General features: G+C 34.0%; 110 protein-coding genes, 7 pseudogenes and 2 other annotated features (2 of these 119 running past the window's edge). Of the genes and pseudogenes, 26 read left to right on the plus strand and 91 right to left on the minus strand.

What is annotated here, in order from left to right; translation table 11 throughout:
* The 4 genes from gnpA to JFU20_RS05185 all read right to left on the minus strand — a co-directional run.
* A protein-coding gene (gene gnpA, locus JFU20_RS05170) for a 1,3-beta-galactosyl-N-acetylhexosamine phosphorylase (protein ID WP_201038399.1) crosses the window boundary here: on the minus strand, positions 1–273 show its start. Its footprint begins 1,899 nt before the window's first position; only the first 273 of its 2,172 coding nucleotides appear in the window; its start codon is at positions 271–273; the stop codon falls past the left edge of the window.
* 12 nt (positions 274–285) lie between these two features.
* Positions 286–1,275, minus strand: a complete 990-nt coding sequence (locus JFU20_RS05175; protein WP_080448136.1) for a carbohydrate ABC transporter permease — start codon at positions 1,273–1,275, stop codon at positions 286–288.
* Positions 1,276–1,290: 15 nt separating this feature from the next.
* The gene (locus tag JFU20_RS05180) at positions 1,291–2,181 is read right to left on the minus strand and encodes a carbohydrate ABC transporter permease (protein ID WP_061675429.1); all 891 of its coding nucleotides are present in this window, start codon (positions 2,179–2,181) and stop codon (positions 1,291–1,293) included.
* 69 nt (positions 2,182–2,250) lie between these two features.
* Entirely contained in the window at positions 2,251–3,594 is a 1,344-nt protein-coding gene (locus tag JFU20_RS05185; protein ID WP_061689806.1) for a carbohydrate ABC transporter substrate-binding protein, read from the minus strand.
* Between the two features lie 169 nt (positions 3,595–3,763).
* Here JFU20_RS05185 and JFU20_RS05190 point away from each other — a divergent pair.
* The 3 genes and pseudogenes from JFU20_RS05190 to JFU20_RS05200 all read left to right on the plus strand — a co-directional run bounded on the left by JFU20_RS05190 (position 3,764) and on the right by JFU20_RS05200 (position 7,063).
* Positions 3,764–4,623, plus strand: a pseudogene (locus JFU20_RS05190) (AraC family transcriptional regulator).
* Positions 4,624–4,692: 69 nt separating this feature from the next.
* Complete coding sequence (locus tag JFU20_RS05195; protein WP_201038400.1) at positions 4,693–5,556, plus strand: PucR family transcriptional regulator; 864 nt, start codon at positions 4,693–4,695, stop codon at positions 5,554–5,556.
* A gap of 403 nt (positions 5,557–5,959) precedes the next feature.
* Positions 5,960–7,063 carry an ABC transporter ATP-binding protein gene (locus JFU20_RS05200; protein ID WP_078422293.1) on the plus strand — a complete coding sequence of 368 codons (1,104 nt, stop codon included), beginning with the start codon at positions 5,960–5,962 and terminating at the stop codon, positions 7,061–7,063.
* 29 nt (positions 7,064–7,092) lie between these two features.
* Here the strand turns inward: JFU20_RS05200 and JFU20_RS05205 are convergent.
* The 4 genes and pseudogenes from JFU20_RS05205 to JFU20_RS05220 all read right to left on the minus strand — a co-directional run.
* Positions 7,093–7,179: pseudogene (locus tag JFU20_RS05205) on the minus strand (IS6 family transposase); the annotation flags it as partial.
* Between the two features lie 98 nt (positions 7,180–7,277).
* A complete protein-coding gene (locus JFU20_RS05210) occupies positions 7,278–8,228 on the minus strand; it encodes a serine protease (protein ID WP_201038401.1) in 951 nt (316 codons plus the stop codon).
* Positions 8,229–8,562: 334 nt separating this feature from the next.
* Positions 8,563–8,850: an AbrB/MazE/SpoVT family DNA-binding domain-containing protein gene (locus JFU20_RS05215; protein WP_002012401.1), complete on the minus strand. Its 288-nt coding sequence runs from the start codon at positions 8,848–8,850 to the stop codon at positions 8,563–8,565.
* Positions 8,851–8,969: 119 nt separating this feature from the next.
* Positions 8,970–10,850 (minus strand): FtsX-like permease family protein, encoded by a 1,881-nt coding sequence (locus tag JFU20_RS05220; RefSeq protein ID WP_201038402.1) that lies wholly within the window; start codon positions 10,848–10,850, stop codon positions 8,970–8,972.
* Between the two features lie 270 nt (positions 10,851–11,120).
* Here JFU20_RS05220 and nadE point away from each other — a divergent pair, with 270 nt between their 5' ends.
* Complete coding sequence (gene nadE / locus JFU20_RS05225) at positions 11,121–11,939, plus strand: ammonia-dependent NAD(+) synthetase (RefSeq protein WP_002012398.1); 819 nt, start codon at positions 11,121–11,123, stop codon at positions 11,937–11,939.
* A gap of 44 nt (positions 11,940–11,983) precedes the next feature.
* On the opposite strand, the gene JFU20_RS05230 is transcribed toward nadE, so the two are convergent.
* The 4 genes from JFU20_RS05230 to JFU20_RS05245 form a co-directional block, all read right to left on the minus strand.
* Positions 11,984–12,445, minus strand: a complete 462-nt coding sequence (locus JFU20_RS05230) for an NUDIX hydrolase (protein WP_201038403.1) — start codon at positions 12,443–12,445, stop codon at positions 11,984–11,986.
* A 27-nt stretch (positions 12,446–12,472) separates the two neighbouring features.
* A complete protein-coding gene (locus JFU20_RS05235) occupies positions 12,473–12,673 on the minus strand; it encodes a DUF4083 domain-containing protein (protein ID WP_201038404.1) in 201 nt (66 codons plus the stop codon).
* A gap of 108 nt (positions 12,674–12,781) precedes the next feature.
* Positions 12,782–13,942: a transglutaminase domain-containing protein gene (locus JFU20_RS05240; RefSeq protein ID WP_201038405.1), complete on the minus strand. Its 1,161-nt coding sequence runs from the start codon at positions 13,940–13,942 to the stop codon at positions 12,782–12,784.
* A gap of 147 nt (positions 13,943–14,089) precedes the next feature.
* Positions 14,090–14,842 (minus strand): YwqG family protein, encoded by a 753-nt coding sequence (locus JFU20_RS05245; protein ID WP_201038406.1) that lies wholly within the window; start codon positions 14,840–14,842, stop codon positions 14,090–14,092.
* A 224-nt stretch (positions 14,843–15,066) separates the two neighbouring features.
* Between JFU20_RS05245 and JFU20_RS05250 the strand changes: the two genes are divergently transcribed.
* Positions 15,067–15,228 (plus strand): YjcZ family sporulation protein, encoded by a 162-nt coding sequence (locus JFU20_RS05250; RefSeq protein WP_002012392.1) that lies wholly within the window; start codon positions 15,067–15,069, stop codon positions 15,226–15,228.
* 82 nt (positions 15,229–15,310) lie between these two features.
* Positions 15,311–16,276, plus strand: coding sequence for a patatin-like phospholipase family protein (locus JFU20_RS05255; protein WP_201038407.1), 966 nt, complete (start codon positions 15,311–15,313; stop codon positions 16,274–16,276).
* A gap of 95 nt (positions 16,277–16,371) precedes the next feature.
* On the opposite strand, the gene JFU20_RS05260 is transcribed toward JFU20_RS05255, so the two are convergent.
* On the minus strand, positions 16,372–16,539 hold the full coding sequence (locus JFU20_RS05260) for a DUF3933 family protein (protein WP_000816387.1): 168 nt from the start codon (positions 16,537–16,539) through the stop codon (positions 16,372–16,374).
* 12 nt (positions 16,540–16,551) lie between these two features.
* Positions 16,552–17,994 (minus strand): aminotransferase-like domain-containing protein, encoded by a 1,443-nt coding sequence (locus JFU20_RS05265; RefSeq protein ID WP_201038408.1) that lies wholly within the window; start codon positions 17,992–17,994, stop codon positions 16,552–16,554.
* A gap of 122 nt (positions 17,995–18,116) precedes the next feature.
* Between JFU20_RS05265 and JFU20_RS05270 the strand changes: the two genes are divergently transcribed.
* Positions 18,117–18,734 (plus strand): LysE/ArgO family amino acid transporter, encoded by a 618-nt coding sequence (locus JFU20_RS05270; RefSeq protein WP_201038409.1) that lies wholly within the window; start codon positions 18,117–18,119, stop codon positions 18,732–18,734.
* A 48-nt stretch (positions 18,735–18,782) separates the two neighbouring features.
* Here JFU20_RS05270 and bcbE read toward each other — a convergent pair whose 3' ends face one another.
* From bcbE to JFU20_RS05365, 20 genes and pseudogenes are all read right to left on the minus strand, one after another.
* The gene (gene bcbE, locus JFU20_RS05275) at positions 18,783–20,012 is read right to left on the minus strand and encodes a bacillibactin exporter BcbE (protein WP_002086126.1); all 1,230 of its coding nucleotides are present in this window, start codon (positions 20,010–20,012) and stop codon (positions 18,783–18,785) included.
* Positions 20,013–20,250: 238 nt separating this feature from the next.
* Entirely contained in the window at positions 20,251–20,457 is a 207-nt protein-coding gene (locus tag JFU20_RS05280; RefSeq protein WP_000113539.1) for an alpha/beta-type small acid-soluble spore protein, read from the minus strand.
* Between the two features lie 122 nt (positions 20,458–20,579).
* Positions 20,580–21,422: a sugar phosphate isomerase/epimerase family protein gene (locus JFU20_RS05285; protein WP_201038410.1), complete on the minus strand. Its 843-nt coding sequence runs from the start codon at positions 21,420–21,422 to the stop codon at positions 20,580–20,582.
* A gap of 14 nt (positions 21,423–21,436) precedes the next feature.
* Positions 21,437–22,441 (minus strand): DUF6005 family protein, encoded by a 1,005-nt coding sequence (locus tag JFU20_RS05290; protein WP_201038411.1) that lies wholly within the window; start codon positions 22,439–22,441, stop codon positions 21,437–21,439.
* A 24-nt stretch (positions 22,442–22,465) separates the two neighbouring features.
* Positions 22,466–22,741: a petrobactin biosynthesis protein AsbD gene (gene asbD, locus JFU20_RS05295; protein WP_002064932.1), complete on the minus strand. Its 276-nt coding sequence runs from the start codon at positions 22,739–22,741 to the stop codon at positions 22,466–22,468.
* Positions 22,738–23,976 carry an AMP-binding protein gene (locus JFU20_RS05300; RefSeq protein ID WP_193663769.1) on the minus strand — a complete coding sequence of 413 codons (1,239 nt, stop codon included), beginning with the start codon at positions 23,974–23,976 and terminating at the stop codon, positions 22,738–22,740. The genes asbD and JFU20_RS05300 overlap by 4 nt, the downstream gene beginning before the upstream one ends.
* Positions 23,963–25,804 carry an IucA/IucC family protein gene (locus JFU20_RS05305; protein ID WP_201038412.1) on the minus strand — a complete coding sequence of 614 codons (1,842 nt, stop codon included), beginning with the start codon at positions 25,802–25,804 and terminating at the stop codon, positions 23,963–23,965. Before JFU20_RS05305 ends, JFU20_RS05300 begins: the two co-directional genes overlap by 14 nt.
* 67 nt (positions 25,805–25,871) lie before the next feature.
* Positions 25,872–27,680 carry an IucA/IucC family protein gene (locus tag JFU20_RS05310; RefSeq protein WP_201038413.1) on the minus strand — a complete coding sequence of 603 codons (1,809 nt, stop codon included), beginning with the start codon at positions 27,678–27,680 and terminating at the stop codon, positions 25,872–25,874.
* Positions 27,681–27,930: 250 nt separating this feature from the next.
* Positions 27,931–28,467 (minus strand): GNAT family N-acetyltransferase, encoded by a 537-nt coding sequence (locus tag JFU20_RS05315; RefSeq protein WP_201038414.1) that lies wholly within the window; start codon positions 28,465–28,467, stop codon positions 27,931–27,933.
* Between the two features lie 77 nt (positions 28,468–28,544).
* The gene (locus JFU20_RS05320) at positions 28,545–29,225 is read right to left on the minus strand and encodes an MgtC/SapB family protein (RefSeq protein ID WP_002012374.1); all 681 of its coding nucleotides are present in this window, start codon (positions 29,223–29,225) and stop codon (positions 28,545–28,547) included.
* A gap of 158 nt (positions 29,226–29,383) precedes the next feature.
* Positions 29,384–30,040: a YkyA family protein gene (locus JFU20_RS05325; protein ID WP_002165945.1), complete on the minus strand. Its 657-nt coding sequence runs from the start codon at positions 30,038–30,040 to the stop codon at positions 29,384–29,386.
* Positions 30,041–30,055: 15 nt separating this feature from the next.
* Positions 30,056–30,877, minus strand: coding sequence for a peptidoglycan-N-acetylglucosamine deacetylase (locus tag JFU20_RS05330; protein ID WP_002012370.1), 822 nt, complete (start codon positions 30,875–30,877; stop codon positions 30,056–30,058).
* Between the two features lie 130 nt (positions 30,878–31,007).
* Positions 31,008–31,268, minus strand: a pseudogene (locus JFU20_RS30690) (sensor histidine kinase); the annotation flags it as partial.
* 62 nt (positions 31,269–31,330) lie between these two features.
* Positions 31,331–32,332 carry an LCP family protein gene (locus tag JFU20_RS05335; protein WP_002165946.1) on the minus strand — a complete coding sequence of 334 codons (1,002 nt, stop codon included), beginning with the start codon at positions 32,330–32,332 and terminating at the stop codon, positions 31,331–31,333.
* Positions 32,333–32,689: 357 nt separating this feature from the next.
* Positions 32,690–34,993, minus strand: coding sequence for a glycoside hydrolase (locus tag JFU20_RS05340; protein WP_002165947.1), 2,304 nt, complete (start codon positions 34,991–34,993; stop codon positions 32,690–32,692).
* Positions 34,994–35,212: 219 nt separating this feature from the next.
* Positions 35,213–35,425 (minus strand): DUF6366 family protein, encoded by a 213-nt coding sequence (locus tag JFU20_RS05345; RefSeq protein WP_002012365.1) that lies wholly within the window; start codon positions 35,423–35,425, stop codon positions 35,213–35,215.
* Between the two features lie 92 nt (positions 35,426–35,517).
* Positions 35,518–36,411, minus strand: coding sequence for a homoserine kinase (gene thrB / locus JFU20_RS05350; RefSeq protein WP_002165948.1), 894 nt, complete (start codon positions 36,409–36,411; stop codon positions 35,518–35,520).
* Complete coding sequence (gene thrC, locus JFU20_RS05355; RefSeq protein ID WP_201038415.1) at positions 36,408–37,466, minus strand: threonine synthase; 1,059 nt, start codon at positions 37,464–37,466, stop codon at positions 36,408–36,410. Before thrC ends, thrB begins: the two co-directional genes overlap by 4 nt.
* Entirely contained in the window at positions 37,459–38,754 is a 1,296-nt protein-coding gene (locus JFU20_RS05360) for a homoserine dehydrogenase (protein ID WP_002012361.1), read from the minus strand. Before JFU20_RS05360 ends, thrC begins: the two co-directional genes overlap by 8 nt.
* A gap of 155 nt (positions 38,755–38,909) precedes the next feature.
* Positions 38,910–39,141: a binding site (T-box leader), on the minus strand.
* A 116-nt stretch (positions 39,142–39,257) separates the two neighbouring features.
* Positions 39,258–39,489 (minus strand) — a binding site (T-box leader).
* A 236-nt stretch (positions 39,490–39,725) separates the two neighbouring features.
* Entirely contained in the window at positions 39,726–40,364 is a 639-nt protein-coding gene (locus JFU20_RS05365) for a pyridoxamine 5'-phosphate oxidase family protein (protein ID WP_002012360.1), read from the minus strand.
* Positions 40,365–40,445: 81 nt separating this feature from the next.
* Here JFU20_RS05365 and JFU20_RS05370 point away from each other — a divergent pair, with 81 nt between their 5' ends.
* Positions 40,446–41,054 (plus strand): NUDIX hydrolase, encoded by a 609-nt coding sequence (locus JFU20_RS05370; RefSeq protein ID WP_201038416.1) that lies wholly within the window; start codon positions 40,446–40,448, stop codon positions 41,052–41,054.
* Between the two features lie 44 nt (positions 41,055–41,098).
* Here JFU20_RS05370 and JFU20_RS05375 read toward each other — a convergent pair whose 3' ends face one another.
* The 8 genes from JFU20_RS05375 to JFU20_RS05410 form a co-directional block, all read right to left on the minus strand.
* The gene (locus tag JFU20_RS05375) at positions 41,099–41,437 is read right to left on the minus strand and encodes an SdpI family protein (RefSeq protein ID WP_002012358.1); all 339 of its coding nucleotides are present in this window, start codon (positions 41,435–41,437) and stop codon (positions 41,099–41,101) included.
* A 70-nt stretch (positions 41,438–41,507) separates the two neighbouring features.
* Positions 41,508–42,338 (minus strand): peptidoglycan-N-acetylglucosamine deacetylase, encoded by an 831-nt coding sequence (locus JFU20_RS05380; RefSeq protein WP_002012357.1) that lies wholly within the window; start codon positions 42,336–42,338, stop codon positions 41,508–41,510.
* 262 nt (positions 42,339–42,600) lie between these two features.
* The gene (locus JFU20_RS05385; protein WP_002012355.1) at positions 42,601–43,479 is read right to left on the minus strand and encodes an aminoglycoside 6-adenylyltransferase; all 879 of its coding nucleotides are present in this window, start codon (positions 43,477–43,479) and stop codon (positions 42,601–42,603) included.
* A gap of 133 nt (positions 43,480–43,612) precedes the next feature.
* The gene (locus JFU20_RS05390) at positions 43,613–44,284 is read right to left on the minus strand and encodes an O-methyltransferase (RefSeq protein ID WP_002012354.1); all 672 of its coding nucleotides are present in this window, start codon (positions 44,282–44,284) and stop codon (positions 43,613–43,615) included.
* 149 nt (positions 44,285–44,433) lie between these two features.
* Positions 44,434–45,153: a 3-ketoacyl-ACP reductase gene (locus tag JFU20_RS05395; RefSeq protein WP_002012353.1), complete on the minus strand. Its 720-nt coding sequence runs from the start codon at positions 45,151–45,153 to the stop codon at positions 44,434–44,436.
* Positions 45,154–45,321: 168 nt separating this feature from the next.
* Positions 45,322–46,395, minus strand: a complete 1,074-nt coding sequence (hitS, locus tag JFU20_RS05400) for an envelope stress sensor histidine kinase HitS (protein ID WP_002165950.1) — start codon at positions 46,393–46,395, stop codon at positions 45,322–45,324.
* Positions 46,392–47,069 (minus strand): envelope stress response regulator transcription factor HitR, encoded by a 678-nt coding sequence (hitR, locus tag JFU20_RS05405; RefSeq protein WP_002012350.1) that lies wholly within the window; start codon positions 47,067–47,069, stop codon positions 46,392–46,394. The genes hitS and hitR overlap by 4 nt, the downstream gene beginning before the upstream one ends.
* A gap of 86 nt (positions 47,070–47,155) precedes the next feature.
* Positions 47,156–48,916, minus strand: coding sequence for an ABC transporter ATP-binding protein (locus tag JFU20_RS05410; protein ID WP_002012349.1), 1,761 nt, complete (start codon positions 48,914–48,916; stop codon positions 47,156–47,158).
* Between the two features lie 275 nt (positions 48,917–49,191).
* Here JFU20_RS05410 and JFU20_RS05415 point away from each other — a divergent pair, with 275 nt between their 5' ends.
* Positions 49,192–49,956 (plus strand): alpha/beta fold hydrolase, encoded by a 765-nt coding sequence (locus tag JFU20_RS05415; protein ID WP_002086164.1) that lies wholly within the window; start codon positions 49,192–49,194, stop codon positions 49,954–49,956.
* A gap of 167 nt (positions 49,957–50,123) precedes the next feature.
* Here the strand turns inward: JFU20_RS05415 and entFM are convergent, their stop codons facing one another.
* Positions 50,124–51,425, minus strand: coding sequence for an enterotoxin EntFM (gene entFM / locus JFU20_RS05420; RefSeq protein WP_201038417.1), 1,302 nt, complete (start codon positions 51,423–51,425; stop codon positions 50,124–50,126).
* 716 nt (positions 51,426–52,141) lie between these two features.
* On the opposite strand from entFM, the pseudogene JFU20_RS05425 reads away from it, so the two are divergent.
* A pseudogene (locus tag JFU20_RS05425) lies at positions 52,142–52,311 on the plus strand (DNA mismatch repair protein MutT).
* Between the two features lie 43 nt (positions 52,312–52,354).
* Here the strand turns inward: JFU20_RS05425 and JFU20_RS05430 are convergent.
* Together JFU20_RS05430 and JFU20_RS05435 are read right to left on the minus strand one after the other, a co-directional pair.
* On the minus strand, positions 52,355–52,954 hold the full coding sequence (locus tag JFU20_RS05430; RefSeq protein ID WP_002141347.1) for a nitroreductase family protein: 600 nt from the start codon (positions 52,952–52,954) through the stop codon (positions 52,355–52,357).
* A gap of 248 nt (positions 52,955–53,202) precedes the next feature.
* Positions 53,203–54,156 (minus strand): D-alanyl-D-alanine carboxypeptidase family protein, encoded by a 954-nt coding sequence (locus JFU20_RS05435; RefSeq protein WP_002012343.1) that lies wholly within the window; start codon positions 54,154–54,156, stop codon positions 53,203–53,205.
* A 219-nt stretch (positions 54,157–54,375) separates the two neighbouring features.
* Here JFU20_RS05435 and JFU20_RS05440 point away from each other — a divergent pair, with 219 nt between their 5' ends.
* The 3 genes from JFU20_RS05440 (at position 54,376) to JFU20_RS05450 (ending at position 56,323) form a co-directional block, all read left to right on the plus strand.
* Positions 54,376–55,377, plus strand: coding sequence for a S66 family peptidase (locus tag JFU20_RS05440; protein ID WP_201038418.1), 1,002 nt, complete (start codon positions 54,376–54,378; stop codon positions 55,375–55,377).
* 273 nt (positions 55,378–55,650) lie between these two features.
* Positions 55,651–55,992: an EamA family transporter gene (locus JFU20_RS05445; RefSeq protein WP_002086172.1), complete on the plus strand. Its 342-nt coding sequence runs from the start codon at positions 55,651–55,653 to the stop codon at positions 55,990–55,992.
* Positions 55,985–56,323: an EamA family transporter gene (locus JFU20_RS05450; RefSeq protein ID WP_002165951.1), complete on the plus strand. Its 339-nt coding sequence runs from the start codon at positions 55,985–55,987 to the stop codon at positions 56,321–56,323. Before JFU20_RS05445 ends, JFU20_RS05450 begins: the two co-directional genes overlap by 8 nt.
* A gap of 35 nt (positions 56,324–56,358) precedes the next feature.
* Here JFU20_RS05450 and JFU20_RS05455 read toward each other — a convergent pair whose 3' ends face one another.
* The 12 genes from JFU20_RS05455 to JFU20_RS05510 all read right to left on the minus strand — a co-directional run bounded on the left by JFU20_RS05455 (position 56,359) and on the right by JFU20_RS05510 (position 67,883).
* Entirely contained in the window at positions 56,359–56,808 is a 450-nt protein-coding gene (locus JFU20_RS05455; protein ID WP_002012340.1) for a DUF6376 family protein, read from the minus strand.
* A 250-nt stretch (positions 56,809–57,058) separates the two neighbouring features.
* On the minus strand, positions 57,059–57,280 hold the full coding sequence (locus tag JFU20_RS05460; protein ID WP_002031341.1) for a hypothetical protein: 222 nt from the start codon (positions 57,278–57,280) through the stop codon (positions 57,059–57,061).
* 195 nt (positions 57,281–57,475) lie between these two features.
* Positions 57,476–59,200 carry a thiol reductant ABC exporter subunit CydC gene (cydC, locus tag JFU20_RS05465; protein ID WP_002165952.1) on the minus strand — a complete coding sequence of 575 codons (1,725 nt, stop codon included), beginning with the start codon at positions 59,198–59,200 and terminating at the stop codon, positions 57,476–57,478.
* Entirely contained in the window at positions 59,197–60,918 is a 1,722-nt protein-coding gene (gene cydD / locus JFU20_RS05470) for a thiol reductant ABC exporter subunit CydD (RefSeq protein ID WP_002012337.1), read from the minus strand. Before cydD ends, cydC begins: the two co-directional genes overlap by 4 nt.
* A complete protein-coding gene (cydB, locus tag JFU20_RS05475) occupies positions 60,918–61,934 on the minus strand; it encodes a cytochrome d ubiquinol oxidase subunit II (RefSeq protein WP_002165953.1) in 1,017 nt (338 codons plus the stop codon). Before cydB ends, cydD begins: the two co-directional genes overlap by 1 nt.
* On the minus strand, positions 61,921–63,324 hold the full coding sequence (cydA, locus tag JFU20_RS05480; RefSeq protein WP_002012335.1) for a cytochrome ubiquinol oxidase subunit I: 1,404 nt from the start codon (positions 63,322–63,324) through the stop codon (positions 61,921–61,923). The genes cydB and cydA overlap by 14 nt, the downstream gene beginning before the upstream one ends.
* 626 nt (positions 63,325–63,950) lie before the next feature.
* Positions 63,951–65,006 carry an LLM class flavin-dependent oxidoreductase gene (locus JFU20_RS05485; protein ID WP_201038419.1) on the minus strand — a complete coding sequence of 352 codons (1,056 nt, stop codon included), beginning with the start codon at positions 65,004–65,006 and terminating at the stop codon, positions 63,951–63,953.
* Positions 65,007–65,022: 16 nt separating this feature from the next.
* The gene (locus JFU20_RS05490; RefSeq protein ID WP_002012332.1) at positions 65,023–65,964 is read right to left on the minus strand and encodes a ring-cleaving dioxygenase; all 942 of its coding nucleotides are present in this window, start codon (positions 65,962–65,964) and stop codon (positions 65,023–65,025) included.
* 52 nt (positions 65,965–66,016) lie between these two features.
* Positions 66,017–66,460: a MarR family winged helix-turn-helix transcriptional regulator gene (locus JFU20_RS05495; RefSeq protein ID WP_002012331.1), complete on the minus strand. Its 444-nt coding sequence runs from the start codon at positions 66,458–66,460 to the stop codon at positions 66,017–66,019.
* Between the two features lie 101 nt (positions 66,461–66,561).
* The gene (locus JFU20_RS05500) at positions 66,562–66,885 is read right to left on the minus strand and encodes a carboxymuconolactone decarboxylase family protein (RefSeq protein WP_242488147.1); all 324 of its coding nucleotides are present in this window, start codon (positions 66,883–66,885) and stop codon (positions 66,562–66,564) included.
* A complete protein-coding gene (locus JFU20_RS05505; protein ID WP_002012328.1) occupies positions 66,882–67,292 on the minus strand; it encodes a tautomerase family protein in 411 nt (136 codons plus the stop codon). Before JFU20_RS05505 ends, JFU20_RS05500 begins: the two co-directional genes overlap by 4 nt.
* Positions 67,293–67,316: 24 nt before the next feature.
* The gene (locus JFU20_RS05510) at positions 67,317–67,883 is read right to left on the minus strand and encodes a DUF4865 family protein (RefSeq protein WP_002012326.1); all 567 of its coding nucleotides are present in this window, start codon (positions 67,881–67,883) and stop codon (positions 67,317–67,319) included.
* Between the two features lie 120 nt (positions 67,884–68,003).
* Here JFU20_RS05510 and JFU20_RS05515 point away from each other — a divergent pair, with 120 nt between their 5' ends.
* On the plus strand, positions 68,004–68,792 hold the full coding sequence (locus tag JFU20_RS05515; protein ID WP_201038421.1) for a LysR family transcriptional regulator: 789 nt from the start codon (positions 68,004–68,006) through the stop codon (positions 68,790–68,792).
* Positions 68,793–68,930: 138 nt separating this feature from the next.
* On the opposite strand, the gene JFU20_RS05520 is transcribed toward JFU20_RS05515, so the two are convergent.
* From JFU20_RS05520 to JFU20_RS05575, 12 genes and pseudogenes are all read right to left on the minus strand, one after another.
* Complete coding sequence (locus JFU20_RS05520; protein ID WP_002165954.1) at positions 68,931–69,884, minus strand: branched-chain amino acid ABC transporter permease; 954 nt, start codon at positions 69,882–69,884, stop codon at positions 68,931–68,933.
* 49 nt (positions 69,885–69,933) lie between these two features.
* On the minus strand, positions 69,934–70,794 hold the full coding sequence (locus JFU20_RS05525; RefSeq protein WP_000382784.1) for a branched-chain amino acid ABC transporter permease: 861 nt from the start codon (positions 70,792–70,794) through the stop codon (positions 69,934–69,936).
* Between the two features lie 21 nt (positions 70,795–70,815).
* Positions 70,816–71,517: a branched-chain amino acid ABC transporter ATP-binding protein gene (locus tag JFU20_RS05530; protein ID WP_002165955.1), complete on the minus strand. Its 702-nt coding sequence runs from the start codon at positions 71,515–71,517 to the stop codon at positions 70,816–70,818.
* Complete coding sequence (locus JFU20_RS05535) at positions 71,495–72,268, minus strand: ABC transporter ATP-binding protein (protein WP_000149306.1); 774 nt, start codon at positions 72,266–72,268, stop codon at positions 71,495–71,497. Before JFU20_RS05535 ends, JFU20_RS05530 begins: the two co-directional genes overlap by 23 nt.
* Positions 72,269–72,359: 91 nt before the next feature.
* Complete coding sequence (locus JFU20_RS05540; protein ID WP_000061988.1) at positions 72,360–73,577, minus strand: substrate-binding domain-containing protein; 1,218 nt, start codon at positions 73,575–73,577, stop codon at positions 72,360–72,362.
* 234 nt (positions 73,578–73,811) lie between these two features.
* A pseudogene (locus JFU20_RS05545) lies at positions 73,812–75,607 on the minus strand (NHL repeat-containing protein).
* Positions 75,608–75,669: 62 nt separating this feature from the next.
* Positions 75,670–76,665 carry a 3-oxoacyl-ACP synthase gene (locus JFU20_RS05550; protein ID WP_001219349.1) on the minus strand — a complete coding sequence of 332 codons (996 nt, stop codon included), beginning with the start codon at positions 76,663–76,665 and terminating at the stop codon, positions 75,670–75,672.
* Positions 76,665–77,081 carry a MaoC family dehydratase gene (locus JFU20_RS05555; RefSeq protein WP_002064880.1) on the minus strand — a complete coding sequence of 139 codons (417 nt, stop codon included), beginning with the start codon at positions 77,079–77,081 and terminating at the stop codon, positions 76,665–76,667. Before JFU20_RS05555 ends, JFU20_RS05550 begins: the two co-directional genes overlap by 1 nt.
* 4 nt (positions 77,082–77,085) lie before the next feature.
* Positions 77,086–78,576, minus strand: a complete 1,491-nt coding sequence (locus tag JFU20_RS05560) for an o-succinylbenzoate--CoA ligase (RefSeq protein ID WP_201038422.1) — start codon at positions 78,574–78,576, stop codon at positions 77,086–77,088.
* Positions 78,577–78,590: 14 nt separating this feature from the next.
* Entirely contained in the window at positions 78,591–79,196 is a 606-nt protein-coding gene (locus JFU20_RS05565; RefSeq protein WP_201038423.1) for a TetR/AcrR family transcriptional regulator, read from the minus strand.
* A 130-nt stretch (positions 79,197–79,326) separates the two neighbouring features.
* Positions 79,327–80,250 carry a CobW family GTP-binding protein gene (locus tag JFU20_RS05570; protein ID WP_201039214.1) on the minus strand — a complete coding sequence of 308 codons (924 nt, stop codon included), beginning with the start codon at positions 80,248–80,250 and terminating at the stop codon, positions 79,327–79,329.
* Between the two features lie 117 nt (positions 80,251–80,367).
* On the minus strand, positions 80,368–81,804 hold the full coding sequence (locus tag JFU20_RS05575) for a flavin monoamine oxidase family protein (protein WP_201038424.1): 1,437 nt from the start codon (positions 81,802–81,804) through the stop codon (positions 80,368–80,370).
* 200 nt (positions 81,805–82,004) lie between these two features.
* Here JFU20_RS05575 and JFU20_RS05580 point away from each other — a divergent pair, with 200 nt between their 5' ends.
* Both JFU20_RS05580 and JFU20_RS05585 read left to right on the plus strand, forming a co-directional pair.
* Positions 82,005–82,949, plus strand: coding sequence for an L-lactate dehydrogenase (locus tag JFU20_RS05580; RefSeq protein WP_002064875.1), 945 nt, complete (start codon positions 82,005–82,007; stop codon positions 82,947–82,949).
* Positions 82,950–83,061: 112 nt separating this feature from the next.
* Positions 83,062–83,346, plus strand: a complete 285-nt coding sequence (locus JFU20_RS05585) for a YesK family protein (protein WP_002086206.1) — start codon at positions 83,062–83,064, stop codon at positions 83,344–83,346.
* Positions 83,347–83,392: 46 nt separating this feature from the next.
* Here the strand turns inward: JFU20_RS05585 and JFU20_RS05590 are convergent, their stop codons facing one another.
* From JFU20_RS05590 to tnpA, 4 genes are all read right to left on the minus strand, one after another.
* Positions 83,393–84,412, minus strand: coding sequence for an AI-2E family transporter (locus JFU20_RS05590; protein ID WP_061674157.1), 1,020 nt, complete (start codon positions 84,410–84,412; stop codon positions 83,393–83,395).
* 273 nt (positions 84,413–84,685) lie between these two features.
* Positions 84,686–84,820 (minus strand): hypothetical protein, encoded by a 135-nt coding sequence (locus JFU20_RS30390; RefSeq protein ID WP_002086208.1) that lies wholly within the window; start codon positions 84,818–84,820, stop codon positions 84,686–84,688.
* A gap of 342 nt (positions 84,821–85,162) precedes the next feature.
* Complete coding sequence (locus tag JFU20_RS05595) at positions 85,163–86,518, minus strand: RNA-guided endonuclease TnpB family protein (protein ID WP_201038425.1); 1,356 nt, start codon at positions 86,516–86,518, stop codon at positions 85,163–85,165.
* A 35-nt stretch (positions 86,519–86,553) separates the two neighbouring features.
* Positions 86,554–86,958, minus strand: coding sequence for an IS200/IS605 family transposase (gene tnpA, locus JFU20_RS05600; RefSeq protein ID WP_002031793.1), 405 nt, complete (start codon positions 86,956–86,958; stop codon positions 86,554–86,556).
* A 327-nt stretch (positions 86,959–87,285) separates the two neighbouring features.
* Between tnpA and JFU20_RS05605 the strand changes: the two genes are divergently transcribed.
* Positions 87,286–87,705 (plus strand): GNAT family N-acetyltransferase, encoded by a 420-nt coding sequence (locus tag JFU20_RS05605; protein ID WP_078178803.1) that lies wholly within the window; start codon positions 87,286–87,288, stop codon positions 87,703–87,705.
* 164 nt (positions 87,706–87,869) lie between these two features.
* Here the strand turns inward: JFU20_RS05605 and JFU20_RS05610 are convergent, their stop codons facing one another.
* From JFU20_RS05610 to JFU20_RS05625, 4 genes are all read right to left on the minus strand, one after another.
* Positions 87,870–88,472 carry a nitroreductase family protein gene (locus JFU20_RS05610; protein ID WP_002012304.1) on the minus strand — a complete coding sequence of 201 codons (603 nt, stop codon included), beginning with the start codon at positions 88,470–88,472 and terminating at the stop codon, positions 87,870–87,872.
* A gap of 73 nt (positions 88,473–88,545) precedes the next feature.
* Positions 88,546–89,196, minus strand: coding sequence for a DsbA family oxidoreductase (locus JFU20_RS05615; RefSeq protein WP_002135718.1), 651 nt, complete (start codon positions 89,194–89,196; stop codon positions 88,546–88,548).
* 103 nt (positions 89,197–89,299) lie between these two features.
* Entirely contained in the window at positions 89,300–89,731 is a 432-nt protein-coding gene (locus JFU20_RS05620; RefSeq protein ID WP_002186124.1) for an Rrf2 family transcriptional regulator, read from the minus strand.
* A gap of 119 nt (positions 89,732–89,850) precedes the next feature.
* On the minus strand, positions 89,851–90,720 hold the full coding sequence (locus JFU20_RS05625; protein WP_002012297.1) for a LysR family transcriptional regulator: 870 nt from the start codon (positions 90,718–90,720) through the stop codon (positions 89,851–89,853).
* A gap of 97 nt (positions 90,721–90,817) precedes the next feature.
* Here JFU20_RS05625 and JFU20_RS05630 point away from each other — a divergent pair, with 97 nt between their 5' ends.
* Both JFU20_RS05630 and JFU20_RS05635 read left to right on the plus strand, forming a co-directional pair.
* Complete coding sequence (locus JFU20_RS05630) at positions 90,818–91,723, plus strand: DMT family transporter (RefSeq protein WP_002165959.1); 906 nt, start codon at positions 90,818–90,820, stop codon at positions 91,721–91,723.
* Positions 91,724–91,908: 185 nt separating this feature from the next.
* Positions 91,909–92,685, plus strand: a complete 777-nt coding sequence (locus JFU20_RS05635) for an alpha/beta fold hydrolase (protein WP_201038426.1) — start codon at positions 91,909–91,911, stop codon at positions 92,683–92,685.
* A 118-nt stretch (positions 92,686–92,803) separates the two neighbouring features.
* Here JFU20_RS05635 and JFU20_RS05640 read toward each other — a convergent pair whose 3' ends face one another.
* From JFU20_RS05640 to JFU20_RS05675, 8 genes and pseudogenes are all read right to left on the minus strand, one after another.
* Positions 92,804–93,424: a YcnI family copper-binding membrane protein gene (locus JFU20_RS05640; RefSeq protein WP_201038427.1), complete on the minus strand. Its 621-nt coding sequence runs from the start codon at positions 93,422–93,424 to the stop codon at positions 92,804–92,806.
* Positions 93,425–93,459: 35 nt separating this feature from the next.
* A complete protein-coding gene (locus tag JFU20_RS05645; RefSeq protein WP_201038428.1) occupies positions 93,460–95,109 on the minus strand; it encodes a copper resistance CopC/CopD family protein in 1,650 nt (549 codons plus the stop codon).
* Positions 95,110–95,553: 444 nt separating this feature from the next.
* Positions 95,554–95,661, minus strand: a pseudogene (locus JFU20_RS05650) (glyoxalase); the annotation flags it as partial.
* 60 nt (positions 95,662–95,721) lie between these two features.
* The gene (locus JFU20_RS05655; protein ID WP_002012286.1) at positions 95,722–96,735 is read right to left on the minus strand and encodes a CgeB family protein; all 1,014 of its coding nucleotides are present in this window, start codon (positions 96,733–96,735) and stop codon (positions 95,722–95,724) included.
* Positions 96,736–97,043: 308 nt separating this feature from the next.
* Entirely contained in the window at positions 97,044–97,463 is a 420-nt protein-coding gene (locus tag JFU20_RS05660) for a VOC family protein (protein ID WP_002086225.1), read from the minus strand.
* Positions 97,464–97,568: 105 nt separating this feature from the next.
* Positions 97,569–98,899, minus strand: a protein-coding gene (locus tag JFU20_RS05665; RefSeq protein ID WP_201038429.1) for an IS3 family transposase whose coding sequence is annotated in 2 segments (ribosomal slippage) — positions 97,569–98,515 and positions 98,515–98,899 — 1,332 coding nt in all. Because the reading frame shifts where the segments join, the coding sequence is not laid out codon by codon here.
* Positions 98,900–99,016: 117 nt separating this feature from the next.
* Positions 99,017–100,375, minus strand: a complete 1,359-nt coding sequence (gene brnQ, locus JFU20_RS05670; protein ID WP_002135709.1) for a branched-chain amino acid transport system II carrier protein — start codon at positions 100,373–100,375, stop codon at positions 99,017–99,019.
* Between the two features lie 237 nt (positions 100,376–100,612).
* Entirely contained in the window at positions 100,613–101,305 is a 693-nt protein-coding gene (locus JFU20_RS05675; protein WP_085310471.1) for an FMN-dependent NADH-azoreductase, read from the minus strand.
* Positions 101,306–101,617: 312 nt separating this feature from the next.
* Between JFU20_RS05675 and JFU20_RS05680 the strand changes: the two genes are divergently transcribed.
* Positions 101,618–102,583 carry an arsenic resistance protein gene (locus JFU20_RS05680; RefSeq protein WP_201038430.1) on the plus strand — a complete coding sequence of 322 codons (966 nt, stop codon included), beginning with the start codon at positions 101,618–101,620 and terminating at the stop codon, positions 102,581–102,583.
* A gap of 124 nt (positions 102,584–102,707) precedes the next feature.
* Here the strand turns inward: JFU20_RS05680 and JFU20_RS05685 are convergent, their stop codons facing one another.
* Complete coding sequence (locus JFU20_RS05685) at positions 102,708–103,955, minus strand: DUF4153 domain-containing protein (RefSeq protein ID WP_201038431.1); 1,248 nt, start codon at positions 103,953–103,955, stop codon at positions 102,708–102,710.
* An 816-nt stretch (positions 103,956–104,771) separates the two neighbouring features.
* Positions 104,772–105,164, minus strand: coding sequence for a hypothetical protein (locus JFU20_RS05690; protein WP_201038432.1), 393 nt, complete (start codon positions 105,162–105,164; stop codon positions 104,772–104,774).
* Positions 105,165–105,394: 230 nt separating this feature from the next.
* Here JFU20_RS05690 and JFU20_RS05695 point away from each other — a divergent pair, with 230 nt between their 5' ends.
* The 4 genes and pseudogenes from JFU20_RS05695 to JFU20_RS05710 all read left to right on the plus strand — a co-directional run bounded on the left by JFU20_RS05695 (position 105,395) and on the right by JFU20_RS05710 (position 109,124).
* Positions 105,395–106,909, plus strand: a complete 1,515-nt coding sequence (locus JFU20_RS05695) for a spore germination protein (RefSeq protein WP_201038433.1) — start codon at positions 105,395–105,397, stop codon at positions 106,907–106,909.
* Positions 106,896–107,998, plus strand: a pseudogene (locus tag JFU20_RS05700) (GerAB/ArcD/ProY family transporter). Before JFU20_RS05695 ends, JFU20_RS05700 begins: the two are co-directional and overlap by 14 nt.
* Entirely contained in the window at positions 107,995–108,690 is a 696-nt protein-coding gene (locus JFU20_RS05705) for a Ger(x)C family spore germination protein (RefSeq protein WP_201038434.1), read from the plus strand. Before JFU20_RS05700 ends, JFU20_RS05705 begins: the two are co-directional and overlap by 4 nt.
* Positions 108,691–108,692: 2 nt before the next feature.
* The gene (locus JFU20_RS05710) at positions 108,693–109,124 is read left to right on the plus strand and encodes a Ger(x)C family spore germination C-terminal domain-containing protein (RefSeq protein WP_201038435.1); all 432 of its coding nucleotides are present in this window, start codon (positions 108,693–108,695) and stop codon (positions 109,122–109,124) included.
* Between the two features lie 452 nt (positions 109,125–109,576).
* On the opposite strand, the gene JFU20_RS05715 is transcribed toward JFU20_RS05710, so the two are convergent.
* From JFU20_RS05715 to JFU20_RS05725, 3 genes are all read right to left on the minus strand, one after another.
* Entirely contained in the window at positions 109,577–109,717 is a 141-nt protein-coding gene (locus tag JFU20_RS05715; protein WP_201038436.1) for a YrzO family protein, read from the minus strand.
* Between the two features lie 210 nt (positions 109,718–109,927).
* Complete coding sequence (locus tag JFU20_RS05720; protein ID WP_201038437.1) at positions 109,928–110,920, minus strand: DMT family transporter; 993 nt, start codon at positions 110,918–110,920, stop codon at positions 109,928–109,930.
* A gap of 51 nt (positions 110,921–110,971) precedes the next feature.
* Positions 110,972–112,009 carry a glycosyl hydrolase family 18 protein gene (locus JFU20_RS05725; protein WP_201038438.1) on the minus strand — a complete coding sequence of 346 codons (1,038 nt, stop codon included), beginning with the start codon at positions 112,007–112,009 and terminating at the stop codon, positions 110,972–110,974.
* 591 nt (positions 112,010–112,600) lie between these two features.
* On the opposite strand from JFU20_RS05725, the gene JFU20_RS05730 reads away from it, so the two are divergent.
* Positions 112,601–113,074, plus strand: coding sequence for a stress protein (locus tag JFU20_RS05730; RefSeq protein WP_201038439.1), 474 nt, complete (start codon positions 112,601–112,603; stop codon positions 113,072–113,074).
* A gap of 155 nt (positions 113,075–113,229) precedes the next feature.
* The gene (locus JFU20_RS05735; RefSeq protein ID WP_201038440.1) at positions 113,230–113,871 is read left to right on the plus strand and encodes a TetR/AcrR family transcriptional regulator; all 642 of its coding nucleotides are present in this window, start codon (positions 113,230–113,232) and stop codon (positions 113,869–113,871) included.
* A gap of 616 nt (positions 113,872–114,487) precedes the next feature.
* Here JFU20_RS05735 and JFU20_RS05740 read toward each other — a convergent pair.
* Positions 114,488–115,343, minus strand: a protein-coding gene (locus tag JFU20_RS05740) for an IS3 family transposase (RefSeq protein WP_201038441.1) (it continues 475 nt past the right edge of the window). Within the gene, positions 114,488–115,343 belong to an annotated coding region that runs on past the window's edge; the region does not span the whole gene.

The raw sequence follows: 115,343 nt of genomic DNA on the forward strand, positions 1-115,343 counted from the left end.
AATTTCAAGGGTGTCAGTAAGCGAAGTATTGAATAAGCTCATTAAATAAAGTTGCTGGCATTCATCCATATGCTTCTCTGCGAACTCATTGTGAGCTCGAGCAACAAAATAAGTCGTATAAATTTTTGCATCCAATTGTTTAATATCATCATCTAGTTTCGTTCCATCACTATCGCGAATCGCATCCGCACCCCATCGTTCCATCAATTCTTTTGTTTCCTTAAGAAAATTTTCTTCACTCGGTAAAGTAACACGGCCTTTTTTCTTTTTCATGTAAATCCTCCTTTAATCCTTTAAACCACCAAGGGACATTCCTTGTGTTAATTTTTTTTGAACAATAATGTATAAAATCAAAGTTGGCAGCATGACAAGAACCATTCCTGCATACATTTGACCATAGTTCGCAGCAGATTTTTGAGCTGCCATCAAGTTCATTAACCCAACAGGTAACGTTTTATTCGATCCTGGGATTAACGTTAAGGCAATAATGTATTCGTTCCAAAAGGCAAGAAAATTAAACAAAATGACGGCAATAATGCTTGGACGAGCTATCGGAATCATGACTGAAATCATTGTTTTGAAATATCCGGCACCATCGACCAACGCCGCTTCCTCATACGTAGATGGAAGTGATTGAAAAAAACTAGTCAGCAAGTAAATGGTAAATGGTAACGCCGTCGCCGCATATACCACAGCTAAAATAAATAAATTGTCTAGTAAAAATCCATCACCCAGTTGGCCTCGTAAAAAGGTATCTCCGTCCAATAACATCAAGAAAATTGGAACAACAATGTAGTTCACATTGATGAATAATCCAGCTTTAAAAAAAGTATTTATTAATTTACTTCCTCTAAAGGTATATCTTGCCAACACATAGGCTGCTGGTAAGGCAACAATCAATAAAATAAGCAGAGCCAACGCAGTTACCATGACTGAATTCAACATGTAGGTACCCATGTTTGCTTTTTGGAAAGCATCGATAAAGTTTTGAAAATAGAAACTTTTCGGCATGGCCCAAGGACTTCCGTAAAATTCTGAATTTTGCTTCACTGAGGCTAAGAAAACCCATGCAACAGGAATAATAATAGAAATTGCTAACGTAATCAGTGCAACATATATAAAACAGCGATATATTGCTTCTGTAGTCATTCCTTTTTTGGTCTTCACTGTTTTTGGGGCTTGATAAGCTGTTTCTACAATCATTTCTTTTTGGGTTTCCACCGTTTTGGGATCTTGATAAGCTGTTTCTGTAGTCATTCTTTTTTGTGTTTCCATCGTTTTTGGACCTCCTTAATACTCCAACACTTCCCTTTTAGTGACACCGCTGATAATTGCAGATAATGCGAATGAGAATAGGAAAATGACCACCCCAATAGCCATACCGTAACCGTAAGAAGAATTGGTATAAGCCTGCTTATACATGTAGCTTAAAAACACTTCCGTCGATCCGTCAGGTCCGCCGCCAGTCATCGCTTGAACGAGTAGAAAACTTAAATTAATCGTACTAATAACGAAGAAAGTTAACGTCGTCCGCATGTTATTCCAAATTAACGGTAAAGTAATACTGAAAAATTGTCTGACCCGTCCAGCACCTTCCAAAGCAGATGCTTCATAAAAACTTTCGGGAATGCTTGCCATTGCCGCCATATACATGACCATATAGTAACCAATTGCTTGCCAAATGAGTGCCCCGCCAATGCTGTAGATAGCAATTTTTTGATTGCCGAGCCACATCTTTTGAAGGTTTTCAAGGTTAAATAAAGCAAGTAAATTATTTAACAACCCTGTAGTTGGGTCATAAACTGCAGAAAATATTCCCGCGATAACTACAACGGATAAGATATTAGGGATATAAAAAATAATTCGAAAGAAGCCTTTACCTTTTATTTTTTCTCTTGTTAACAAAGAGGCAAACAAGATCGCCAGCACCATAGTAATAACTGTAACGATAACAATCAATACGATACTGTTTTGAAGAGATCGAAAGAAGTTCATATCATTCCATAAAATCTTGAAGTTATCGAGCCCAACAAATACCTTATTATTAGAAAATCCTCCCCACTTATATAAGGACATCCTGAATACCTCAATCGTAGGAACAATCATAAAAATGGCTAACAGGATTAGTGCGGGTGCAGTACAAACAAAAATAAAAATTCTTTTTTCTGTTGTCTTATTCATGCCATCACCTCAGTTAATAAGTACAATGGTGAGACTATCAACTCACCATTGTACGTAGTGAAAACTAATTTATTTTAATGCAGACCGTAATTGGTCACTCACTTTTTCAACAGAGCTTTGCCAATCTTTCACCTTTTTATCACCAGAAATAACACTGTCAATCGTTCTAAATAATGTATCTGGCATACTTACACCTTCAACAGCTTTCGTTGCAGCAAATCCACCTATTCCCACTTTCACTCCATTATCATAGATACTATAGAATGATTTATTTTCACCTGTCAGTTTATTAGAAAGGCCTTTGATAGGCTGAATCGCACTCGATTCAGCAAAAATTTCAGCTGCCTTATCCGAATAAACAAACGTCATGAAATCTTTAGCAAGTTGTTTATTTTTAGCTGCCGAAGGAATCCACATTTGTTCAAAGAAAGTAAATGCATAACGGTCGCTATTAGCATCAATTGTTGGTAAAGCCATCATGCCCCATTCAAACCCTTTAGATCGAGGAGCTTCTTTCATTTCACCAACTACCCATGTACCGTTTGGCATAAACAATGCTTTGTTATCAAGAATCAATTGTTGATTTTTCTTATAGTCTTTATCATTTGCATTCGCAACTGTAGTTGGCTCTGTATATTTTCCTAATTTTCCGACAATTTCAAAAGATTTTGTTGCTTCAGAAGTTTCCCAAACACCATCTCCATACTTCATAGCTTTATTAAATAACTCCGGTCCACCCACCCCTAATAGTAAAGAGTAGAAGAATGTATCAAAGTAGCCTGTGGTAGGATAAGTAAATAAAGAAATTCCTTCTGCTTTCGCTTTATCTCCCAAAGCCCACATCTCATCCCAGGTCTTCGGTACTTCCCAACCTTTTTCCTTGAATAAGCTAGCATTATAGAATAATCCAGTTGGACTATAGAACATCGGTGCCATATAAATTTTACCGTCATTATAAGGATTAGTCGCAGGTGTACCAGTAAGCCCTGGTACTAACTTATCTTTGACTTTAACATCTTCACCATAAACATTCTTATCAAAAACATCGGTAATGTCTTCTAAAGCTTTATCTTTAATCAATGTTTCTGTTAGTGCCTGTTTTCTCCCAGTTGCCAACAACACAACATCCGGATACTTTCCTGCTTTCATATTTGAGCCTATGACATCCTCAAGATTTTTGTCCACTGTCAATTTAACATCAACTTTTGGATTAGCAGCTTCATATGCGTCAATCACTTTGCTCCACATCTCTTTACCATAAGCCGATTCAAGTGTTGCCACATGAAGGGTTTGTTTTTCACTGGAGCCTTTACCATCCTTAGAGTTATCAACTTTTGTAGTATTACCTTGACAAGCTATTAAACTAAAAGATAACAAAGCTGTCATTCCAGACAACAATAACTTTTTTTTCATCTTTATTTACCCCCATCTCCTAATCTTCCTGTCATAATTAAAGAATACAAAATAGACAACGCTTTCACAATAAACATCTTGTTCATTTTTTTAGGTATCTTGCTTTTTACTGAATATCCCACTAAAATCTTTATAATATAGATAAAAAGTCTACGAAGGAGAGATTCATTTGTCCAATGAAGTGTATGAGATTCCACAATTTCAACGAAACCATCTTTCAGTAAAACTTCTTTATATAACAAAATCAAAATACGATAAAGATTGGCATAGCACCATTCATGCGCATCACTTTACAGAGCTATTGTATATTACCAAGGGCAAAGGAACTTTTATCTTTTACAAAGAAGAAATCCCCGTCCAAGAGCACAATTTGATTATCATCAATCCAAATGTCGAGCACACGGAAAGGTCTGATACGAATCACCCACTCGAATACATCGCACTTGGTATTCAAGGTTTGTCCTTTTCATCCATAGAAAATCCTAGTCAAGTCACTATTCACAACTATAAACAGGATCAAAAGAACTGCCTCTTCTACCTTCAGCAATTAGTTGAGGAAGTGGAAAACCATCAGGAAGATTACGATTCAATTATACAGAATATTCTAGAAATTTTATTACTTAAGATGATGAGAAAAAAGCTTTCAATGTGGAGAAAACATCTACTCAAAAAATCAATAAAGATATTGAATTGATTAAAAACTATATTAAGCAGCATTTTCACGAAAATATCAGCCTGGATACCTTAGCAAGAATCAGTCATATTAATAAATATTATCTATCCCATTCCTTCAGGAAATTTGTCGGTGTTTCGCCTATTGAATACTTAATTCAAACTCGTATTAGAGAAAGTAAAATATTGTTGGAAACTACCAACTATTCGATTTCCAACATTTCAACCATTACCGGTTTTTCTTCCCAATCATTCTTTGCACAATCATTTAAACGAGAAACGAATCTATCTCCTTCACAATACAGAAACGCTATAAACTCTAGCAAAAACAAACCAGATTCTGGTGCAAAAACTTAAGGATAATTGCAATGAATCTATAATTCTTATATATATTTTTACTATTATTTTAGAAAGAGGAGTGTTCCTATGATTCAACAATTAAAAACATATTATGGTACAGATATAAAAATTAATGAAGCCGTGTTGTCTGAGGATTATAGCTGGTTTTTAGTTGAAGGCAACAAAGTCGGAATTCGAAAAATTCGATTACATCAAAGGGAACATCTATTGCTTTCATCCATCTTAACGCCCATTTATACTGATACATTTTATGAAACAGAAAAAGAAAAATCGTGGCATGAAGCATTATACAAAAATAATAATCTTCCTATAGTGTCGGTTCGTTTTTTACACTTCTTCACAACACAACCTATAGTAGAGAGAGAAGAATTTCAAGACGCTTTACAATCTATGTTTTCTTTTGCCACTACAGTAATTTGGGAAACTTCGCAAGCAGGTGTCCTCATCTTAGAAGAAAATATACCGGAATCTGTATTGCAAACAGCCTTGGATACACTAGAAACAGATTTTTTTATATCTCTATCCTTCTTTATTGGAAGACACTATACGCAAACAACTGAAATTGCTCGTCTGTATCAATGGGAGCGAAAATTATTCTCTGTTCTTTCTCCCTATTTATCTCAAAAGATTACACACATTGAACAACTGCTCCCTTATCAATTAATGATCTCATTACCAAAAGAAGAAAGAAAAAAGTACACGAATCAATTATTGGAACACATTTCAAATGACAAAGAACTAATAGACAGTGTTAAAGCATTCTTCCAATGCAACTTAAATGTATCTCTTGCAGCTAAACAATTATATTTACATCGTAATACTCTGCAATATCGAATTGATAAATTCATTGAAAAAACGGGAATTAATATAAAAACTTTTGAAGGTGCAGTAGCAGTTTATATGGCCTTTCTTTCTCTAGATATCTCTTGACACTCCCATGAAAGGCCATATAGGTTCATAAGCTACGATACTATTACCTTATAGAGTGTTGGATTTTCATTATGTTTTAGGTTCTTGTACTTGACGATATATATTGTTTTACGCACGAAATGAAATTGATCCATGCAACCTCATACAATATTCATTTTTCTGAGAACATCATTATTTTAGCGTCTTTTGCATGACTTTGAAGCCCTTTTAACATATTTTTCTACGCAAAAGTGATACTTTCATTCCGTACCTAAAGGTGGACTTAAGTCCTACAGGTGCTTTCTCGTATCGTAAATTTGTAAACTTGCATAAAAACCTATCATTCTTTTGTGCACTCTGCCAATTTACCTACGCCTGAAATAAACTTATAATTCAATCAATTAACGAAAAGGAGTGAGTAATCATGACAGAACTTGTATTAGATCATATTTTTAAAGTTTATGATAATAAAACGACTGCTGTTTCTGATTTTAACTTACATATTGAAGATAAAGAGTTTATCGTATTTGTCGGTCCTTCTGGATGTGGAAAATCAACAACTCTACGAATGATTGCGGGTCTAGAAGACATTTCCAATGGTTCATTTTATATTGATGGAGAGCGTATGAATGATGTCGCTCCAAAAGATCGCAACATTGCGATGGTATTTCAAAATTACGCACTATACCCACATATGTCTGTTTATGATAATATCGCGTTTGGCTTGAAACTACGCAAACTTCCAAAAGATGAAATTAATCGCCGAGTAACAGAGGCTGCGAAAACCTTAGGGCTTGAAGATTACTTAGAACGAAAACCAAAGGCATTATCAGGTGGACAACGCCAACGGGTTGCACTAGGAAGAGCTATCGTCCGTGATGCAAAAGTATTTTTAATGGACGAGCCCCTATCCAATTTAGACGCAAAATTACGTGTAAGTATGCGTTCAGAAATCTCTAAACTTCATCGCCGTTTAAATACGACCACTATATATGTGACACACGATCAAACAGAAGCAATGACAATGGCATCACGCCTTGTTGTTATGAAGGATGGGCTCATACAGCAAGTGGGTACTCCAAAAGAAGTATATGATACTCCTGAAAATATTTTTGTTGGCGGATTCATTGGTTCTCCAGCAATGAATTTCTTTACCGGGACATTACAAGATAGCTATTTTCATATAGAAAATATTCGATTCAAAGTACCAGATGGTCAACTAAAAACATTAAAGAATAAAGGGTATAATGGACAAAAAATCATACTCGGCATTCGTCCCGAAGACATTCATGATGAACCAATCGTCCTTCAATCTTCTCCTGAATCGACCGTCGAAATTACAGTAGAAGTTGCTGAATTATTAGGTGCTGAAACTATGATTCATGGAAAACTTTCGAGTCAAAACTTTGTTGCGCGAATCAACGCTCGTTCCGAAATTAAAGCTACCGATAAACTTCCATTAGCTTTTAGTTTAACTAAAGCGCACTTTTTCGATATCGCTACTGAACAACGTATACGTAATAATTGATGGATGAATTCTTTCTAATTTGGGACAGACTAGTCACGTAAATCAATCTCTTCTTTTTTAATCCTATGCATAGCTTCTACTTCTGAAAGAATAGAAGTATCTGTGTCAAAACATTTCGTGAAGAAGACCCTTGGATTATTAAATGTCGTATTAAACGTGACAGAACCATACTAAAAAACATCTCATATAAATATGAGATGTTTTTTAGTAATTACTATTCTTTTAATAAATCTATTAATCCATTCCCTTCAGATGTACGTTCATACCCTAAAGGTACAGTCCTTTTTATAAGTTGCGCATATATTTCCGGCTCTGATAATTTTCTACCATACTCTCTCTCACACTGCTTTATAAGAAGTGCTAGCACCCCAGCGACATGCGGCGTCGCCATTGAAGTACCACTTAATACCGCATATTTCCCCTCTGGATACGTAGACAGTATTTCATCACCCGGCGCTACTAAATCAATTTCTTGATTTGAATTACTAAAGCATGAAATTTTCCGCTCTAAATTAACAGCACCTACTTCAATTACTTCAGAATAAGCACCTGGAAAATCTAATTCTTCAGTATCATCGTTACAATCTCCATCATTTCCTGCAGCGCACACGACAAGTACGTCTTGTTTTACCGCATTTTGAATAGCTTCATGTAACTCTGGTACATCTTGCGGACCACCAAGTGACATTGAAATAATTCTCACTTTCTCTTTATTCGGTCCTCTCCAATTTACAGCATAATGAATGGCCTCAATAATTTGCTCATAACTTCCAGAACCATCTCCAGCTAATACTTTTAAAACTAACATTTTAGAAAGTGGTGCGACTCCTAGTACACCCACTCCATTTTCAGTCGCTGCAATTGTCCCCGCTACATGAGTACCATGCCCATTATTATCAAGATAAATATTGGGATTTCCTTCATAATCTTTTGTGAAATTTCTCCCACCAATAATACGATCTTTTAAATCTACATGATTTACATCACAACCTGTATCTAAAACAGCAACGACAATGTCTTTTCCTTTCGCGCTCTTTTCCCATACTTGCGGAGCATGAATCAATTGTACACCTGGTGGAATTTCATTTACTTGTTCAACCACTTTATTTACAGTAAACGGAATTAATTTAATGCCTTTTTGTTTATTCGCTGTACTACTATTCATCGTAATCCCTCCTGAAAATATATTATTTTCATTTCAGACCACTATTGAATGCGTTTAGATTTAACATTCGTTTTATTCGTTCCATTTCCCTTCCTCTCAAATATTTCTCAATAAACAAAAGAAAAGGACCCATTATGGTCCTTTTCTTTTTCAGTTTTTCAAAAGAATAATATAAAGTGAAACTATAATCAGTGGGGGGTGTTCATCCCCCACTGATTATTAGCCCTCACCAATCGGGCTTTTACGGGCAGCCCGACTCCCACCCAACTTCTTTTCTTCAGCCGAGTTTTGAGGTGGGAGTTTTACTGCCCACAAATAGCTGGATAAATTAAGACTAAATCTTACTCTTGTTCAAAAACTGCTCAATTTCTTTTATTACATGTTTTGCGCCTTCTATACTAACAGTAATGTTTCCATTTGCTAATGAAATATTTTGGTCTGAAACATCACCTGTTATTTGACAAGCATTGTAAGGTTGATATTTTTGTAAAATGACTTTGTCTTCTTCTACAAAAATTTCAAGTGGTGATTTGATTTGTATTCCTAATACATCTCGTAATTCTTTAGGAATAACTATCCGTCCCAATTCATCTACTTTTCGAATAATTCCTGTTGCTTTCATGTTACTCCCCCCTTACTCTCTATTATTTTTTTCACCTCGCTATTTTCATTTTATCACTATATATTTGGTAATGCCTTACTCTTTTTAGAAAATATAGTACAAAAGTTAAAAAAACACATTTAACGAATATTCAATCTTTCTTTCAATTGTTTTAAATAACGCGATCTTATAATTAAGAAGTATACAACTTGAATACCTACGAAAATACTTAATACAATTGTATTTTCTTTAAACAGTGAGTACTCAAACATTTGTCCTAACGCAGTTAATGCTACTGCCCCGTGTAATGTTGCAACTCCAACTGGAACGAAGAATAAAAGCGCTAAGCGGATTGTGACTACTTTCGATAATTCCCCTCTCGTCAATCCAACTTTTCGAATCATTTCAAATAAACGAGTATCGTCCTCCAAATCTGAAAATAAACGGAAGTAAAGGAAGCTTCCTGCACAAACGAAAAATACAATACCAATAAAGAAACCTACAAATAAAATGGGTCCTGCGATTTGTAGACTTTGATTTTGATCGTACTCTTCTGCACTAAACGTTGAATGTTCTTCATAAGGCTTCATCTGAAGCGTAAGTTCCTTACCGACCTCAATTTCATCTTTCGCGGATTGTGTTTTATACATATAATCTTTTTCTTCTTTAAATCCATCTTGTAATGAATCATATTGATTTTTAGAGATTACATACACATTACCTCTTAGTATTTTACTTAATGAAGAAGTATTAACTTTTTTCACATTTAAAGGTTCATTCATATTTGGTAAAGTAATTTCTTTTCTTTCTTTCATCGGTGGTCCGGGTATTTCGACTGACAAAAATAAAGCCTCTTTATTTGATACACTATTAAATGGTTCTCCTGTTAACTTTGCATATTCTTTATAATCTAATTCTTTTATAAAAATGGCGCTTCTTAACGACTGCTCCTCCGTTTTCTTCGATGAAATATTTATTTTTGAAGCTGCTATATTATGTTTCTTTAATCCTTCTTCAATGATTTTCAGATGCTGTGGCTCATTGCTATTACCTTGCTTAGACTGATAGTAAAACGCAATTGGTCTGTCCATAATTTCTTTCGTCATCGAAGCAAACCCAACCAATGTACCTATTGCTGAAAATGCTACTGTTGAAATAATCGTTACAATAAAGAACATTCTTGCGTTATCTCTCATACGGTATGCTAAATCTGACAAAGTAATAATATTTGTCTGTGTCCAATAGAAACGTTTACTTTTTTTACATAGTCTAATAATAAAGACGCTCAACTGCTTGTACAGCAAATACGTACCAATAATGACTACCGTTGTAACAGGAATCATCATTATAAATACCATTGCACCATGTGACATAAGAGCTCCTGCATAACCAGCACTAAGCAATACTACTGCTAATATAGAAGAAATTATAGATGCCTTCGGTTCTGGCTTCGCCTCTGCTGATCCTCTAAACAATTTCATAATTTTATTTTTACGAACCATTCCTGCACTAAACAATGAAATGATCATAAATAATACGAAAAACATAATACTCGTTACAACAATCGCTTTCATCGGTATGTAATAGGATAAAGAGATATCTAGTTTTAATATCATCGGAGCTACAAATATTAATATTCCTGAAAACAACATACCTGAAAGAATCCCAAAAATTATTGCCCCTATTCCAATCATTATATTTTCAAAGAAGATAAGACGCTTTAATTGATATTTCGTCATACCTAGCATCATTAAAATTCCTAGTTCACGCTTTCTCGTTTTTAAAAACATTCCCATTGAATATAAAATAAAGAAGAATGTAAATAAGTAAATAATAGACTGCGCAAAAGACATACTTACGAATACGTACTGTCCTAATTCTCCAGCACTTAATGCCGGATGAAACGCAAAAAATGAATACACAAAAAAGGCCATAATTGCAAATGCACTACTCAAAAAATAAGCTGAGTATGTTCGTCTATTTCGCGTTACATTTCGAAATGCGAGTTCTCTAATGTTCATACTACTTCTCCGCCCTTCTACTAACTATACTTTTATATTAGTAAAGTTCGGAAATACCTTCCATCGATTCAAATGACAAAAACCTTACATTATTGAAAGGTTTTAAACAATTGCTTATATAAAACAGTTTCATTATAATGACTACATTCATATTCATACACGCATCCTATTGTATATTCGTTAGTTTTGCGAAATAATAAAGGATAGAAGTATGTACCAATATACATATAAACTTATTTACCGCTTTAATATGAATAGGAGGAAAACATAATGACATTACAAGAACAAATTATGAAAGCATTACATGTTCAGCCTGTAATTGATCCGAAAGTAGAAATTCGTAAACGAATTGATTTCTTAAAAGCTTATTTAAAAACTACAGGTGCAAAAGGATTTGTACTTGGAATTAGCGGCGGACAAGACTCTACACTGGCAGGACGTTTAGCACAGCTTGCAGTCGAAGAAGTTCGTAATGAAGGTGGTAACGCAACGTTTATCTCCGTACGTCTTCCATACAAAGTACAAAAAGATGAAGATGATGCACAATTAGCATTACAATTTATTCAAGCTGATCAGTCTGTTGCTTTTGATATCGCTTCAACTGTTGATTCCTTCTCAAATCAATACGAAAACTTATTAGGTGAATCATTAACAGATTTCAATAAAGGAAACGTAAAAGCACGCATTCGCATGGTTACACAATACGCAATCGGCGGACAACAAGGGCTACTCGTTATCGGAACTGATCATGCTGCTGAAGCTGTAACAGGTTTCTTCACAAAATTCGGAGATGGCGGTGCAGATTTATTACCATTAACGGGATTAACGAAACGCCAAGGACGTGATTTATTACAAGAATTAGGTGCAGACGAGCGACTTTACTTAAAAATGCCAACAGCTGATTTATTAGATGAAAAACCAGGTCAAGCTGATGAAACAGAGCTAGGCATTACTTACGATCAATTAGATGACTATTTAGAAGGTAAATCCGTTCCAGCTGACGTTGCTGAAAAGATCGAGAAGCGTTATAAAGTGAGTGAACATAAAAGACAAGTACCAGCGTCAATGTTTGATGATTGGTGGAAATAGAACATAAAAAAGAAGCTAATCTCATTTAGCTTCTTTTTTATACGTTAACGATATACCCCTACTCTTTTCTCTAATAAATCCTGCAAGCAATCTTCATGTTGTTTATTAAACAATGGCGGCATTTTGTCTAAAGGGAAAAACTGCAAATCTAACGTTTCATCACCGTCTATTTTTGTATTCCCTCCAACGATTGAAAACTTAAAGAATATTACAATTGCCTGTGCCTGATCTCCATTCGGATATGCTTGAAAATATTTCGTATACACACCAATGAGCTCATCAATTTCCACATCATATCCTGTTTCTTCTTTTATTTCTCGAATCGCAGTTTCTGCCGCAGATTCCCCGATTTCCATTGCACCGCCTGGAAATCCCCAAGCATTAAAGTCTCCTCTTTTTTGCAGAAGCACTTCACCAAATTCATTAAATACACAACCTCCTGCAAAATTCAAAATAACATAATCATGCCCTATTTTTCCACGTAATTCCTTTATATAATTCGCCATCTGCTTCTCCTTTTTATCCATCTTCCATTATTCTTTTTTATCTTTTTCAAGCAATTCAATAATCCGATCTAACTTCTGATTCATATTAATCACATGTTGTTTTTTCATAGTGTTGTTTTGCAATAATCTTTTAATGAACAGAGTAAATGATACAAAAAACAAAACGATAAGTCCGATTACTAGAAAAAAATATATCAATGCAAATATATTATTTTCGAACAAATTCATTCAGCTATCACATCCTCTATTTCCAATTATTTTATCACATAATTCTAAATAGTCACCGGAATTATAATCAAACGCAAAAAGAGCACCTTTTAAAGATGCTCTTTTTCATTAATACGTAAATGTAATTATCGCTAATGAATAACCTGTCATTGCACTATATGGCGCAACTTGATAAGATACACGCTTTGCACCTTTTGGCCAAGTTATTTCATTTAATACTTTCTTTATATCTTGCATCGTTCCATCCATTGACTGCTTATATCGTACTTCTACTTTTTCTGGCTTGGAAGCAAATTGTTGCTGTAATTTTTTCTTAAACTCATTGTAATTTTCCGCTCCGTATTGTGCAGATAAATACTTTAAATTTGTTTCTTTTAACATTTGTTCATATACAGCAGTTTTTGAACTACCGGCTTTTATTTTGCTTGTTAATTCGTTGAAGTAGCTTGTAGTTGCCGCTGGATATTCACTACGATCCCATTCATGGTCTTTGCTTAATTGTTCATCAGACATATTAAAATATGAATATGTTACGCGCCCAGCTTTATCAGGAACTGGATCATCGAATGTAGTATCAAGGTGGTACCACTTGTTATCAATGTTCACTAAATTCCATGCGTGAGCTTGTCCATTCCCTGTACCTGTTACAATATGATTTTGAATACCTGCTTCTTTTAGTAATTGATATGTTAACAATGTATATCCTTGGCAAACGGCAGAACGATTCGCTAACGCTTCATACGCTGTATATGCTTGATAAGAAGTATCATATGATACTTCTTTCACAACATAATCATGAATAGCTTTCACTTTTTCATGTTCATCCATGCCTTGTTTAATGATAGAATTTACAATTGCTTTCGCCTGAGACTTTACATACTGTGTTTGCTCTTTTGATTCACGATACTTCACTTGTAATGTAAATGTATAATTCCCTGGCATCCCTTTTATAGAATATTTAGTAGACGCTACATTATATTTTACATACTCATCAGCATCTACAATTTTATTAAACTCGCCATACAATTGGTCCATAATATTTCTAGCATTTCTATCTTTTGTTTTATATGTGATTGTAATATTTTCTTCTCTATTATCAATCTGTTTTTTTAATTCTTTTCTGAAATCATTTAACAACTTTGCATCTGATTGTGTTGTCACTGTAGTCGGATTCGTAGCCGCATAAGATACAGCTGACGCCTGTAAGCCTCCCATTACTATAGTTGAACAAAGTGCGGCAGCTGTCACATACTTACTTGTCTTTCCCATCTTGTCACTCCTTACATTCTATAACTATACAAAAAAGTATCGTATAGTTTCAGAGTATACAATACTTTTCAAAATAGGTCATATGAGATTATGCATATTTAACATTTTTAAAAGGGCTGTTCTTTTAGAAAAAGAACAACCCTTTTTTTAGCAAGTTTGCAACACACAGCATGTATTTTCAAAATGGCGATTTTTCAAGTCTTCATTTCCAATACAGAAATAAAGCATCCCTAAATCTCCCCACATCATATTACAATTTTTAGTATCTGAATCAATTTGGAATAAGAGCGTCATATGCTGTGGATCTATTCCCATATATTGTCCAGTCTCGTCCAATACCTCATCTTGTACAGAAAATGGTTCTCCAAACATTTGATGATTATCATAGTTGTCTGGGATTAGCTCTTCAAGTAATTGCAAGAAACGGTCTGAATCCGCCTCATCTTCAATGAAAAGCTCCGGTAATTTATACGTCAGTTCAAAAGTAATTGCACACTGGTTATATTTCGCTTGTATTTCATCTGCTCTACGTAATTGCTCTACAGGGATATCATAATAAAGTACACGTCCAGCTTCGGTTGGATCCACATCTTCTTCAAAGTAATTTTCAATACTAAAGAAATATAACATCCCTGTCTTAGGAAGATTGTGATCCATACCAACGTTTTGTAAATCACTTAAATTAAATTGTGCGATAAAACGTAACGGATTCTCTTTATATGTTGGATATTCAAATGTATTTGGCAAATCAGGAACTCCGCCCATTTTGGAACTGCCTATCGCAATTATTTCCTGTTGTTTTGGCACAACTTTTACACAAGGAAATACAGTATTAATAAGTTCCTGTTTCAAATGTGTTAGTTCATATTTATCAATTAATATTTCAATTTTCTGTTCCATAAATTCTCCTTACATTTACATACTTATTTGTATCATAGCACAAAGATTATACTTCATTCATTGTAAATTCAACAAGCCCTCCAAAAAACGGGCTTATCCCTCGTACGCGAACAAGTTTAAAAAAGCATAGTATACATTGTTCCTACAAACACGATAGTTCTTTATTTCTTCCAGTACATTTTCCCCTCGTTCATTTTTATTTTTAATTTAAGGAGGAATTCCACATGGGTTACGGATATAGTTGCGGCGGTTACGGCGGTGGTTACGGTTACGGCGGTAGTTGTGGTGGCGGTTGTGGTTATGGAGGTTTCGCTTTATTAATCGTTTTATTTATCCTTCTAATCATCATCGGAGCTAGCTGTTGGGGCGGCTTTGTAGGCTGCTAGTAAACTTAAAAACTATTGTAAAAAAGCACGTACAATACGTGCTTTTTTTCCATTTTCATTTTTTAGAAAGGAAGTATGTTCAATGAAAATTGATGGTGTTTTTGAAGGAGGCGGTGTACGCGGAATTGCGCATGTGGGGGCAATTTGCGCGTTAGCCGAAAAAGGATATGAATGGGAGCGCGTAGCTGGAACATCAGCCGGCGCTATTATTGCAGCTCTTCTAGCAGCAGGATATTCTTGTTCCGAATTAAAAACGATTGTAACAGACATTGATTATGAAAAATTCACTAAAAAAACTTTTCTTGATAGAATCCCCTTTATTGGTAAAGGATTAAGCGCTTGGTCTACTCTAGGTATTTATTCAAATGTATTTCTCGAAGAATGGCTAGAAGACCTGCTTAGAAAAAAAGGAATTCATTTGTTTACAGACTTACCCGATTTGAATAAACTCAAAATTATTGCTTCAGATATAAGCAATGGTAAAATGGTTATTTTTCCCGATGACTTACCAAACTACGGATTTTTAAATTATCGCTTCTCTATCGCTAAAGCAGTAAGAATGAGTAGTACAATCCCTTTCTTCTTTGAGCCAGTAAAATGGAGAACACCAAAATGGAAGCAGCCTTGTTATATGGTTGACGGCGGTATTTTAAGTAATTACCCAATTTGGATTTTCGATTCACCGACTTCTCCTCGCTGGCCTACCTTTGGATTTCATTTTGTAAAAGATGAGATTCAAGCTGATCCCGCCCACTATGACGAACCTATTTCCATGTTCAAAGGATTATTTAAAACGATGATGCAAGCTCATGATTTACGGCATTTAGATAAAGAATCAAAGGCTAGAACTATTACAATTCCAACAGGGACGATTACAAGTACAAATTTTGAGTTAACGAAAGAAGAAAAAGAATGGCTGTACAATTCTGGTTATAACTCCGCAAATAAATTTTTACAATCTTGGAACTTCAGACAATATGTTGATGAATATAGAGACGGAAATCAGGATCGAAAAACAAATCGGTATTTCCGCCAACTTGACTCATAATTATATTATTTTCCCTGTCACACTTTAATAGTAAATAAGCCTAATAATATAGTACATTATTAGGCTTATTTACTTCTTATGTACTCTCCCATTATTTAAGGATAAGTTAACCCTTCAGCTTCTTCCGCGGTAATTACTATGTAACGATTTCCAGTTCTTAAACCTAGCAATTCTGCTTTTTCAATTGCATCCTGTTTTGTCTCCGCATAAGCAGCTAAATATTTATCTCCATCAATCATTTGGCAAATCACATATTGTTTCATGTTTTTCTCCTTTTACCCTTTAATTAATTGCGCGATCTTTTTTATTCCAACTTCAATTTCTTCTACAGTTGCATAGGAATAAGAAAGACGTAAAAATTGGTTAGCACTTCTATCATACAAAGTGCCTGGGTTTAATAAAATCTTTTCTTGTAAAGCTTTGTCAAATACACTACGATTCGAGATTGGTAGATTTATATGTAGCCAAATGTAAAAGCTTCCTACTGGCTCATGCCAAGTTGCAATGCCACTACAATACTTTTCTAACATACTTATCATAAAATCTCTACGTTTTTTCAATTCACTTCTTACAAACTGTAAATGTTCATCATACAATCCATTTTCGAACCACTCCGCTGCAATCTGCTGGGATATAGAACTTGAACCATAATCAGTTTGCATTTTTATATCTGCTAATCTTTGAATAACGGATTCTGATCCAACAACCCACCCAATTCTTAAACCAGGACTAATGACTTTGGACATACTTCCAATATGTAGCACGATCCCATTTTTATCATATGCCTTTAAAGGTTTTGAAACTGGTGCATCGAACCATAAATCTTGATATACCGCGTCCTCAATAATAGGTAATCCAATTTCATTACATATCTCCATCACTTCTTCCCTCTTCTTAGCGTTCATACTAAAATTGGTCGGATTATGAAAAGATGGGATTGTATATAAAATAGATGCGTTAAATTGTTTCTTATATCTTGTAATGTATGAAGTATTTATACCATTCTCATTCATTGGTATTCCAATCAAGCGCATTCCTGCTGATTGAAATACATTAAGCGAATATAAATATGATGGTTTTTCTAATAAAATTGACGCTCCTTTCGGAAGAAGCCCCATAGAAATAAGCTGCAATGCTTGAATTGCCCCTGAAACAATTAAAATAGAGTCAGGAGATACATATACCCCATGCCCTTTTAAATATTCCGCAATTTTTTCTCTTAAATGGAGATTCCCTTTCGGTTCCTCATACCCAAGTGGAACATTTGATTGTAAAATTTTATTAATAATACCCTTCATCTTTTTCTCAGGCAAGAGACTCGGTGAAAGTTCACCTGTTCCTAATCGAATTACATTGGGAGTAAATTCAGCTTGATTAATCTCTTGTACAGCAGGAAGATTCGGATAATGAAGTCCTGTTTCTACGTAAGACTGCCAGTTTGGAGGCGGGGCATATGTTGAAGTATTCTCACTATTTTTTATAACAATTGTTCCCTTCCGTCCATTCCCCTCAATATACCCTTTTGCTATTAACTCATCGAAAGCCATTACAATTGTACTTCGGTTCACTTCAAACGCATGCGCCAAAGCTCTTTGTGAAGGTAATTTAGTTCCAATTGTCCATTCCCCATTAACAATTCTCTCTTTTATATAAGATTCTATTTGTTTATACAAAGGAATAGATGAAGACATATTAGGTTTCCAAACGAGCCTTTCCATTATATCACCTCACATATTTTATGGTTGGTAACCTATCCAACCATATGGATGGATACAAATTTTCATTTCTTCTATACAATATAGACTATCATAATTAATCAAATTAAGTAGGAGGTAATCTGATGAGTGAAGCAATTATTCACGGTATCATCCTTGCATTTGGTCTTATCATTCCATTAGGTGTCCAAAATGTTTTCGTCTTTAACCAAGGCGCTAGTCAACCAAATATTTGGCGAGCTGCTCCTGTAGTCTTGACTGCATCTATATGTGATACATTATTAATATTAATTGCTGTACAAGGTGTCTCCCTTGTCCTCTTAACTTTCTCTTGGTTAACAACCACCTTGTATATGATTGGATTTTTCTTTCTTATGTATATGGGCTGGGTTATTTGGAGAAGCGATCCTTCAAATGATGTAAAACAAGAAAAAAGCATGCCTTTAAAAAATCAAATTATTTTCGCCGCATCAGTTTCATTACTAAATCCACACGCAATTTTAGACACAATTGGTGTAATCGGAACAAACTCTATACAGTACATAGGAAGTGAGAAATGGGCTTTCACTTTTGCAACAATTATAGTTTCTTGGATCTGGTTTATTAGTTTAGCTTTTGCTGGAAAATTTCTAAAAGGATTTGACTCGACAGGAAAAACGATTATAGTATTAAATAAAATTTCAGGGCTAATCATATGGGGAGTCGCACTTTATATGTTACAACAAGTTGTTTTTCCTAACTAATTAAAGAGAATTGCATGTTATGTAATTGGCATGCAATTCTCTTTCGCATTATGAAGTTGGTTCCGGTTTCTGTTTTAACATCATTTTATCTTTTGCTGGTTTAATCCAAATAATTGCTATGACAGCACCAATAGCAGCGAAGATGCTTGTTAAATAAAACACTTCATGGTCTGCCCCTTTCATAAAAAAAGAATACAGGGGTGGTCCAGCTGCTACACCGATAAATCGCATTGAACTATAAAATGACGTAACTGTCCCCCTCTGCTCTTTTTCAATCCCTTGTGTAATAAGAGCATCTAGACATGGTAACACCATACCAATTCCTCCCCCCATAATAACGAGACAAAGAAGTAGCAAATAGATTCCTTTTAGAAATAAAGGTAAGAAGACAGATGCAGCAGCCAGTAAAAATCCAATATAGATACACTTTTTCATAATATCTTGTTTATCTCCAATTTTTTTACCAGCCATATATGAGCTAAGTGATAGTACAAGTAAAGGAATAGCGAGTACACACCCTTTCCATATACCATGAATATCGTACTTCGACTCCAGTATAGTTGACAGATAAAAAAGTATTCCGAATAAAATAAGCATAATAATTGCACCTAGTATAAAAATGGCAATTAACCATCTTCCCTTTTCTCGAAACGTAGAGATAATAGATTGAATAAATTCTTTAAGTGGTGGGACTTCTTCTTCTTGTTTCTTCGCCTTTACTAGTACCAGTAGTAAAACAATCGATATTACACATAAAACTGGAATCGCCCAAAATGGTAAGAACCATACAATAGCTGCAAGAGCTGATCCTAATATGGGACTCAATACTTTTCCAAATGTATTTGACGTCTCAATGATTCCTAAACCTGCACTAACCTGTTTTTCATCTTTGTATAAATCACCGACACATGGTATGACAACTGGCATAGCACCAGCAGCACCTATCCCTTGAATTGCTCTTCCGATAAGAATCCAAACATAAGGGTTATCAACTTTCCATGATACCCATCCCGTTATCGCTCCTCCAATAGCTGCAATTAATAAACTTGGAACCATTACCATCTTTCGTCCCCATCTATCTGATAAATAACCAGCAATCGGTATAAGTATAATTGCAATGATAGAATAAATTGTAATTATCATGGATACTTGGAAAGATGAAATATGTAATTTCTTTTCAATGGTTGGCAGGATTGGAATAAGCATTGAATTACCTAGCGTCATAACAAGTGGAACTGATGCAAGTGCAATTAAACAACAGTTTTCTTTTTTTAACATGTTGATTTCGGAACCTTTCATCATATATTTCTTACCATATAATAGCCCTGCTGGAAATTATGTTTACATTCCACCAGGGCTATTTCATCTTTACTACTTTCCATTTACAACAAAAGAAATTGGGTAAAATATAGCATTACTCCTATTCTTTGAATCCTGTTCACAATATATCCATACCAATTAATTGAAAATAAAAAAGAAAGGAAGAATCCTTCCTTTCTCCTATAACCTTCTACATTTAGCGAGTATATCCGCCACCAAGCTGTTGTTCTGCCATCGCTACAAGGCGTTTTGTAATTTCACCGCCTACAGAACCGTTTGCACGTGAAGAAGTATCAGCTCCAAGCTGTACACCAAACTCTTGTGCAATTTCATATTTCATTTGATCTAGAGCTGCTTGTGCTCCATGTGATGCTAATTGATTAGCGTTACGATTTCTAGCCATTACCGATCACCTCCTTATATATATTAAACTGTATCAAATCCGAAATTAAATACATGGTAATTTTTGGTTATCGCTAAAATAAAAAAAGAATCTCCTAAACGAGACTCTTTCATCATTTCACCTTATGAACTTACTACTTCTAATTTTCTATTCGTTAATGCTTTCATTTCTTCTTTCAATATATCTTTCGCATTATGCCCAAACCATTCAAGCGAAGCAAAATGATCAGTACCTCTCACTTCCCGGATGATTTCATCATAGTTTACAATACCTTCAAATAATGGAACCATTCCTATACGACTTCCAGCAGCGGCATATACATTATTTGGTTCAAACACGTGTAAATACTCCGCTGATGATATATTCTTAAAATGGTAATGTTGTATCCACGGCTTTAATCGATGAAAACTATCTACAGGGTCTGCACCAGACTCCCATATATGAAGAAAATCAAGGTTTATTTTTAAATATGGATGATTTACTTCTTCTAACAATTTCAAAGTAGACGGCAAAGTATCCGTTAACGTATTTGGATGTGTTTCTAATAGTATATACATATTATGCGGAGCAAATAGATCACAAATCATGCGAATTCGCTTTACATACTCTTTTCTCTCTTGTTCCGAGAAATCCTCACTACCTTTTTGCCCGGCAAATGTACGAATTTTATTTGTATTAAACCAATTAGCTAGTGTTACCAGCTGTTCACATTTTTCCATCGTTTTTTGAAAATCTGCTGATAATGATATGTCCAAGTAATCACTTATCATCGTGACCTCTAAATTTTTATCCTTTAAATAATCTATTTCTCGTTCTGTCGTTTCACGCTCTTGCATATATAAATTTTGTGCATGGGTCCCCCACAACTCAATTCCTTCAAAACCGTTTTCATATGCAAATTGAACAATATCAGTAAATGAAATTAGTTGATGGCGAAATGAAATTGTACATAGCGAATATTTCATTGGTTTGAACTCCCTTATCTTAAATTCAATGAACTTGTATTAGTTAAGAAAGACTGATTTGTTATCATTTCTTTCCATAACAGAAACTGTTTCTCTAGTTCATCCTTAATTTGCAGTTCAATTGTATTCATTTCATCAAGTTTTTCAACAATTGGTAATAACATATCTTTATTATTTGTCATTGCCATTTTAATAGCACGGTACTGTACATTTGTAAATCCTTGTACAATGTCTTCCACTCGATCACACCAATAATCAAATTCTTGCTCCGAATATTGTAAAGTTTCACGGAAGTATGCAAAGGCATGTTCATAGCTATATTTACGTATTGCCAATACGGGTATTTGCTTTACTGCCGTTACGAGCCCGGAAAGTGAATACCCACCCTCTTCATTTACCATTTTTATTATTAATTTTTTTAATTCCATTGTTAGTTCATTATCATCTTTTTTGAATGTTTCCATGAAATAACTTTCTACCATCTCTTGTGTTGGCTCCTGAATTCCTTCTATATCAATGATATAGCCTCCACCAAATGGGTTGTCTTTAACAGAATGGAGCACTTTTTCTCTTTCCATATTCCCTTCCCAGCGAAAATCAGGATCAAGCATGAACCATTCCTCTTCTTTCTCTGTCTTCGATATCATTAAGTAATGCGGAAACGGTTTTTGATGAAACTTATTTTCTCTCTCAGGCAATAAAGACATATCAACCATTACAATTACGTAACGATTTTCCGGCTTATTTTCTACTAATTCTAAAAATGTTTCTACATTGCTACTTTTATCTTTTGAATGATCGTACCATTCGTTCACTTTAATGCCATACAATTTTTCATACCAAAGTAAGTAGTTATCATGATTAATGTTTTCGGAATGATAAGAAATAATCCCGCCTTCTGTTATATCAAAATCTCCATCCCATAATCCGAAATAAAATGGACGGAAATCTATATCGCTACGCCTTTTTATAATTTCACAAAAACAACTCACTAAACAGTGAACTTTAATTGAAGTCATACTCTCATCCACTTTCCTAAAAGGTTAGTTATTCACATTTATTTCGTGTAACGGCTGTAACTCTTCCATAAAGTCAAGCAAAGATCCTACAGTAAGAAACGCCTTTGGGTCTATCTCATCCTCTGGAACGCATAGCTTTAAATCCATTTCTATGTATACTATAAGCTGTAACATCATTACCGAATCTATATATAAATCTTGATTTAAACGCATCGTTTCTTCTAAATGCGTTACATTTTTCAGTTCCATTTTTTCTCTCATAATACTTAAAACTGCTTCTTTTAACATTTCACGACTCATGTTGTTATCTCTCCCATCTCTAATAACTTCCGACTTACTTTCCCTGTTTTATTTTTCGGAATCTCTGCTACATTTTCAATTTCATGTGGCACTTTATAAGACGGTAGATGCTGTATGCACCATTCTCGTATTTGTACTGGTTCAATACGAGAGACTACTTTCGCTTTTACTATTTCTCCCATCACAGGATGCTTGCCCCGGTATACAATCGCCTCCTGAATACCTTCTAATCGAAGCATCGTTTCTTCCACTTCTATAGGAAATACCTTTAGACCGGACACATTAATAACATCATCTATTCGCCCCATGAAATGAAGGCCTTGCTCAGATCTATAACCTAAATCTTTTGTATAAATCTCCTTTTCAGCAATTTTCACTACGATTTCTTCAGGTTCATCTTCATTTGAACCTATGTTAATACTTACATGAGGAAGTGGTTTTCCTAAATCCAAATGTGTTTCCATAGCATGACATATACTAATGCAACCAGCTTCAGAACAGCCGTACTGCTGCATCATGTATTTCGTCATGCCCTTTAACTTATAAAATAGCGTTTCTGGCAAAGGTGATCCTGATGTCATAATTTTATGAAACTGAAAAGTCCCTTGTGGAAAACTCCCCATAATATGTAACATAAGTGGTACTGCGTATATGATATGTTTTTCGGTATTACGAACTATATTTAATGCGAATTTAGGGTTTTTATTTGTAATGATTATAGGCTTACTACCTCTCGTAATTGCTGATAACGTGCCACAAATTAATCCGTATGAATGTGAAACTGGAGCCATTACAATTGGCACTTCGTCTTCTTCACATTTTAAAGCTTCATTGTAAGCAGCAATTTCTGTTTCAATTTCCGTCCATGCTCTACGAATCAGTTTTGGCTCTCCTGTTGTACCTGAACTATACTGCAATAAAGACGGTTCTTCTTGTAATAGATTTGGAACTTCTAATTTTGTAAAGTCGTTACTTTCTCCGTATAAAAGTGCAGTACACTTTGCGCGCTTTGCCATTTCAATAGCTGTATCCTTTGGCGTATCTTCATGAATAAGTAGTACAGATGCTCTTTTTTCTTTTAGGAAAAACACAAGCGTAATAATATCGAATGGATTTTTCAGACAAAGTGCAAATCTATTTCCTTCTGCTTCTTGAAATTGTTCCACTCCCTCGTAACCTTGTAATCTCAATTCAAAATCATATTTGCTAAATTCTTGTTTATTAACGATTAGCATGATTTCCCCCTGTAACAACTGATTTTTGTATTGTAAGTTGCTTTGCTCTATACAATGGATTTGGAACTTCATGAACAAGCGATTCCACATCCATATATAAACGACGCTTCGTTAATTGCTCTGCATGAAATGTAGGTGCATATAATTGTAATGCTTCAAAACGTTCTTTCAAATGCGAAAATCTTTCAAAATGATCTTCTATTTCTTCAACAAGAATGATCCAAAATTGTTCCTCTTTCAACTGATACTCATCTGCCAGCACGAAAGCCAGTTCACCTAGATTGAATAGGAAAAGCGCATCTAAAACCATTTCTTGTAAACATTCAATACCGTCCATTTCAAAGAAATCATTCATTTGACCATTCGCATATGTTTTATGCATTTTAGTAAAGTCAGGACATTTTTCGAGTTCTTTCAAAAATGGACGATAAAACTCCAGTCCTTCATGAAAATCTTTTAGTGCAATACGGACTGGTATTCCCTCTTCATGAACTAAAATCATGTTTTGTCCATGTGATTCTAATGCGACTCCATGCTCTACAACGAGGTGTACAACTGGGATAATTGCTTTTTGAATAAGCAATTGTAACCAGCTTTCTACTCCATATCTCTTTAACCACAAATCAATAGTTGGTGTCCCATTTTTTCCCTTGGCATATAAACCGTTAAATGGGATTGCCTCTTCTTTCTTATCTAAATATTTGTGAACGCTTTCGCGCCAAACACATCCTAATGAGCCATACGTAGCTTTTTTATTCGCATCGTACGTAGCACTCGAAAATTCATTTAACAAAATTAAACGCGATTCATCCCTTAAATAAGGGTCATGATTTACTATATCTTTTAACCAATTCGATATAGCAGGTGCACTCACAACCGAATGTGGTTTTAATGTACGGATAGTTGAAGTATTGAGTAAATTCATTGATAACTTTACATATGGTTTCTCTCGATTCGTAACATTTCTTAATGTCCGCATCGACTGCTGCGCGCAATAATCATCTTCTGATTTCCCTAAATAAATAATATATTTACCCTGTATATGGTCAGTATAATTCGGAATAATAAAGTTCTCCCACTGCCAAGGATGAACAGGTATAAACATGTACTTCTTCGAATCACAGTCCATTGTTCGAATACGATCCATATACTCTTCGATTTTCTTTTCACCAATTTCTTCTTTAAAGGTACAGTTATAACTCTCTTCACTTTCATATCCTACAGTCGTATATTTCTCATGAACTGCAATCCATATAATTTTCATTGGTTGCATAAATTCAAATCCATATTGAAAATTATCACGATATTGAAACCCGATGCGTGCTTTATAACTAGGATGATACGGGTGTCCATCTATTAAATGACTTTCAAGCTCATCATAAGATTTCGCAAGATAGTCTTCTTCACAACTTCTCTCATATTGTGCAATCGTATCTTTAAAGATTGTTTGTTCTAATTCTTGAATAAAAGAATCCAATTTCGTTCGATCCACTTGAACAATTCGAAAAATCTCCTGTAAAAATTGTGAAACTGATTGTATTTCTTCTTCCTCATCTTGAACTCTCATTATTAATGAGTCATGTAAACAAATACGCCCAAATGTCATACGTTCTCGCCCATAGCATTGGTACATTACATTTTGATCCTTTTCATCAAGACCTTGTATAATAAAAAGTATTTGCTCTCCCTTTTGTATACGAATCGGCGTAATGATTTCTTCATAAATTAACGATTCTACTAATTGCCGGAATACTCTTCTTCTTACTGAAATGTACTCTTTTGATTGGAGTGCCTTCAATATTTTTATGTGATAAACTTCTTCTTTCATAAATCCCTCCGCTATAATACGGAATATCAAATTCCATTATTTGTATTACGTGAAATTTTAGCACTACTTATGAACGAACAGCCACTTCTCTAACGAGTGGATTATCTACTTGTACATAAATTGCTTGCTCTAAAGGATTTGTCAGTTCATCAACATCGAAAAATCTCGTTAGCAAATTTGCTTTACATGCCAATTTATTTTCTTCCAACAATTCACTTAAAAATGTAGAAGGTTCGCGGTTATATGGAAGGAACGCTTCAAGTACAGACCTTAATTCCGAAAGAAGAATTTCCTCCTTTATTAATCCTGCTGTACCAAAACCGTTAATTAGTCCAAACATATGATTAAAAATTAAATAGTAACGAAATCTTTCATCTACAATGTAATCGTCATATAAATTCCCAGTACGTTCGCCAATACCTGCTAGTTCATTATCTAGCACTGACTTCATTGAATTGCAGAAATAAAAACCTTGATTATCACGGAAGTAAAACTTAACTGGATAACCATCTTTCAATTGAACAACACTATTTTGTTGATGCGCTTCTAATGCAACGCCATAACGTAAATACATCCATACCATCGGCTTTAAAGAGATATTCATATATCGTCTAAACCACTCTAAACTTACTTCTTCACAGCTTCTACCTTCTAAATCCGCTAAGCGGTGGATAATATTTGCTAAACGAGTTCTTTCACCCGGAATTGCATCTTGTACTAATCCAGCGATAAGCGTTGCATCATTTTCATTTTCACTATAAAATGTGTTTTCTCGAATAATCACTTCAAATCCAGACTCTTGTGCCCCGTATTTTAAAGTAATAAAGGCCGGATCGCATATAAAATCAAATCCTGGAAACTTTTCTAGCACCTCTCCAATTTTAGTATTCAATATTTCCTTACCTTCAAGTCCACTCTCAAGTTCCTTCAATTTATTAATACGCATTGAATTCGTGACCTTTACAGGGAATGAAAACTTGAACATATACTTCGAATGAGGATGATATAGCGTTCTAAGTGATGATGTCGCCATATAACACTTACCTACTGGACCGATATATTCAAGTACACCTTGATTCATCCAATTTTGCACATAAGATTGATGTAATAGCCATTCTGCTTGTAGCGGATGGATTGGAATTAATGAATATTCATCTTCTTGACAGTACTCTTCAATAAATTCTTGACCTACCTTTTCATCGTTCTTTAATTCCTTTTTTATCATCGCCGTTGTAGAATCTTGTAACAATGACTTTTCACTTACTATACTTTTATGTGCCCGAAAATAGTGAAGTTGGCACTCCCCTTTTAATTCAGGAGAATACATTGAACTTTTCCAATCCAATATACCTTGTCTACTCTTTGGTGTAGGATGAGTTAAATGTCCAAATAATAAAGATTGCTCCGCCTCTATAAAAGTCGTATGGAAACCATATAATTCAGCTGTATCCTGCTCCCTTCCTTGTATAAACTTCTCAATATTTTGACAACTATAGATAACTCGAAGCATAAGTTCATCAGGATTCGTACCTTCTCCATAGTTAATAGACATTTCCTTTATTAAAAACATAATAACCGTAATATAATCTGCTTTAATAACATTTTTATTTTCGCCAATTTGGTAATAAAATTGTTCTCCAAATAGATGACGGTCCGTTGACGATTTATATATAACTTCCCCATACAAAGTAACGTTTTGTGCCGATAACCGACAGCATAAATAAGTGGGGGTAGCGTCTCTTTGAAATGAATGGCAGAAAATATTTTCTATCCTTTTATCCTCCGTAATCCATTCTCCACTTCCTGTTTCTCTTAAATAACAATTTAAAAAGCTTTGTATTGTTGCATGTTCCGCGATTTGTTTCGCATGCTGCATACTGCTCCTCCTCTTTTAGACGAACACTATCATTTTTTCATGAAACTTCTGACAGTTGAATTTTATTATCAACTATGATTTTAATTGATAATGATAATCATTTAAAGGTATATTTCAGAATTTTTTTATCTAACTAAACTTTTCACCTTTTCAAAACATTTAATCCGTCAACAAAAAAATACACCAATATAATAATTGATGTATTTTTTCATTCTCCTAAATTAGGTTTACATAATAACATTATCGTTTTCTAGATTGATAGTGATTTGTATAAACAATCCATATCTCGCCAAGCATATGCTATTTCTTCTACATTTAGTCTTTCTAAAAGTTTCGTGTCAATTTTTTCCGGATTATATTTTTCATAAAACTTTTTAGAAGGGTTATTAGCAACAACCCAAACTAACAGAGATTGCATATTATCTTTTTTACATTCCGATAGCAATGCTTGAAATAATCTTTGTCCTATCTTCATTCCTTGATATTTTTGTAAAAGGTATATTGCATATAATTCCCCATCACAATTATATGTACCTGTTCTTTCAACTCCCCCATCGATAAATCCAATTATTTTACCATTTAACGTTTCTGCTACAAACCTAAATTGATGCCCGTCTTCTTTTTGAAATATACTTTCCCATAGCTTTTCTCGTTGGTCATACGTTATATTGTCTAAAATCCCATTAGAGAATATCCCCTTATACGTTGTTTTCCAACTATCCACATGCACTTTTGCAATTGCCGAAATATCATCTTTTATTGCCTTTCTAATATGTATCTCCACCATACTCATCCCCCTTAGAAAATAATTATAGCAAAATGTTTTGTATGCATTAAAAAAAGAGTGAATTTTCATCACTCTTTTTATCTACTTTCAACTTCTACTGAAACAACATGATCGATTTCTTTTAAAGAACTATATAATTCAGTTGTATATAAATCTTCTGGAGCTAAAATGACCATTTCCAATTGCTGAGATGCCCCATTATCAATATCTTTAATTTTCACTCGTTTCACTTGCATATTTAAATTTTTAATTTGCTTAAAAATCCCGTCTAACTCTCGATGTTTGTTTACGGTAATTTTTATAGATAAGTCCTTTTGTCTTAATGAATAAGGGCCTGCAATTTTCACAATTTGCGGAAGTACGTTAATCGCTAATATAATTAAAATCATAGCAACCGTCGCTTGTATATAAAAACCTGCACCAATCGCAATACCTAGTGCTGAAGCGGCCCATACCATAGAGGCTGTCGTTAATCCTGAAATAACGTCATTATTTCTTCGTAAAATTACCCCTGCTCCAAGAAAACCAATCCCACTCACAATTTGAGCGGCGAGACGCATTGGATCCATGTTTGTATGACCCGGTACAGAATAAACATTCACTGATTCAATTGAAACCATTGTAATTAAACAACTCGCTACGGAAATAACCATACTTGTTTTCACACCAAGCGGTTTATTCTTTAGCTGCCTATCTATTCCGATGAATAATCCTAAAAAGAGTGCTAAACCTAATTTGAATAAAAATTCATATGACATAATTCCTTCTCCTTACTTTACAATGTTTCCCTTCGAATATTTCACTATAACTCTTTTATGATATCAATTCCAGTCTTTTCTATTCATTTAAAGTAAAAAACCGAAAAAACATTTTTGACAATGTTTCCCCGGCTTTTTATTATAATTAAGATCTTTCTTTATTTTTGTTCTTTAATTTTAATTTGTGCATCTTTATAAAATGCTAATTTACTGTCATTATACTCTTTTGTGTGTTTATTAAATTGTTCTTTCGCCTTTTGAGCTTCCACATTTAACTCATTAACAGTTTTAACTTTTTCACCAATTTCTTTTAACTTCGTTTCTTTTACTTTTAATTTTTCATACAGCTCTTTTTCATTCGCTAACGCCTTCGTGTAATCCTCATTCATTTTTTGGAATGCAGCATAACGGTTTTTATACGACTCTTCTACTGCTTTAGCTTGTTTTTGTAATTTCTTATCTTCAATCTTCTCTATATTGCTTTGAACTGATTTCGTCTCCTTCTGAGCTTTCTCTAACAGTTCTTTCTCGTTTTTCAATACTTTCTCACGCTCATTTACATTTGCAGTAGCTTCCTCTATCTTCTTCGTGACTGCTTCATTATGTTCTTTACCTTCTTGTAAAATTTGAGAATATAGTTCTTGCCCTTGCTTTTCTAATTGCTCTAACTTTTTCGTATCATCAGCTAACGATTTTTCTTGTGTCGCCGCTGTTTCAAAAGCCGTATATAAATTTTCTTCTGGTTTTTCACCGAAACAACCTGATAATAATCCTACTGATAATGCTCCAACTACTGCTACTTTTCCATACTTCAACTTCAATTCCTCCAATTACATACGGTTATCGTGCCAGAAATTCACTGGGAAGTGATTCTCTTCATGGTATGCCTCAAATTCATAACCTTTTTCTTTTAGACCCTTTAAAATTGCTGGCACAGCAGCAACTGATTGCGGGTGAATGTCATGCATTAAAATGACTTCTTGCGGTTTTGTTGCACCAGCTAATACATTTTGAGCGATTTGCGCTGCCGCTGCATCCACTGGTACTTTATTGTATTTCCAGTCTAAAGAATCAATTGTCCAGTCCCACACTTTTAAACCATCCTCAACTACTTTATTTCGGAGACCTTCATTTAAACCAGGCATCGATCCGTATGGAGGACGTGTTAATTTAGGGGCTTTCCCAATAATATTTGCGATTAAGCCTTGATCTTCTTTCATTTCATTAACATACTCGCCATTTTTATATAACTTCGCAAAATTGTGTGTCATACTATGCATTCCAACATAATGTCCTTCTGCATTTTCACGTTTTACTAAATCAGGAAACTGTTTTACATTCGCACCAATTAAAAAGAATGTCGCCTTCGCATCATGCTGTTTTAACATATTCAATAATTCAGCCGTATATTTTCCTGGCCCATCATCAAATGTAAGGTAAGCAACTTTTCTTTCCTGTCCATTAAAACGACTTGGTGCCGTTTTATTCATTTCAACTTTCGGTTGTTCACTTGCAAGCTGCACTATATTTTCTTGCTTCGCAACAGCTTTTGCTGGTGAAGTAATAGATTGAAACATGAAATACCCAATAGCTACTATTGCAATCGCTACTGAAACAACTGCAACTCGTTTAATTTTAAAAGCCTTTTCCATTCTATCGAATTCCTCTCCCTATTAATCTTATATATAAATCACCCAATATAATTATACATCTATTTATTTTTATTACACTATATAAACTTTATATAAATTATAGTGGGAGTTTTATCAAAATTGTTGTTCCTGCCTCAACAAACTCTTTATTCTTTTCATACCAATTCTTGATTGCACTATGTACAACTTTCAAGAAGATTTGTTTTAACCTGTTTGATCTTCCATCAATTCAATTCGCTTTCAACTTGCAATGAGATGAATTTATTTTCTCTATTTTAGGAGTTAATTACCAAATTCTTTCCTCTAGTATATCGTACAATTGCACCTTTTGTTTATATAAATTAAAATGATTTAACTGTAGACGTGAAAAAACTAGTAGCCCTTCTACTAAAAATAAATGAAGCACTACATTTCCATAAAAAAAGATTGGCTGAGGCCAACCTTTTTTTATACTTATTCATTTCGAGTTGGTTTTGGTGTAACACCTAAATGCTCATTTAACTTAGTCGAAATATCTTTCACATTTTTTTCGTTTGGAATGTAATAATAAATACCACCAATACGTTTATCCGTTCCTTCTATTTGCATCTTTTCCATTTGCAAATCTGATCCTGCCATATTTTTCGTAATAGCAAGCATATCATCAAACGTTAAGTTTGTTTTCATATTTTTATCAACTGCATCAAGTAAAGAGCCCATTTTGCTAATTGATTGAACAGACATAGCTTTTTTCGCAATTGCTTCAATTACAAGTTGTTGCCTTTGACCACGCATTGCGTCACTGTCAATTTTACGCGTTCTCGCAAGTGCAAGGGCTTGTTCTCCATTTAAATGTTGGAAACCTTTTTCTAAATGGATCATACCTGCTTGGTCTTTACTATCTTGTTCTGTGAAAGTAACCGGTACATCAATATCAATACCACCAATTGAATCTACAATTTGTACAAATGACTCAAAGTTAAACTTCACATAATAATCAACTGGAACATTTAAAAATCTTTCCACTGTATCTCTTGTACTTTCAACACCGCCAAATACGTGTGCGTGTGTAATTTTATCTAATTTCTTTCTAGATGGAATATAAACGCGTGAATCACGCGGAATACTTACTAATTTAACTGACTTATCATCTTTATTAATTGTTGCTAGTAAAAGTGCATCTGTCCGAACCGCTTCGCCATATTGGCTTTTTCTCATTTCACTTCCGTCTACACCCATGATTAAAATCGAAATATTATCCTTTAAAGGTTCCACTTCTTTGTCCCTTTTTGATGACTTATCAATTTTTGCATATGCATCACTTACAACAGCTTTTGCTTTGTTATATATAAACGATCCATATCCTACTCCTCCAAAAACAAGTAGGAAAAATGGAATTAAAATGAACCATTTTAATGACTTTCTTTTAGAACGTTTTTTATTACTTCTCGTGTTTTGTTCTAATTCAGAGCTCATACCCATTCGCCTCTCTTTCTCTTTCCCTAGTATAATGTAAGTCTATTAATCTTCATATTGAATTTCCTTTCAATTACCTTACAATTTTGTAAGGTTACTTCATGAATCCAACATGTATTCCATTTCACATTATACTCCTGTACTTATTTTTGGCAAGTCACTATTTATCAACTTAAAAAACTAATATTTCGTAATATTCTAATTTACATATTTATTATTCTGTTATTTGCAGGTAGTAAGATTTTCACCTCACAATTTAGCAAGAATAAAGAGTCCAGTTTGTGCCGTACAATTTTGATTGGTGATGACTAATAATCAGTGAGGGATAAATCCCCCACTGATTAAAGTTTCACTTTATTATTTCTCATTTGGTGTGTATATCATTTGCTTCCCATTATTATTAATTAAAGCTGACTTTGCTTTTATTTTCGTTTTTTCTATTTCTACATCTTTATTTGAGAAATTCACAATGATTTTAATATCTTTTCCATATGAAGTAGATTGTACTAGCTTATCTTCTGACAGATATGCAAAGTTCGTCATTTCTTCTTTTACTGCCTTTTCATGAACTTCATTCCAAACTTTCAGATGCTCTGTAATTTCTTTTTTATGCTTATTCCACTCTACTTCATCTAAATGGTACAAAGGAGGAACATTATACAATAACTCATACAACATACGATTTCCAACCTCATCTTTTACTTTCAAACTTCCCCATTCCCAGTGATGCGTTGTAATAACGGAATCATTGTATACTAATTTATATAACGGTACCGAATATACTGGATTTAAATACACTTGTTTATATTCTTCTTTCAACGGTACTTGTTTTGCATATTTTTCTGGAACATTTTGATTTGGTGACCAATATCCACCGACATAATACGGGCTTGTTTTGTTTTTCCTCATATCTTCATCGTCCCATTTAATAACTGGTGTTTCAATTCCGTGCGCAAATGCAATTGTACTACTTGCAAAATCATTTCCACCTTCAGAACCTACTACCATCCCTTTTTCTTGCGCGATATAATCCATTCGTTGTAATCGTGCTTTTAAATCTTGTTCTTGTGTCGTTACATGTTTTGTTGAATAGTCATCGTAAATTTCACCTGTTGCATCACAATCAATAAACCATGAATTATATTTCGGGCCATTTTGTAATATATCGTTCATTCGTTCTTTTACACTAGGAAGTGATAATGTCGGATTTAATTTTCGGCCTCTCCCTAAAAACCCTTGCACTTTCTCACCATTTTTCTTCGTTACAGTGGCTTCTTCATATAACGATGGGTCATTAAAGGAAGCTGTGTTCCAATTTTTATCACCTTTTTCGTGAATAGAATGGTAAGAATCATACGGACCAACTAAATATCCCATTTCCTTAGCTTCTGTAACGAAATTAGGCTGCATAAATCCTTGTTCCCAGTTCGGTAGACCAATCCACGCTTTGTCTATCCCTACTTTTTTCATTTCCTTTATTATATCCGTTCCATCTGCTTTACCCCATTTACTTACTTCTTCAACTGCATCACCGAGTACTGACTTTAATAAATGTTTATTTAAGCTATACAGCTCTGTCTTCGATAAGTGATCTACACCTTTCTTTAATAACACACTAGCTTCCTGATTAACTTTCGGGAAAATATCCTCTTTATACAATTCCTTCATAGATAATACTTCGTTTGTATAGCGTAAAATAACATTTTTTTGGTACTTATCGATAAAGTCTTGTTTACTCACCTGCTCAAATACATTCAATTCCCCAGGCTCTGAACTATTCTTTTGAATAAGCTCTTTTATATGGCTAAACACCGGGCTATTTATTTGCTCTCTTAACTTCGGCCAATTCACGTTACTTTCTGATAAACCATTTTGATTCCAAAAGTAAAAATGAGCTGCCCCGTAAAGTTTTTCGATTTCTTTATTTTTTCTTGCCTTTTCTTTTAATGTTTTAAAATCACCTTTTCGAGCAATATTATCCTTATACAGTTTAGCAATACTTACTGCATCATTATTTGTCACATATAATTGAAATCCATATGTTTTATTTTTATTTATACTCGGGAATTCATGTGTAAAATCAAATCCTATTTTTGGATCTGAATGAAATTTCAATTCATTATTAAACATATTGTTCGCAATATATACGATCGAATATTTAGAACCATTTAATGCAAAAAACTTCATAGAAAATGATTCAGCAAATGAATATGCATCATCCTTTAAAAACTTCTTCCAATTCTCATCATTACTCGGAATTTGCTTACCTTCCCATAACGGAAGTGTATAATTTTCAGCTTGCACTTTTGGCCATGTAAAACTTTCTGCACCAGTCGATTCCACTTCAATATTTAAGTGGTCTTTTTTCTTTTCTAAATTTACTTTTACTTTTTGATCCGGATATTCCCATGATGTATGATCCTTGTCTTTTTTCAAATTCGATACCTTCATTTTTGGTAACGGTTGTGATGCCTGTTCTTTTACACCATCATGTTCTACAGTTAACGTAAAAGTCTCAGGATTTACATCGTAAGTAAAATCTTTATACGTCGCTTTCTTTATTTTAGACTCTTGTAAAGCATCATTACCTTTTACATCACACCCGACTAAAGTCGAAAATGACAATGTTGTAAGAAGACATATCGCTATCATTTTTTTCATCTTCTGCACCTCCACCAATGAATATACAGGAGGTTTGTTACAGGAATATGGCAAAAAATAATAGAGCTAGCATTATGCTAGCTCTATTATGAGCAAAAAAATTTACGTATAACTATAATCTGTTTAAAGAAAATATGTAATACAGTGGGACTTTAATCCTTATTTTTTTATTCTCACTAATAATTAGATCAAGCAAATCTAAATTCCATCAAGCTTTCCTTAACTGAAAAAGTGACTATATATAATATATCCTACAACTAGCACTAAAATTAATATCCCTGTACCTTTCCAATTCATACCACCTGTCATATCAGCAGGGCTACCTGATTCCGCCCTGTTGAGTCCATCATTCAAAGAACCGGTAGGATTATGTTTCAATTCACTTTGTCTCATGCGTTCTCTTTTTTCTTCTGGTGACTCTTTTGAACTCATATAATCACCTCTAAAATTAATGTTCATTCCGAAAAATCCCCTTTAAAATAGATTCTCCATAACGTAAAGAAAGCTAGCGATGCTAGCTTTCTTTATAATCCAATATGTTCTTCCTTATTTACAGTAATCCCTTTATGATCAATTTCAAGCTCACATACTTTCATAGCTGCAAATACTCTCGCTAATTGGTCAGCAATTTCTTGACGCTTCTCATACGGAGTTAAAATAAAAATGGATGGTCCCGCACCACTAAGCGCTGTGCCATATGCTCCAAATTCCTTTGCACATTTACGAATTGATGGTAATAACGGTACAAGTTCTAAACGATATGGCTCGTGGAAATGATCTCGTTCCATCATTTCACCTACAACTTCCCACTTCTTTTGACATAATGCAGCTACTAATACGTTACTTATCGCACTAGCCTTAACCGCTTCATGAAACGGAAACATCTCTGGTAATACAGATCGACTTTCCTCCGTATTTAGCTCTTCATTCGGAATAAGAGAAATTACGCCTAATTCCTTACTTTCAATCCTTACAACCGAAACATTCTTTCCATCCAGTGCTCCGATTACAGTTCCACCTAGAATAGAAGCAGCGACATTATCTGGATGTCCTTCAAAATTTGTAGCAATTTGAACTTTTTGATCAGTTGTTAAATGTAAATTTCCAAGTTGATTCGCAAGCTCTATTCCTGCTACAATCGCTGATGCGCTACTTCCTAGCCCTCTTGTCAGCGGAATATTACTAGTAACTTCTATTATATGGGGTGATAAAGAAGGACATACTTTACATGCCGTGCTAACAATTAAATTTTTATCGTCTTTTGGAATTGAATCGTCAAAAGAATGTATCACTTGCCACTTATCAGCTTCTCCCTTTACACTTACTTCTAAATATAATGACAAAGCTATTCCAACAGAATCAAATCCTGGTCCAACATTCGCTGTACTAGCAGGAACACGAACTCTTAGTGGTATCACGACATAATCACCCCTTTAATATGATCTTTAATTTGTTCTATATCATTTGACACACTTGCAATATCAAATTTATTAGAAGAAATTGCGATATCAGGATCTTTTAAACCATTTCCAGTTAAAACTGCAACAACTGTTTCGCCTTTTTTGATTTTTCCAGATTGAACATGTTTAATTACGCCCGCTAATGAAGCATTCGATCCTGGCTCTGCAAAAACCCCTTCCGTTTTTGCTAACAATCTATACGCATTTAAAATCTCCTCATCTGACACCATATCTATTTCACCATTCGACTGTTCGGCCGCCTCTACTGCATACGACCAACTTGCCGGATTACCGATGCGAATCGCTGTTGCAATCGTTTCAGGCGCCTCAATTACATGTCCTTTTACAATTGCCGCCGCTCCTTCCGCTTCAAAGCCGTGAATTCTTGGTTTCTTATAGCCTTTTTCTTTCTCGTAATCACAGAATCCCTTCCAATATGCTGTAATATTCCCAGCATTTCCAACAGGGATAGCTAGAACATCGGGTGCGTTTTGCAACTGGTCACAAATTTCAAATGCTGCTGTTTTTTGCCCTTCAATTCGATAAGGATTCACTGAGTTTACTAATGTAATCGGCTCTTCTGCAGCAATATTTCTTACAGCTCTAAGTGCATCATCGAAATTCCCTTCTATTGAAATAATCTCCGCTCCATAAGCAACTGCTTGCGCTAATTTCCCATGCGCAATCTTTCCTTCTGGTATTACGATAATACATTTCATTCCGAGGCGTGCCGCGTAAGCTGCAGCCGATGCCGATGTATTACCTGTAGATGCACAAATAATCGCCTCTGCCCCTTCTTCTTTCGCCTTTGCAACTGCCATTACCATGCCACGGTCTTTAAAAGAACCTGTTGGATTCGCTCCTTCATATTTCCCGTATAACTGAATTCCTAATTGCTTTGATATATTTAATAATGGAATCAGAGGTGTATTCCCTTCCATTAAGCTGACATCAGGTGTGTTTTCATTCACTGGTAAATAAGAAGCATACTGTTTTAATAGTCCTTTATACATATTGTTTTTCCTCCTCAATAATGTAGTAACTGTTTATTTCACTTGCGACATCTTCTATCGCTCCTAAAACTTGTTCGAATTGATATTTTGAAGTTCGATGCGTCACAACAACGACTTCTGCAAGCTCACGATTCAACGGTAATTGAATTACCTCTTTTAAACTCACAGAATAATTAACGAAACATTCCGTTATTTCACGCAACATTCCAGGTTCATCTCGTAATGAAATACGTAAGAAATATTTCGAAACTACTTCTTCATCTCCTTGTAATTCATACGGTTCTGGTTCTTTTAACGCACTTTTATTTTTCGGAACTTGATTCATATTCTTAACGATTGAAATGATGTCACTTACTACAGCAGAACCAGTTGGTAACTTCCCAGCTCCAGGTCCGTAAAACATCACTTCTCCTACTGCTTGACCGTGAACATACACCGCATTGAATTCATTATTCACATTCGATAGCGGATGATGACTTGGTAATAAAGTCGGTTCTACACTTAAGTGAATGGATGATCCTTGTTTTTCAGCCTTACCAATTAATTTCATAGTAAATCCTAATTTTTCGGCCATCTCTAAATCTTCTTTTTCAACCTTTCGAATACCTCTAACTTGAACATCATCTAAAGAAACATTCATCGAAAATCCTAAGTTCGCAAGAATTGCTACCTTTCTCGCAGCGTCTAGTCCATCTACATCCGCTGTTGGATCGGATTCTGCGAAACCTAATTTTTGTGCCTCCTGTAAAGCCTCTTCATACGACCATCCATTTTGACTCATCTTTGTTAACATGTAATTTGTTGTTCCATTTACGATTCCCATTATTTTTTCAATTTGATCTGAAGCTAGCCCGTCTGATAATCCTCTTAATATTGGAATCCCACCGGCTACACTCGCTTCGTAACATAGGTCACATTCATTTTTATTTGCCAGTTGCAAAAGCTCCGCACCGTATACGGCCATTAAATCTTTATTTGCTGTTACGACATGTTTCTTACTTTGCAAAGCCTTCATAATATGTTGTTTCGCTTCTTCAATTCCTCCCATTACCTCTACTACAATATCAATATTTGAATCATTTAGAACTTCATCGACATTACTTGTTACTACGATTCCATCAATGCAAACATCACGTTCCTTTTCCAAATCACGTACAACGACTGTCTTTACCTTTACTTCATATCCTGTATCAAGAGTGATTTTTTTATAATGTTCTTTCAAAATATGGACAACACCACTTCCGACAGTACCTAACCCTAATACCCCAACATTAATAACATTATTCATTTTCTAATCTCCTCCTAAATAGTTTAATTGTTACACCTGTGAATCACCTTACTCTGCTTTTTAATCATGCAGGTGGTGGTTATTTCCGTACGTACTAATCGTTTCATGTTACCGCACCTCCTTTCAAAGTAATAAAAAAACACACTCATCCCTAGGAAAGGGACGAATGTGTTTTCGTGGTTCCACCCTTGTTCCAACCTATACTTACTTTCTTCTAGATTGCTCAAGTTCAGATAACGGCTGATACCGTCAATAATTACTAGATTGCTCGTTCACTATTGAAGTTCAAAGGTGGTAAGATCATTTCTCGTGTTAGGAAGCTCACAGCCTTGGCCTCCCTCTCTGTAAACCGTAAAAATGTTCTCATGTCCTTATCGTTACTTTTTCGCTCATGTTTATTTGTTAACTCATTATACTCGCATAAAAAACAAAATCAATACTATTTTTTAATTATTTTAAATTTTCAATCTTAAAAACTATAAAAAAAACACACTCATCCCTAGGAAAGGGACGAATGTGTTTTCGTGGTTCCACCCTTGTTCCAACCTAGACTTACTTTCTTCTAGATTGCTCAAGTTCAGATAACGGCTGATACCGTCAATAATTACTAGATTACTCGTTCACTATTGAAGTTCAAAGGTGGTAAGATCATTTTTCGTGTTAGGAAGCTCACAGCCTTGTCTTCCCTCTCTGTAAACCGTAAAAATCATCTCATGTCCTTATCGTTACTTTTTCGTTCATGTCTATTTGTTAACTTATTATAGTTATCAACTTTTTAAAAAGCAAGCCTATTTTTCTTCACAATTTTTAAGAATATGAATAATTATATTTTAAAATAACAAATCATCTAATACAGATTTATTCTCTTGCACATATATTCATCACATACAAATTAACAATATTCATAGTTAAAGTCTCACTCTAAAACGTTTAGAGTTTCATACTTCAACACTATATTTAAAAAATAATTTTTAATACAATCTTTCCCTATAACTTTCTTCTAAAGAACGTGCAACTTCCTCTTCTGAAGCATTCACTTTCGCATGCTCCATTAACATTTTTGGTGCTGAAGGTAGCTCTGTTTTATTTAACCATGACTCTGGGTCCCACATTTTTGAACGAATAAAAGCTTTTGCACAATGAATATAGCATTCTTCTATTTCAACAACAATTCCAAGTAACGGATTGCGTCCATTCGCCTGCATTTCTTTCAAAATTTCTTCATCGTTCGTAATATATGCTTTACCGTTTATTCGGAGTGTTTCCCCAAGACCCGGAATAAAAAAGATTAACCCTACGTGCGAATTTGAAATTATATTTAAAATAGAGTCTATACGACGATTACCCGGTCTTTCTGGGATGATAATTTTATTTTCATTTAATACATATACAAATCCAGGTGCGTCTCCCCTCGGCGAAGCATCACACTCTCCGAATTTATTTGCAGTAGATAATACTAGAAAAGGCGATTTAGACAGGAAATCTACACAATGGTGATCAAGTGATGAAATAACTTTTTTCAAAGCCCGTTCACTTGGTTGCCCCAATATTTGTCGTAATTCTTCCTCAGTTGAAATTATTGATTTTATTTCCTTATTCTCTATCTTCACTAATAATCACTCCTTTTTCTTTATTTTCCCAAAATTCAATACAAAAATTGTATAATAAAATTTGCAGAAAGGGGAATTAAAATGACAGAGTGGTTAACAATATTTGATCCTGAAAGAAATACACTTGGAAAGAAATTACGTGATGACGTGCATCGTGACGGTGATTGGCACGAAACATTTCATTGCTGGTTTGTAGAAAAAGATGCTGAGGATATGTTCTTATATTTCCAATTACGCTCTAATAATAAAAAAGAAGCTCCGGGTATATGGGATATTACATCCGCCGGACATATTATGCATGATGAAGATGTACTAATTGGCGGTCTACGTGAAATTGAGGAAGAACTGGGTCTTTCCTTCCAAACGAATGATTTAACATACAAAGGAATCTATAAAATAGATTATGAAATTTCAAGCCTTACTGATCGTGAGTTTTGTCATATGTATTTCCACAATGTAATAAAACCACTTCCATTTGCACCAGGTGAAGAAGTAGACGATGTGATGAAAGTACATGCGACTTCTTTTCTACAACTATTTAGAAGAGAGATTTCATCTTTAACGACTAATTCTGTTTTAAACAATAATCCGATAACGATAACATTTGAAGATATTTATCCTTATGATCTTGAATACTATGAATTTGTTATAGTGCAAGGACAAGAATTGCTAAACAAAAATAGTTTATAAAAAAATAGGACTCCCAGCTTACTTTATTCGGGAGTCTTATTTTTTTATTGCTCAAGTATCTTTAATTTTTTCTCTACTCGTATAAATAATCGTATAATTAACAACAGCATAACAATCATAATCGCTATCATTGTATGTGGATATCTAAACAGTATACTAATAACACTTCCAATTAACATCATAATGAATCCATTTTGTTTCATCACTTCTGCACTATACTTGTTACCTGCATCCCATAATTCCTTATTTTTCATAGACCGTTTCGTACGGTAACCATATGCTGCGTTAATATCCGTCGGTGGATTTTTTTGAAGAATAAGTGCCGCAAGTATAAATATAATACCAATCAATATGCTCATTCCTATGTTTACTAGTGCATCCATCAATTATATCCCCCCTAACTTACACCTTCATTATACTATACAACTCTTAAAATCCTAATTATTAACATTTTCATTTTCTCTCTTTAGATGTCTGGAACATACTTGGAAGTGTTACAAAACGTGCCCCTTTCGTTTTTAACTGCGGAATGATTTTGTCTAGTGCATCGACAGATCCTTGCAAATGTCCACCTGGAGTCGAATGTTGAAGTATGACACTTCCTGGAAATGAATTCCCTAACACATTATTTGTAATCGTATCAGCACTTACCCCTTTCCAATCAACTGTATCAACACTCCACTGTACAATCATAAAATTTTGCTCTGTCGCCCACTTCAATTGATTTTCAAGTATTTCACCGTATGGTGGACGTATAAACTTCGGTGCATAACCAGCTAAATGATTTAATATTTCTTCCGTTTTTATAATTTGATTACGGTATTCTGCCTCATTTACTTTCGCTAAATTCGGATGACTATACGTATGGTTACCAATTACATGCCCTTCATTCGCGATACGCTTTACTACATTCGGAAACTTTTCTGCATTTTCACCAAGTAAGAAAAAAGTAGCTTTTACATTATATTGTTTTAACTTATCTAAAATTTTTGGCGTAAATACTAAATCTGGTCCATCATCAAATGTAAGAGCTACTTCCGCTTTATTGTATGGTCCTGAAAATGCATACGCATATTTTTCAACCCATGTAAATGGCGTCCATGACCCTCGATCCTCTTCTTTTATTTGGGCTTCATAATTTTGAGGAACATGTAATGCGTATGGCATCGCGTTTACATAGTCTCCATAATAAAATGAATGATATGGCATATAAGCATACGAAATATTGCGTTCTAGCCCCAAAGGAAATGGAACGAACATTTCTGGCGCATAAAAATAATACATGATAAAAACCTCCCTAAAATTTCATATGTGATTCATCTGCACTTTGTTAGAGAAATTCTTATTCATGAACAAAAATAAGACTGTCCGTAATTAGGACAGTCTTACTGCTTTATACAATTAATAAAGTGCAACTTTAATCAGTGGGGGTTTTGTCCATTCCCCACTGATTATTAGTTGAACCAATCCCGCATAAACGGGCAGTTATCCCCCACCTAACTTCCTTGCATTCGCTGGATTTTGAGGTGGGGGTTTTACTACCCGTTTATGCGGGATAAATCGATGTACTATCTTTCGGCAAAACTTTCACATGTTTTAAATAGCTTGTCACTTTGTCATCATCATCTTGCGGGTATTGATATCCATATGTGTTAGCAATTTCGTTCGCAACTTCCCTAAATAAATCACCCGTTACAAAGAATGACTCCCATATATTTTCATATTCTGCATTTGAAAAGGTCCTTTTAAATTGCTCCCACATATTTTTTTCAAAATATTGCTCAAAATACTTTCCAAACTTCCCAGTATTAACTGTAAAATTTGTTTTCATACCAATATGCCATTCTAGCATTACGATTAACATATCACGCATTGGGCCTTCAAGCATTCCTTTCGCATAAGAAAGTTCCTCGCGCCACAATCCTTTTCCTACATTTGTACTGCACCACCAAAATTCATTACAGCAATCCAAAAACTCTTTTTCTGTAGGATTTTTTATAACGTAATCTTTATCACTTGCTGGCGGAAATTCTCCAATACAATTGTCTTTATCCAGTAGTAATTTACTTAAACTATCCTGTCCAATAAATTTATTTATTAAATCAACTGGAACTAGCATTAAATCAATTCGATTCCCATCCATGAACTGCATTAAATACGGAAATTTCCCGTCTTTATCAGCTGGAAGTAACGACATTTCTTCCGGCATTTGCACAATCATTATTTCTCCAAATCTATTAATCCAACTATGATTACACGTAAAAGATTGTATATCTTTTACAACATAAATAATATCATAGTCTTGAAAACAATCTTTTTTCACATTTGGATTCACACGTGACCCATTCATGATGACAGCTCGAATTCTTTCATCCTCTTTTGCTGTATTTATAATTAAGTCTAACATTTCTTTTTCAGTTCTCATCTTCTTATAGCCTCCAATTTTTTAATATATAATATAAAGCTATGTAAACTGGAGGTCCACGAGCTAAATTCGTTGTACAAGATACACGTTATAATTTTTGAAACTTCTTTTTCATCCCTTTTTCCTCCTTACATTACTCTGTTACGACTGCCATTACAAACCCATCGTACCCTTTACTTCCTACAGTTTGAAGCGCAGTAGCACTTACACGCGGCTCAGCAGCTATTAGCTCATAGAAATGGCGTATCCCTTGTACACGAGGATCGCTACTAGTATTGTCAATAACTTCACCTTCACGTACTACGTTATCCCCAATAATTACAGTACCAGGGCGTGATAGTTTCAGTGCCCATTCAAAATAAGCAGGGTTATTTTGTTTATCCGCATCTATGAAAATAAAATCAAATGGTTCATACTTCTCATTTTCTATTTGTTTTAAAGAATCTAACGCTAATCCTAATCGTATTTCAATTTTATCATTCAAATTGGCACGCTCAATATTGCTCCGTGCAATTTCAGCATGCTTTTCACTTGCTTCTAATGTAACAATTCGCCCTCCAGATGGCAATACTCTTGCAAGCCATATTGTACTATATCCGCCTAGAGTACCAATTTCTAAAATGTTATGAGCTCCTTGGATTTGTACTAATAGTTGTAAAAACTTCCCTTGCGTTGGCGATACATCATGTGCCGGCAAATTAGCTGAAGCATTTGCTTGAAGAACTTCTTCTAATATAGAATCTTTCGGTATTAATACATCACTCATAAATTGATCCACAGCCGTCCATTTCTCAATCGTACTCATGTAAATACCATCCCCTTAAAGTTTTTAATACTTCTCTACCATTCACATTTAATTATACCGAAAATTCCGTTTCATACACAAAAAATAAAGAAGGGACACCCACTCCATTACAGAATAGATGTCCCTTCTTTGTATTTTATATTTATCCCTTACGGATTAGTAGACCAAAGTCCTGCTGATTTAATAAATGTACGTTTATTTAATTTCAGCTGCGCTACGATAAACTCTGCAATATCTTCCGCTTGCATTACTTTATCAGGGTTTCCATCAGTTAATCCTAAGTCTACAGCCATGTCAGTTGCTACTGTACTTGGTGTTAAAGCTGTTACACGGATATTATGTTTACGAACTTCCATCGCTAACGATTCTGTTAAACCAAGAACACCAAATTTAGAAGCACTATATGCACTTGTTACAGGTGCACCTTTTTGTCCTGCTGTAGATGAAATATTAATAATATCACCAGATTGTTGTTCAATCATACTTGGTAAAGCTGCACGAGTTGCATAGTATACACCCATTAAGTTTACTTGAATGATTTTTTCCCAATCAGCAACTTCTAATTCTAAAAACTTACCGAATTTAGAAATACCAGCGTTATTAATTAAAATATCGATAGATCCTAAACCGTTTTTTAATGTTTCAATTGCAGTAGTTACCTCTTCATATGAAGATACGTCAGCAGTCGCAATAACAGCTTTTACACCTTCTGCTTCTACTTCTTTCGCAACTGCTTTTAAGTTTTCTTCTGAACGAGCTAAAAGACCAACATTTACGCCTTCTTTCGCTAATGCGATCGCTACAGCGCGACCAATCCCTCTACCTGCTCCTGTAATTAAAGCATTTTTTCCTTGTAATAATTCTGCCAAGTGTAACACTCCTTAATCTTCTCAGTTGTTTATTATATTAAAAGTGTATCTATGTTTATGCAAAAAGGCAATGATGCACTTTTATGTGCGTAGGTTACTTATAGGTAACTATAGTAATGGTAAATGCATTTTTAAAGAAAAATAGTGTTAGAAGGCCTCCTCCTAACACTATTTTTCTTCATGATTTGGAATACGCACAATAAATTCTGTACCATTTCCTTCCACACTCTCAACTTTTATTTTTCCTTGATGAAGGTCGAGTACTTTTTTTACAATTGCTAGACCTAATCCACTTCCTCCATAAGCACGGTTTCGTGAAGAATCCGCTTTATAAAAACGCTCAAAAATATGTTGCTTCTGTTCTTCTGATATACCAATTCCCGTATCATGAATACTTACTTCCAGGAATTCCTTATGTTCTTTTAAATGAATTGTAATCGTGCCACCATTTGGTGTGAATTTAATACTGTTATGAATTAAATTAATCCATACTTGGCTCATACTTTCTTTGTCTGCAGTAACACACACTTTATCCATATCAAGATCTAACTCAAGTCCTTTTTCATCCCAAAGAGGCTCACTATTTAAAACAATTTGTTTCAACTGTTGATCTAATCGATAAGTAGCTCTTTCTGGTGAGTATTCCTCTGACTCTAAAAGTGTTAGCTTCAATAAATTTTGACTCAATTTAGATAATCGCGTTGTTTCAGTTTCAATAATAGTAAGATAATGTTTTCTTTTTTCAACTGGTAGATTATCATCTTGTAGCGCTCGAGCAAATCCCTTAATAGATGTTAATGGCGACTGTATTTCATGAGAAACATTCGATACAAATTCTTGTCTCATTTTCTCCATTGCATTAAGTTCATCCGTCATATCGTTAATACTTTTTACAAGCACACCAATTTCGCCATCATACTTTTCTTCATTCCGTATTTTTACAGAGAAGTCCCCTTTTGCAATTTTTTGTATCGGTTCAATGATCGTCCAAATCATCGCCTCTCGCTTCGGTCTCATTAAAATTCCGATTAATGTCCAAATAAGAACGATAAAAACAAAGCCGACCATATCACTAATTAGAAAACTAATAAAAGGCGATACGTTTATTTCAAAAGCTTTCATTACACTAGACGATACAAAAAAGGCTATTGACCAAATTATAGTAAGAAAAGCAAAGAGCGCTACTATCGCCCCTATTACTTTTAACATCTTCATCTTACTCATTCTTTCTCTTTTTCTCATTTACTTACCTCTAAGCGATACCCTAAGCCCCTTATCGTCCTTATACTAAACTTTGATAGCTCTTCTTGAAACTTTTCACGCAACCGATTAATATGAACGTCTAGCGTGCGTTCATTCCCTTCAAAATCATATCCCCATACGTCTTCTATTAATTGCTCTCTTGAACAAGTTCTTCCCGCTTTAGATCCTAATGTAAAGAGCAACTCAAATTCTTTTAGCGGCAGCGTCACCGTTTGTTCTCCAACGTTAACTTCAAATGTTTTACGATTTAACAGTACATTCCCAACTTGAATAGATTGCGATACTGTAATTTGGTAACGTTTCAATAATGCCTTCACTCTCACAACTAATTCTAAAGGATCAAATGGTTTTACAAGATAATCATCTGTTCCGAGGTGAAATCCTTTTACTTTTTGAGATGTTTCACCTTTAGCAGTCAGCATAAGAATTGGGATATCATAGTATTTTCTTAATTCGTAACATAAATCAAACCCATCCATATTTGGCATCATAATATCAAGAATCGCCATATCGACTTTCACTTCTTCTATTTTTCGAAGAGCATCTAATCCATCAACGGCCTCATATGTTTGAAAACCTTCTCGTTCCAAAAATACAGAAACAAGTTCTCTAATGTGCGGATCATCATCTACAATTAAAATTTTGGGTATCAAGGAATCATATCCTTTCTGCTTAACATACTTTTTAGCACTCTAAAATCAACAATCAGTGAAGTACCCCTTCACTGATTGTTTTCATTCTATAATGCTCCTTCTTTAATTTTCAATTGTTGCATTGCAAATTCACGGTACATGTCATGTGTCCGTAATAACTCATCATGTGAGCCACTTCCTGTAAGATTCCCTTTTTCAATAAAGATAATTTTATCTGCATCTACAACAGTAGAAAGTCTATGCGCAATAACTAAAGTTGTTCTACCTTTCATTAAGTTATTTAACGCCTTCTGAACAACCGATTCCGATTTACTATCAAGACTTGAAGTCGCTTCATCTAACATAAGGATTTGCGGATTTCGTAGTAACGCTCGAGCAATCGCAATTCGTTGTCTTTGCCCTCCAGAAAGCTTCACACCACGCTCTCCAACTTCTGTTGCGTATCCACTTGGTAAATCATGAATAAACGCATCAACATACGCCATCGCTGCTACTTTTTCAATTTCTTCATCCGTCACTTCACCCTCAACACCGTAACAAATATTATCACGAATCGTTCCATCAATTAACGGACTATCTTGTGAAACGTAACCAATTTGACGTCGCCATGATTGTAATGAATATGCTGTAATTGGTTCTTTCCCTAATTTTATGAAACCACTAGTTGGCTCATAAAAACGTTCTAACAGCGAGAATAAAGTTGTTTTTCCGCTACCACTTGGTCCTACAATCGCCGTTACTTTTCCAGATTCAATCGTGAAGTCGATATTTTTCAAGATTTTCTCTTCTTCGTTATACTCAAAATGTACATTTTCAATAACGATCGGCTGCTTCGCATTTGTAACGTTCATACCTGTTTCATGATCTTCTACTTCATATTCTAAAATCGTATTAATTCTTTCGGTTGCACCAATTGCTTTTTGGAACTGAGTAAAGAACATAGATAACTGACTCATCGGCATAATAATTTGAACTAAATACAAAATAAATGCTACAAGTTCACCTGTTGTTAATGCACCACTAGAAACTCGCATTCCACCATACCCTACGATAATAACAAGCAATGCCATTAAAACAAACGACATAACAGGTGAAATTAATGCTTGCACTTTTCCTTCTTTCAAACCAAATTGCAATAATTTTTGGATACCGATATTACCTGTTTCATATTCTTTTTTTTCCGTATTTGAAGATTTTACTAAACGAATTTCTGATAGTACTTGTGTTAATACACTAGTAAAAGAAGCCGTTTCATCTTGAAGTGCTTTTGAAATCTTATACATTTTCCGTCCAAGTGGAACTAAAATTAGTACCGATAATGGAATAACCGTTAAAAGTAAAATTGTCATTTTCCAGTCTAAAACAAATAATACAATTAATGACCCAATAATTGAGATACCGCCTGTTAATAAGTTTGACAAATGCTCAGAAATTAATGTTTTAACAACACCTGTATCATTTGTCATACGACTAATTGTATCTCCCGTTCTGTTTTGATCATAATAAGACACTGGTAAAATAAGTACCTTTTTCCACAATCGTTCTCTAAGTCCAGCTACAATTTTTTGTCCAATATAATTCAGTAAATAAATTGACAATCCTGCAGCAATTGTTTGAATAATAAAGAATGCAATTAATCCAACAATTTGTCCCGTACTAATTGAAGAAAGTGAAAAATTATCAACTAAACCTTTTGTCAGCATTGGAATAAACAAACTCGCTCCAGTAGAAAGTAAGCTCATTATTAATGCAAAAATAAGAATGCCTTTCGGTGGATTTGTATCTTGAATGAGACGTAAAAACTGCCTCCAATTCCCTTTTTTCTTTTCTGTATCCCTAACTTCCATTGTCGTTCATCTCCTCGTTATAAACAAAACTATTCTTTCTAAAACTAGAATACGCTATAAATGTAAACTGAATGTAAACACACTTTTTTCTAATTTTACAAAATATACATATAAACTCATCTTTACAACAAGTATAAATATCTGATATTATTACCTGGTACTTATTATTATTCTATGTAAATTATAGACTACGCATAGAAAATATATAACTAATTTTATCAATTAGCTAATTTAAAACACTATATAAATCTCCAGCATTGAAAGGAGTATCCTTTTTGCAAACAAATAAACATTCCGAAAAGGAAACAATCATTTTTATTCATGGATTAGTTGGAAATCGCCGCGCCTTCAAAAAAGAGCATAAACGATTTTCTGCCTCCTACAACATTATAACTTATGATTTATTAGGTCACGGCGACGATAAAGGAGAAGCTATCGACTTTTCAATACAGCGCCTCGTAGATCAATTATTGAACTTGTATGAAAAAGAGGGAATTAAAAAGGCTCATATTTGTGCTCTAAGCTATGGCTGTTATATCTCTACGACATTTGCACAAATGCATCCAGAAAAAGTATTGAGTATTTGTCATATTGGTGGACATTATAATAACCCTTCCCGTTTATATAATGTTTTTCAGAAATTTTGGGAAAAACGTGGTGATGAATATTCATCTTGGCTTTCTCAGTATGCTAGTACTATTTTTCCAAGTGGAATACTAAGGGCAAATCCGTTCGCTGTTATTTCACGAAATATTTATTACCGTTTCGGATTACAATTACACTCGTCCATTATTGCTGAGTCATTACGACACCGCTTAGAATTCGACTTAAAATCTAAATTAAAAGCACTTCCCCATCCTATATTATGGGTGATGGGAGAACATGATCATCTCTATAAATCTTGTCTCTTTGATTTGAAGTCCATTCTTCCTAACGTTTTATATAAAGAAATTCCATTAGCAGGTCATGCAGCAAACTTATTCCGTCCAAACTATTTTCATGATTTATATGCTAAGTTTTTGCATGGGAAATTGACATAAAGTGAAACTTTAATCAGCGGGGATTTGTCCATCACCCGCTGATTATTATCCCGCAAATAGCAGGATAAATACTACTATACTGTTAGTTTATCCAACTATGAAAAAGGCTTCCCAAGTTTCCCTGGAAAGCCTTTTCTCTATACGAAAAGTATATAAAATACTTTTTCTTAGTATGCTTTTGTGTAACCTAATAGGTGCTTACTCCAGTAAGAGTTGCTTACAGAGCTAATGCGTACACCAGTTGCGTCAGTTTCTGCACTGATGAACTGTCCATTACCTAAGTAAACGCCCATGTGAGAAGGACCTGATTTATAAGTATTTTGGAAGTATACTAAATCACCTGGTTGTGGACTGTTAGTCTTTGTTTTAGAGCTCCAGTATCCAGCAACTGTTTGACGAGCGCCTTTATGACCAGTTTGATTTAATACGTAGTGAATGAATCCACTGCAGTCAAAACCAGCAGGTGTTGTACCAGCAGTTCTGTATGGTGAACCATTTAAAGATCTAGCGAATCCAGCGATTGAAGATGTATCTCCACCTGTTGGTGCTGTTGGTTTTTGTACTTGGTTCGTACCTTGGTTCGTACCTTGGTTACCACCAGTAACTACATTATTCACTCCGCCTTTTACAAACTTAACAAAGTCTGCACTTACGTAACCAGTGCGGCCATTATGGTTAATTTTATACCAACCATTTTCAGCGCCAGTAACGTTTAATACTGTACCATTTGTTACCCCACCAATTACAGGGTTATATGTAGCTGGACCTGTACGTACTTTTAAAGCACCTGTGTTAACAACATAAGATCCACCAGTTTGAACTGTAGTAGTATTGTTGTTGTTGTTGTTTGTAGTTGGTTGCTGAGTTTCGTTAGATACAGCTGAACCACCTTTTGTTACGAAGTCTTTGCTTACGTATCCAGTTCCACCATTGAAGTTAATTTTAAACCAATCTTGAACTTCACCTACAACTTGAACTGTTTTTCCTTTATTTACAGAACCTAAAACAGTATGAGATGCACTTGGGCCTGTACGTACGTTTAATGAAGAAACGTTTACTGTGTAAGTACCTGTTCCTTGCTGAACAGTAGTAGTAGTTCCTTTATTGCCACCAGTTGTTACGAAGTCCCCACTTACATAACCTGTTTGACCATTTACACTAACTTTGAACCAACCGTTTTCTTGTCCAATTACTTGAAGTACTTGACCTGATTTCACTTTAGAAATAACGTTATGTCCTGTACCAGCACCTGAACGTACATTTAATACATCAGCTGTTACTGTGTATTTTAATTCAGAAGTTGTTTCTACCGTTTTTGTTTCAGTTACAGTCGTTTGAGTTTGAGTTTGAGTTTGTCCATTAATTTCTTTTAGCGCATCATTTGAAACTTGTGCATGAGCAGAATCCATTCCAGGAACTGCTACACCTACTACAGATGCTGCTGCTAAACCTGCGATTACTTTTTTCATAAGTTGTCTTTACTTCCTTTCCCTACTATCCTCTTGAGAAAACTATAAACTTAGTACTTTACAATATTATCAAAGTAAAATATTCATCCAGTTCCATTTTTTAGCAAGAGTTTTATTTTTCACACATCGTTTATTTTAAACGATTGAAGTGAATTTAGTGTGAACTTCATGTGAACTTTATCATTAAACAGTGTGTTTTTGCAATGCTTTTTTCAAATTTCTTATGTATTTCATTGAAAATTCGACATTCCATTCATTATCTTAATATATATTTTTCTTTTGCTATCCACTTTAAAAAACTCTATTAATCTAATACAATGCAAAGAATGTATTTTCTAGTAAAGTCCCTTCCATGAAGCATACTCTTATCATGACAAAAAATGTTTTTTTATCAATAGTATAATATTTTCAGAAAACTATTTTTGATATTATCCATCGTTTTTAAAAGATTTGACGATTTGTAAGATTTAACTCCAAAAATTCTGTTCTAATTTGACGAAAATGCACATTCCACTATCTATTTTTCACTATCCATGGAATTTTCAGGGTATTTATATTATCATATATAAAGTAGGATTTTAATCCATACAAATTTTATTCACCCCACACTGAAACCAATCGAACTTTTACAGGTCGGTATTCTATACGTATCATTGAATTTTGATATGGAAGCCTTACTGCCCGCAAATAGTGAGATAAAAAAAGGAGATATATTTATGAAAAACATAATAGATGATCCTATAAATAAAAATATAGAACTGTACTATGCTTTTTTTCAATTCGTTTCAATTATAACATTACAAAAAGTATCAACTATTGAAACACGTAAAAACAAATTAAAAAATCAGATGAAAAATTCCTACAAAAAAATCCTTACTACTTATAAAAGGTGAACAGATTATATCTCTGTTCACCTTTTATTTTTTATTTTATTTGTAAATTTTCACACGAGTTTCTAATGGCTGATATTCTTTATCTCCTGCCGAAACTACCGGTTTACCAAATGGCATTTGCGCAGTTAACTTCCAGTTTTCAGGTACATCCCATTCTTTTTTTACTTCCTCATCAATCAACGGATTATAATGCTGTAGTGTAGCACCAAAACCTTCAATCTCTAATGCTGTCCAAATCGCAAATTGCAACATTCCAGAAGATTGCTGAGACCATGTAGGAAAATTATCTTTATATAGTGCAAAGTTCTCTTGCAAACTTTCTACTACTTTACTATCTTCGAAATACAAAACTGTTCCATAGCCACTTTTAAATGCATTCATTTTCTCTTCAGTAGGTGCAAAATTATTTTCAGGCACAATTTTTCGTAACGTTTCTTTCGTAACATTCCATAATTTGTCGTGTTGTTCACCTAGTAATACAACAACTCTTGCACTTTGAGAATTAAAAGCCGAAGGTGTATGTTTCACAGCATGATAAATCACTTCTTGAATTCTTTCATCAGAAACTACTTGCTCTTTACTAATCGCGTAAATAGATCTTCTGTCTTCAATTGCTGAGTAAAAATCTTTTGCCATTACAATTCCCTCCAATTTTCATTTGAGGCAGTATCATATGTACGAAGCATATAATGCCTCTCGAACTTATTATTAATAAGTTCTCAACTTAATAATATCAACAAACAAAAACAAACTCAAATGATATCACTTGAGTTTTCACTTCCTATACGTCAAAAAATAAAAAAACAGTTTATTGTCACCAAAATCAAGGTTCAATAAACTGTCTGTCTTATTTTTATAACAATCTAAATTACTTCTTTCTTCACCTAATTAAGCAATTGAAATGCATAGGACATTAATTTATTTGTTTCTGTAAAACGTTTTGTTTTACTTTTTGTCCCCATAACAACTGTAATAATGCGATTATCACCTTGTTTTGCAGTACCTGTAAAACAATACCCTGCGCTATCTGTAAATCCTGTTTTTAATCCGTCTATTCCTTCTATATATAAAGCTTTATTATTTTTGTTTAACATCTCATTTGTGCTTGTAACATTAACATTATTAAATGCTAACTGACTTTGACGTAAGTGAGTCACTTCTAATATCTCTGGATAGTCTTTTATAAGATGATACGCTAATTTTGCTACGTCAGCTGCTGTCATTTTTGTTTCACTTCCGTCGGGCTCCTGCAATCCGGAAGCATTCGCGAATTTAGCTTTATCTGACATTTCTAACTGCTTTGCTTTTTCATTCATAAGTTGAACAAAGTTTTTTTCTGTCTTAGCTACATGTTCCGCTAAAGCGACAGCCGAATTATTAGCCGATTCAATCATTAACGCATGATATAAGTCCTTAACAGTTAATGTATCATTTGCTTGCATCGGGATTTTTGCACCCTCTGTTTGTGCCGACTTCGCACTTATTTTCACTGGATCTTCCCAGTGGACTTTCCCATTATGTATACTCTCTAAAACGAGATATGCTGTCATCATTTTTGACATACTAGCAGGGGCAACAGCTTCATTTTCATTATTTTGATAAATAACTTCTCCATTACTCGCATCGATAATAATAGCTGCTTTTGCATCAATTTCTGGTGGTATATATTTTGGTGGAACTACTTTTTCAGATAGCCCTGTTTTAGGTAGCTCTGCCACTTGTAAAGGCTGAGTATCTACTTTTGTTTCACTCTTTTGAACTCCTTGGAAAAAGAACCAACATATACCCAGAATTACTACTAATAGGATTGTTAATCTTCCCCATTTTAACCGCTTCATTCTAAAACTCCTTTAGCAAACCTTTTATACACTCATGTTTAACCATAACAACAATTACTTTATATCGTCAAGGTAAAAAGTATATTTATTCATCTACAGCAATTATAATTTCAACCTCATTCTCTTTTTCATATGTGTTACACTAAAAATAACGAAATATAAGAATATTCAATTACATTTAAACACAAAAACACTATATAATAGAAAGGATTTATACAAATGATACTTCCAAAAGCATTAAAATATGGCGATACAATTGGCATCTACTCTCCCTCTTCACCAGTAAGCTATACTTCTCCAAAGAGATTTGAGCGCGCAAAATTATACTTACAAAAGAAAGGATTTCATATATTAGAAGGTTCACTAACAGGTCAATATGATTATTATCGTTCCGGGAGCATTAAAGAGCGTGCTGAGGAATTAAATGACTTGATTAGAAACCCTAACGTCTCTTGTATCATGTCGACAATTGGGGGACTGAATTCAAATTCATTATTACCTTATATTGATTATGAGACTTTTCAAAAGAATCCTAAAATAATGATTGGCTATTCAGACACAACAGCATTATTACTAGGAATTTATGCAAAAACAGGAATTCCTACATTTTATGGTCCAGCACTTGTTCCTTCTTTTGGTGAATTTGAGCCTTTCGTAGATTGCACGTACAAATATTTTGCGGATACTTTATTAACTGATCAACACCTTCCTTACAACATAAACCAGCCGTTATTTTGGTCAGATGAATTTATTAATTGGGAAGAAAAAACGAAAGAAAAAGATCTTCGACCGAACAATTGGATTTCAGTAATTGGTGGGAAAGCTACTGGACGTATTATTGGTGGGAATTTAAATACTATACAAGGTATTTGGGGTAGCCCCTATATGCCACTTATTCAAGATGGTGACATTCTCTTTATTGAAGATAGCTCAAAAGATGCAGCTACTATCGAAAGAAGTTTTTCATTACTTAAAATTAACGGCGTTTTTGATAAAGTTTCAGGTATCATCCTTGGAAAACATGAGCAATTTGATGATTGTGGTACAAATAGAAAACCTTACGAAATATTATTAGAAGTATTACAAAATCAAAAACTTCCTTTTCTAGCCGATTTTGATTGTTGTCATACTCATCCAATGATTACTTTGCCAATAGGTATTCAAGTAGAGATGGATGCAACAAATAAAACGATACAAATTATAGAGCGATGGAGAGACTAACGACACTTATTCCACTATCTTGTAATGCTTAAAAATACAATTACATTTTTAATAGAAGGAAGTGGATATCACTCATAACAAATAGTGCCTAATGTCTTCTGTTGTTTTACAATAGAAGACATGTTACTATATATTTTGGAATGTGAAACGATAAGCAACAATCTATGATATGTACTGAAAAAACAATTTCAATGTACATTATGTAATAAGAAACTATTGATTACATACATTCATTTCAAATGTATGTATTTATATGTAAAAGAGAGTGAATATATGAAACCAACTATTAAAAACTATGTATTTTTACATGTAGCCTTCTTGATATATTCTATCATTATGGTTTACATGAAATGGGCATCTCAATTCCCTATTGCATCAATTTCATTTTTTATTGCTTACTTCGGACTTGTTGTACTTTTATTCGGATATGCAATTCTATGGCAACAAGTCATTAAGAACTTTGAAATTTCTAGAGCATATTCACACCGTGGGATTATCATACTATGGTCCATGCTTTGGTCAGTATTCCTGTTTGGAGATACGATACAGTGGAATCACATACTTGGCGCAGCTATTATTATCGTCGGAATTGTGGTGGTGACAAAAGATGAATAGTTATATGTTATTATTGATATTTGGGATAATTTTAGCCAATTACTCACAAATATTATTAAAAAAGGCTACTTTACAACAATACGATTCTAGAATAAAAGAATATGTGAATCCTTATGTTATCATCGGCTACTTTTTATTTGTAATTAATGCCGGATTAAATGTGATCGCCTTAAAGGGCTTGGCATTAAAGCAAGCATCTGCATTAGAATCATTAAGTTATATCATCATTTTAATTTTCAGTTGGTACTTCCTAGGGGAGAAAATAACGAAACGAAAAATCATTGGCAACATTATTATTGTCATTGGTGTAATCATCTATTGTATACAATAACAAAAAGATCCGTTTATGATAAACGGATCTTTTTGTTATTGCCCTAAATTTTGAACCTTATCTTTCAAATCACGAACTTGTTCTATCGTCTGCATAAGCTCAGAGTTTTTAAACTGCTCTACATTCATTTTCCCTTCCTCTATCTTTGTCATAGATGTATCAATTAATGTATTTAACTTTTCATTATACCCGACGATTTGCTGGTGAAGATCCTTCGCTACATCTGGTGGTGTTAATTCATTAAAAGCTGGTATATCTTGTTTAATTTCAGTAAGTTTCGTTTCTAGTTCTTTCCGGGCTTCCCCATCATTAACGGCCTTTTCAGCTAATGCTGGCGCTTCATTTGCAAATGCACTTATTTCATTTACATAGTCTGTCGCTTTTTGAGCGTAATCTATGGAGTTCTTCCCTTCCTCTACTAGCGAACATCCCATCAAACCAATTGAAACTACAATTGAAAGTAACATTGTTTTTGTAAACTTCATTTTTACCTCCTAAATAATTGCCATACTTTTATTCATTTATAAACACTTTATTTTCTTCTTATACACTTTATCACATCACATCATATCTTATTTTTTTTAATCTTCCTCTTATACATTCTAGAAAAATCATTATTATCCTGTTCAACATGTACCTCGAAACTATCTTCATTTAAATATAAAAACAGACATACTTATTTTAAGTACGTCTGTTTTCCAGGTACGTATAGCTCTCACTAATTAAAGTTTCTCTTTATCCTCTCACATGCCCTATTACTGTTATAATATCTATGTCTATATGTACACTAATAATATCTTCTATAATGTCCGTATATCCTTGACCTAAAGGTGTTCCGTAATGTAATAAAATTTCTTTTTTTTCATAAACTGACTTCGGTACTGTAAAAATAAATTTCCTCATATTCCGCTCATCAGCAGGCTCCAGTATTAAAACAATGCCATCCTCTTCAAACATATAATCACGCCTTCCAACAATCCATTCACTATGGCTCAAGTATTGCCTTGAAAGGATAGGTTTTAAACACCCTTTCTAACAATATATAACCATTTCATGATCAAATAGCTTATACGGCTTATATGATTTCACCACAAATACAAAAAAACTCAAACCTTGAACTACCAAGAATTTGTGTTTTTTTGCATTTCATTCTTATATACCTTTATCAAGCTCATATAACCTACGATATTTCTCATTTTCTTTCAGTAGCTGTTCGTGACTACCTTGCATAGCGATTTGGCCACTATCAAGGAAAATAACTTCATCTACATGTTCAATTCCTACAAGATGATGTGTAATCCAAATAACAGTCTTTTCTTCTGCTGCAGAAAACATTGTTTCTATTAAGGCTAATTCCGTTTTAGGGTCTAAACCGATAGTCGGTTCATCAAGCACAATAATCGATGCTTCTTGCATAAGAGTTCTTGCAAATGCTACCCTTTGCCTTTCTCCGCCAGAAAACCTCTTTCCCATTTCATGCATTTTTGTTTGTAATCCATCAGGAAGAGAAGCAATGTGCGGTGCTAGCTGTGCTTTCTCTAAAGCTCTCCATATCTCTTCATCATTAGCCTCTGGTTTACCGATCCGCACATTATTTCCAATTGTCGTATCGAATAAATGTGGTTTTTGGTTTAATACAGAAATATATTTTGACAAAAAATCCGTACGAGCTTGTTCACCATTCAATATAACTTGCCCACTCACCGGACGTAGCGCCCCAGTTAACAGTTTTAGTAAAGTAGATTTTCCTGTTCCACTTCTACCTAAAATAGCAATTTTCTTTCCTGCCTTTATTTGCAATGATACATCTTTTAATACAGGTTCATTACTATCCGGATAATTATACGACACATTACTCAGTTCAATATCTATATGTTTTTGTGCAACGTAATCTTTATCTCCAGGTAACTCATTTCCATCTTGCAAAATGCTATCACTTTCTACGCTTTTAAGCCTATGAGCAGATTCTACATAAGATGGAATTCGATCGATAGCATCTGATATAGGGATAAGCGCATTTGTCACAGATAATGTCATTAATACGAACGCTGCAATAACTGTAGGTGCAATCTGTTCACTTGCTGCTTGATTTCCAGTCCACATAATCATTGAAATAACTACAATGCCGACTATTAAATGAATGATACTGTCTCGAATATGGTACCAGCGTTTCACTCTCTTTTCTGTCTTTAACAGCTGGACATTTTGCTCTACATATGCATTAATAAATTCATCTTTTCTACCACTCGCCTGCCAATCAGATAACCCAAATACAGCATCTGTCAATTGTTGATACAAACGATTTCTTCCTCGCTTCAAAGCAACATGATGTCGTTTCATCAAAAGTAGTGATACGAATGGGAGAAGAAAAACAATAACAGCTAACATACAAGCTGCGATAAGTGCAAATACTAAGTCAAATGCACCGATAACAATTACGAAAATGCTATATACAACTAACGCTAATATACTAGGGAATATTGTACGTAAATATAGATTCTGTAAATGTTCTATATCATCAGACAATACACCTAGTACATCACCAGTTTGAAATCGAGAGCGTAAAAATAACGCCTGTGGTTCTACAATTCTATATAGTTTTGTTCTCATTTTTTCTAAAATTCGTAGAACGACGTCATGCCCTACTAAACGCTCTAAATAATGAAAGACAGCTTGCCCTATACTAAACGCACGCGTTGCAACTATAGGAACATATACAGCCATTACATTTTCTGGTCTGAGAGCAGATTTAGAAATTAAATAACCTGAAATGAAAAGTAGCATCGCACCTGAACTAACTCCAAGAAGCCCGAGGAAAATAGTCAACGTCATTCTACCTTTATTTTGCTGTATATAAGGTTTAATCCAATTACTCATCGCTCTCCCCTCTCTTCCCTATGAAAATGTAATGTCTCATTCTTTAAAAGTTCTTCATATGTTCCACTTTCTTTAATTTCCCCTTTATTTAAAATAAGAATATGATCCATTTGCTTCATCCAATGTAGACGATGCGTTGCAAGAAATACTAACTTACCTTCAAACAGACGTAACATCGATTGCTTTATTTCAAATTCAGTTTCAATATCAAGATGTGCTGTAGGTTCATCTAATAAAATGATTGGCTTTTTACTTAAAAGTGCACGTGCCATAGCGACACGTTGTTCTTGTCCGCCACTAAGCATACGTCCACCTTCTCCAATTCTTTCGTACATCCCATGTGGTAATGATGCAACGAGCGAACGAAGACCAACTTCATTAATAACTCTCTCAACCTCTTCATCAATTGTATTCGTTTCATAGAAACAAATATTATCTTTTAATGAAAGCGGAAAAATATAAGGTTGCTGCGGAATATAAGCAATATTTTTTTGCCAATCTTCTCGAGTAGATTCACCAATTTCCACACCATTTACTAACATCTTCCCACCCGAAGCAGGTAGAAATCCTGCTAACACATCGATTAACGTTGATTTCCCTGCCCCACTTTCACCAATAATGCCTATAGCACCGTTACCTTGCCAAGTAAAATCAATTCCCTCTAATATAGCCTTTTCAGATTCATCATTATTTACTTTTACATCTTGTAATTTCAAACTACTAGAAGAATTCCATACTATATCTACATTTGAATCTTTCTTTTCTATTTCTTTTTGTTTCTGTAAAATTTCTTCTATTTGCTCCATTGCAAGTTGTCCATCTAATGTAGCATGATAATTCGCTCCAACTTGCTTAATCGGCAGAAAATATTCCGGCGCTAAAATCAAAATCGTAAGAGCTGGTAACAGTATAATTGTCCCATCTATTAACCGTATCCCTAATCCAACTGCTACAAATGCAATTGATAAACTCGTAAAGAAATCTAATGCAAAAGAAGAAAGAAAAGCAACTCGCAAAGTACGCATCGTTGCTTTTCTATATCGTTTACTTACTTTTTCAATCTTTCCTTCGTGCTGTTTACTTTTCCCTAAATACTTTAATGTTTCTAATCCTTTTAACGTATCTACAAAATGATTAGAAAGTACACGATATGTCTCATATTGGCTATCCGCCATTTTCTGCGCTGCTAATCCTAGAAGGATCATAAATATGATCACAATTGGAATCGTTACAACTAAAATGATTCCAGACTTAATGTCCAGTGTTAAAACATATAGAACAATTAGCCCCGGTACGATACTACTTCTAATCATTTTAGGAATTGTTAATTCAATATATGTTTTAAATTTCTCAATACCTTCTATCGATAAAGTAACCAGATGACCAGTCCCATTCGTTTGGACAAATCTCGGCCCTAACGTAAAATATGCTTCTATTAACTGTTTACGTAATGCAAATCCTGTTTTTTCAGCGAAACGCTCAACCAATATTTGCGATGTTCGCACTAACATTTGGCGTGCTGCAAACGTGACCCCAAAATAAACAGTTTCATTTAGCACAGCTTGCACTGTTTCTCCATGAAATAAAAATGTGATTGCTCGTGCTAAAAACACTGTCTGCGCAATGATACTACACGCCTCTAAAATGCTAATAAGACTTAAAGTTACATATAAAACTCGGCTACCAGGATACGACGGAAGTCCTCTTTTTCTTTTCATTAGTACTCCAAATCTTTGTCTGACTTAACAGGTTGTCTAAATACATAGAAACTCCATATTTGACTACCGATAACAAACGGTAAAATAGCAAGAGAAAAATAGCTCATCAGTTTTAATGCATAAGGTCCTGATGCCGCATTATAAATTGTCAAATCATTTACCGCTCCTAATGAGCTAATCATGACACGCGGGAACATACCGATGAACACACTTGCACTTAACAAAATGATTGTTAAACTCGTCATAAAGAAAGCCCAACCATCTCTTCTTCTTTTATTTAATAAAGTAGAAACAAATAGCGCTACAAAAGCTCCAATTGGAACCATTAGCCACTCTGAACCATGTGCGGTGAAAATATCTGTTTTCCATAACCCTACAGCTGCAAAAACAAGAAGTGTTATTAATGCAAAAGGTGCAATCTTTGTCGCGGCAATACGTGCGCGTTCTCGTAATTTTCCTGTTGTACGTATAGTAAGGAATTGCAAACCATGAACAATACATAGAAGAAGAAACATAACTCCCCCAAGTAACGCAAATGGGTGAAGTAATTTCATAAATCCGCCTACCACATTTTTACTTCCATCAATTGGTACACCTGTCATAAAGTTTGCGATTGCAACTCCCCAAAGTATGGGAGGTAGCAAACTTCCAATAAACATGCCCCAATCCCAGAAACTCTTCCATTTATGATTTTCTATTTTCGCACGGAATTTAAAGGAAACACCTCTTATAATTAATGCAAGAAGCATAAACACAAATGGAATATAAAACCCACTAAATAAAGTTGCATACCAGTGTGGGAATGCCGCAAACATAGCGCCACCAGCACAAACAAGCCATACTTCATTTGCGTGCCAAAACGGCCCAATTGTATTTAAATATATACGTTTTTCCAAATCGTTTTTCCCTAAAAACCTTGAAACAATTCCTACACCAAAATCGAAACCTTCAAGTACAAAGAAGCCAACGAATAAGGTTGAGATAATTAGAAACCACAACTCATTAAGAGATAACATACTCTTCCTCCTTATCAAATGGATCATGGCTTTGATAATCCTTTTTCGTTTTCTTATTCGCATGTCCTTTAATGATACGAACGAATAAGTAAACAGTAATTCCTCCAACAATTAAATATAGTGATGTGAATGAAACAAGAGAGAATAATACTTCTCCAAATGAAACGTTTGGAGATACAGCATCTTCTGTTTTCATAACACCGAAGACAACCCAAGGCTGACGTCCCATTTCAGTCATGATCCATCCTACTGTATTACCGATAAACGGTAGTGCAATTGCATATACCATTATTTTTAAATACCAAGGGTTTTCAGTTAAGCGATCTTTTCTTGATAAGAACCAGCCGTACATTCCTAAAAGAAGCATGAATGTTCCACTCATTACCATCGCTCTAAAACTCCAGAACATAGTATGTACTGGCGGAATATAATCTCCAGGTCCATATTTTTCTTCATATTGTTTTTGAATTTGGTTCATCCCTTCAACTTGACCGCTAAATTTATCGTATGACAATAGACTTAGCATATAAGGGATTTGAATTTCAAACGAATTTTCTTTCTTCTCTGTATCAATTTTTGCAAATACTGTAAATGGCGCTGGATCCTCACTCGTATTCCATAATGCTTCAGCTGCTGCCATTTTCATCGGATGTGTCTTAATTAAATTTTGTGCTTGTGCATGACCGAAAAATAATACCAATGCAGTTGTAATTGTTCCAACAACGATAGAAACTCGGAACGATTTTTTAAACACCGCAGTTTCTTGACCTTTTGATATTTTCCATGCACTTACACCTGCAATAAAGAATGCACCAGTTGCAATTGCCGCTGTAATTGTATGCGGGAATTGCACCCATAATTGTGGATTTTGAATAATCGCCCAAAAATCATTCATTTGCGCACGTCCATCTGCTGCCATTTCATATCCTACTGGGGCATGCATAAATGCACTTGCAGTTAAAATCCAAAATGCTGATAACATTGTTCCTATTGAGAGGAGCCAAATACATAAAAGGTGAACTCGCTTCGGAAGTTTATCCTCACCGAATACCCATAAACCTAGGAATGTAGACTCAATGAAAAATGCTAATAAACCTTCAATTGCAAGTGATGGTCCGAAAACATCACCAACAAAACGTGAATACGTTGACCAGTTCATACCAAACTGAAATTCTTGTAAAATACCTGTTACTACACCTACTGCGAAGTTAACAAGGAATATTTGTGTCCAAAACTTTGTCATCTTCTTATAAATTTCTTGTCCCTTTACCACATACAACGTTTGCATTAACGCAATGATAAAAGCTAAACCTATAGACAGCGGAACGAAAAAGTAATGAAAAATCGTTGTTGATGCAAATTGTATTCGTGCCAATTCGAGCGTTTCCATGCTAAAGTCACTTCCTTCATATTTTTTTATATCGTAATATCGATTGAATTGTATGAATTCACTTCATAACGAACAATTCAATAATGTGGAAATACAAAAAGATAAATTCGTTTATGTACTTTCTGAAAATATAGATTGTCAGTTTTTTAGATAATTACAAAAGAACTTTCTTCATACGATTTACCTTTTCACTATTTCAGTAGTGTTTTATTCGTTAATCGAATTGTATAATATACTTACATAATAAATTCAGGTGATTTTTGACGTATTATTGACAGGATTTTGTCTGAAATATGTCTTTTGTAATTTTTTTGAATTTGATTTCTCACATTTTAAAAACGTACTTTTCAAACATACAACACACTCTTATATCAATTGTTATTATGTTTTTCTCTTCATACGCTTGACTTTACCCTTGAAAAATGTCCTCGAATCAAACCTAGAAATATGCTAGTTTTTTGTCAAGAGAAAAATGTATTTCCAAAATTCAAATCAACAATATTGTTATTCACAAATAGAAAAAAAACTCCCCTTTCTCTAGACATAAAATTCGTTTTTTTGTCATTTTTCAAACAGACTAAATAAAAAAGTACCGAGAATAAATTATATTCCCGGTACTTTAATCATTATTTCGTTGTATATTTTCTAACAGCCGGCATAATTTCGGTAGCAATTAATTCAATGTTTTTCTCAATCTTATCAAATGGTACACCGCCAAAATCAATCTGTGCCATAAAACGTTGCTGTCCAAATAATTCATATTGATAAAGCATTTTTTCAATAATTTGTTGCGGGCTACCAATCATTAACGCATCACGGTGATCTACTGCGTTAGTAAATTGTTGTTTTGGATACCCACCACCGCGTAGCGCAAGCATACCAGCATTAATATGAGGATAATATTCACTAAGTGCATCTTGTGAATTTTCTGCTGTATAAAATAAACTTGTTGTCGCAATTGGTAATGTTGCTGGATCAAAACCACTTTGCTCAGCTGCTTCACGATATGCATCAACCGAAACTTTAAAATTAACAGCTGGGCCACCAAGTGTCGTAAGCATCATTGGTACACCTGCGCGTCCTGCCTTAATTGCACTAGCAGGTGGCCCTCCAACAGCACGCCAAATTGGCATATTGTTATTTTTAGCTCTCGGTATAATTGCCGCATGTTCAAGTGGCGTTCTAAACTGCCCTTTCCATGTTACACTTTCTTCTTTATTTATTTTTAATAAAAGATCCATCTTCTCTTCAAATAGTTCTTCATAATAATTTACATCGTAACCAAGTAAACTATATCCCCCAATACGAGATCCACGACCAGCAACGATTTCAGCACGACCATTAGAAATTAAATCAATTGTGGCAAAATCCTCATATACACGAACCGGATCTGACGTGCTTAATACTGTTGCGGAACTCGCGATTTTAATGTTTTTCGTAGCTTGTGCAATAGCTCCTAAAATAACTGTATGAGCTTGCGTTGTAAAATACGCTTGATGACTTTCACCGACAGCAAACACATCAATTCCAGCTTCATCTGCTAACTTAGCTGTTTCAATTAGTTCATGAATTCTTTTTTCTGCACTTATTTTCGAACCATCATGCGGATTTAAAATATGATCTCCAATTGAATATAATCCAAATTCAATTCCCTTACTTGTATCAATACGGTATTTTTCCATAGTTGCTCTCTCCCTTTTAATTAAGTGGTATTAATTTCTCTTCTATCTCTTTTCTTCTCTCTTCTAAAAATGGTGGTAAATCCAGCTCTTTTCCTAATTCTTCAACTGCTGAATCTACTGTAAATCCTGGCCCATCCGTCGCAATCTCAAATAAAATGCCATTTGACTCACGGAAATATAAACTTTTAAAATAAAAGCGATCGATAATCCCTGTTGATTGGAACCCTTTATCTTTCACCGCTTCATTCCAATAACTCAGTTCTTCATCATTTTTCACACGAATAGCTAAATGATGAATACTTCCTTTTCCGGGTCTTTCACTCTCTCCATCTTGCTGTTTCACCAAAATTTCTCCAAAAGATTGACCAGCAATAGATTGATAAATCCCCTCATCGTCTGAACGAGATATTTCTTTATAACTAAACAAACCTGTTAATGTTTTTGATAATTCATTTAAACTGCGCACTGTCATTTCAACTGTTCCCATGCCTAAAATACGATGATTCTGCTCTACAGAAGATTCATCCCATGCAGTCCAATATTCAGGCACCTCTCCATCTTTATTATTTAACAGCACTAACCGTAGACCATCTGGATCTTCAAAGTGCAGTGCGTCTCTTCCGGCGTAAGTTGTAATTTCCCCATGCGCCACCTGGAGTGACTCAAAACGTCTCTTCCAAAATGTAAGACTTTCTATTGAAGGTACGAGCAAGCCTATTTGTGTTATTGCATTTGTACCACGGATTGTTCTACCTACATTCGGCATTTCAAAAAATGATAATTCAGTTCCGGCACTCCCTGTTAAATCACCATAAAACAAATGATACATAAATGGATTATCTTGATTGACTGTCTTTTTCACCCGGCGTAATCCTAAGACATCTCGATAAAAATTATTATTTGTTTTCGCATTTTTAGTCACCATAGAAATGTGGTGATGTCCTGGAATTGTATACATAAAACTTCCTCCTCTTTATCACTTGATTAGTCAATTGATTGAGTAAAAAAAATTACTCATTTGGTAATTCTTTTTTTTCACTATGCTTATGAACTTTTGACATCAACTCGTATAGTATTTTCTGCTCTTCTTCATTTAATACATCATCAAAAAATGATGATTGAAATGCAAGTTGCTCTGGCAATGCTCTTTCTAAAGCCGCTTCCCCTTGCTCTGTAAGACTAATTGTTTTCGTTTTCCAATCTTGTTTTCGTATAATATATCCTTCTTTTTCAAGACGTGTTAACATTCGAGAAATACCGCCTTGTGTAACGGTAACCTTTTCTGCTAACTCCATTTGTGTTAATGGCTGATAAGTCCGTATTTGCAAAAGCACATCAAATTGGGCTGTTGTTAAATCAAAACGTTTTAAAAACTCATTTGACATTTGATTACTTTGGTTCGTAAATCGTATTAAACGTAGCCATATTAACGATCCTATCGTATTTTCACGCATGTTTCATCACTTCCTAGCGTTGATCTTACTATCACTTTACCACTCAAGTGATGGTAATGCAAGTAGAAATATGTTAAAAACACCTCCCAAAATCATTATTCTTAACTTTCCATTTCATTCATTGCTATATTTAAAGTTGCCACAGCTTTTGGCCAACCAACGTAAAAAGCCATATGTGTTATTAATGCAACTAATTCATTCTCCATTATCCCATTTTGTTTAGCTAGCTTCAGATGAAATGGTAATTGTTCTGTATTACCAAGACTGATTAGTGCCGACAATGTACATAAGCTTCTTTCTCTTAATGTTAAAGCGGCATCCCGCCACACTTCCTCAAATAATATCTCTTCACTATAATGAGAAAATACAGGTGCTACTTCTCTCATTTTCTTTGGAATATAGAATTCAATTGGTTCATTCATCATTTTGCTCCCTTCATTTTTACCAATTGTGCCATCCCTTGACCAAATGACCAGTTTTCAGCAGCTGTCTCATGTAATGTAATAAAAATGTCAGTAACTTTCACATTAGAACATGCTGAAATTTCAAAGGATATAGATTGATACAAACCTTTTTTCTGTTGCACTGTTCTTCCAGGTCCACATGTAATAGAAACATGAATCATATTCTCAGTTCTCATTTCTCCTCTTTCCAACAAATAATATGGATTATACAAAAATTGATTTTGTTGATAAGGTAAAAATATTTGAAAATAATCATTTTCAGGGATGTCGAAATGTTCAATTAATGAAAGATGGATACATTCACCTATCTTTTTCAACTCTTCTTTATTTAATATATCTTCATGATAATAAACGTTCACAAAAGGCATAGATTTTCATTCCTTTTTCTTAATTTAGCATTCAACAACATATCCTCGTGAAATATGTAAAATCTCATAAATAGTAACATCGTCCATTACATCTATTTCAGGCTTTTCCTTATAAAAACTGAATTGACTATATCCCCACTTATCCGGATTATAAACTATTACATTCCCTAAACATTTTTCTATGTTTTGCACATTTTCATTTACTTTATTTAATTGCGTCCCAATCAGCGATTTACTTTGAGAAATACTCCCTGCATATTCAACAGCATATCTACTTTTTCTAAAATCATTACTTAAATTAACAACTAATGGAACACCTATATTTATTTGTTGCCACCCAAACGATTGCAAAATATTATCGTAATACCCTTCAAAGATAAATTTATTCATCCCTTCATGACCATTCCAAATATATAAAGGTGCATAACAATTATGGAAACCCCCATCCTTACCTGCCTCAGCAATTAAATAAGCCTTAAAATTCAACCCTTGAAAACCATCCGTTTTATAACCATTCTTTTTCACCCTTTCTCTAATAGTCCCCATATCATAATCTTTTGGCAAAATGACCTTATATTGCATACCAATCATGTTTATCACTCACTTTCGATCTTATATATATAATGATAAACCGATGATCGGCTGACGTAAAATAGGTATAAATTATGTTTGGTATCATTTATAATGATACCGTATAAGGGGCTGAAATGAATGGAAATAAATGATCTTATCATATTTAAAACTGTAGCTAACGAAGGATCTATTAGTAAAGCCGCTAAAGAACTAGGCTATGTACAACCAAATGTAACTGAGCGAATCAAAAAATTAGAACAAGAATTAGAAACGCCTTTACTACATAGAGATAACAAAGGTGTCTCCCTGTTACCTTCTGGTGACATTTTATTAGACTACACGAATAAAATATTAGCTCTTTTAGAAGAAGCCAAAGATGAAATTAAAACAAGTGCTTCTTCTTATGTAATAGCGACGTCACAATCTATTTTGACTAATTATTTAAGTATGCGTATTAAAGAAAATTTCAGGAATTATCAAATATACATAGAAAGTAGTAGCTATTTACAAAAACTACTACAGCAACAAAAAGTTGATATGGTCATAACTTATGATGATTATCCCGACGCAGCGTTTAAAAAAGTATTTACCACTTCAATTTCTATAGGCTTATTAAAAGCGAAAGAAAAGTGTACCATTGACTATTCAAAGGAACTTTTTTTCGTTAGCAATGACAAGAAGTGCCCTTTTAGAAATAAGACAATACAATTTCTAAAAGAAAACAACCTATCTCAGCGTCAACTTCAACAGTTAGATTCATATCCGCTTATTGAAGAGTTTATTAATGATGGAAATGGAATAGCTTTTTTACCAATTAGAAATAATAAACTAGTTCCAATTGAAGATGTTCCAATAGAGAAATTAGCTGTTCATTTTTTTACAAATCGAGAGTTAGATAAAAAGATTCCAATTGAACTATTCAACTAGAACAATGTTTTTTTTACAAAATAACAATTTCACGAATTATATATGTTATAACTTTTCTAGAAAGTAAAAATCCCTCCTTTTACTTAAAGGAGGGATTTTTACTTTCTTACTCCACTTACATTCTCTTCTATCGATTTTTCACACGTTTTGCTCCACTCCTGTACTTTTCTCCTTCTTACTCTTTTTTAAATTCTTCAACTTCTTAACCGTTCCAACTAATCCTTTCGGAAAAACTAGTAGCACGATAATGTATAATAAACCAAGAATAATCGTCCATCTTTCAAAAATCGGATACTCCGATGCTAGTTCTGATAAATAGTATTTCAGTGATTCAATAATCCCAGCTCCAGCGATTGCTCCGATTAACGTTCCTACTCCCCCGATCATTGTCATCAATAATGCATTTAGCGTCATTTCAATTGAAAATACCGTCGTATTGACAAAACGCAATGTGATAACGAATAAACCACCGCTAATCGCAGCCACTACTCCTGCCACAACACTTGCGATAATTTTATAATGGAGAACTTTATATCCAAGCGCTTCAACACGTTGTTCATTTTGTGAAATTGCCTTTAATACTTTTCCAATAGAAGACTTTGTGAAAAGACGTAACAAAATGAAGATGCTTATTAAACATATAAGTGTCACATAATAAAACGTAAAACGATCACGGAATATATCTGGTACACGAAATGTAAATCCATCTCCTCCGTGAGTCAGCGAACGCCATTTTTCAGCAAGTACAAAAAACAGCTGGGAAATAGCGAGCGTTAACATTGCATAAAAATGACTTTTCAAGCGTAATGAAAGCATACCGATTATATAACTAACGATGGCTGATACAATAATTGCGGCTGCTATTCCTATGAAAAAGTTCATTATGGATACTCCTTGCCGATCAAACAAGAGTGCCACCCCATACGCCCCTATACCAAAGAACATACAATGACCGAATGAAACAATACCTGTATATCCAAGGAGAACATCAAAACTCATAGCGAAAATAGCAAAGATGAAGATTTGAGTGAACAAAATTAACAAGCTCCGTGAATCATTTACGAATGGAAATACACTTAAACAAATGAGCATAAATACTCCGAAGTATACTTTAATTCGATTCGATGTGCTGTTCACCATTTCACCCCTTTTCACCAACAAGTCCCGTTGGCTTCACTATTAAGAAAAATAGTAACATTAACATATTAATTGCAAGTGATAAATCCGGTATAAAATATGCTGTAAAAGCACCAGCTAATCCAACAATTAAAGAAGCGATTGCTGAACCTTGTACGCTTCCTAATCCTCCAATTATCACTACTATAAAAGCTAAAATCGCATACTGCATACCCATCTCGGCGAAAATAACACCTGAATACGGTGCTAATAAGAAGCCTCCCAAAGCCGCCATCCCTGCTCCTAATAAAAAGACGAAAGAAAATATCGCTTTTACATTAATACCGAGCGCTTGAACCATCTCTTTATCCATTACACCTGCGCGAATCATAAGACCTATCTTTGTTTTTTTGAGCAATAACAGTAAGGCAATGTAAATGATGATCCCAATTAAAATAACGAATAGACGATATTTAATTAATATAACGCCTTCAAATGTATAACTACCTTGTAACCATAACGGTAATTTAGCACCAATTGGATTTGGCCCCCAAAATACTTTAATACATTCACTAAGTACAAGCATTCCTCCAAGCGTCACAAGAAGCTGGCGAACATGATTTCCATATACCGGTCTAATAAGGAATCTTTCTAAAATGAATCCAAGAAACATCCCCATAGCAATTGCTCCAATTAAAGCGAGTAAATAGCTTCCAGTTGTATTAAATATCCATACACCTGTAAAAGCTCCCCATGCAAATAACCCACCATGTGCAAAGTTTAGAACGCTCATTAAACCGAAAATAAGTGAAAGACCTGACGCTAATAAAAAAATGAGCATCCCTGTTGAAATCCCATTTACAAATAAATTGATTAACACATCCATCCTTCTCACCCCGGATTCATGTTAAGAGATTCCTAAATATTTGTGACACATTTCCTTATCCTCTTTTAATTCATGCATAAAACCGTTATGAACAATTCTTCCGTTATCCATAATATAAAAGTAATCACCAATTTGACTAGCCATCATAAAGTTTTGTTCAACAAGTAAAACAGTCGTTTTTTCCTTCATTTTCAAAATTGCTACCATTAATTTTTCTATCATAATTGGAGACAGCCCTTTACTCGGCTCATCAATAAGCAATAATCCATCACTATTAATAAATGCTCTTGAAATTGCTAGCATTTGCTTTTGCCCTCCGCTTAAGAGTCCGCTTTTTTTGTGCCAAAATTGCTTTAAATCTGGAAATAATTCAAGCATCCAGTCTATTTTTTCTTCCGCTTCTTCTCCCTTCCCCCTAGCAAGAGCGAATGTTTCTTCTACTGTCAGGTCGTGAAAAATACCTTGATTTTCTGGTACATACCCTATTCCTTTCCTTGAAATTAAATGTGTAGATAATCCATTTACTTGTGTACTATCATAATAAATTTCACCATGTGCGATATGGTGAAATCCCATAACCGAACGTAATGTCGTAGTCTTCCCTGCCCCATTTCTTCCAAACAGTACAGTAATCGTTCCTTTCTCAACAGTAAGAGATACCCCTTGTAAAATATGAAACTGATCTAAATACGTCTCTATATTATTCACTTGTAATAGTGCCACTATATAATCCCCCTAAATAAGCACTTTGTACACGCTCATCTTTCATCATTTCTTCGGGCAAACCTTCAGCCAATAACTCTCCATGGAATAAAACGATAAGATGGTCTGACAAACCTAGTACCATATCCATTTTGTGTTCAATAAGTACAATTGTACTCTCTGGATGTTTCTTAATATTTTCAATCACTTGTAAAATAGCCGGTACCTCCTCAACTGATATACCTGCCGTCGGCTCATCAAGTAGTAACACATCCGTTTTTAAAGCTAATAACATCGCAAGCTCTAACTTTCGTTTTTCCCCATGCGCTAGATCTTTCGCTAATACATGTTCTTTCTCGTGAAGTAATACTGTTTTTAAGAAACGTCTCGCCTCTCCAACTTGTTGCTTAAATTTTGCCGAACTCGGAAAAAAACTATAGTAATCTTGCACAAATGATTGAACACTTAAACGAACATTTTCAAGTACCGTTAACTCTGGGAATATATTTGTAAGTTGAAAAGAACGACCAATTCCTAATCGAGTACGATCCGAAATTGATAAATTTGTAATCTCTTGTCCTTTAAAATATACTTCACCCTTTGTTGGAGAAATTTGTCCACTTAGTAAATTGAATAGCGTTGTCTTTCCTGCACCATTTGGTCCAATAATTGAAATGAGCTTTCCTTTTTGTACTGTTAAATTCACATCCTTAATAACATGATGCTCGCCAAAAGATACGCAAAGATTTTTCGTTTCTAGCAAATGTGTCACGAAATCCCTCCCTTTAAAGCTTTAAGTATGAAAGAAATACGTATAAAGAGGGTGTACTCCCTCTTTATACAAAAACAACAGAAAATTCAATCTATTTATTCTGAACTTGGGGTTCTGTCTCTTTCATCGTTAATTCTCGCTCTAATACTGGCACCGGATAATCAACACCATCTTGCTTTTTCAATGTGATAGAATAAAGTGTCTGCATCGCTTGATGATCCTTCTCTCTAAATTTCATCTTTCCTTTCGGTGTATCAAATTCCATTCCTTCCATTTTCTTAATCAATGTATCTACATCTGTATCACCTTTTGTTTTCTTTAAAGCTTCTACAATTGAAATTGCCGCTGACATTCCTCCTGCTGTAAATAAATCTGGCACCGCACCATTAAATCGTTTTTTATGTTCTTCAACTAACCAATCATTCACCTTATTTTTCGGAAGTGTGTGATAATAAACAGAAAAACCTTGCATTCCTACTAACGCATCCATCGTTTTTAATGCCGGTATATCTGGTGCACCGGTAGAAATTTTAATACCCTGCGCTTCCACATTCATATCTTTTAACTGTTTCCAAGGTGAATTCGCACCTGCCCAAACGATAAATAAATAATCTGGTTTTGAGCTAATAATATTTTGAATATTTGCAGTGAAGTCAGTCGAATTTGTATCAGCATATTGCTCGTTTACAATATTCGCACCTAATTTCTTCGCTCCAGCTTTAAATGCCGCAATTCCCTCACGGCCGTAAGCATTATCTTGTGCTAACGTTGCTATTTTTACATCTTTTTTAGCAATTGCCGCAGCACCAGCGACTGCATCTTGAGATGAATTTCTACCTGTTCTAAAAATATATTTATTCCAGTTCTTCCCGGTAATACTATCCGCTACTGCTGGTTCTACAACCATTATTTTTTCATATTCCTCTGCAAGTGGTAAAACCGCTAATGTATCACTTGAACTAGACGATCCGACTAAAAAATCGACTTTCTCTTCTTCTAATAACTTCGTAGCTTTTTTAACCGCTACATCAGCTTTCGTTTCCGTATCTTCTACAACAAACTTAATCTTCTTCCCTTCCACTTTCCCAGTTCCACCAGTTGCATAGTCTAACCCTAATTCAAATCCGTTCACTGTTTGTTTTCCATATGATTCTAATGGACCTGTTAATGAAGCAAGAACCCCTACCTTAATCGTCTTTTCATCCTCTGTACTTGTTTTCTTTCCTGAACAAGCTGCCGTTATTAATAACGAACCTAAAACACAACCAGCAGCCACCATTTTTAGCCATTTACGTTTTTTCATCGACATTGTGATCCTCCCCATACTTTACTTTCTGATAGAGTCAAACACGCCAAAGTTACCCATCCGTAATTATGACTTTTCCTTTGAATAATATAAACGAGATTGTTAGTATACATGTATCTTCTCCGATTTCCATTAAACACCTTTACAATTTCATATAAATATTTTATTCCTACCTATACCGCATTCCCAAACTATTAAACTTCTATCCTTTCTAACAAGTATTTTGAGTCTCCAATATTAATTAGCTTTCTTAAAAAATTGAATTCTTTGGAGTAAACCATCTGTAATAATGATATTCCCTTGACTATCCACATCTATTCCTTGTGGTGAGAAAAACTGCCCTGACATACCATTAAAACTTCCAAAAGACTCTAAAAAATTCCCATTTTCATTGTAAATATTCACACGATTATTAGAAGTATCTGTGACATATACCGTATTATTTATATCGATTTCAATTCCTATTGGCAAAAAAAGATCTCCTGGACCCTCTCTCCAATTTTCTAGTGGATCTAAGTTTCCAGCTCCATGATTTGTACCCCATTTTGTAAGAAAATTACCCTCATTATCAAATTTTTGAATCCTATTATTAATCCGATCAACAACATAAACATTATCTTTTGAATCAATTGCTAATTGCATAGGTTGAAAAAACTCTCCCTCTCTACTTCCTTTTCTCCCCCATTCTTTCATATATACAAAGAATGGATTAAATTTTTGAATACGATGATTTTCTGAATCAGCTATAAATATGTTTCCTTTACTATCAATAGCTATTCCAGATGGAAATTGAAAAAAACCTGGTAATACTCCAAATGAACCATATGAAGCAAGCGCTATCCCTAAATTGGTAATTTTTGGATACGATGATTTACAGAATCAGATACATACACATTATTGTAACGATCCGTTGCAATCTGTCTTGGAACAAAAAACTGTCCTGGAAGACTTCCGAACCTAAGTGGCCCACCAGTACCAAATAAACTTCCCCACTTAGCAACAATCTTCCCAGATATATCATATTTCAAAATTCGATTATTAAAAGAATCAGATACAAAAACATTTCCATTCGTGTCTCTTTCGACATCATAAGGTCCTGCATATTGTGTATTTCCATTCCTTTCATTACCTATGGTTTTCTTCATTACCGCTGTTAGGCCTACCTCATTATATAAAAGTACACGATTATTTCCCGTATCTGTTATATAGATATTCCCTTTACCATCCGGAAAAACTTGATTAGGATAAACAAACTGAAAAAAGTTACCTACTGTATATAAAAATTGATCTTTATTTGTAAATTTCATTATCCGATTGTTATATGTATCTGCTACATATAGCGATCCAGATGTTGAGTCAAAATTTATTCCTCTTGGATGGTAGAATTGATATGGGCCTAAACCTGCAATTCCTGTTCCGATTACTCGCTGAAACTCCCCTTTTTTATCAAACACTTGAATACGATTGTTATAAGTGTCTGCAATATAGACCTCGTCTTGTTTATTTATCGCAATTCCTTGTGGTAAAGCCACTTCTCCATTCGCCTTTCCATAACTCCCTATTGTTTGAATATACTGCCCATCCGGGCTATATTTTTGAATACGATGATTGTATTCATCCGTAATATAGTAATTGTTATCGCTATCTACTGCAATTTCCCTAGGAAACGAGAACTGCTCACTTCCTTTACCTTTTGTGCCCCAACTTTTAATAAATTGAAACTCCTCATTAAATTTTTGAATACGATAATTCGCTGTATCCGCAACTAAAATGTTACCTTCTTTATCAACAGCAATACCAAATGGCATATTAAACTGTCCCGGACCTTCACCTAAAGTTCCTGTAGCATCAACAACTTCTCCATTCTTATCTATTTTCAAAATCCTATTATTCCCCATATCAACAACATACAAAAATCTTTTTGCATCCCTTGCCATCGCCACTGGTGTCCTTAGTAACTTAGAAGTATCTAGCTCACTCCCCCATGATTTCACATATTTTACAGCAGAGGCACTTCCTACAGAAGCAAACATCCCTAGACTCACAATAACAATGAAAAAACAACATATAATTTTTTTGATAAAATCCATGCTTACTACCATCTAATCACAGTAGCTGCCCAAGTATACCCAGTACCTGCACTAACCACTACTGCAATATCTCCAGGCTGTAATTTCCCTTGCTCATTTGCAAAATGAAGACCTATACATGGGTCAAGTGCTGACATATGCCCATAATGATCTAAATATACAACTTGCTCTTCTACTAAGCCCAGTCCCTGTAACAATTCTATTAGCATAGAGCGTTTTGTATGCAGTGGTAACAATACTTTAATATCTTTAGGAGTAAATCCACTTTTTCTTAACGCCTCCCGAATAACCTTATCAAAATTAGGGGTTGAAATTGGATCTAAACGTTCTTTCATACTAATAGGATCTATTACATCAATATAATGTTGTCGATTCTCAACTGTATCATAGCTCGCAACCTGCTTCGATCCACCAGCTGGAATACGAACATCGTCATGAAATGAACCATCCGTTATAATCGCACTGCCTAATATTTCACCGTTGCTAGCTCCCTTTTTTACTAAAGCTGCACTTCCGCCATCAGCAAAATTAAACATAAAACGTGAGCGTGGATTATCATAATCTACAATTTGAGATTCTTTACATCCACCTACTAATAATATATTTTCAATTGATTTATCAGAGTAGAGCATATCTTTTGCGACTTTAAGAGCAATGGGAAAGCAAGAACTAACATTCATAATTTCAAAAGCATAAGCATTTTTCAATCCAAGTTCATGCTGAATTTTTGGGGCACTAGACCATACGTGGTAATCTTTATGTGGACTGCCAAAATAAATGACTACATCAATAGATTGAGGATCTACTTGTAATAATATTGGCTTTGCAGCAGCAATAGCTAAATCTGATGCATGCATCGTTTCGTCTGCGACATGTTTTTCATATAACCCAAACTTTTCTATAATAATATTCTCAGGAATACCTGTTTTTTTAGATAAATCTGCGGCCGTCTCTACGTCTTTTGGGAAGAAAACACCAGTTGCTTCAATCCCAATTCTCATTAGACAATTCCTCCTTCTTTTGGCACCATCATAGTCGCTACACCTGTTAACACTAAATCTCCTTTTTGGTTATGACACTCAGTTAACAATTTCAAAACTCTCTTTTCTATCATAAATTCTTGTACTGTTGCCGTAGCTGTAATCGTATCTCCTATAAAAACTGGCGCTGTAAATTTAATAGTTTGTTCCATATAAACGGAACCCTTTCCTGGTAAATGAACGCCTAACAATTGTGATAATAAACTAGAAGTTAATAAACCATGTGCGATTCTTTGATTAAATCTAGTTTGTTTCGCATACTCATGATCAATATGAATTGGATTAAAATCCCCACTTAAACCTGCAAATAGTACAAAATCTGTTTCCGTTATTGTTTTACTACATGATGCCTGTTGACCGGAACTATACATCGTCATCTTTTCACCTACTTTTCAGTTGATTTGCTAACTGTGCTTTTTGAATTTTACCAGTTGCATTTTTAGGCAATTCCTCTAGAAACACAATTTCTTTTGGAACTTTATATTTGGCTAGAAATAAACGACAATGATCAATGACTTCCTTTTCAGTTAATACACTGCAACTCTTTTTCACAATAAAGGCGATTGGAATCTCTCCCCACTTTACATGTTGTGTACCAATTACTGCTACCTCACATACTTCTGATAGTTTATTAATAACTTGCTCTACTTCAAGGGGATAAATATTTTCACCACCGGAAATTATCATTTCTTTTTTTCTACCGACAATGTATACAAAACCATCTTCATCAACTCTAGCTAAATCTCCCGTATATAACCAACCATCTTGAATCGTTTCTTCTGTTGCATCTGGCCGATTCCAATACCCTTTCATGACATTTGGCCCTCTTATTAGTAACTCTCCAACTTCACCAATCTCAACTTTTTTTTTGTTTTCATCAATAAGTACATAATCACAAAACAGAACCGGTTTTCCAATTGAGCCTACTTTACGTCTTGCATCTTCTTCTGAAAGCATAAATATGGTTGGTGATGTTTCAGTCATACCAAAGCCTTGACCAAATAAAAACCCTCTATCTATAAATTCTCTCATCAACTCTTCTGGACATGGTGCACCACCGTTATAAAACCAGCGAACTGATTGTAAATTTGTAGTTTCAAACTTTGCGCAATTAATTAATGCTTGGTGAATTGTAGGTACTCCCATTACAACAGTCACTTTATATTTTTCCATCATAGAAAGAGCTATGGTTGGCTCAAATTTTCTCGGAACAATGATTATTCCACCTGCAAATAAAGTTGGAAATGCGAATAAACCAATCCCACCAATATGAAATAAAGGCAATAACACAATGGAGCGGTCATGAACAGTTAGGTCAATCGCAAATGTATTATTAAGCGCATTCCAAAACATATTCTCTTGTGTAAGTACAGCTCCTTTCGGTTGTCCTGTTGTCCCCGAGGTATAACATATAATAAAGGATGCGCTTTCATTTATCTCTTCAAAGTTGTCAATTTTTCTATCTTCTATTTCTTTTAAACTTTTAATCGAAATAACTCTTTGTACATATGTTACATTCTGCATTGACAGTGCCATATTTTGAAATGTTTCCTCTACAAATAAAACTGTAGCTCCACTATCTTTTAACTGAAATATAAGTTCATTTTCTGTTAACCGTATATTCAGTGGAACAGCAATGCATTCTACTTTCGCTATAGCAAATAAAAGCACAATATATTCCAAGCTATTTTGTGATAAAATAGCTATCCTCTCTCCTTTTTGCACATTTAAATCGTAAATTAAATATGCTGCTACTTTACTCACATACTCATGTAACTGTTTATATGTTATCTCCTCTTCTTCCGTAATAACGGCAATGCGATCTGGATGTAAATATGCTCGTTTTTCAATCCAATAAGCAATGCCTTGCATATTTCCCCACTCCCCTATCTCTTTCTCAATCCTTCAAATATTAATGACATCGCTGCTTCAAATACCTTTTCCGGAACATCTTTCTCTTCCCAATACCCCCACCGCATTCCTAGAAATTGACCAATTGACATAAGACAATACGCAATTGTTTCTTTATCAAGTTGTTTAAACTCTCCTGCTTCCATACCAGCCGACAAACTTTTTAAAAATCCATTTGCGAGCTTTGCATAGTACCATCTATATAAATCATCATCAACAACTACCGCCTGTTGTACTATGTTATATAGATTAGGACGATCTTTTACCCATCGGAAAAATGCCTGAAAACCTCTTCTTTGCGCCTCTTCATAACTTGATATCCCATTCATTTCTTCTTTAATAATTAAGCGTAACTCACGGTTCAATCTACGAATCAATTCATCAAATATATCTTTTTTAGCTGGAAAGTAATTATAGAAAGTTCCGTGCGCTACCTTTGCTTCTTGCGTAATATTCACGATAGAAGCCTCATAATATCCTTTACTACCAAACACCTCTTCTGCAGCACACAATAATTTTTCTCTCGTTTCCAGTCCTTTTGTTGTTAGGTTTTTTACATCCATTATTATTTTTTCTGACACCTGAATCACCTCTTAGATTTGATTATAAATACATTTCTGAATTTTACAATTATTTTTGTTAGACAAAATCCGCCACGTCTTTTTCTACATACAAAAAAGACTAACTTAAAAATAAGTTAGTCTTTTAATCTTAATTAGAGTTGCGTTCTACCTTCTCTAACCCTTCAACCAATTGTTTCTTATCTAGCCCTTCTCCTATTACTACTAAGTTTGTCGGGAAACCGAAGTCTTGCTCCAGTAAAGTTGGTACGCCGAACGAATATTGGAATAGATGCGGGTATTTATCTCCATGGAATTTCACAAATCCTTTTACGCGATAAATACTATCTGGTAAATTCGAAAGCCATTCGTATAATTTATCTTGATCAATCGATTTCGTAAATTGATACGTCATCGTTTGTATATGTAAATGCTGTTTGACATGTAGTGTCTCATGTTCTCCATCACTCGTAAATTCAGCTTCTTCTATATCTTTTAAAGATATATTACAATACTTTGTTTCAAACAATTTCGCATGATTATTTATTGCTTTTACGTCTTCAAGTACTTTGTTCTTATCCGAATCTGTTAATAAATCTAATTTATTAATAAGAATATGACTTCCATATTTCATTTGCTCATGTAATAGCTGTTGTACATTTGCACTTAATATACTTCGGTTTAACCATCTTACTGCATCTAATACGACTACTATAGATTTCACTTCAAGGAAAGGGGCTAAAATTGGTGATACACATGCATCTAACACTTCAATTGGATGTGCGACACCTGTTGTTTCTATATAAATTACATCTGGTCTTTCTTGTTGATATAAAGAATGTAATTGAATTTCAAGCTCTTCTTTTAACGTACAACAAATACATCCTTTCAGAAGTTCCCTTAACACATTCTCTTTTCCAATAATATCTGTATCTACCGAGTATTCACCGATTTCATTCATCAAAACTGCAACTTTTCGATTTTTCTTCTTTTCTGCTAATAATAAATTTTGCAGCAATGTTGATTTTCCGCTACCTAAAAAACCACCTAATATATGAATTTCTACTTTACTCATTCGACCGACCATCCATTTCTCTACTTCAAATTTCTTCAAAGCGTAATTATTACGATTTATATTTATCATTTTATTAAAAGAATACCTATTTGTAAACAAAACTGCTAGATTATCGTTTCATTTTCCATTCACTTCATGAGCAACTCTAATTCCAGACTCAATCGCTCCTTGCATCCATCCATGTGTTAATGTCGTATGTTCTCCTGCAAAGTGCACTCTACCCGCTGGCGGCGTAATATATGGAAACAATTCAAGCTCTTGCCCTGGTTCAAAAGCTGTAAATGCTCCGCAAGAATACGGATTTTGACTCCAGCTAAAAGATTCTCCCGCAACATACTCACTATAAACCACATTTCCATATATTTGCGCTAAATTTTTCAACGCATAACGAATACGTTCTCTATTCGAGAGACTATCCCACGTTAACGCCTCATCTGCCCACGTATAACTCACTAAAACGATAGCCGCCCCTGGTGTATGAATGCCGTAGCTCGGATAATATGTAAAGCGGATAGGTAAATCTGTAATTGACTTACCACCATATTGTCCTGCTCTTTCCCAAAATCTACTTTTAAACTCTATCGCAATTTTAGTTGAAGCAATATAATTTAATTCACGAATTGCCCGCCTTTTATAATAAGAGAATAAATGATATGGCTGAACTTCTACAAATCGCAAAGCTGAAAATGGAATTGTGACAATAGCGATGTCACCAGTTACTATAAATGAATTTAACGTTTGTTCATGTGTTACTTGCATCATTACTTTATTATCTTCCTGTATAATTTTTTCTACTTTATACGACATAAAAATATTATCCTTTAGCTCTGGTAAAAATGAATTTGGTAATTTATCCATTCCACCCGTTATCTCATAATATTTCGTCTTTGAAGTGAACAAGATCATTTCGCGTAATACTTCAATTAATGACATTCCCATGTATGCTTCCATATCAAGAAGTACTCCGATCATATCTATTGCCCCATCTGAATAATACTCGGTTAAAAATGAACCGAGCGAATATGTTTTATACTTTTTTTCAACAATAATCCAGTTTTTATTAGGATCTTTCTTAATATAATTAAGTATCGGTTCCAATACCTCTAACATTAATCCTTCTGCCGTTTTCCCCTTTTCTTTATCTAAAACTGGATATCCAAGTACACTTGGGTCCTTTTCAAACACATCCAATCTCGTTCTTTTGTTATTCGTATAAATTATATCTGAAGAAGTTTTATTAATAAAAAGGTTTAACGGTAGTTTAAATTTACGAATGTAGGCTAAAGTTAAATCATGAGTATCCGGAATACGCATAGGACCTGCGTTAAAATATAATCCTGCACTAAATGGTTCCCGAATCGTATACACCCTGCCACCTATTCTGTTATTTGCTTCTATAATCGTTACCTCGTGCCCAGCCTCTTTTAATAAAGATGCTGCAACTAATCCAGACATCCCTGCACCGGCAATTGTAATCCGTTTGGGGTTATTTGTTTTGGCAAGCCCTTCATGAATAATTTGAAGCATTTCTTCCATCGATAATGGATTCCCCATGCCAATTCCCCTTTTATGAAGGATTTTACTGAATTATATTCGTTTAACAGGATTCCTATGTTTCATTCAAGTAATTGAGCGGATACATTTTCAATTACTTGAATATCTTTTATAAAATGTAATAAAATAGATATGAAACTATAGAAGTAAGACGTATTATCTTACATAATAAAATTAATGAAATTGCGAGGAATTTTGAAATGAAAAAAGGTATTAACCGTGTTGTATTAGTAGGAACAGGAGCAGTTGGGTGTAGTTATGCTTACTGCATGATTAACCAAGCTGTAGCTGAAGAATTTGTTTTAGTTGATGTAAATGAAGCAAAAGCTGAAGGAGAAGCAATGGACTTAAGCCATGCCGTTCCTTTCGCACCAGCTCCAACAAAGGTTTGGAAAGGTAGTTATGAAGATTGTAAAGACGCAGATCTTGTTGTAATTACAGCTGGATTACCACAAAAGCCAGGTGAAACACGTTTAGATTTAGTTGAGAAAAATGCTAAAATTTTCAAGCAAATTGTTCGTAGCATTATGGATAGCGGCTTTGACGGTATCTTCTTAATCGCAACAAACCCTGTAGATATTTTAACTTACGTAACTTGGAAAGAATCTGGATTACCGAAAGAACGCGTAATCGGTTCTGGTACAACTCTTGATTCTGCTCGTTTCCGCTATATGTTAGGTGAGTACTTCGATATTGGACCTCATAACATTCACGCTTATATTATCGGAGAGCACGGTGATACAGAACTTCCTGTTTGGAGTCACGTATCAATTGGTATTCAAAAACTACAAACGCTTCTTGAAAAAGACAACACATATAACCAAAAAGATTTAGATGATATTTTCATAAACGTGCGTGATGCAGCTTACCATATTATTGAACGAAAAGGTGCTACATACTACGGTATCGGCATGTCACTTTTACGTGTCACGAAAGCAATCTTAAACAACGAAAACAGCGTATTAACTGTATCAGCATATCTTGAAGGTCAATACGGCCAACAAGATGTTTATATCGGCGTACCTGCTGTTTTAAACCGCGGCGGTGTTCGTGAAATTTTAGAAGTTGAACTAAGTGAAGAGGAAGAATTAAAATTCGATCACTCTGTTCAAGTGTTGAAAGAAACAATGGCTCCTGTTCTTTAATCATATTTTTCAATCAAAAAAGCAATCCGATTTATATTGGATTGCTTTTTTATATTTTTATAGTTCCCCCTCAATTTAAGCGGTAATATTATCTATAAAAAGGGGTGATTTCATGAATGATTCTTTGACGATTGCAATCCTCTTACTAGCTGTAGCATCCTTAATACTTTTCCTCTTCTTAATCATCAGAACGCTATTCCCAACTAAAAAATATGATAAGAATCTCGGATTGATTCTAATTATTTTAAGCTTGTTAGCAATACCGATAAGTATCTTCCTTGTAGGAGGATGGGCAGGTATGGGAGTTAGTGTAATCGCAGTCTTTATTTTTGCTGCTGTTATTATAGCTTTAATTGCAAATACCTTTATTAAACTACCTCCTCCAAAGAAAAAATAATAAATGACCGATGTTTTCATCAAGAGAAAACATCGGTCATTTTCTATCACTTATTATCTTTAATCGGTTCATCATTATTTACATCAAGTACATCTAATAAAAAGATAAAGATTGGAATCCCAATAATAAGCCCCCATATTCCGAGGAAATGCTCTGAAAAGATAAGAATCATAAATGTATAAAAAACAGGTAAATTCGTTTTTGCAGACATAAATTTTGGATTTAATAAATAACTTTCAAGAGCGTGGATTACTGTAATGAACACTAGTATGTAAACAACATACACAACCCCGCCGACGTTATAGGCAATGATACAAAGTGGAAACAAGGAAATGATAACACCAGCAACCGGAATCAAACCGAGTAGAAAGACCATGACAGCCAATACAAGAAGCTGTGGAAATCCTAAAATGACAAGTGCAATTACAGTGAGTACACAATTTACAACCGCAATTAAAAACTGTGCTTCAATCACTTTTCCGAACGATCTTGCAAACCTTTCACCGAAATATGCAATCTCCTCATAAAAAATTTTCAGCTTACTATCTTTAAATTTCGAAGTAAATGCTATAATGCGTTCTTTTTCTAATAGGAAAAATAAGCTTAAAATAAGAGAAAGTAGTATTTGTAAACTGACTTTTCCTATGTTTGCTATCGATTGATAAATGACATCTACACCTTGTTCTATATATTTCGATACTTCCATTCCATTAATTGTCGAAAGTGCATATTTAATTATCTCGTTATCAGGTGGGTTTTGAAAAAACAATTTAAATTGATAAATTAATTGTGAAATTTGTATCGTTAGTACAGGCAAATATTTATATAGTGTAGTTACAATAAACGTCACTAACACAATATATAAACAAGCAATAACCACTTTCCTATTTACTTTCAATTTTTTTGAAATAAACTTTTGAAATCGATCCATCAAAAACGTGAGAATAAACGTAATTAATATTAAATTAATCATACTTTTTAATCCATACAATACAAGCGCTAATATTATTAAAACGAGAAACCGTTGAAACCCTCTGCTTCGAAAGAAATTTTTCACTTCATTCATTAAGAATTAACCTCTCCCTTCAATGGATGGAAATCGGATATATTACATTTTATGAACTTCTATAGACAATCTTTCTTACTAATTGGAAAGAATCCTTTTTTTCTTTTTTATTGTCGGATTTTTTTATCTAATACTTTTCTAAAAACTACTTTATCAACTCTATATTTTATGAGAACGTCTATTTTTAGACTGTTGCTCCTTAGTAGATTTTTCATATTGAAAAAAGAGAGTTATCTATCACTTAACTCTCTAGAAAAATGCTAAATGAAAAGCTTAATTATTTCTTTTTTGCATTTGCTTCGCTAACAATTCCTTCACTTGGTTATACGTTAACCCTGAATTTTTGTTTAAACGCTTTACTTCCTCGACATCAGTACCTACCACTGTATATTTTTTCTCATCACTCATATTTCCACTTCCTTTTTCACCAGATCATTTCTTATATTTCTTCCCTAAACTCTTGTCAACTACCCCCACTGAGATGAAGCGTTTCAGTGGGGGCTTGAGTTAGAACGCTAGGTCTTTTCGTCTATCGCTAGACAGTTTGACGCTCTAGAATTCATGCCACCTTACAGTAACACCCCAAGTATGTTTTTGGTTGGTACTAGAAACGAACAATCGTTTCCCCACTTGCACCACCCTTTCGAAAAAGAGCAGTTCTTCCTTATAGAAGAAGCCACCACTCAGATGAATCCGGCGTGTGCTACAAGCCCCGACAAGTCGAGTACACATGGATGGTTGACGCACCCACTAAGCTATGCACAAAGCAACAGCCTTACGTTTTTGCACTTTTAATAGAATCGGCGTTTTTACTTTGAGATTGTCATCCAATTCTACAACTTTTGATTTTTGCAATGTATTCAACGCACCATTAATATCAGCGTGAATACATTTTCCTGATTTACTTTGATACATTCCACGAGTGATTCGTTTGCCACTAAAGCGATAATGCGTCCTGTCTTCCTTAGACCAAACTGGAACCCTATCTTTGTCAAGAAAACTAGCTTTTGAAGTATAGCTTTCTTCTTGTTTCAAAAATCGGATGCCTTCTTTTACACATTTATTCTCAATTGCTGCAATCAGTTTATGAAATGGGATTTGAACAAATTTTTGGTTATTCTTTTTTCCCATATCAGATTTTTGTTTCCAACCAGTGTTATACCCTACGACAACCGTATCTATACTGAATGCTTTCACTTTTTTGAACAACAAACCTACAGTTTGTGAAATGTAACCATTTATTTGTCTTTCTCGTTTATGCCAAAGTGCAGCCATTTTGTTCGTTACAACTCGTTTTGAAAGTCCATTTTCCACATTTTTCAGTTGCAGATTACGTATCATTTTGTTGAAGTACTGGTTAATGGATTTAAGTTTTTTTCCATCAATTAAAAATGTGTCACCTGTATTTGTTGCGCAACTTACTAATCTGTCTACACCTAAATCGCAACTCAAAGCGTTACTAGTAGTCGTGGATTGCTTCTTCATTTGAGAAACGTGCATCTCATATGTATAATGCACCTCAAAGAACCGACCTTTTTGCTTGGGTACAATCTCAATGTAGAAATTTTTTTTATTTCTTAAATTTTTAGGCATACGTATTTTAATGGAACCGATTTTTTTTCTGAATGCCACATTCATCGGAATCATCCAATACCCGTTATCATCCACTTTTGGAACTTGATAGATTTCAATGATTCGTTTGTCCGTTGAACCAGAATAATTCGGAAACCTAGGACGGCCTGTGAATGTTTCCGGTTTTTTCTTCCACTGTTCCCATGCTTTAAAAAAGCTTTTTACTTCTGTAAATAAGGATCTACGAATCGCTTGAACAGAGTTTGATTGGACGCCCGAGTAGTTCATATCAGCTTGCATGGCAGTGTCCACTTCTTTTACAGTAGTCATCTTGTTATTATTCAGATAACTTTGTTTAATCGTGTACAATCCAACATTTCGCAACGCTTTTGAACTATGTGACATGCGTTGCAGTAAACGAAATTCTTTCGCAGTAAGGCAAGCTCGTCCGATATTCTGTTTCTGAGTGAAGCGTTGCATGTTTTCTCTTTTCTTTTGTTTACGTAATACTTTCACTGCTTTCTTTCTACCCATTGTTTTCACCACCTTTCTCAGGGGGTTCATTAAAATCATTTCATTCCTTGTGATTCAATGTACTTACGGATAGAACCTATAGGTGCACCGCCCGTTGTTAAAAGACAATAACTTCGAGACCAAAACATTTCTTTCCATAGATCATGTTTTATCTTAGGAAAATCTCGTTTCACGAAACGAGAACTAACACTTTTGTAACTGTTAATCGCTTTTGACAAATCAATGTTTGGAACTGAACGGAACAAAACGTGAACATGGTCTTCATCGTGATTCCATTCTTCTACAGTAATTCCTTTTGGCTCAAGCAACCGAATGAAGTGCTCTTTCAGATAATCTGAAATTTCATCGTTCATCACTTTTTTACGGTATTTAATAACCAAAACTAAATGATAGTAGAGTAAGAACACTGAATGATTATTATTATCTAATTTCGTTGTCATATATATTGTCTCCTTATCTACGACTAATTATATCGCAAGACGCAAAAGAAACAAATATTCGCTCTTTAAAAAATTGTTATGAACGAAACAAAAGAGTTCAGCCTACCTTCTGACGGCAATTCATCTCCACCTGAATTGTTGGGTTTCACCCGTAACACAAATCAGATGGAGTCTTCTTGCCGAAAAGGATAAATTAACACACATAAGCTGTACTAAATTAAATAGACTATGTTCAATAACTAAAAGGAGTTCTGTTGCGTAAGAGGAATAGATAAAAATATGTCGAATTTATATACTTATTGAATTTAAGGACATGGAGGATGCATTTTGAAAACATATGAGTTTAAACATAACATTCCAACATTGGAAGAGTACAAATATTTGTGTGATTCTGTTGGATGGACTAATTATATGAATTTTGAAGTAGCGGATACTTCACTGAAGCATTCTATTCACTGCATCACGGTCAAAGATAATGAAAAAATTGTGGGCATGGGGAGAATTGTTGGTGATGGATCTATCTATTTCTATATTCAAGATATAGTGGTTCATCCGGATTATCAGAAACATGGTATTGGGAAAGAAATAATGCATCTTTTGGTTGCATACTTAAATGAGACTGCCCCTGATAAGGCGTTTGTCGGTTTATTTGCATCACAAGGTAAAGAATCGTTCTATGAAAAATTTGATTTTAAAAATTACTCACCAAACATGACGGGGATGTTTACTGTCATTTCAAAAACATGATAGATTTTTAATTGTAGGGAAAACTTCGATTCATATGAAAGAAATTATTCTTGCAGTAACCTTTTCCACAATCGCATTTAAACATTACATACGAAAGGAGAGTACATATATAGCTATATATGTACTCTCCTTTCATTTATTTAACTCTGTATATATTAAATTTCTTAATAAAATTTCACTACATCTTCAGTAGGTAAGAATGTTCTTTCCCCTGGTTGTTCATTTGGCTCACCAAATGGCATTTGTCCTACTAAACTCCACTCCGCTGGAATATTCCATGTTTCTTTCACTTCAGCATCTACGATTGGATTGTAATGTTGTAATGATGCGCCAATTCCTTCAGCTGATAATAACATCCATACAGTATGTTGTAACATTGCATTACCTTGATGAGACCAGAATGGGAATTGATCTTTATATAACGGTGCATTTTCTTGCATTTTTTCTACAGTTGCTTGATCTTCAAAGAATAGAACTGTTCCTACACCTGCATGGAAGCCTTTTAGTCTTTCTACTGTTGCTTCAAAATTTTCTGCTGGCACGCGTGATCTAAGTGTTTCTTTTACGATATCCCAAAACTTTTCATGCTCTCCATCCATTAATACGACCATACGGCCACTTTGCATATTGAAAGAAGTTGGTGCGTGTAAAGCTGTTTTTAATACTTCTTCAATTCTTTCTTTTGTAATTGTAGCGTTTTTTGTTACTTTACGAATTGAACGACGGTTCACGATTGCTTCTTTTAAGTTTGTTGTAGTTGCTGACATTTTAATTCCTCCAAATATATGTTTTATTATTTTTATTTAAACAAATCAATTTGAGTCTTTCATGCAAGACGAATTAGCAATATCCATCCGCCTTACATTGCATACCTTCAAATGAATTTGTTTTATCCTTTTCGATTTCTTTATCAATTACTCTTTCTAGCGTTTCTTTACTAGCAAGTCCTTGAATGACTTCATCTCCAATCATGACAGTTGGAACAGCCATAATATTTGCTTCATCATATGCATGCTGAATTGCTTCTTGATGTTTTTCTTTATATTTACGATTTACTAAAGCATCTTTAAATTCAGCTTCAGGAAGCCCTACTTCTACCGCTAATTTCGTTAATACATCAATATCTTCAATGTTTTGCTCTTCTTGGAAAAACGCAGTAAATACTCGGTGATGATACTCATTTCCAAGTCCACGCTCTTTCGCGAATTGGCACCCTTCAAAAGCTAAATGTGTATATGGATGCGGAGAAACGCGTGGCAGACGCATTTCAACCCCTAATTTTTTTGCAGTAGGAAGAATGAAAGAATCCCATGAACCTAACTTATCTGGCTCGTTCCAAGGATCTATTTTAGAATATGGACTTGGACGCAATTCAAATGGCATCCATTCGATTTCTACATCTTTCTCTTTCGCTACTTCATCTAATGGTCCTTTTGCTAAAAAGCAAAACGGGCATATAAAATCTGAGTATACTTTCATTTTTACAGTCATATCTTTTACACCTTACCTTCTTTTTATTTTTAGATGTAACCAAAACAGTTACAATTTTAAGAAAAAAATATGCATTCTCTTTTAGAGACTTGCAATTATCATATTATGCTTTCATTTTTTGTTGTAAAGATTCAAATAACTGCCCCATCGTAATATTTCTCAACACTTCTTCCATCGCAGATTGCGCCTGAACTAAAATAACCTCTAAAACAGCTTGAATATTCGCCCCAATTGGACAGTCTGGATTCGGTTTTTCATGAATGTGAAATAGTTTGTCTTCTTCCACTACATTCACTGCATGATACACATCTAATAATGTGATTTCATGTAAATCCTTTAATAATCCCGCGCCACCTGGTCCGCGATTTACGTAAACAAATCCAGATTGTTTCAAGTAAGACATTATTTTACGAATGACTACCGGATTTGTATTTACACTCTCGGCCATATAGTCTGAAGTGCAAACTGAAGATGGATTGTTTTTCAAAATAGATAAAATATGAACAGCTATAGAAAAGCGGCTACTAATTTTCATCGTGATCACCACCTCGATGTAATCATTATAGTTACAACTGGAATATAAGTCAATCCTTTTTACAAATTTTTTAAAGCAAATAAAAAAGTGCCCCATTACAATATATGAGACACCTCTTCTTATTCTGCAAATAAGTCTTGAAATTCTTCAATAAATAGCTGCACAGCGATTGAAGAATCCTTTAATGAAGGAACAGCTAAAGCAATTTCTCTCCATACTTGTGGTTCCAATTCTCTCGTTTGTATATTCTTTGGTAAACTCGTTAAAGATAACTCAGCCAAAATTGCGATTCCTAATCCTTCTTGAATCATATTTAAAGCTGTTGTAACTGTGGAAATTATATATTCAGCCCGAAGTGGTACGTTCGCTTGTTTAAACATATCGATAATGGGTGGTTCGTACCCACCCTTACATAATATGATAGGTTCATTCTCTAAATCACCTATTGTAATAGAATCGTTCTTACAAAGAGGATGATCCTCTCTTAAGACAACAACCATTTTCCCCTTCGTTAAGGGCACAATCTCCATATCTTTATTAGGCAAAATAACAATTCCTATATCAACAACCCTCGATACTAACCAATCTTCAACTTCTTTAATCGTACCTTCACAAAGAACGACTTCTAAGTTCGGATACTTCTCCTTAAAAAGATTTATCATTTTGGGTAAGAAATGTGCAGAAGCACTCGGAAAACTCCCAATTCGAATCGTCCCAACTTCGTGCCCTTTCTCCATCGCTACTTCTTGTTCAATCTTCTCAACGCCGTTTAAGATTTCTCTAATATGTACAAGAATTCTATTTCCAACATCCGTAACGATTAGCCCTTTTCGTTTATCGCGTATAAGAATGGTAACTCCTAACTCTGACTCAATGCTTGAAATCGCATGACTTACAGCTGGCTGTGTCATATTTAACATCCCGGCAGCCTTCGTAAAACTCCCTAATTCAACCGTTTTAATTAAAACTTGAAGTTGTGTAATGGTCATAACTAATCACTTATACTCCTTATAAAAAAGATTCATTTTATTTATCATAGTCGATATCATATCATAGTGAAATGGAATACAACAAGGAGGGATTACAGTGACACAGCTTTCTCGAACTAAGACTGCCATAATCCTTACATTTCTCGTTATTATGTGGGGAATTAATTGGCCGTTATCAAAATTCGCTCTGCATTACACACCACCCGTACTCTTTGCAGGGATTAGAACATTAATAGGAGGATTTATCTTACTTACTTTCGCATTACCGAGATACAAACAATTAAATTTAAAGGAAACTTGGCATTTATACTTTATTTCATCTTTACTCAATATTATTTTGTTTTACGGACTACAAACTGTCGGACTTCAGTATATGCCCGCCGGACTCTTCTCCGCAATCGTATTTCTCCAACCTGTCTTACTCGGCATTTTCTCATGGATTTGGCTTGAAGAATCTATGTACGGCTTGAAAATTTTCGGACTTATTCTTGGATTTATTGGTGTTGGGGTTATTAGCTCTAGTAGTTTAACTGGACATATTTCTATTATCGGTGTACTACTTGCTTTAGGGTGCGCTATCGGCTGGGCACTCGGCACAGTATTTATTAAGAAAACTGGACACCGCGTTAATGCCATTTGGATGGTAACACTTCAGCTTATTATTGGCGGACTTTGCTTAATCGGATTTGGTTCAGAATTTGAGAGCTGGTCTAACATCGCTTGGAGTATACCATTTGTAAGTGTACTACTATTCATCTCGTTCTTTGTTATTGCAATGGGATGGCTCGCTTACTTTACACTTGTAGGAGCTGGTGAGGCAAGTAAAGTTGGGGCTTATACGTTCCTTATCCCACTGATTGCTATTATTGTAAGTTCAATTTTCTTACATGAGGCCATTACAATTAGCTTATTCATCGGACTTTTATTTATTATCGTAAGCATTTGTTTTGTAAATATAAAGCCGAAAGCACTTGCTGTAAGGCAGCAAGTTGAAGTGAAATAAATAGATATGAGAAAGAGTCTACCACTTGTAGGCTCTTTCTTTTTTACCATTTTATCAGTACAGTCACTTAACATCTTAGCAAAAGGAAAATTTTCCTTTTTTATTGTATGATGATAATTAAGTAGAAAATATTATCTCTAATACATATGTATGGACTAACAATTCTAATCATAAGGGGGAATTATATGGTTTTACAGTATAAAGAATTTGGAGATTCAAGTTCTCCACTTATGGTTTTTATTCATGGGGGCGGAGTCAGTGGATGGATGTGGGACAAACAAATTAAACATTTTACTAACTTTCACTGCCTTGTTCCTGATTTACCCGAGCAAGGGGAAAATAGTAGTAAGGGTCATTTTTCAATACACCTTAGTGCTGAAAAAATCATTGAATTAGTTGAAGAAAAAGGACAAGGTAAAACTGTTATAGTAATCGGTTTTTCATTAGGTGCTCAAGTATTAATTACAATGCTCAGCATGAAACCAAACTTAATTCAATACGCTATGATAAATAGCGCATTAGTTAAACCAATTCCTTTCGCTAAAACATTAATAAGATCCCTTGGCTTAACCTATCCACTTATAAAGAGTAAGACGTTTTCCAAAATACAAGCAAAATCAATGTACATAGATGAAACACAATTTGATAACTATTATCATGAAAGTTGTCAAATAAGTAAAAATACATTTGTGAGGATATTAGAAGAAAATATGTCGTTTACAATACCAAAAGGTTTCGAGAATGCTAGTAGCAATATATTAGTGACTGTTGGAGAAAACGAAAAAAGAATCATGAAAGACTCGATGACTGCAATCCTTGAAAGCAATCCTAATTGCACAGGTATTATCATTCCTAAAATCGGTCATGGAATCCCTTTAGCAAATCCCAAACTATTTAATACTTTAATTGAAAACTGGCTTAAGCATAATAACCTACCAGAAGAAGTAATGACAGTCAATTGAGTTCCTTATCTTAATAAACCATGTTGTATTTGTAGCTCTAATCCCCCTCGAAGCTGCTTAATCTCAAAATTTTATTAACAAAGGTCTCATTACTTTCAATGAGACCTTTCAATGTTCCCTACTTTTTACGACGTACTACAAAAACACACGTACCTACGGAAGATACAATCGCTAAAACTGATAAAACAATTGCTATTGTTTGCATATTACTTGTACCTTCATTTTTTTCCACACTAGATACTTCACCATGTTCTCCTGTTAATGATGTACCTTTTGCAATCGTAGTAAGTGAATGGGGCTTTTCAGCTTTCTCACCGCCTGTCCATTCAACAATTCCTCCATCTTTATATTGTTGATATGCATTCCAAGCTATTTGTTGCTCTTTATCTGGATTTTTAGCAACGAAAGTAAATCGTTGGAACTGACCAGGTAAAATCCCTTCTCCTGTTGCTTCCCATATTACAGTTTTAACTTTTCCAGCTGCATCTTTTTGTTCTTCCACTTTCCACCCTGGCACTGGCTCGTACTGTTGAAACTCGACTCCAGACGGTATTTTCAGTGTGACTTTTGTTGTTGCCATATTCTTTTCAACAGGTACCTTTATTGTATAAGTCTCCCAAGAGCCAACGTCAGAAGTTGCTGGTTTCACAGTTACGTGAGCACTAACAGGTAACGAAAAAATCCCCATTGCAATTATTGTTGCGATCATTGTTGTTCCTAATTTTTTTATACGTTTCATTTTCTATAAACTCCTTTTCATTTATAACGTCTTTTTTATCTGCCACCTACAATAAATTTATAATCCGTATCGAAACTATCAAGAGATTTTGTTAATCCGTGAACTTGTATATTCCAGTTTCCTGTCATGTTAATATACATACCTTCCGCTTCATATTCTCCCGGTGACACTGCCGAAACTTTAAATGAACCTTTGCCCATATTCATATCTAAAGATTGAGTCGTCAATACAATTTGTTCCATATCAGTAACAGGCTGTCCATTCTCATCCTTCAAAGTAATATGAAATGTATTCTGTCCTACCTTATTAGGACTTACATGTAAAGTAAGTTCATATCCATTATCTAATTGTTTACTCTCTGTAAAAGGTCCCGTAGGAGGCATCGGCGGCGTTTGTACATTTGTCATAAACGCTACGATTACGAAAACGATAATTCCAATGATAAACTCTACTTTCACCGTGGCTCCTAACCTTTGCTGCGCTCGCATTCTCCCTTTCACATAATGAATAATTCCCAATATCCCCATACACACGAATAAAAGTATCTTTGCTAATAAGGCTAATCCATACTTCGTATCAAATAGGGAATGGATCGTGGGAATAAAAAATGTACTGTTAAAAAGACCCGTTAATAAAATCACAATGACAGCACCTGTTGCCCATGGCGAAAAACGCTTAATCGCATCCCAATACATAGTCCACTTCTCATCCTCTTTACGTAACAGAAGAACAATCGATGATAGCCCCCCCATCCATAACGAAGCTGCGAATAAATGCAGAAAGTCCATAACGACAGCAATTTCTTTAAACTTTAATCCATATGCATGACTATTGAAAGCTTTCATAACAAGTAAACCAATAAACAATAGTATTGGAATGCTCCATACTTTAAACGACGAAAGCTTCTCACGCTTCACTGCAAAATATGTAACAATCATAAGCGTACTAATAAGAGCCATTTGAGTGATCCATACATAACCAAAAACAGATAGCTGTAATGTTTCTTTTAATAATATAGGATCGAACGCTTCTAACCATGAAACATCAGCATTTATTTTCGCCTGCAATGGTAGATTGAATAGTAAACTAATAAATATCCCAAATAATGATATCCATATTATTTTCTTACTCCTCGACTGAACTTGACTTGCACTTCCTTTATAAAGGATAAGGTTAAATAATAGAACACCGATAAATAGAGAAAAACTTGTATATAAAATTCCGCGTTCCATAATCATATCGATTTGGGGAACATAGCCCATCTCTTCTACTTTTATATCATCTGTTCCCGCTTCTGCTGATCCAATACGGAATGGAATAACTCCTTGAATTGGATGTCCATCAGCTGAAATAGCCTTCCACTGAATAGAGTAAAGACCATTTTTGAGATTCTCTTTTAACCCAGCTTCTAATATTTTTTTGTTTTTCTTATCAATATGCGCATCTTTTAAATCTACTCTTTTACCTGAGGTATCTCTTACGAACAATGTATTAAAACTTGAAACTTGTATGTCCTCATCGAATTCAATTTTCACAACAGATGGTGCTTTCTTTAACGTTTCATTTTCAGCAGGATTTGATTTCACAACATACGCATGAGCGGATGCGCTTTTTGGTATCAATATGATCAACACGCACGCAATTAATAGCCATGCCCCTAACCTTCGTATTACTTTCACAATCATTTCACTTCTTTCTTTTTCGTCACTACACTTTCATTACTTTTTACTTCTCAAGTTTTATTTCTTGATAAAATATTAACCTGATTAAGTATAAGGATTTATTTAGTATCACTCTCTATTTATTCCTCACCTCTACGCTTCTAATATAATAGTAGCTACCTTCATAGATATTACTAATATTTTTAAAGTTAATTATCATTATAGCATAAAATATATTTATGTAAGTTCCCTAAGAAGAAAAGTTATCGTGAATCATTTGTGAAGAAAATGTGAAATACATAAAGTGAAACTTTAATCAGTGGGACTTTTACGGGCATTCGATCTCCCACCTAACTCCCTCGCATTCTCCGACTTTTGAAGCGGGAATCTTATTGCCAACAAATAGCGGGATAAATAAAAAAGGTATTACGTTATTACGCAACACCCTTTCTCCATAATACACTTCCTTTACTTCTCTTCCGGATAATCACAATAATTAATGATCGTGCCCTCTGTATCCGCTAGGTTAAGATAAATTAATCTTCTACCATGCTTATTCATTCGAAGTGTATGCTCTTCCATTCAAATACCTTGTTCTTTAAATATGTTGTGTTTCAACACATTCTTTCCCTATTTTTAAATTTCATTTTCTTTTTTAGGGTTCATTTCAATTATTTTTAACAGCTGTTGTACCCTTTTATCATATGTATGTTCGATTAGCGTTCTCTTCAGCCCTTCCATCGCAATTTTCTTTCTTTGTGCCGGGTTCGATAAATATCTTTCAGCTTTCTCTATAAAATCAACCGCTGAGGTAAATGTCTCAATTTGTACCCCTGGAATATAACACTTTTCTAAATCTGAACGAATATCCGTCATTTGAAAAGAACCTGTACTAGCTATTTCGAATGTACGATTATTAATAGAACAAGCATTTACTTTTACTCTATTTCTATTAAATGTTAAATCCTCTATCGAGCGATGTATATTCATGTTAATTTTACTTTTTTTGTAATATCCTATACTGTTTTCGTAAACCAAAAATGGTAAAAGTAAAATTTTATCTTTCAATAACTCATAACTTTTTAGTCTATCCCAATTACAACCTATAATTAGAGTGTTTTTAGTCACTAAGTACTCTGCAATTGAATCAATAAATGCGAGCCGATTATCAAAAGCAGTCCCTATGAAACTAATATCAAATATGTATTCCTCTTCCCTAAGTATCGGCGTATATACAGGAGGTTCTGCTGCTAAAGGCAAATAATATACATTATCACAACCTAAATCTTTATAAAAATCAATACATCCTGTATCTTGCGTAAACACATAATCATAATCAAGCACTAAGTTTTTCGTCACATCTGTAAAGTAAGGGTCATCTGTAAGCCAGAGTGCAGTTTTAAAGTTGTATTGTTTTAAATCTTGAATTCCCTTAATTATCCCTTCTTCAAAACCATGAAATACAATAATGAGTGCCGGTTTTATCTTTAAAGCCGTTTTCACCAAGTTTTCGTATGTTACCATCGTTACATTACGAATTGCCTTTTTTAAACTATTATATATAGATTCCTCTAGCGCCGGAAAATAGACAGGAACACTAGATGTAACAAATAATACGTTAAAATTTTCAGCACTATTTGAAATCTCCACAGATAACCACTCTCCAATACATGAAATTCACAATTTATATTATATGTATTGCATAAAATATATAGTTGGTTATAAAGCACTCTTTTTCTTTCATATATTACTGTGCAAAATGAGGATTGCTTACCCTATAGTCGGCTCCATTTGCTCGCAAATACTAAAAAAAATCATGCCCACTCCTACAGGATAGTGGATAGCTTCTCATAATATATATTCAACATTCCGAAATACTTTCGTCGAAATATTGAAAAGTATACAAATAAAAAGGCGTTACATTAGTACGTAACACCTTTCACAAAAATACACTTCCTTTATTTCACTTCCGGATAATCACAATATTCAATAATCGTCCCTTCCGTATCTGCTGGGTTAAGGTAAATTAATCGTCTACCATGCTTATTGATGCGAAGCGTATGTTCTAACGTTCGAATCCCTTGTTCCTTTAATTCTTCTAAAGCTACATCTAAATCGTCTACACGATACGCAACATGATGGACACCTTTCCCTTTTTGCTTTATAAATCGTGCTATTGGAGAAGTTGTATTATTCGTTGGCGCAAGTAATTCGATTCTATCACCATCAACTTCAAGAATAGCTACTTCGCTTTCAACACCAGGTGCTTCACTTACGTATCGATCTATTAAAGTTCCTGATAAAACCTTTTCATAAAAATGTATCGTACTATCTATATCACGAACTGCGATCCCGATATGGTCAATTGTTTTTTTCATTTTATTTCCCCTACTACTTTATTTTTTCTATTCTTATCAATAGTAACAAAAAAAGTTATAGAATCAAATAATCTGTACCCTTTGTAAAGGACATTTTGAAAAAAGTTAGGCAACATCAAGAAGATGATTTCTGTATCCAACAGGAGTCATCTTTTTTAAATTCCATTGATATCTATAGTGATTATAGTACGTCATATATTTCTTAATCTCTTGTTTCAACTCAGTAAAAGACTCGCAAGGTTTTATATGTGCTTCATCTTTCAGATGACCAAAAAATGATTCTTGTGGAGCGTTATCCCAACAGTTCCCTCTTCTTGACATAGATTGTCCGAGCTTTAGCTTTTTGACTAATTTTTGGTAGGTAGGGCTTGTGTAGTGGGCTCCTTGATCTGAATGAATATATGCACCTTCAGTCAATCGAATCCTCTTATTCCGTTTTAGTTTATGAAGAGTTGTTATTACGAGGTCTAATGTCATCTGTTCTGAAACATGGTAAGCTAAAATTTCATTGGTTGAGCCGTCTAAAATTGTAGATAAATAAGCTCTTTTATTCTTACCGTAAACTAAATAAGTGATATCTGTAAGAAGCGTTTTTCCTGGGGTGTTTTGTTTAAATTCTCGATTTAATTGATTCGGCACTACTCGATGTTCTTTTGAAGCTTTCAGCATTCTTTTATAAGGATTTGCTTTCCGAATCGGACAGACAATCTCATATTTTTTCATGATTCTACGGATACGCTTTAAATTGTAGACAACTTGAAAATGACCCACCAATGTCATTTTTATTTGACGAGCCCCTTTCTTTCGATTTCTAAATCGAAGTGCTTTTAATATGATTTCTTTCACGATTTCATCTTGATTGTTCTTTTGTTTCCGTTGTTCTTGAGATGAAATGGAAAAATAATTATAGTATCCCGAACGGGATACACCAGCTACTTTACACAAATAACTCACCATATTTCTTAAGTTATATTTTATGATGACAGAACGAATCAGGATATATTTCTGACTAGGTGATAAAGTTATTTCCTTCTCATCCTCCCTTCCATAAGTTTGATCTTTTTTAACAATTCATTTTCTGCCTTTAGTAAGTTCCGTTCGGCTTCTAAACGAGCATACTTCTCTTCTAACGTAAGCTCTCTCTCAAGAGTTCTTCCCGCGTTTTGGCGTGTATCTCGCAAACCAAATACACCATTTTTTCTGTAAGCAGCACGCCATCTACTTCCTGATGACATAATTCGTTTCATTCCAATCATATCTATATCAAAACCACATTCTTCAAAAATATTTCGAGGTAGTTTTCCTTTCTCATTTTCCTCAATAAAAATACGCTTAAATTCATCTGTATAAGTGATACCTTTCTGACTTACAGATTTTATGTAGGGGTTATTTGATAGAATTTGAATGTCTCTTTCTGTAAATAGCTTTTTTGTCATTTTGAACTTTCTCCGATCCCAATTTTCTCTCATTATACAAGAAATACCCTATAGAATAGACTTTTTTTCAGTGTCTATTCTATAGGGTACATTTTAAAATTCTATAACTTTTTTTGTTTAACTTATTTTCTTATTTGCATCAGCTGCTGGTTGCACTCCATTTTTCGTTTTTACAACGCTAATACCATAGCCGATAAATCCACCGATAATCGCTGGGAAGATCCAGCCTAATCCTACTTCCTGCATCGGAAGGAATTTAGTGAACACTTGGCTTACTACTTCAATGTTAACTCCAGCTGCACTTAATCCATCGAATAAGCTGATGATAAATGTTACGATTAAGCTCACTTGATAAACTTCAGCTCTACCTTTGAATAACGAGTGGAAGAATGTTAAGAAAATCAGCACGATTGCTAGTGGATAAATTGCTGTTAATACTGGCACAGAAACTGCAATTAATTGCGTTAATCCAACATTTGCAACAATTGCACTAAATACACATAGCGTGATTGCGATTGCTTTGTAAGGAACATTTGGGAATAACTTATGGAAAAATGAAGAACACGCTGATACAAGTCCCACACTTGTTGTTAAACAAGCAACTGTAATCATTAACCCTAATAATACTCCGCCATATGATCCGAAATAGTAGTTAGAAACTTTCGCTAATACTTCTCCGCCGTTTTCTAAATGTCCAAGCTTCGCAACGCTTGAAGCTCCCATATAAGAAAGAGCTGTATAAATAATTGCTAAAATAGATGCAGCAATCAGTGTTGCTTTTGCACAAACAACCATAATTTGTGTTTTCGTTTTCGCACCTTTTTCTTTAATTGCATTAATAATGATGATCCCAAATACGAACGATGCAAGCGTGTCCATTGTTAAGTATCCTTCTTGGAATCCTTTGAAAAATGCATGTGATGTATACCCTTCAACTGGTGCTTGCATTTCTCCAATCGGATGAATAAAAGCAACAATTACTAAAATACCGATGAATGTTAATTTAATTGGTGTTAAGATTTTTCCAACAATATCGACAATTTTCGCAGGATTTAGCGAAAAAAAACAAGTAATACTAAAGAATATAATTGTAAAAAGAATTAACGGTGTAGAACCTAATCCCTCTGGCATAAACGGCTTAAGACCAATTTCATAAGAAACATTTCCCGTTCTTGGTATTGCAAATAACGGACCGATTGCTAAGTATAAAACTGTTGTAAATACAATCCCAAACACTGGGTGAGCACGACTTGCTAATGACTGTAAATCATCTTTACCTGAAAAACCAAATGCCAATACACCTAGTAATGGTAAACCTACTCCTGTTACTAAAAATCCAGCGTTAGCAATCCATACATTCTCTCCTGCCGATTGACCAAGCATCGCTGGGAATATTAAATTTCCTGCTCCAAAAAATAGTGCAAATAACATTAATCCGATAACTACTATGAACGAAAACGGTACTTTATTCGCCATAATATAACCCCCCATTCAAATTTCCTTATCTCATTTCCAATTTTAACTAATTGAATTTTCTGAATATTTAATTTAAGTATCAACTATTCTTGAACTCATTATAGTTTGTTATATAATATTTTGCAATACTATTTTCAAACTTTTCATTTATTTTATGAATATACATTTTTTAACATGGAAATTAGACTAAAAAACCAACATGGTCATCCATGTTGGTTTTACATTTACTATCATTAATTAAAATTTCGCCGCTACTTTCTTAACGTTCTCTAAACCTTCTTCAACAATTTGCTGTGAGCGATCTGGATATTGATTGTGTCCTTCAATTACAACTGTCTCTGGATTTGCAATTCCCCAGAACCCAAGTACGTTTGTAACGTAATTAACAGCCATTTCCATAGGAGCCATTTGTTCAGAAGAGTAATCTGAACCACGAGCACCTAAAACAACTACTTTCTTATCACCAACTAAACCTTCTGGACCGTTCGCTGTATATTTAAACGTTTTTCCCGCTTGAGAAAGATATGAAATATACGTGATTAATGGTGCTGGTACTGTAAAGTTCCATAATGGGAATGCAAATACTACTTTTTCAGCTTCTAAAAACTGGTTTAAGTACTTATCCACTGTAGCAACTGCCTTCTCTTCTTCAGCTGTTATCTCCATTCCTTGACTACGTTTATATCCACCTGAAATAGCGATATTTCCGTAATACGGAAGATCTAATGCGAATAAATCTAACTCCGTAATTTCTGTATTCGGATTTGCTTCCTTATAAGCACTTACAAATGTTTCATACATTTTTGAACTAATTGCTTGCTCCGCTGGACGATCGTTTGCTTTTACAAATAATACTTTTGACATTGTTTTATTCCCCTCTACTTTTGTATTTTCTTCTTTTTTACCAAATAACGAGCTAAATAATCCCATTTTCTTCACCTAAACTTTCTTATCATATTCATTATTCATCATCATAAAAATTCTTATTCTAATAAAAAGTTCCAATAGATACCTTAACCTAAGTAACTCAAAACTTTTTGTTATTTAATTACCTTATGTAAGTGATTGTAATACATCTACTTACTTTAGTCAAGTAACTTCTCAAAAAGAAAAATATCTCGGGTTAAAAATAACAAAGAAATATATTTCCTCATTCGAAATGATAAATTCGAAAACACATAAGTGAAATCCCTTGTATAATACAACTAGAGAGAGAAATTCATCTATAGAGAGGATTTATTAATGAGTACTTTAGAAAAGATTCAAACCTTTATCATTCTTGCAGCTGTTATATTCGGGGTTATATTAGGACAATTTAATATGATACATATGCATTCAGAAAAATTTATTGTCCCCTTCTTATTTTTAATGCTTTACGGATTATTCCTCAGCATCCCATTAAATGATATAAAAAATGGCTTCCGTAACTTAAAATTCGCTGGAACAAGCCTAGGTATTAACTTTATATGGACACCTTTTCTTGCTTGGGGATTAGGCGCGTTATTTCTTTCAGATCACCCAGCACTTTGGGTCGGCTTTATTATGTTAATGGTTACTCCGTGTACAGATTGGTACTTAATCTTTACTGAAATAGCGAAAGGAAATGTAGCACTTTCTACTGCAATTTTGCCTGTAAATTTAATTTTGCAAGTACTACTTCTTCCAATTTATTTATTTTTATTTGCTGGTGTCATGAAAACTGTAGCGGTTTCTGTTTTAGTAGAAAGTATTGTTATCGTAATCGTCTTACCATTTTTACTTGCGCACGCTACAAAATTCATTATGCATAAAATGAAAAAAGTTGAAACACTTGAGAATAAACTCATTCCGTTTTTCAGCTCTGCTCAAATTGTATTTTTAAGTTTAGCAATAGTAGCGATGTTTGCCTCACAAGGTAAGTACTTATTACAAAATATGAATGTTGTTTTATTGTTACTTATACCAGTATTACTGTTCTTCATAATTAACTTTATGCTAGGACAGTTTGTAGGACGTATGATGCATTTATCCTATGAAGACACTGTAAGCCTAAGCTTAACAACATTAGCGAGAAACTCGCCTGTTGCACTCGCAATTGCTGTGACTGCTTTTCCAGACGAGCCTCTTATCGCGCTTGCATTAGTGATTGGACCGTTAATAGAACTACCAGTACTAGCGTGTGTGTCACAAGTGTTATTACTTATTAAGAAAAAACAGCAATACACATAAAAAAACGTCCTACTTTGGGACGTTTTTTTATTGTCGAGAAAGTATAGAAGTAACGATACTTATCGGCTCTAAGGATTTTATACGTTATAGAAAATTAGCTTGTCGTTACGTTAACAAAGTCTTTCTAATTAAAAATTATAGGGAAAGTAAATATAACGAAAGCTGCCCAAAGTCCGTAAATTGGCAAATACTTCGTAACGGCATCTTGGATAGCTGTCGGTCCTGATTTGTTTTGTAGAAAACGCATATAGGAAAACATAATCCAAATTAGATTTGCCCAGATCAATATGTTTACTCCTAAGACAGCAAGTCTATTAGGTGTAATCCCGTAAGAAGAAAGTCTAAATACGATGGCTGACAAAGCTACAGTGTCAATAATAAGCGCAAGAACAATTAAGGCAAAATTGATATAATCTGAAATGTTCTTTTTCTCGTCTGATTCACTCTCAACAATGGAAAATATAGTAACAGCCAATACACCAAGGAGTATTCCGTTGAAGGCCATTAGGAAATTGCGGTCCAAGAACGGATTTTTCCCGACCCATATAACCGTTATAAGATAAATCAACAATGTGATCAGGACGAGAGGACTAAAAATTTTAGATATGTATGGTGTAATATTCTTAGCAAGTTTAAGATTCATTGATGCCAAGTATGCAGCCACAATAGCGAGAGCAGCAGCACCAAATAAAATAACATTACTAAAATAGAAGTCTTCTATATTCAAGTCAACAAACCTAAATAACTGCATGGTTAATGCTGCTAGTACCATTCCGCTCACTGCCATGCTGGCGTAGAGAATACAATATTCCAAATTAAATTTAATATAAGCTAATCTCGTACTTCCTTTTGAATATTCATTTCCTGTAAACGCAAGCCCTACTAAGACCCATAAGAATATAGGAAGATGTAAATAAGCAAGGATAATGCTGTCTTTATAAGTTAATGGCAACATATTAAGATACAACCCGGAAATTAGGAACAACGCTACAAGGGAATAAATAATACTTTTTTTCGGAGTATTATTGTAAACAAAATAAGCAGCAATAAAGGGAATTACACCAAAAGCCAAGTTAATTGGAGCAATTGCTCCCTGTTCGACAAAATGGAAGATTCCCCTGGTGCTTAGCCCTGCCAGAATAGCTAAAATGCCCATGAATAAGAAACCTTTTTGACACAATGAAGGTTTTTCTGTATTTGCCGTCTCCTTGAAATGCAATCTTTCATACCAAGCACCAAGAACCTGAGAATCAGGGTTTTCATCCCATGCTTGTGAGAATGACTTTTTAAAAGCTTTCGGGTCTTTTCTATACATTCTCTCCAACTCATGAGGGTTATCCATATTTTCAATAATCAAATTGTTAATGTCCATAGTTATACCTCCTCTAATTTTAAAAATAACGTTGTTACCTTTTCCATAAAAAGCACCACACTTATTTATTCTGTTTTTGATTTTAATATAAATTTTATCGTTTTGCAATAAATTTTTATTATTTTAGATAATATTTTTGTTGTATATTTTTATTCCAAGCAAAAACAAAAAGCATTCCTCATTCAAAGAAATGATCAAAATGATATAAACGTCCAATTTAATAACACCTTTTCAAACAATTATTTCAAATAAATTTTAGTGCTAGTATACAAAACTCTGTAATTATAAAATAAAAAAGCATGACATAAAATTGTCATGCTTTTTCTTTTCTATCTATATTTTCAAACCTAATACAGCACATTTTACTCGGGAAAGAGCTTTTTCATTTGTTGAAACCACTTGTCTCTAAGTAAAAAAGTTCTTTACTAATAATTATCGGAATTCTATATTCTCCAACTAAGTAAAGAACTTTTTTATTCATTATTTCAAGAGAAAATTAAGTGCAAAGTTTAACTTGAGTAAAGAACTTTTTTCTTTGTTTTTTTATGCTTCATAGTTTTTTTAAATTAAAATACCTAACATAAAAAGTACCTTCACCTATAAAGGAATATTTTTTCACCTGTAAATTGTAAAATGTACCTTTTGACTCACGAAATAGTAATAATAAATATATAATTTTCCTAGTCAAAAGTAACCTCTAATCAATCCTAAAATATCTAATCTTCCTTTATATATTTTCATCTACTTTAAATAAGATAACATTAACTTCGATTTGTTTTCTAATACTCTTTTATAGATTAGTATCTTTTAAATTAATTACATTTTATTTACCACATTAGAAACTTGTTTATTATGAGAGTAGACTTTTTCTTCTAAGTATTTCGCCACTTCTGGGTTCAACCCTTGATATAGGCCCGTTAACATTTTTATTTTAGAAATAGTATTCCTTTTATCACTAAATTTATTTTCTAACACATGTTTAATTCGGCTCATTTGAAAATCTTCTTTCGTTTCTACAACTGAATCTACAAACTCTTGAAACAGTAGATAATTATTACCTTTTTCTCTAAATATAATGGAAGTTATTCCCGTTTGCTTAATAAGAGCATGTTTTGTAATTCTCTGCAATCCTCCCCTTTCCCTCTCAAATACAGTCCAGTTAGAGATAACCTCTTTAGCATTCAATAAAAATTTATTATCCATTTTCATATAATATTGATTACTATTTTTATGTTTATATCTCACAGGAGGCAGATATTTTTCCAACCACTCCTTATCATATTTATGTATCCAACTATACGCTGCCTGTTACATCTTCGATTATAAAAGTCAATTCTTCTTATCTTTCTTTCACAAATTTTAAATCCCCCCTAAAAAATGGTATATAACTAAGGTGCACTACTCATAATAAAATCACAAATGTTAAAAAGGTGAAAATCATGAAATTCTCTAAGCAAAATACTAAAAAGGTAAAAAACGATCTAGGTAATATTAATTCCGTGGAATTAGCTATTAATAAAAAAATAGTCAATAAAATATTTAATCAAAGCGCTGACCTGATTGAACACCAATTAAAAAGTGATGATGAATTTATACTGTATTACTTTGAAGGACTAACAGATGGTATCGCATTAAAAGACAATGTTATTAAACCAATATTAGAGAACACTAGTGGTAGTCAAAAAAATTTTGAATCTAATATTATTGCTGCCTATACAAAAGAAATCTGGAGTTGGAATGAAGTTATAGATTGTTTATTAGAAGGGCAAAGTGTTTTATTTATGAAAGATCATTTAGGAGCAATGGCTATTAATACGAAAGGCTGGGCTGAAAGAGCCATTCAAGAACCTATTAGTGAGTCTACAATTAAGGGATCACATGACGGATTTGTAGAAAATGCATCGAAAAATATAGGATTAATTCGGCGTTATATTCCTTCTGTCGAATTAAAAATTAAAAAAATAAATATAGGTGAAAGAGCAGCCACTTCTGTTTTTATTATATATTTAGGAGATGTTGCAAACGATACTGTCATACATGAAGTAGAAAGTAGAATACAAAATATCGATACCGATACAATAATTGGTATTGGAGAGCTTTCTCACTATATAAGTGACAATACTTATACGCCATTTCCACAAACTTTATTAAGTGAAAGACCAGACGTTATCGCCAGTCAAATTCTCGATGGTAAGGTTGCTATTTTAATTGATCGTTCTCCAAGTGCTATGGTTGTTCCTATAAACTTAGCTGGTTTTTTTAATCTACCAGATGATTATTCTCTTCATTGGTTTGTGGCATCCTTTTTGCGTTTACTGCGCTTTTTGGGTTTCTTGATTGCAACTTTACTGCCAGCTATGTATATAGCTATTGTATCTTTTCATTTTGAAGTCATTCCTTTAGATTTATATACATCGATTGCTCAGTCGAGGGTGAAAGTTCCATTTTCACCTATAATGGAAGCAATTATTATGGAGATAACATTAGAAATGCTACGTGAAGCTGGGGTACGCTTGCCACAGCCTATTGGACAGACAATCGGCATCGTGGGTGGAATTGTTATCGGTCAAGCAGCTGTTCAAGCGGGGATTGTAAGTAATATTATGGTGATTATTGTATCCATTACTGCTATCGCTTCCTTTATTATTCCTAATTATGATTTATCTAGTTCCATTCGTTTAATACGCTTTCCCATGATGTTCTTTGCTTTTCTATACGGTATAGTGGGGATTGTTTGTGTCGTTATGGTACTTGTCGCACATTCTGTAACACTTAAATCTTTTGGTACACCCTATACTGTACCTTTATCTCCCTTTAATCTAAAAGATTTAAAAGACACTATTATTCGCTTCCCTACTTCCATGCTTACTAATCGTTCTTCTACGGGACGACCTAAACAAAGTACAAAAAAAAGAACGATATATAATAAAGGTGATTCAAATGATGAATTCTAAAATGGAGTATATAACACCTCTTCAATACATCTTGGGGATTCATACTATACAAACTGCGGCTGGTATATTAGTTTTACCAAGTATTATTGCAGGAACTGCTGGAACAGATGGCTGGATCTCCATTATTTTAGGATGGCTATGCACAAATGTCATAGGTATTCTCATTATTCTAACGATGAAAAAAAATCCAAATATGAATTTTCCAAGTATACTTATTCAATATTTCGGAAAATGGCTAGGGACTTGTTTACTCTTTTCTTATTGTATATATTTCATTCTGGCAGGTTTCGTCGCTCTATTAAGGTGTATTGATATCGTAATTGTATGGATTCTACCTAATACACCGCCTTATCAGATTGCCTTATTACTTCTCATACCTTTTTATATATTGGCAAAGGATAGTATATTCGCTGTATGCAGATATAATGAGGTAATATTTTTTCTTACTTTGTTTTTACCTGGGTTGCTTATTTTTGCATTGAAAGAAGGATTTTATCCAGTACATCTATTTCCAATTATTAAAGAAGGATGGTTACCAATTTTCAGAGGATTAAAAGAAACAATTTATCCTTATAGCGGCTTAGAAATTGCATATATACTTTATCCATTTCTAAAGAAAAAGAAAAAGCAATTTCAGGTATCCTAATTGCAAATACGCTATCAATGCTCTTACTGATTTATGTTACCATCCTATGTTTTACACATATGAGCCCGAAAGGTATGGAAACAGTTATTTGGCCAGTCTTTAGTTTATTAAAAGTTGTTCATTTTTCTTTTTTAGAAAGGCTTGAAATTTTATTTGTAGCTTATTATTTATTAATATTTTCCACTACCATTATTCCCTACTTATTCTCTGCGACATATGTTGTTTCACTTCTTTTACCAAAAATAAAAGCTAACTATATTATTGGCTGTTTAATTTTCATGTTAACTATAGTGTTTTATATCATAAAATTTAACGTGAAGGATTTACTAAATATTTATGCTTTCATCAATCAAATTGATTTAATTTTCTTTATAGCAATACCAATTTTTTTATTTGGTTATACATATATCTTTAAGTTTGCCACTAGGAGGAAAGCAAAATGACTAAAAAATGGCTATTTGGTTTCATTGTAGTGGCATTTTTTTTCACTGGTTATAGCACGAGAATACCTTTAGAAAATGGTGCCTTAATTTTATTGATTGGTGTTGACAAAGGTGCTAATAAAAATTTAATTGTAGGTACCAGCACAACAGTTTTTAAAGGGAAAAGCAAAAAAAACACATTTGAAGAAGTCGTAGAGGCACCCTCTGTTTATAGTGCTTTTTCAAAAATAAACACAAAAACAACAGGCTATTTGACTTCATCAAAAGCACAAATCTTATTAATTGGTAAAGAATTTACTAAGCAACCTAATTGGCCAAATAAACTAGACGCTATTGTTCGAGACCCCTCGAGTACTTCTAATATAAAATTAATTCAAGTTGATGGTCAGATAACAGATTTTTTTACTATTAAGCCACCTAATAATCTTTCTATTTCCATGTACCTACAAGATATAATTCAAGCGTCATTATACGATAACATGATAGTTCCCTCTGATATTCAGGAGGTCCTTAGACAAAAAAACGAAGAAGGAATGACGCAAACTATCCCAATTGTAAAAAAAGTAAATAATACAGTTCAAACAAAGGGTATTGCTTTTTTGGATCAATCAAGCAGGTATGTAACAAGTTTGCCTACAAAAGACGTCCCAATATACTCCCTCTTAAAAAAGAAAAACTACAAGGGCGTATGATATTGAATATTATTCTTAATGATTCTGCAAATGATAAACATAGAATTGTAAGTGTTTTGATTGAACAGGCTAAAAGGAAAATTAATGTTGGGTTTAAAAATGATAAATTTCAATTTGATATAAAATTAGATATAGCGTTGTCTATTATTGAAGGAGTTAATGGCCCTACAATTACTAGCAATGATGAACAAGGAAAAATAATTAGCCTTTTAGAAAGACAAATAACAAAATCTATTGATAAAGAATTAAATAAAATTGTAAAAGTAATTCAAAGCAATAAAATTGATCCTCTCGGACTTAGCATGTATGCAAGAGCGGATCAATATCAGCAATGGAAACTGCACAAAAAAAACTGGGGGAACGAAATATCTAATTCTAATATAAAAATTAAAACCCTAATAAAAATCGGGAACACTGGTATTATTAGAGGATAATATTAAGGGTTCGAAAATAAAATGAAAGCAAAGAAAACGCTTATTTTCCTACCAGAATTGTATTTCATGCTACAAGTTCAGACAATTAATGGATGAATTCTTTCTGTTTTTGGATGGAATAATCTTGTATATCAATTTATTCTTTTGAATTATATGCATAGCTCCTACTCTAAAAAGAATGGATGTAGCTGTATCACACCATTTGGGTCCTAGCATAGGAAAGATTCGTTTCTTAATAAAGCAATGTGGTGCTATCCCTCTATTAGCTAATTAAGGAAAGCAAAAACGCAGGACTTAAAACCTCCTGCGTTTTTTGTTGATTTATGGATTTTTATAATAATGAAGGAAAATGGGACTGGAAGTAGAATGTTTTTGCACATCCCCTTCCCCCTTTCTGTAAAAAAGTTTAAAAGTAAGCTAAACTTTTCTACAGAGCCCCTATCGACTTGTCATTATATCTTTCTTTCACTCAATTCTTTTAATAGCTGTATTATTTCAGCTTGTTGTTTTATCTTCTTACGACCATTTAGGTTAATTACTGCAAGTTCACATGCAATTCCAATGGCAAAGAAAAACAATAAACTTTCTAACATATAAAATCCTCCACATGCATTGTCTATTAGTCAACTTTGTGCAAATGTTTCTCTTGTAAAACCTGTTTATTCTTATTTACTTTTTTACGCTGATTTTATAAGCGTTGTAACTTTAGTTTGAATTTTATGAGTAAAAATAAGAAAGATATGACTAAACTAACTAAAGGATACTATACACTCTACAGTATTAAATTAGTTTTAAAACACCATTTAGGCACTACTACCTTGATGAGGTGTCATATCACCTTTATAAGAAACATAACTGTGTGCCATCATTCCTAGCATTATTATAAACATACCGCACCAAGATAAAATAGACGGAACAGAAGAATGTAATAAAACTAACTCTCCGATAACAGCAAAAAGTACTTCCATAGATTGTGTCGCTTCAACAGTGGCTAGTTTTTGCATATCTCCTCTTACCATTTCAGTTGCTTTGAAAAATAAAATAGTTCCAATTACACCTGAACAAGTAGCAACTAAGAGAGATTGTATAGTTTGTTCTTTACTAGGCGTTCCTGATGTGAAAAAGCCATACAAGGATAATAAAAACCAAAATGGTAAGCTAGCTAATGTCATTCCAAGCACACGTTGATAAGTATCCAGACGGTCTCCACAAACCTCCATCATTTTACGATTACCTAATGGATAAGCAAAAGAAGCCACAATAACAGGGATAATACCAAACAAAATATCTTTTACAGCAAGAAATTTCGCTTGCTCCATTTGCATAAGCACAATACCAAGAAGAATAATAAGTGACATACCCATCCCTTTTATTGGTATTTCTCCTCTTTTCTTGTGAAGTCCATCTGGTGTTTGAATGTTTTGGATGAAAAAAGGCGCTAATAAAGCTCCTGATATAATAGTAATTTGCCATGTTCCAGCAATCATCCATCCTGGTGCATGTGCAGCTGCAAAACATAATGGAGCGTAAAACAGGAAAAATCCTACAAAACTCCAAAGAACCCACGTTCCTAGATTTTCTCTCATAACTTGTAATAGTTGCTTTAATTTTTTTCTACTTATAACAATAAGTAAAAGGAATGGAATCATGAAAATAAACCTTAGTGACGCACTCCATATCCAATTACCGCCTGATAATTCCATCGCTCGATTAATTGTAAATGTAAAAGAAAAAAAGAACGCACCACAAATCCCTAAAAAAATCGGAAGTAAATTCCTCACCTCAATCTGCTTCATGAGTCAGTACCTCCCAATACTTAACCAGTTTTTTGATACTATCTAAATAGGTTATTTTAAACCATTAGAGACTGCTGTCCAGAATTGTTTGTTCTCTTTCCCTATTGCATAAACAGAAACCCCTGCAAGATTCTTTGAAATTGTATAGTGAGTTTTTTGTTTGATACTTGTTTCATCTTCATACCAAACTTCATGCTTATGATGATTATTATCCGTATAAGTAAATACCATTGAACCAGATGCTACATCACGATGCGGTGTTGCGTTCGTCTTTTGAATAAGTTCATTTACATCCTTCCATGCAAGCATCTTATTATTGTTTTTATCATTTAAATCCCAATCATTACCATAAGCTGGTATACCCATAATGATTTTTTTGTTGTCTACCACTCTAGTAGTGTAATTTAGATTTTCTTCTAACCATGGTTTACTAATAGTAGATCCTGGTTCACTCCAAGTACCATGCTCATCGTAAGTCATTACTTGAAGGAAATCTGCATTTTTACCTAATTGGGCATAATCGAATGGCCATGTCCAAGTATTCCAATGATTATCCTCATTTTTGGCAGGAACCGATACCATAACAGAATGACCTGAACTATGGAATTTTTTTGATGTTTCTTTTACAAAAGTAGTAAGTAAGTCACGATCTTCCGGCTTAATATTTTCTAAGTCAATATTTACGCCGTCATATTTATATTTAACAACTATACTATATATTTGATTTATTAATTTATTTCTTTTTGCTGGGTTAGAAAGAACGTTATGAGCTAACTCAGAATCAAAGTAATTAGTATTATTATTAAAGTTAGATAAAGCTGCATAACTTTTTATTTTATTATTTTGTGAATAGGACAATACTTCCTTGGGTACTTCACCATCTACAGTACCATCTGAATAAAAGAAAAAGTTGTCGGTCGATACTTGATTCATTACTGGCTGTGTTACTTTTAGTGAATCAGTGGATGTACCATATACTGTATATCCAAGAACAATAGGTTCTTCTGTACTAGCTGCAGAGGCTGGAATGGTATGACATGCCATAATTGCAGATAGACTCAAAGCTGTTAAGTATGGTTTTAATTTCATTTTTTCTTACCCCTTTATGCTTTAAAATTCGAGAAATCAACATACTATTACTTAACTTTTAATACATTTAATTTTGTATAAATAATTAGTTAAATATAATGTAAATAGCTCTTAGCTTATTTCTCTAACAAAAGCTTTATTCTACTAATTACACCGCGCGCACTTACATAGTGTAAACAGTACTAACATATAGTAACTACAATATTTTGAAAAGTCAACACGTTCTTTGAATTTAATATTTTTAAATCAATATGGTTTTATATATAACTTTATATACCAGTGATTTCTAACGTTAATTCACAAGAAAATATTTTAGTAAAAAATATTACTATAAAAAAATACTTTGTCCAGACTCCTTTCTAAAGTCGCCTTGGTGATTTTACATGTCATTTTTCTTATCTGCCAAACAGATAATTCGACTTTATATTTGAGGTGTAGAACATAAATTATCTAAAAATTTTTAAAAAAGTTTACAATGTGTAATCACATATATATAATTCAAGTTGCCAAGGTGAATACACAGCGTTAACACCATTTACACTCGAAGAATAACAGCTTGGGAAATTACAAAAAATCTAGGAGGTTTATTGAATGAAAAAAATTAGGGGCATATCAAACATTACTTTAGAAGGAACTAGCAGTTTAGGAGGAGTAATAGCTTTTACATCAACAAATGCGTGTGCATCTGAGCTTTCAAAACCCCAATATAATATCTCTACTGAATCACAATTTTCAAAAAAGGTAGAAAATGAGAAAGCGGTTAAGAGTTTTGGTGCCAATCTGAATGTAAGTATAGATGTTTTAGGAATTGCTAATATGATTAGAGATTCTATTAATGGCAGCGCTAACCGAGCAGGATTTGTAAAAGAGGTTAAAGAGTCAGCATTTTATGGGGCAGGTCAACAATATAATGTTATGGTTTTTAACCTAAATCAAGGCTACAATTACAATTTTAAAGGGGTTAAATTCTTTGCTACAACAGTATATGATGGAATAACTTATGGAATTTGGGTATTTGAAAGTGGTAAATTTACTAACGAAGGTGATGGTGGGTGGCTATATTAATTGGCATTTATAGGTTTGGGAAATAGGACCGGCAAAACAGTATGATATTACAAACCAAAAACCTTATCGTTACCATTGATTTGTAATTTATTTCATATTAAAATAAGGGATAATATTAATGAATTAAAACTATTTACAATATGGAGTGCAAATTAATGGTCTCAACATGGGAACTAGAATTAGAACAAATTCGTAATGGTAGAAGAAAACAAATTTTAGATGTTGCATTAGAGTTGTCCTTAGAAAAGGGATTAATGGATATTACTATTGTGGATATTGTGAAGCGTGCAAAAATTAGTAGGGTTACCCTTTACAAATATTACAAATCCATTCATGAGATTTTATTTAATGTTCAAATCAGAATTTTAACAGAATTATTAGAAGCGGAGAAAGTAGAAGTTCAAAAAGGTACTAATGCTTTTGAAAAGATGGAAGCCCTCTTTGAATTTATAAGTCATCAATTCAAAGAAAATCCCTCACAGTTCCGCTTTATAGGTTTGTTTGATCAACTTTATTCAAAATCATATCCTACACCAGAATTAGAAGAAAAATATACGTCTATTACAGGACAATCTTTATTCTCATTCCAAGAATTAGTTGAAGAAGGAATAAAAGATGGTTCATTCCGTAAAGATATCGATTCTCGATTACTTGCCTTAACTATTACTCATATCTTATTAGGTACTTTATACAGAATGGCTACTAGAAGCGAGGTATATGAGAAAGAAAGTATAGATTGTTCTGATCAATTGTTACAAACTTTAATTAGCTTTTTAATTACTTCTATTTCTCACTGATGGCTATACTAGCTTTTCTTATAATTCAAAAAGCTACGTATACTTTATTGTTAAATTTGAAACCTAACAGTTTATTATTAAAAATAAAAAAGGAAACCCCATTCCATATGCAGTGACCCCTGTCAAGTAGACAGGATTTAAAAAGCGCAACTAAGCAACCTGAGTTCTATATTTATATGAACTCAGGTTATTTAATTTCTTTTGAAATCTTTGATGATTATAAAAAGTATATATTTGCGCACGGCAAATTTAACCTCATCCACTTTGCGAAAGGAATATTATTGTCCTTGAGAAAAAAACTCAAACAATTTTATGATCCCTATATACTAAAAAAGAATTAATCAGAAAAAGTTTTATCAGAATAATAACGAACGGAAAATTATTTCCTTCTGATTTTTCTCTAGCCTAGTTAATTGTTCCCCAGTCTAATTAATTTTTCCTTTTGGACAATTCAATTGGACCAAGCTATATTAATTAATATGGTGGAAAATTGTTTCCACCATATACAATGCACCTTCATACCCAGATGTTCCAGATAAATATAGCCTGACTAATTGTAGAAAAAGCATGACATAAAATTAATCTGTACCCTTTGTAAAGGACATTTTGAAAAAAGTTAGGCAACATCAAGAAGATGATTTCTGTATCCAACAGGAGTCATCTTTTTTAAATTCCATTGATATCTATAGTGATTATAGTACGTCATATATTTCTTAATCTCTTGTTTCAACTCAGTAAAAGGCTCGCAAGGTTTTATATGTGCTTCATCTTTCAGATGACCAAAAAATGATTCTTGTGGAGCGTTATCCCAACAGTTCCCTCTTCTTGACATAGATTGTCCGAGCTTTAGCTTTTTGACTAATTTTTGGTAGGTAGGGCTTGTGTAGTGGGCTCCTTGATCTGAATGAATATATGCACCTTCAGTCAATCGAATCCTCTTATTACGTTTTAGTTTATGAAGAGTTGTTGTTACGAGGTCTAATGTCATCTGTTCTGAAACATGGTAAGCTAAAATTTCATTGGTTGAGCCGTCTAAAATTGTAGATAAATAAGCTCTTTTATTCTTACCGTAAACTAAATAAGTGATATCTGTAAGAAGCGTTTTTCCTGGGGTGTTTTGTTTAAATTCTCGATTTAATTGATTCGGCACTACTCGATGTTCTTTTGAAGCTTTCAGCATTCTTTTATAAGGATTTGCTTTCCGAATCGGACAGACAATCTCATATTTTTTCATGATTCTACGGATACGCTTTAAATTGTAGACAACTTGAAAATGACCCACCAATGTCATTTTTATTTGACGAGCCCCTTTCTTTCGATTTCTAAATCGAAGTGCTTTTAATATGATTTCTTTCACGATTTCATCTTGATTGTTCTTTTGTTTCCGTTGTTCTTGAGATGAAATGGAAAAATAATTATAGTATCCCGAACGGGATACACCAGCTACTTTACACAAATAACTCACCATATTT

Origin of the sequence: Bacillus sp. TH30, assembly GCF_016650875.1 — a bacterium.
Lineage (GTDB): Bacteria > Bacillota > Bacilli > Bacillales > Bacillaceae_G > Bacillus_A > Bacillus_A mycoides.

Coding starts and splice junctions, on each gene's coding strand:
- JFU20_RS05175 (WP_080448136.1), bottom strand. CDS start 1,275: ATGGAAACACAAAAAAGAATGACTACAGAAACAGCTTATCAAGATCCC.
- JFU20_RS05180 (WP_061675429.1), bottom strand. CDS start 2,181: ATGAATAAGACAACAGAAAAAAGAATTTTTATTTTTGTTTGTACTGCA.
- JFU20_RS05185 (WP_061689806.1), bottom strand. CDS start 3,594: ATGAAAAAAAAGTTATTGTTGTCTGGAATGACAGCTTTGTTATCTTTT.
- JFU20_RS05195 (WP_201038400.1), top strand. CDS start 4,693: ATGATTCAACAATTAAAAACATATTATGGTACAGATATAAAAATTAAT.
- JFU20_RS05200 (WP_078422293.1), top strand. CDS start 5,960: ATGACAGAACTTGTATTAGATCATATTTTTAAAGTTTATGATAATAAA.
- JFU20_RS05210 (WP_201038401.1), bottom strand. CDS start 8,228: ATGAATAGTAGTACAGCGAATAAACAAAAAGGCATTAAATTAATTCCG.
- JFU20_RS05215 (WP_002012401.1), bottom strand. CDS start 8,850: ATGAAAGCAACAGGAATTATTCGAAAAGTAGATGAATTGGGACGGATA.
- JFU20_RS05220 (WP_201038402.1), bottom strand. CDS start 10,850: ATGAACATTAGAGAACTCGCATTTCGAAATGTAACGCGAAATAGACGA.
- nadE (WP_002012398.1), top strand. CDS start 11,121: ATGACATTACAAGAACAAATTATGAAAGCATTACATGTTCAGCCTGTA.
- JFU20_RS05230 (WP_201038403.1), bottom strand. CDS start 12,445: ATGGCGAATTATATAAAGGAATTACGTGGAAAAATAGGGCATGATTAT.
- JFU20_RS05235 (WP_201038404.1), bottom strand. CDS start 12,673: ATGAATTTGTTCGAAAATAATATATTTGCATTGATATATTTTTTTCTA.
- JFU20_RS05240 (WP_201038405.1), bottom strand. CDS start 13,942: ATGGGAAAGACAAGTAAGTATGTGACAGCTGCCGCACTTTGTTCAACT.
- JFU20_RS05245 (WP_201038406.1), bottom strand. CDS start 14,842: ATGGAACAGAAAATTGAAATATTAATTGATAAATATGAACTAACACAT.
- JFU20_RS05250 (WP_002012392.1), top strand. CDS start 15,067: ATGGGTTACGGATATAGTTGCGGCGGTTACGGCGGTGGTTACGGTTAC.
- JFU20_RS05255 (WP_201038407.1), top strand. CDS start 15,311: ATGAAAATTGATGGTGTTTTTGAAGGAGGCGGTGTACGCGGAATTGCG.
- JFU20_RS05260 (WP_000816387.1), bottom strand. CDS start 16,539: ATGAAACAATATGTGATTTGCCAAATGATTGATGGAGATAAATATTTA.
- JFU20_RS05265 (WP_201038408.1), bottom strand. CDS start 17,994: ATGGAAAGGCTCGTTTGGAAACCTAATATGTCTTCATCTATTCCTTTG.
- JFU20_RS05270 (WP_201038409.1), top strand. CDS start 18,117: ATGAGTGAAGCAATTATTCACGGTATCATCCTTGCATTTGGTCTTATC.
- bcbE (WP_002086126.1), bottom strand. CDS start 20,012: ATGTTAAAAAAAGAAAACTGTTGTTTAATTGCACTTGCATCAGTTCCA.
- JFU20_RS05280 (WP_000113539.1), bottom strand. CDS start 20,457: ATGGCTAGAAATCGTAACGCTAATCAATTAGCATCACATGGAGCACAA.
- JFU20_RS05285 (WP_201038410.1), bottom strand. CDS start 21,422: ATGAAATATTCGCTATGTACAATTTCATTTCGCCATCAACTAATTTCA.
- JFU20_RS05290 (WP_201038411.1), bottom strand. CDS start 22,441: ATGACTTCAATTAAAGTTCACTGTTTAGTGAGTTGTTTTTGTGAAATT.
- asbD (WP_002064932.1), bottom strand. CDS start 22,741: ATGAGTCGTGAAATGTTAAAAGAAGCAGTTTTAAGTATTATGAGAGAA.
- JFU20_RS05300 (WP_193663769.1), bottom strand. CDS start 23,976: ATGCTAATCGTTAATAAACAAGAATTTAGCAAATATGATTTTGAATTG.
- JFU20_RS05305 (WP_201038412.1), bottom strand. CDS start 25,804: ATGAAAGAAGAAGTTTATCACATAAAAATATTGAAGGCACTCCAATCA.
- JFU20_RS05310 (WP_201038413.1), bottom strand. CDS start 27,680: ATGCAGCATGCGAAACAAATCGCGGAACATGCAACAATACAAAGCTTT.
- JFU20_RS05315 (WP_201038414.1), bottom strand. CDS start 28,467: ATGGTGGAGATACATATTAGAAAGGCAATAAAAGATGATATTTCGGCA.
- JFU20_RS05320 (WP_002012374.1), bottom strand. CDS start 29,225: ATGTCATATGAATTTTTATTCAAATTAGGTTTAGCACTCTTTTTAGGA.
- JFU20_RS05330 (WP_002012370.1), bottom strand. CDS start 30,877: ATGGAAAAGGCTTTTAAAATTAAACGAGTTGCAGTTGTTTCAGTAGCG.
- JFU20_RS05335 (WP_002165946.1), bottom strand. CDS start 32,332: ATGAGCTCTGAATTAGAACAAAACACGAGAAGTAATAAAAAACGTTCT.
- JFU20_RS05340 (WP_002165947.1), bottom strand. CDS start 34,993: ATGAAAAAAATGATAGCGATATGTCTTCTTACAACATTGTCATTTTCG.
- JFU20_RS05345 (WP_002012365.1), bottom strand. CDS start 35,425: ATGAGTTCAAAAGAGTCACCAGAAGAAAAAAGAGAACGCATGAGACAA.
- thrC (WP_201038415.1), bottom strand. CDS start 37,466: ATGTATAAAGGACTATTAAAACAGTATGCTTCTTATTTACCAGTGAAT.
- JFU20_RS05360 (WP_002012361.1), bottom strand. CDS start 38,754: ATGAATAATGTTATTAATGTTGGGGTATTAGGGTTAGGTACTGTCGGA.
- JFU20_RS05370 (WP_201038416.1), top strand. CDS start 40,446: ATGACAGAGTGGTTAACAATATTTGATCCTGAAAGAAATACACTTGGA.
- JFU20_RS05375 (WP_002012358.1), bottom strand. CDS start 41,437: ATGGATGCACTAGTAAACATAGGAATGAGCATATTGATTGGTATTATA.
- JFU20_RS05380 (WP_002012357.1), bottom strand. CDS start 42,338: ATGTATTATTTTTATGCGCCAGAAATGTTCGTTCCATTTCCTTTGGGG.
- JFU20_RS05385 (WP_002012355.1), bottom strand. CDS start 43,479: ATGAGAACTGAAAAAGAAATGTTAGACTTAATTATAAATACAGCAAAA.
- JFU20_RS05390 (WP_002012354.1), bottom strand. CDS start 44,284: ATGAGTACGATTGAGAAATGGACGGCTGTGGATCAATTTATGAGTGAT.
- hitS (WP_002165950.1), bottom strand. CDS start 46,395: ATGAGAAAAAGAGAAAGAATGAGTAAGATGAAGATGTTAAAAGTAATA.
- JFU20_RS05410 (WP_002012349.1), bottom strand. CDS start 48,916: ATGGAAGTTAGGGATACAGAAAAGAAAAAAGGGAATTGGAGGCAGTTT.
- entFM (WP_201038417.1), bottom strand. CDS start 51,425: ATGAAAAAAGTAATCGCAGGTTTAGCAGCAGCATCTGTAGTAGGTGTA.
- JFU20_RS05430 (WP_002141347.1), bottom strand. CDS start 52,954: ATGGCAAAAGATTTTTACTCAGCAATTGAAGACAGAAGATCTATTTAC.
- JFU20_RS05435 (WP_002012343.1), bottom strand. CDS start 54,156: ATGAAGCGGTTAAAATGGGGAAGATTAACAATCCTATTAGTAGTAATT.
- JFU20_RS05440 (WP_201038418.1), top strand. CDS start 54,376: ATGATACTTCCAAAAGCATTAAAATATGGCGATACAATTGGCATCTAC.
- JFU20_RS05445 (WP_002086172.1), top strand. CDS start 55,651: ATGAAACCAACTATTAAAAACTATGTATTTTTACATGTAGCCTTCTTG.
- JFU20_RS05450 (WP_002165951.1), top strand. CDS start 55,985: ATGAATAGTTATATGTTATTATTGATATTTGGGATAATTTTAGCCAAT.
- JFU20_RS05455 (WP_002012340.1), bottom strand. CDS start 56,808: ATGAAGTTTACAAAAACAATGTTACTTTCAATTGTAGTTTCAATTGGT.
- JFU20_RS05460 (WP_002031341.1), bottom strand. CDS start 57,280: ATGTTTGAAGAGGATGGCATTGTTTTAATACTGGAGCCTGCTGATGAG.
- cydC (WP_002165952.1), bottom strand. CDS start 59,200: ATGAGTAATTGGATTAAACCTTATATACAGCAAAATAAAGGTAGAATG.
- cydD (WP_002012337.1), bottom strand. CDS start 60,918: ATGAAAAGAAAAAGAGGACTTCCGTCGTATCCTGGTAGCCGAGTTTTA.
- cydB (WP_002165953.1), bottom strand. CDS start 61,934: ATGTTATCTCTTAATGAGTTGTGGTTTCTAATTATCTCAACCTTATTC.
- cydA (WP_002012335.1), bottom strand. CDS start 63,324: ATGGAAACGCTCGAATTGGCACGAATACAATTTGCATCAACAACGATT.
- JFU20_RS05485 (WP_201038419.1), bottom strand. CDS start 65,006: ATGGAAAAATACCGTATTGATACAAGTAAGGGAATTGAATTTGGATTA.
- JFU20_RS05490 (WP_002012332.1), bottom strand. CDS start 65,964: ATGTATACAATTCCAGGACATCACCACATTTCTATGGTGACTAAAAAT.
- JFU20_RS05495 (WP_002012331.1), bottom strand. CDS start 66,460: ATGCGTGAAAATACGATAGGATCGTTAATATGGCTACGTTTAATACGA.
- JFU20_RS05500 (WP_242488147.1), bottom strand. CDS start 66,885: ATGATGAATGAACCAATTGAATTCTATATTCCAAAGAAAATGAGAGAA.
- JFU20_RS05505 (WP_002012328.1), bottom strand. CDS start 67,292: ATGCCTTTTGTGAACGTTTATTATCATGAAGATATATTAAATAAAGAA.
- JFU20_RS05510 (WP_002012326.1), bottom strand. CDS start 67,883: ATGATTGGTATGCAATATAAGGTCATTTTGCCAAAAGATTATGATATG.
- JFU20_RS05515 (WP_201038421.1), top strand. CDS start 68,004: ATGGAAATAAATGATCTTATCATATTTAAAACTGTAGCTAACGAAGGA.
- JFU20_RS05520 (WP_002165954.1), bottom strand. CDS start 69,884: ATGCTCATTTGTTTAAGTGTATTTCCATTCGTAAATGATTCACGGAGC.
- JFU20_RS05525 (WP_000382784.1), bottom strand. CDS start 70,794: ATGGATGTGTTAATCAATTTATTTGTAAATGGGATTTCAACAGGGATG.
- JFU20_RS05540 (WP_000061988.1), bottom strand. CDS start 73,577: ATGTCGATGAAAAAACGTAAATGGCTAAAAATGGTGGCTGCTGGTTGT.
- JFU20_RS05550 (WP_001219349.1), bottom strand. CDS start 76,665: ATGAGAATTGGGATTGAAGCAACTGGTGTTTTCTTCCCAAAAGACGTA.
- JFU20_RS05555 (WP_002064880.1), bottom strand. CDS start 77,081: ATGACGATGTATAGTTCCGGTCAACAGGCATCATGTAGTAAAACAATA.
- JFU20_RS05560 (WP_201038422.1), bottom strand. CDS start 78,576: ATGCAAGGCATTGCTTATTGGATTGAAAAACGAGCATATTTACATCCA.
- JFU20_RS05570 (WP_201039214.1), bottom strand. CDS start 80,250: ATGAGTAAAGTAGAAATTCATATATTAGGTGGTTTTTTAGGTAGCGGA.
- JFU20_RS05575 (WP_201038424.1), bottom strand. CDS start 81,804: ATGGGGAATCCATTATCGATGGAAGAAATGCTTCAAATTATTCATGAA.
- JFU20_RS05580 (WP_002064875.1), top strand. CDS start 82,005: ATGAAAAAAGGTATTAACCGTGTTGTATTAGTAGGAACAGGAGCAGTT.
- JFU20_RS05585 (WP_002086206.1), top strand. CDS start 83,062: ATGAATGATTCTTTGACGATTGCAATCCTCTTACTAGCTGTAGCATCC.
- JFU20_RS05590 (WP_061674157.1), bottom strand. CDS start 84,412: ATGAATGAAGTGAAAAATTTCTTTCGAAGCAGAGGGTTTCAACGGTTT.
- JFU20_RS30390 (WP_002086208.1), bottom strand. CDS start 84,820: ATGAGTGATGAGAAAAAATATACAGTGGTAGGTACTGATGTCGAGGAA.
- JFU20_RS05595 (WP_201038425.1), bottom strand. CDS start 86,518: ATGGGTAGAAAGAAAGCAGTGAAAGTATTACGTAAACAAAAGAAAAGA.
- tnpA (WP_002031793.1), bottom strand. CDS start 86,958: ATGACAACGAAATTAGATAATAATAATCATTCAGTGTTCTTACTCTAC.
- JFU20_RS05610 (WP_002012304.1), bottom strand. CDS start 88,472: ATGTCAGCAACTACAACAAACTTAAAAGAAGCAATCGTGAACCGTCGT.
- JFU20_RS05615 (WP_002135718.1), bottom strand. CDS start 89,196: ATGACTGTAAAAATGAAAGTATACTCAGATTTTATATGCCCGTTTTGC.
- JFU20_RS05620 (WP_002186124.1), bottom strand. CDS start 89,731: ATGAAAATTAGTAGCCGCTTTTCTATAGCTGTTCATATTTTATCTATT.
- JFU20_RS05625 (WP_002012297.1), bottom strand. CDS start 90,720: ATGACCATTACACAACTTCAAGTTTTAATTAAAACGGTTGAATTAGGG.
- JFU20_RS05635 (WP_201038426.1), top strand. CDS start 91,909: ATGGTTTTACAGTATAAAGAATTTGGAGATTCAAGTTCTCCACTTATG.
- JFU20_RS05640 (WP_201038427.1), bottom strand. CDS start 93,424: ATGAAACGTATAAAAAAATTAGGAACAACAATGATCGCAACAATAATT.
- JFU20_RS05645 (WP_201038428.1), bottom strand. CDS start 95,109: ATGATTGTGAAAGTAATACGAAGGTTAGGGGCATGGCTATTAATTGCG.
- JFU20_RS05660 (WP_002086225.1), bottom strand. CDS start 97,463: ATGAAAAAAACAATTGACCATATCGGGATCGCAGTTCGTGATATAGAT.
- brnQ (WP_002135709.1), bottom strand. CDS start 100,375: ATGGCGAATAAAGTACCGTTTTCGTTCATAGTAGTTATCGGATTAATG.
- JFU20_RS05675 (WP_085310471.1), bottom strand. CDS start 101,305: ATGGGATTATTTAGCTCGTTATTTGGTAAAAAAGAAGAAAATACAAAA.
- JFU20_RS05680 (WP_201038430.1), top strand. CDS start 101,618: ATGAGTACTTTAGAAAAGATTCAAACCTTTATCATTCTTGCAGCTGTT.
- JFU20_RS05685 (WP_201038431.1), bottom strand. CDS start 103,955: ATGGACATTAACAATTTGATTATTGAAAATATGGATAACCCTCATGAG.
- JFU20_RS05690 (WP_201038432.1), bottom strand. CDS start 105,164: ATGAAAATGGATAATAAATTTTTATTGAATGCTAAAGAGGTTATCTCT.
- JFU20_RS05695 (WP_201038433.1), top strand. CDS start 105,395: ATGAAATTCTCTAAGCAAAATACTAAAAAGGTAAAAAACGATCTAGGT.
- JFU20_RS05705 (WP_201038434.1), top strand. CDS start 107,995: ATGACTAAAAAATGGCTATTTGGTTTCATTGTAGTGGCATTTTTTTTC.
- JFU20_RS05715 (WP_201038436.1), bottom strand. CDS start 109,717: ATGTTAGAAAGTTTATTGTTTTTCTTTGCCATTGGAATTGCATGTGAA.
- JFU20_RS05720 (WP_201038437.1), bottom strand. CDS start 110,920: ATGAAGCAGATTGAGGTGAGGAATTTACTTCCGATTTTTTTAGGGATT.
- JFU20_RS05725 (WP_201038438.1), bottom strand. CDS start 112,009: ATGAAATTAAAACCATACTTAACAGCTTTGAGTCTATCTGCAATTATG.
- JFU20_RS05730 (WP_201038439.1), top strand. CDS start 112,601: ATGAAAAAAATTAGGGGCATATCAAACATTACTTTAGAAGGAACTAGC.
- JFU20_RS05735 (WP_201038440.1), top strand. CDS start 113,230: ATGGTCTCAACATGGGAACTAGAATTAGAACAAATTCGTAATGGTAGA.